This is a genomic window from Myxococcus sp. SDU36 (genome assembly GCF_030168875.1).
Classification (GTDB): domain Bacteria; phylum Myxococcota; class Myxococcia; order Myxococcales; family Myxococcaceae; genus Myxococcus; species Myxococcus vastator.
This window is the reverse complement of record NZ_CP077414.1, coordinates 7995538-8109280: the sequence shown is the minus strand read 5'-3', so window position 1 is coordinate 8109280 and position 113743 is coordinate 7995538. Positions and strand designations below refer to the sequence as shown.

Here is a 113743-nt window from a genome sequence, read left to right as displayed (position 1 = left end):
CGGGCGAAGAAGGCCAGCCGTTGGCCCACCAACTGAACCACTCCCGTCGAGGCGAGCCCCTGCGTCATCGCGAGCAGCGTGAAGATGAAGATGACGGTGTCGTTGCTGAACCCCTCGAACGCCTGCGCCGGCGAGAGCACGCCCGTGAGCGCCAGCAGGCACACCACCACGAGCGAGCTGACCTCGATGGGAAGCGTATCGAACGAGAACAGCACCAACGCGACGACGACGACACCCAGGACGATGGCGATGGTCATAAGGCCCGCCCCAAGCTGTATTCGCCGCGCTGATATGGCGAGTGTCGTGGCGCAGTGCGCCGTTTACTTCTGGATGCCCGGGCTCTGATAAGTGGAATTAGGAGCGGCCTGTTCGGTACCACGGTGGGGAGGCGGTCGCGGGTTGCATTTATGCCCCCCTTCCAGAACGTTTGGGGCCTGTCTCCAGACATGAACCACAAGGACGAATCCATGGCTTCGACGCAAGATGCGGCGGAGGGCCAGCAGGCCCCCACGAAAAACCCCACGCTCCTCGCCTGGGTGGCCAAGATGGCCGAGATGACCCAGCCGGACCGCATCGTCTGGTGTGACGGGTCCGAGGCGGAGAAGAAGCGGCTGACGGACCAGGCGGTGCAGGAGGGCATCCTCATCCCGCTGAACCCGGAGAAGCGCCCCAACAGCTACCTCCACCGCTCCAACCCGAACGACGTGGCGCGCGTGGAGCACCTCACGTTCATCTGTACGCCGAACAAGACGGACGCCGGCCCGACGAACAACTGGATGGAGCCCGAGGCGGCCTACACCAAGCTGGGCAACCTGTTCACCGGGTGCATGAAGGGCCGCACCATGTACGTGGTGCCCTACGCCATGGGCCCCATCGGCAGCCCCTTCACCAAGCTGGGCGTGGAACTCACCGACAGCATCTACGTCGTGCTGAACATGCGCATCATGGCGCGCATGGGGAAGCAGGCGCTGGACATGCTGGGTGACAGCGACGACTTCAACCGCGGCCTGCACAGCACCGGCGACGTGGACCCCGACCGCCGCTACATCTGCCACTTCCCCCAGGACAACACCATCTGGAGCTTCGGCTCCGGCTACGGCGGCAACGTGCTGCTGGGCAAGAAGTGCCTCGCGCTGCGCATCGGCAGTTACCTGGGCCGCGAGGAAGGCTGGATGGCCGAGCACATGCTCATCCTGGGCGTCACCAGCCCCAAGGGTGAGACGACCTACGTCGCCGCCGCCTTCCCGTCCGCGTGTGGCAAGACGAACTTCGCGATGATGATTCCGCCCCCTGAGTACAAGGGCTGGAAGATCGAGACGGTCGGCGACGACATCGCGTGGATGCACCCCGGTCCGGATGGCCGCCTGTACGCCATCAACCCGGAGGCCGGCTACTTCGGCGTGGTGCCCGGCACCAACTACAAGACGAACCCCAACGCGATGGAGTCCATCGCCAAGGACACCATCTTCACCAACGTGGCGATGACGCCGGACGGCGACGTGTGGTGGGAGGGCAAGGACGGCGAGGTCCCCGACGAGCTCACCGACTGGCAGGGCCGCCCCTGGAAGAAGGGCAGCACGGAGAAGGCGGCGCACCCCAACAGCCGCTTCACCGCGCCCATGTCCAACAACCCGGCGCTGAGCCCCAAGGCCAATGACCCGACGGGCGTGCCCATCTCCGCGCTCATCTTCGGCGGCCGCCGCTCCAACACCGTCCCGCTGGTGCTCCAGGCCTTCAACTGGACCCACGGCGTGTTCCTGGGCGCCACCATGGGCAGCGAGACGACGGCCGCGGCCACCGGCAAGGTCGGCGTCGTGCGCCGCGACCCCATGGCCATGCTGCCCTTCTGCGGCTACCACATGGGGGACTACCTCCAGCACTGGCTGGACATGCAGAAGCACATCGCCCAGCTGCCGAAAATCTTCCAGGTCAACTGGTTCCGCCAGGACAAGAGCGGCAAGTTCATGTGGCCGGGCTTCGGTGAGAACATGCGCGTGCTGGAGTGGATCGTGAACCGCGTCCACGGCCGCGTCCCCACCCAGGAGACGCTGCTGGGCTGGGTGCCCCGCGCCGACGAGGGCCTCAACCTCAAGGGCCTGGACCTGGCCTCCGACGTGGTGACGGAAGTCACGTCCATCAAGGAGGACGAGTGGAAGTCCGAGCTCAAGAGCCAGGAGGTCTTCTTCGAGCAGCTCGGCACCAAGGCGCCGGACGCGCTGATGCTCCAGCGCAAGCTGCTGATGGCTCGCCTGGACCACTGAGTCCCCGCCCTGTAACAGCCTGAAACACCCCGGGGCCGCTTCCCGCTCGCACGGAGCGCGGGGGCGGCCCTTGCGTTTTTCACAGGAAGTAAAAGTCAGCACTTCGACCTTCCCGGAGCTCCGCGCTAGGCTCTCAGGTCATGAGACTGGCTTTCGTGTTGTCGGTGATTCTCGCGCTGGCGCCTCCGGTGGCGTTCGCACAGCGGGGGAAGAGTGCAGCGGCCCTCATCAAGGAGGGTGAGCGCCTGTACCAGGCAGGCAAGTACCGCGAGGCGGCGGAGGCGCTGAAGAAGGCGCATGAAGCCCAGCCCCACCCGCGGCTCATCTACAACATCGCCATCTCCCTGGAGAACGCGGGCGACCTGCGCGAGGCGGTGAGCTGGTACCAGCAGTACGTGGGCGCCACCGACGGCACGGACCCGACGCTGCTCAAGCGCAGCGCGCGCAGCATCGACCGGCTGCGGGTCCTCATCGAGAAGGAAGACCAGGCCACGGCCGCGTCCAACGCAGAGCGCCAGCGGCTCCAGGACGAAGCGGACGCCGCGCGCCGGCAGGCGGAGGAAGAGCAGCTCGCGGCCCGCCGCGCCGAGGAAGAGAACCGGCGCCAGCAGGAGGCCGAGCTGCAGCGCGCGCTCACGTCCTACAAGCGCCAGCGCATTGGCGCCTTCGCCTCGGCCGGCGTGGGCGCGGCGGGCGTCGTCGCGGGCGTGCTCTTCGGCCTGCAGGCGCGTGACGCGCGCGAGCAGTTCGACAGCGCCACCAACGTGCCGTCCAAGGAGGAGTTCGCCGACAAGACGCGCAGCCGCGCGCTGCTGGCGGACATTGGCTTCGGCGTGGGCCTGGCGGGGGTCATCACCGCCATCGTCCTCTACCCGAAGGAAGGCCCCCCGGTCGCGGGTGAGGTGCGAGTCACGATGGCGCCCCAGGGCGCCGGAGCAGGAATGGCGGTGAGCTTCTGATGCGCGCGCTGAGACTGATGATGACGGGAAGCACCCTGCTGATGGCCGGGTGCAGCTTCACCGCCGCCGGGGGCCTGACCGAGTGTGAGACGTCCTCGGACTGCGAAACCGCGCAGGTGTGCAACGCCGGCTACTGCCTGCCGCAGCCGGAGGGCTGTGGAGAGGTCTACGGCCCGACCAGCTCGGCCAACGCCATTCCCCTGGGCGCCGCGGTGCCGCTGAGCACCTCCGACGGCCCGGACGAGTCCGAGGTGCAGGCGCTCAACGCCATCAAGCTGGCGCTCGACGAAATCAACCAGCGCGAGGGCGTCAACGGCCGGCCCTTCGTCCTCCACATCTGCGACACGCGCTCGGAGCCGAACCGCGCCGCCGAGCAGGCGCAGTGGCTGATTCGCGAGCGCCAGGTGCCGATGATCTTCACCTCCAGCAGCGCCCAGGCGCTCGCCGTCGCCACGCACACCGTGGCCAACGGGGTGCTGATGCTGACCTACAGCGGCACCAGCCCCGACATCGCCAACATCAACGACAGGATTGGCACCAGCGCGGGCCTGGTGTGGCGGACGGCGCCGTCCGACGCGGTGCAGGGGCGCATCATCGGCGACCTGCTCCAGGGCGACATCCTCGTGAATGGGGCCCCGCTCTACGACAGCGTCTCCAAGGTCGGCATCAGCTACGTGAATGACGCCTACGGACAGGGCCTCTTCGGCGTGACGCTGGGCCGCATCGACGCCACCCAGCGGACCGTGACGTCCGCCCAGTACAGCCGCAACGGCACCGACATCAGCAGCGTGGTGCAGCACATCACCACCGACCAGCCGGATGTCGAGGTCCTCATCGGCTTCTCCGAGGACAACGCGCGCATCATCAACCAGACGGCCACCGCGGGACGGACCAGCCAGCGGTGGTTCTTCACCGACGCCGGCAAGGACCGCGGCCTCTTCACCGCGCTGGGCACCAACACGAACCTGGTGGAGGGCGCCTACGGCACGTCACCCGCGCAGGCCCGCCCGGACCTCGTCTACCAGCTGTTCGCGCAGCGCTTCCGCTCCGCCAACAACCAGACGGACCCGGGCCAGTACTCCTTCACCGCGCACGCGTATGACGCCATGTACCTGGTGGCGCTCGGCGCCGCGTACGCCGCGGGCCCCGACGTCAACGCCCCGCAGGCCATCACCGGCACGCGCATCGCGGACGGCCTGGCGCTGGTGACGCCGCCCGAGGGCACCTCCGCCCCGGCGTTCAACCTGGGCACGGACGGCTTCGCGGGGGCCCGGGCGGCCATCCGCAACGGCACGGTCATCAACGTGACGGGCGCCAGCGGCAACCTCGACTTCAACGCCGACGGCGAGGCGCCGTCCGAGTACGAGCTGTTCCGCGTGCAGGCCGGCGAGTTCATCACGGTGCAGCTCATCGCCCCGCCCGCGGACTGAGGTGAAGGGGCCTCAGGGCCCCAGCGTCCGCGCGAGCACCTCGACGGCGGCGGCGAACTCCTCGGGCTGGGGCAGCAGCGACAGCACGAGGAAGGCGCCGCCGCCGAAGTCGTAGAAGTAGCCCGGCTGCACCCGCACGCCCGCGTCCAGCAGCGCCAGGCAGGTGGCCTCCTCGCCGGGCGCCCTGGGAATCCGCGCCACCGCGCTCCACCCGCCCTCCGCCGGCACCACGTCCCAGCTGGCGTCGCGAGCCCGGGCATTGAGCAGGCGCTGGCGGTTGCCCCGCACCCGCTCCAGCACCGCCGCCTGGAAGCGCGGCGCGTGGGCCAGGAGCGCTGGCAGGGCCCGCTGCACGGGCGTGCCCACGGGCAGGTACGTGTCCCCCACCCAGTCCAGCCGGGCCAGCGCCTCGTCACGGAGGGCCGCGGGCCCGCCCACGTGCGTCCACGCCAGTTTGAGGCCGGGCAGCCCCGCGGACTTGGAGAGGCCGCCCAGGGCGAAGGTCAGCATTGGCAGCGCGCGCCCCGCCACGGTGGCCACGCGCCCGGGCGCCGGGGCCCAGGCGAAGGGCGCGAAGACTTCATCGCAGACGAGCGCCAGTCGGCGGCGCGCGCACACGTCCGCCAGCGCCGCCAGCTCGCCTTCGTGCAGGAAGTGGCCGGTGGGGTTGCCGGGGTTCACCACCAGCACCGCGCGGGTGCGCGCGTCGCAGGACTCCGCCACCCGCCCCGCGTCCAGGCCAAAGCCATGCGCGCGAGGCAAGGCGTAGGAACGCGTCTGGACGCCCTCCAGGCGCGCGAGGTGCTCGAACAGGGGGTAGCACGGGGCCGGGACGAGGACGTTGTCCCCTGGCTCGCACAGGAGCTTGAACAGCCAGCCGTAGGCTTCACTGGTGCTGGAGGTCAGCAGCAGGTGCGCTTCGGAGACGGAGGCGCCTCGGGCCGCGAAGTCCGCCACCAGCGCGTGTCGCGCGGAGGCGAGCCCCAGGGACGCGGGCTCGTAGGCGAAGGCGTCCTCGGGGGCCAGGAGCGCCGCGTCCGGCAGGGGCAACCCCACCCGCGTGGGGTTGGATTCCGTGAGGTCCAGGAGGGGGCGGCCGCTGGCGCGGTGCCTTTCGAGCGCCAGTGCCAACGGGTTGGGGGTCCGTGCGAAGTCCGTCCGCGCGGAGAAGCGGCTCACAGGCCCGTTTGCAGCATGGCGTTCGCGACACGGCGAATCAGGTCGCGGCGAACCTCCTTGCGGCAGTGCTCGATGGCCTTGTCATGAGGCCGGGGAAGTTGAGGGTCGCGCGCGCGCAGCGCGGTCCGGAGCACGAGCTCGACCTTGGAGGGCTCGATGTGAAAGAGCCGAGGCCCTTCCTTTTGCAGGAAGTAAGAGAGCCCCCTCTGGTCGATGAGCTTCTTGTAGAGCCGCCGGACGTCCGCGAGGAACGTGAGATCGATGATGTCCGCCATTCGTGAGGCGTTCTCGCGCGGAAAAAACGGCACGTCCATTTCACGGCCGCATGTCCCGAAAACTTGCGCGACCTGTAGCACTGGCCCTGGAACGCAAACGCGCCGGAGGCCGAATTTCCGGCCTCCGCGCGTTCAGGGCAGCAGCGGACGCAGCGCGCGACGGAACGCGGCATGGCGGCGCCGCGCGTCGGAAAGAAAGGGCACCGGTCCCAGCACCGGGACGCCGTGGCGCGCCTCCAGGAGCCGCCGGTTGTCGCGCTCCGAAACATCCTTCGCGGACGTCCCACGCGACAGCAGCACGGCTCGCACGGGGATGCGGCGCGCGGCCAGCGCCTGGAGCGACAAGGCGGTGTGGTTGAGCGTGCCCAGGCCCGCGCGCGCCACCAGCAGCACGGGCAGGCGCAAGGTGGCGATGAGGTCGATGACGTCGTGCTTCGAGTCCAGCGGCACGAACAGGCCCCCTGCCCCTTCCACCACGGCGTTGCCCCCGCGCAGCCGCCGCCACGCGGCCAGCGTGACGTCCCAGTCGGGCTCACGCCCCAGGCGGCTGGCGGCCACGCCCGGCGCCACGGGCAGGCGGAAGCGGTGGGGACACACCGCGTCCACGCTCAGCGAGCTGCCCGCCGCCGCGCGCAGGGCGAGCGCGTCCGCGGGCGCGCGCAGGGACGCGCAGCCGCTCTCGTAGGGCTTGAAGCCCTGGGGCCGCAGCCCCGCGTCCGCCAGCAGCGACAGGAGCGCGCAAGACGCCTGCGTCTTCCCCACGCCGGTGTCCGTGCCCGTCACGAAAATCTGGAACGGCTTGTCGCGCTCAGCCACGACGGACTCCCACGGTGCGCAGCGCCTCCAGCGCCAGGTCCACGTGGCCCACGGTGTGGGCAGCGGACAGGCAGAAGCGCAGGCGGCTGGTGCCCTCGGGGACGGTGGGCGGGCGGATGGCCTTCACCAGCACGCCGGCCTCGCGCAGGCGGCGCGCGGCGTCCAGGGCCCGCTCGGGCTCGCCGAGGATGATGGGGAACACGGCGCTGCGAGGCTCGGCGCGCACGCCCAGGCCGCGCAGGCCGTCCGCGAAGCGGCGGATGTTGCGCCACAATCGCTCGCGCAGGTCCGGGTCGCCCTCCACGGCGTCCACGGCGGCCTCGGCGGCGGCGCACAGGTGCGCGGGCAGCGCGGTGGAGAAGACGAAGGGCCGCGCGCGGGACACCAGCAGGTCCGCCACCGCGCGCGAGGTGGCCACGTATGCGCCCATGACCCCCAGCGCCTTGCTCAGCGTGCCCATGCGCAGGTCCACCTCGTGCTCCAACCCCAGCTCGTCGCAGAGGCCCGCGCCGCGGGCGCCCAGCACGCCGGTGGCGTGCGCTTCATCCACCATCAGCGCAGCGCCGTGGGCCCGGCACGCGGCGACGAGGTCGCGCAGCGGGGCCACGTCCCCGTCCATGGAGAAGACGGTGTCCGTCACCACCAGCTTGCGGCGCGCGGGCGTCTCCGCCAGGGCGCGCGTCAGCGCCTCCACGTCCGCGTGCGGATAGACGCGGACGCGGGCGCGTGACAGGCGGCAGCCATCCACGAGCGAGGCGTGGTTGAGGGCATCGGAGAAGACGGCGTCCTCGGGCCCCACCAGCGCGGGGATGATGCCGGTGTTGGCCGCGTAGCCGCTGTTGAACAGGCGCACGGCCTCGGCGCGCTCGAAGGCGGCCAGCCGCGCCTCCAGCCGGTGATGCGCGGTGGTGTCCCCCACCACGAGCCGGCTGGCGCCGGTGCCCACGCCGTAGCGCTCCACGGCGGCCAGCGCCGCGGCGCGCACGGTGGGCGACGCGGCCAGCCCCAGGTAGTCATTGGACGAGAAGTTGACGAGCGTCTCGCCCCCCACGCGCACCACGGGCCCCTGGGGAGAATCCAGGGGCTCCAGGTAGCGGCGCAGGCCGCGCTCGGACAGGGCCTCCAGGTCCTCCCGGGCCCACGCCGCCGCGACGCCTTCATCACTCACGGTGGGCTCAGCCTTCCTGACGCGGCTCCAGGGGGCGGATGCCCGCCTTCTCCAGCAGGGCCATGTCCTGGGTGTACTCGGGGTTGCCGGTGGTGAGCAGCTTCTCGCCGAAGAAGAGCGAGTTGGCGCCCGCCATCATGCACAAGAGCTGCGCCTCCTCGTTCATCTGCTGCCGGCCCGCGGACAGGCGCACCATGGACTGGGGCATCAGGATGCGCGCGGTGGCGATGGTGCGCACCATGTCCACCGTCTCCACGCGCTGCTGCTCCTCCAGCGGCGTGCCCTCCACGGCCACCAGCGCGTTGATGGGCACCGACTCCGGGTGGTGCTCCTGGTTGGCCAGGGTGCGCAGCAGGTTGCAGCGGTCGTCCACCGACTCGCCCATGCCGATGATGCCGCCGCAGCACACGGAGATGCCGGCGTCGCGCACGCGGTTGAGCGTGCGCAGGCGGTCTTCATAGGTGCGGGTGGAGATGATGTCGCCGTAGTGCTCGGGCGACGTGTCCAGGTTGTGGTTGTACGCGGACAGGCCGGCCTCGCGCAGGCGCTTCGCCTGGCTCTCGGAGAGCATGCCCAGGGTGGCGCACGCCTCCATGCCCAGCGCGCGCACGCCGCGCACCATCTCCAGCACGCTGTCGAACTGCGGGCCGTCCTTCACCTCGCGCCACGCGGCGCCCATGCAGAAGCGGGTGGCTCCGGCGGCGCGGGCCTTGGACGCGGCATCCAGCACGTCCGGCACGGCCATCAGCTTCTCCGCCTTGACGCCCGTCTTGTAGCGAGCCGCCTGCGGGCAGTACGAGCAGTCCTCCGGGCAGCCACCCGTCTTGATGGACAGCAGTGAACAGAGCTGGACCTTGTTGTCCACGAACACCGCCCGGTGGACCGTCTGGGCCTTGTGCACCAAGTCCAGCAAGGGGAGCTCATAGAGGGCCCGCACCTCGGACAGCGACCAGTCATGGCGCACGTCCACGCCGGACGGAGGTGGCGCGGCGACGTGGGCGTGACCAGAAAACCCGCTCTCGCGGGAGACAGTGGCGGTGTCGGGCATGGGCTCCTCTACGGACAGATGAGGGCCCGAACGTGCGTGGACCCCGGAAGGTTGTCAACGCCCGCGAGCAGGCAGGTTGACGACTTTCCAGGGTCCAGCGCCCCTCGGGAGGGGCTCAGCGCGTCAGCGGACGCGCGGCACTAGACGTGGACGCGGCGCCCCCTGCCAGCCAGGCCCACCAGGAAGAGCACCAGGAGTGCGCCCAGGACGGAGAACAGGAGTCCCGTCGGGTGCAGGTCGAAGACGCGGCCGTCACTGCGGAAGAGCGAAGCGATGAACCCGCCCACGAAGGAGCCGGCGATACCCAGCAGCGTGGTGGTGAGGAGCCCCATCGACTGGTTGCCCGGCATGAGCGCGCGGGCAATCAGACCCGCGAGAAGACCAATGACCAGAAACGCGATAATCCCCATGACTACCTCCCTTGCTTGTTTAGCGACGCAGGGTGCGACGCCCACCTGGGAGCAAACCTGGGTTGCCCCTCCCGTTCGTACAACTTGCCGCGGGGGGGCTTGACATGGTGCCTGCCTGCTCTGCGGTCGTGCCTGCCTGTAAGGCCGCAAAAACGTCAGGGTTCCGCGCTATTCACCCAACCCATGGCGAAGGCGAAGACGCACTACACCTGTCAGGCGTGTGGATACAAAGCGGCGAAGTGGCTGGGGAAGTGCCCGGACTGTGGCGCGTGGAGCTCCCTGATGGAGGAGACGGACCCGAAGGCGGATGAACGACGTCCGGCCTGGGGGGCCTCGGGCGGCGCGGCGCGGCCCATGTTGCTCAAGGAGGTGAGCGGCGAGACGGAGACGCGCCGGCGCACGGGCATCGCCGAGTTCGACCGCGTGCTGGGCGGCGGCGTGGTGAGTGGCTCCATCGTGCTGCTGGGTGGCGACCCGGGCATCGGCAAGTCCACGCTGTTGCTGGCGGCGTTGGACAGGCTGGCGCGGCACGGCCCGGTGCTCTACGTCTCCGGGGAAGAGAGCCTGCGGCAGACGAAGATGCGCGCCGAGCGGCTCCGGGTGGAGGGGGATGCCATCCACCTGTTCGCGGAGACGGACGCGGAGCGGGTGCTGACGGCGACGGAGGCGTTGAAGCCCCAGGCGCTGGTGGTGGACTCCATCCAGACCATGTACCTGCCGGAGCTGGGCAACGCGCCCGGCAGCATCACCCAGGTGCGCGAGGTGGCGGGCCGGCTGATGGCCTACGCGAAGCGCACCGGCGTGCCCACGTTCCTGGTGGGCCACGTGACGAAGGAAGGCTCCATCGCGGGCCCGCGCGTGCTGGAGCACATGGTGGACACGGTCCTCTACTTCGAGGGCGAGCGCGGCCACCCGTTCCGAATCCTGCGCGCGCACAAGAACCGCTTCGGCTCCACGAACGAGATTGGCGTCTTCGAGATGAAGGGCGCGGGGCTGGTGGAGGTGGCGGACCCGTCCGCCCTCTTCCTGTCGGAGCGGCCGGTGGGCAAGTCCGGCAGCGTGGTGACGAGCACGCTGAACGGCACGCGGCCGCTGCTGGTGGAGGTGCAGGCGCTGGTGGCGCCCACGGGCTACGGCACCGCGCGGCGCACGGCGATTGGCGTGGACGGCAACCGCGTGGCGCTGCTGGCGGCGGTGCTGGAGAAGAAGGAAGAGATTCCGCTGGTGGGCTGCGACTTGTTCGTCAACGTGGCGGGCGGCATGCAGCTCACGGAGCCGGCGTGCGACCTCGCCGTTTGCGCGGCGCTGGTGAGCAGCCTCCAGAACCGGCCGTTGGATCCAAAGACGCTGGTGCTCGGTGAAGTGGGCCTCGCGGGAGAGGTGCGCGCGGTGGGCCAGGTGGAGCCCCGGCTGGCGGAGGCCGCGAAGATGGGCTTCCAGCGCGTGGTGATGCCCGCCGGCAGCGCGCGGCGGCTGGAGGACGCGGGCCCGAAGATGAAGGTGGTCGGCGTGGAGACGCTCGGCGAGGCGCTGGTCGCGATGTTTGATTGAGCAGTGCCGCGAAGATTCAGCAGCGCTCCGCGTCGGGCACGTACCGCTGGGACGCGGTGAAGGACGCCTTCCTCCAGTAACGCCAGACGCGAAGCCCGCGCGAGGGAGCGCGTCCAAGCCACACGGACACGCTCCCTCCCAAGCTGCCCCGAGCTAAGCCGTCAACCGGGGCATCACGGCGTAGCGCAGCAGCAGGACGCCGTTGGCGTAGACCTTGGTGGACTTCAGCTCCAGGTCCACCACCTGCCGCAGCGAGGACGCCAGGAGGATGCCCGAGCCGAGTATCAGCGGGTTCACCTTGAGCAGGACCTCGTCGACCAGCCCCTCGGCGAGCAGGAGGCCGGCGAGCGCGCCACCACCGGCCAGGTAGATGTCACCGCCCTCCCGCGACTTCAGGCGCCGGACCTCGCCCACCGCGTCGTCCGACACCAGCTTCACGCGCGGGTCCGGGCGCTCCTTCATCGTCCGGCTGAAGACGTAGGTGTCCATCTTCGGGTACGGGTCCGTCACCCCCACCTTGAGGCCGACCTCGTAGGTGCGCCGGCCCATGAGCGCCGTCGCATAGGTCGCCAGCGACGCGACGTAGTCCGCGACGTGCTCGCTGTCCTGGATGAGGCGGTCCTGCATGAAGGCGCCATACGTATCGTCCTCGTGGGCGATGAAGCCGTCGACGCTGGTGGCAACGTGGTACTTGAGCTTTCGCATACGTGTTCTCCATGCCGCGCGCGCAAAGGCGCCGGTCATTCGGGTTCAGGGAGACGACTGGGAGACACAGCGGGGACCCACGCAACCGGACAGCAGCCCACGTCAACGCCACGGCACATCGGCCGGAGCGGCAAGGGCAGTCACGGGAGCCTGGGTTAGCGAGCGGAGGTCATGGGACAGCGCCGTGAGGCGCCACGGACAACCTACGCCCATGGCGTCGGCTCCGGCAACCCCCATCCGAGCAGGCAGCGGAGCGAAAGCACCATCCCCGCGAGGGAGACGCGGCTCGATTAGAGTCCCGCCCCGGACATGTCCCACGGTGCCGCACACACTTCACGATGGCGTGACGCGCTGGGCTCGCTCTCCGCGCGGCTGCTGGTGGCGTTCCTCGTGCCCACCCTGCTCTTCGTCGCGGTGGCGGGCACCGCCGTCTACCAGCTCGCGCGCGTCATCCTGGAAGAGGAGCTGGGCACCAGCCTCAGCGGCATCGCCGCCGCCACCGCCACCCAGGTCCATGGCGAGCGGCTGCTGACCATCGAGCCCGGCGATGACGTGGCGAGCACCCGCACGTGGCGCAACTTCGTCCGCACCTTCGAGAACATCGCGCAGGCCAGCGGCGTGCGCCGCGTCTACGCCGTGGACACGCAGGGGCGGATGCGCGTGGACGTCGGGGGCGGGTTGCCGGTGGGCGCGGAGATGCCGGAGCTGGCGCGCGACAGGCTGGAGCTCACCCGCGTCTTCGCCGGGGAGCGCGCCGCCAGCCAGGTGCTCTTCACCGGCTCGGACGGGCGGCTCTACAAGACGGGGTATGCGCCCATCCTGTACGAGGGCCGCGTGGTGGGCGCCGTGGGCGTGGAAGGCAGCGCCGCCTTCTTCGGCCCCCTGCAGCAACTGTCACGGACCTACGCCGTCATGGGCGCGGTGGTCCTGGCCGTGCTCGCCGTCATCGCGGTGGCGACGGCGCGCGGGCTGGCCCGGCCGCTGCGGCGGCTGATGGCGTCCGCGCTGCGCATCGGCCGGGGTGACCTGACGACCCCGGTGCCACCGGAGCCCACGCTGGAAATCGGCGTCCTCGCGCGCGAGCTGGAGGACATGCGAGGCGCCCTGGAGAGCCGGGACCGACAGCTCAAGATGATGCTCGCGGGCGTGGCCCACGAGGTGCGCAACCCCATTGGCGGCATCGCCCTCTTCTCCGGAATCTTGAAGGAGGACCTCCAGGCCGGCGCCCACGCCGACGCGGGCGCGCACGTGGAGCGCATCCAACGCGAGGTCGCCTACCTCCAACGCATCGTCGAGGACTTCCTCGCCTTCGCCCGCGAGCAGCCCCTGGCCCGCGCGCCCGTGGAGGCGCCGTCCCTGCTCTCCATCGCCTGCGAGCTGATGGCCGCCGAGGCCACCGCCCGCGACGTCGCGGTGGACATCGACGCCGCGCCCGCGATGCTGGAAGCCGACGGCAGCCTGCTCACCGCGGCGCTGGTCAACCTGGTGAAGAACGCGGTGCAGGCCTCGCCGCCGGGCGGACGCGTGCAGGTGTCCGGCGCATCCAACGACGGCCACTACACCATCCAGGTCCGCGACACGGGCCCCGGCGTGCCCGGCACGGAGCGCGAGCGCATCTTCGAGCCCTTCTTCACCACGCGCGAGAAGGGCACCGGCCTGGGCCTGCCCCTGGCGCGCAAAATCGCGCTCGCGCACGGCGGCGCGCTGCGGCTGGACTCCGCGCCTGGAGACACGCGCTTCATCCTCACGCTGCCGCTGGGTGGGACGCCGGGCCACGGCGCCTCCGTCACCCCGCGGCGTTGAACTGCCGCGCCATCCGCGCCACCTCGTCCGAGACGACGCCCAGCGTGTCGGTGGCCTCCTGCGTGGACTCCAGCCGCTTCAGCGTGGCGTCCATGAGCTGCGACAGGTCCGCGATGGCGTCGAAGATTTGCGTGAAGCCGGCATCCTGCTGCGTCACCGCGGCGGCAATCTGCCGGGCCGCGGTGGAGTTCTCCTGGGCGATGCGGGACAGCTCCCGCAGCGAGTCCCCCGACGCCCGCATCTGGTCCAGCCCCGTGCCGATGGTCTGCACGCCGGCCTCTCCCATTCTGGCCGCGTCGCGGATGCCGGTGCTGATATCCTGGAGGATGCCGCGGATGCGCCGCGTGGCCTGGATGGACTGGTCCGACAGCCCGCGAATCTCGCGGGCCACCACCGCGAAGCCCCGCCCCTGCTCGCCCGAGCGCGCCGCTTCGATGGCCGCGTTGATGGCCAGGAGGTGGGACTGGTCCGCCAGGTCCTTCACCGACTCGGTGATTTCGCCAATCTGCGTGGTGCTCTGGGCCAGCCGAATCAGCCGCTCCTGGATGCCGTCCACCACGCGGCGGATGTCCGCCAGGCCGTCGAGGCTCCGCTCCACGGCGGCCTCGCCCTGCTGACCCAGGGCCTCCGAGCGGCGGGCCACCTGGAGCACCTCCTCCGCCCGCTCGACGGCCATCAGCGACGTGCGTCTGATTTCCTCCGACGTCATCTGCGCCTCGTGCAGCGCGGACGCCTGACGGACCAGGCTCTGCTGGTGTTCATCCTGCGAGTCCCGCAGGTGGCGCCCCGCGCCGCTCAGCCGCGTGGCGGAGGCATTGAGCGACAGGGGCAGTTGCCGCAGGCGGATGAGCACCGCGTTCATGCCAGCCGACAAGTCCCCCAGCTCATCCGTGGACACCCAGGCAGGCGAGACGACGCGCCCGGCGGACAGTGCCTCGATGGCCACGCCCACCGTGCCCGCCGCGTGCGCCTGACGGCGCGCCAGCATCCAGGTGGTGACGGCGGGAATCGCCAGCAAGCCCCCCACCCAGGCCAACCCGAAGGCCAGCTCCGCCGCCAGCAGGCCGCCCATGCCCATCAGCGTCTCCGCCGAGCCGTGCGCGCCCTCCGCCACCAGCGCCCGGTGCAGCTCGTCCCGGACGCCTTGCAGCTTCACCAGCACCACGCACCCGCTCAGCACCAGCGCGCAGACGCTGGAGCCGATGAAGGTGACGGGCATGAACCACGCCTGCCGTGGCCAGAAAACGCCGCCGCCCTTGATGGCGAGCGTCGGGTCCTTTCGCTGCTCCTCCAGCGCCACCGGCAACAACAGCCGCTCCAGCGTGACGCCAATGGGGAAGCCCAGCACCACGCCAAAGCAGATGCCGATGAGCGTGCCCACCACGACCAGGGACAAATCCTTCTTCCACAGCAGACACACGTGGAGGCTGAACCAGAGGCCCCCCAGCGTCCACGCGCCCCACGAGGAAGCGACCGCGGCGCGCCACGGCAGACGCAGGATTCGCTCCAGCCGCGCGCCGGGCGCGTCCTCCCGCCGCTCCCGCAGCGCGCCGTCCACCAGCACGTGCAGCACCAGCGCGGGATAGGCGATGCCCAGGCCCACGATGATGGGCGGCAGCACCCACGCCACCGCAATCAGCCCCGACTCGCCCGCCACGCCCATGGCCATGCCATTGAGATACGCGGCGATGGGTGCCACCGGCAGCACCCAAGACATGAACACCTTGAGCGCACGTCCCCGGTACGCCTGGATGACCTTGTCTTCGGCATTCATGTGGCACATCCCCCCGAGGCCATGGGCGCACATCGCGAGGGCGGCGCCGGAGGTCCTCACCCGCAAGTACGGCACTCTCCGCGTGAAGCGGACAGGCGGGTCATCCGGAAGCTGCCGCCTTCCGGACAGAGCGCGTGAAGCACGAGGCCCGCACGCACACGCCGGGCCTCGAGGTGCGCGGGAGGCACACCGGCGGACTGTGCGCGGGTGTCGCGCGATTCAGTCGTCGCAGCACGCGTGGAGCGCGGCGGCATACATCCGCAGCGACTTCCTGGCGGCGGCCTGGACGCGGAAGGGCTCACCGGCGCCCACGTCGGTGGACAGCTTGATGATTTCCAGCGCCTCCTCCGGGTGCTGGTCGTCATAACGCGCGTGCACCTTGAGCCACATCATCGAATGCGCGTCGATGCGCGCGCCGTCCTCGGCATAGGCGCGGAAGGGCTCCACCACCTCGCGCGTCCACACGCCGGTGATGCCCTCCACCGCCCAGTTGGACGCGGCCACGCCTTCGGCCAGCGTCCCGTGCGCGCAGGTGTCGAGCAGGAACTCATGCAGCGCCCGCACCTCCGGCAGGGGGCGCTGGGTGAAGACGTCTTCCGGCGCCAGGCCAATGCCGCGCATCCAGTCGATGAACCACTCGGCGTGCTTCGCCTCCACGCCCAGGTTCTGCAGCAGCCAGCGGCGGGCGCTCGCGTCGCCAGGGCGTTGGCCGTAGGTCGTCTTCGCCAGCGACAGCCCCATGTACTTGGGGAAGGACTCGACGATGAGAAAGAAGTGGGACAGCACCCGCCGCCAGTGACGCAGCGGCGGGCGCTGGCCGTCGGCCGTCGCGCGAAACAACGGAGGCCAGCAGGCCGCGCTCCACTCGTCGCGCAGGGACTCCAGCATCGCTTCCAGCCAGCGCGGGTGCGCGGTGGGCGTGAGCACAGGGGGGCTGTAACGGTGCGGCGCGGCGGACGACATGGGCACGGCTCCTGGCTTCCCGACAGGTGACAGGCCGCCATGGCCTCCCTCACCCGCCCAAGCAGGACGGCATGGTTGCAATCGCTTCAGGCAGTCAGGCCGTGTTTTCCGTATTTTGTTTCAAATCCGGGTGCGGGCGCGCGCGCTCGGTCCGCGAAGCCACAGTGCCCCTGACCGCGAGGCCCTGCGCGCTTCCGCTTTCGAGCGCTTCAGGGCGCGGAGGCCACCACGCGCCGGGCCTTCTCCAGCATGCGGCGCAGAGGCGCTTCGTCCGCGTGCATCATGGCTTCGTCCCAGGTGAGCCACCGCGCGCCGAAGGACTCCGCCGGGTCATGCGCTAGGGCGTCGGGGTCCTCCGCCACCACGAGGAAGCGCACGTCCAGGTGGTGGTGCTCCGGCTCGTCGCGGCGCGAGGGGATGGTGTGGATGTCCACGTCCAGCGGCCGAGGCGCGGCGGGATGCAGGGACACGCGACAGCCCGTCTCCTCACGGGCTTCACGCAGCGCCGTGGCCTCCATGTGGCCCGCGTCCGTGACATCCGCGTGTCCTCCGGGCTGCAGCCAGCGCTGGAGCTTGCGGTGGTGCAACAGGACGACGCGCGCGCCCGCTGGGTCCACCACCACCGCGCTGCCCGTGAAGTGGGCCTCCAACTGCTCCCGGGAGAAGGGCCGCGCCAGCGAACGGGCGAAGTGGCGCATGCGCTCCAGGTCCTCGCGCTCCTTCACGTCCTCGGGGACGTGGCGCTCGAGCAGGGCCAGGAGGGACGTGGCGGAAGAGACCTCGGAGTCCATGCCTCCCCGTACTGCTCCCGGCCAGGCGACGCCAGCACCTTCGCGCGCCCGCGCCGTGTGACAACCTGCTGAGCCGGTGGAGCGAGCCGGTCCGGATGTGCTCTCATGCGGCGGCCCCAGGAGGCGGCCGGCCTCGGGTTGCAGGGAGAATCGACTCACGCCATGGCTCGCATCCTCGTCATCGACGACCACGACACGCTGCGTGAAGGGATGGCGGTCACCCTCACCCGGGCGGGCCACACCGTGTCCGCGGTGCGCAGTGGCCAGGACGGACTGGCCACCTACCGCAAGGCGCCGTTCGACCTGGTCGTCACTGATTTGAAGATGGACGGCATGGACGGCATCGAGGTGACCCGCGCGCTCAGGGCGCTGGATGCCGGCGCCGTCGTCATGGTGGTGACGGCCTTCGGCACCATCGAGACCGCGGTGCAGGCGATGCAGCAAGGCGCCTACGACTTCATCACCAAGCCCTTCCCGCCCGAGGTGCTGCGCGCCAAGGTGGACAAGGGGCTGGAGTTGGCGTCCACGCGCAAGCAGGTGGAGCGGCTCACGGCGCGCACCGCCGCGCACGACACGGACGCGGCCCTCACGCACGGCAGCCTGGTGGGCGACAGCGAGCCCATGCAGCGGCTGGTGTCCCAGGTGCTCAAGGTGGCGCAGAGCGACGCCACGGTGCTGGTGCGCGGAGAGAGCGGCACCGGCAAGGAGCTGGTGGCGCGGATGCTCCACCAGCGCTCCCCGCGCCGAGACGGCCCCTTCATCGTCGTGCACTGCGCTGCGCTTGCGGAGTCGCTGTTGGAGAGCGAGCTGTTCGGTCACGAGCGCGGCGCCTTCACCGGCGCGGTGAAGCGAAAGCTGGGGCGCTTCGAGCTGGCCGACGGCGGCACGCTGTTCCTGGACGAGGTGGGCGAGATTCCCGCCTCCGTGCAGACGAAGCTCCTCCGCGTGCTCCAGGAGAAGGAAATCCAGCGCGTCGGCGGAGAGGACACGTTCAAGGTGGACGTGCGCGTGGTGAGCGCCACGCACCGCGACCTCCAGGCCGAGGTGAAGGCTGGGCGCTTCCGCGAGGACCTCTACTACCGCCTGCACATCGTTCCGGTGGTGCTGCCGCCCCTGCGCGAGCGGCCCGAGGACGTCTCCCTGCTGGCCCGGCACTTCGTGGCCAAGCACGCCATGCGCGTGAACCGGCGTGTGATGGGCCTGGACGACAGCGCGCTGCGTGCCCTGGCCCGCCACGCGTGGCCCGGCAACGTGCGCGAGCTGGAGAACGTCATCGAACAGGCGCTCGTCTTCGCCGAAGGCGAGCAGCTCACCGACCTGGACCTGCCCTCACACCTCACCGCCAGCGGCACCCCGCGCGTCGATGCGGGCCTGCCCGTGCTCCAGGGCGACCGCCCCCTGCCCGAAATCCTGGAAGACCTGGAGCGCCAGCTCATCGCCCGCGCCTATGAGAAGGCCAGCGGCGTGAAGACGGAGACGGCCCGTCTGCTAGGCATCAAGACGTCCGCGCTGTACTACAAGCTGGAGAAGTACGGCTTCCTCCCCAAGGGGACGCCGCCCGAGGAGAGCTGATCCTCGAAAATCTGTCATCCGCCCCCGCCCCCCATGACTTTTCACCGGTATCCCACCTCCGCCCCTGCCCCCCTGGATGCGCCAGGTGTCCGGAATTGCTGGGCGCCGAGTGGCCGCGAACCCCGGGGATGGGCAAGTAGGCTGGCACTCACCTTGCTCTGGGGCAGTCGCTGATGAACCTCCGCTCCCTCGCCCTCCTGCTGAGCCTGCTGCTGGCCATGCCCGGTCAGGCCGCGTCCGGGCTGGAAGCGATGCGGGGGCGGGCCCAGTCGGCCCGCGCGGAGACGCGCTCGCTGCGGGGTCAGCAGCAGACCCTGCGCGACGAGCTCAACGGGCTGGCGGCGCGCATCGAAACGCTGAAGGCGCGGCGTCAGGGCCGGCTGATGGCGGGGACGGAGCTGGAGGACGCGCTGCGGCGCTCGCAGGAGCTGAGCGGGCAGCTCACCGGACTGGCGCAGGCCGTCGTCGCGGCGGAGGGCGAGGCGGAGCGCGCGCACCTGGCCCTGCACACGGCGCTGTCGGACGAGCTGACGCGGCTGCTCGCGGCGTGGGAAGGCACGGCGGACCGGGGGCAGCGGGAGAAGCTGCTGGAGGCGGTGCGCGTGGTTCGCGCCGAGCGGGAAGCCATCCGCGCCGCCCTGCCCGCGTCCCAGGTGCCCTCGCTGGACAAGGCCACCGCGGGCGGTGATGACCCCGAGGATTTGTTGGCCCAGGCGGACACGCTCCGCGACACCCGGGACAAGGTCCGCGAGCGGCTGAAGGCGCTGCGCGGCCGCATCACCGAGGTGCGCGAGGAGCGCGACCTGGACCGCCGCATGAACGACTTCCTCGGCGAGGAGTCGATGTTCGACGACCAGGACCGGCGGCTGCGGCTGCGCATGGGCAGCGACCGGAGCCTCCAGGTGGAGCGCTCCGTGCCCGGCCCCGGTGAGCCTGCCTTCCAGGGTGGCAGCTCCGATGCGCCGCCCACCTTGGGCGGACGCCCCGATGAAGGCGTCGACCCGAGCCGCCCTCCCACCCCGACGCCGTTGTCGGCCCGGGCCACGGACCGGAGGCCCCAGGTTGAAACGCAGCGCGCCCAGGACCTGGCGGCGGGTGGCCCCGTGGACCTGGCGGCGCTGGAGGCCGAGGCCGCGCGGCTGGAGACGCTGGCCGGAGAACTGGAAGGCCGCGCCACGAAGCTGGAGCGGCGCGCCCAGGAGCTGGGCGTCCCCTGAGGGACGTGCCTCCCGGCACCGGCCTACAAGAGCCCGGTCTCCACCTGGAGCTTCACCACCGCCTGCAGCCGCACCTCGCGCGCCGGCATGATGCCGCGGCCGCGGATGATGATGCTCATGGACGGCGCGGAGACGAAGGGCTGCAGCTCCACGTTGTCCACGCGCAGCGACAGCACGGGGTTGGGCGGCCTCAAGTCCAGCGCGGACACGTCCTGACGCGCCGCGATGCGCGCCTCCCGGTCCCCCGCGCGGGCATAGAACTCCACTGAGTCCAGGAAGCGGAGGTCCTGGTCATTGGGATTGAGGACCTTGAGCGTGAGGGACTCCACCTTGACGGACGTCACCTCGCTCTTGCGAATCCCCTGGTTCTTGAAGTCCTGGTTCTTGTCGAAGTCCATCCCCGCGAAGCTGCTGATGGCGGGGAGGCCGTTGAGGGGCGTGTCGACGCCAGGCGTGCCCGCGGGCACGGTCGACTCCCCCTTCACCTCGGTGGTGAAGGAGGAGGAGGCGCAGGCGGACAGGCCCAGCCAGGCCACCGCGAGAAAGGACACAAGGCGCATGGGCCCAATGTAACGGGCCGCCGGGGGCGGCGTCACCGGTGGGAGCGCCCGGATGGCCGCCCCTGCCCTCTGCGACGGGATATGGTGCGCGCGCCGTGGTCCGCTCCTTCGCGCCGCTCCTGCTCGTCCTCGCCATGCTCGCCGCCGGCCGTGCGCCCGCGGCGGAGTGGGAAGGCGCACTGAGGGGCACCGGTCGCCTGCTGCTGGACACCAACGCGCCTCGGGACTTCACCGACGCGTTCACCGCCAGCCCGGAGCGGGACTTCGCCTTCAGCCTGCTGGGCTCCGCCGAGGGCCGCGGCTCCTTCGAGCGCGCCCAGCTGGTGGGCCGCTATGAGCTGGGCACGCGCCTGTACGTCCTCTACCAGGACGAGAACACGCTGGTGCAGTCGGGCGCGGTGGAGGCTTCACACGCCGTGGGCACGGCGCTGGGAATCGGCATGGAGGGCCATGCGAAGGACCGGCGGGGCGGCTCTCGCTCGTACTCGGACCTGGGGGCCACGGCCTTCCTGGAGTACGCACCGGACGTGAGGCTGGCGCTGCGAGTGCGGGCGGGCGCCCGGCGCTTCGTGTACCGGCCGGACCCCACCGCCAACTTCGGAGGCCCCGAGGTGGGTGTGCTGGGCCGCTACCGCTTCGACCGCCGGCACAACCTGTCCGTCTTCGGCGACTGGAACGCCCGGCGCTTCGGCACGCAGCCCCGGGCACGCCCGCCGGGGACGGGGGGCGGCTCGGGACTCCTCCCCGGCCGCCGTCAGGACGGAGCCCTGACGGCGGGAGCGTCGTACACCTACCGGGGCCCGCTGGCCCTGGGGCTGACGTACGCCTTCCAGGAGGTCTCCTCCAACAGCTACGGAGAGACCATCCGACGGCACCGGGTGTCGGCCAACGCCGGCGTCCGGCTGCCCTGGCGGGTGACCCTGCTGGCGCAGGGCTCGCTGGGCGTCATCCAATATCCGGACGGCATCTACCTCTCCCCGGAAATCATCCTGGTGGAAGAGGACGAGGGGCAGAACTCGCTCTCGGTGAAGCTGGCCCGGCCGCTGACGGAGTCGCTGGACGTGGAGGTGTCCTGGGGCATCTGGAGCACCCGGCTGCCCCGCAACGAGCTCACCTACACGCGCCAGGTCTTCAGCACCGGCTTCACCTGGCGCTACTGAGGGCGAGGCCTACGAAAGGTCGGCGATGCGCTCGTCGATTTCCTCGGCGAGCCCCGGGTGCCCCTGGGACAGGGCGTGCTCCCGGGCCCGGCCCAGCACCTCGCGCGCCTTGTCGGGCGCCCCCGCCCCCGCCCAGGCGTCCCCCAGGGCCACCATGGCGGCCGCGTAGGTGGGGTCCAACCGGACGGCGGACTCCAGGGCGTGGGCGGCCTCCGGGTACTGCCGCCGCTCCAGGTACAGCTTCCCGAGGGAGAAATGGCTCATGGGGGAGTCCGGGAAGTCCGCCACCATCTTCTTGAACTGTTCCAGCCGGGCGTCGCTCATGGACACCAGCAGATAGAGGACCGCTTCCGTGTTGCCAAGGGTGCGGTAGGGTGCGCCGCACATGGCCACGAAGAAGAAGACGACCGCGAAAAAGACCACCACCCGGGCCCCGGCGGCCCGGAAGAAGACGGTATCGGGCAGGACGCCCGCGAAGAAGAAGGCCCCCGCAGCCAAGAAGTCGGCGCCGAAGGCCCCCGCCAAGGCGCCCGCGAAGAAGAAGAAGGCGAAGCTCCCAGTTGCCCCGTCCCAGAAGGCGGGCCCCGCGGAGAACCCCGCCGCCAAGGCGCTGGCGCACCGCATCGGCAACCTGCTGGTGGACAAGAAGGCGGACGACGTCGTCATCCTCGACGTGCGCGGGATGACGTCCTACGCGGACTACTTCGTCATCGCCTCCGCGGAGACGGACCGCCAGGTGAGCGCCATGGCGGAGAACGTCCAGGTGCAGCTCAAGACGGGCGAAGGCAACCTGCGTCCCATCGGCACCGAGGGCTTCGAGACGGGCCAGTGGGTGCTGCTCGACTACGGCGAGGTGGTGGCGCACCTGTTCCTCACGGACCTGCGCGCGCACTACGACCTGGAGGGCCTCTGGGCCGACGCGGCGCGGGAGAAGCTGGCCTGAGGTGAAGGTCCGGCTCCTCTCCATCGGCAAGGACCGCTCGGGCCTGTATGAGCCCGCGGTCCAGGAGTACGCCCGGCGCCTGGGCCACTACACCCGCTTCGAGCTGGTGGAGCTGGCGGAGGCCAGCGGCAAGCGGCTCAAGCCCGGCGACGCGAAGGCCGCCGAGGCCGAGGCGATTCTCTCCAAGCGCAAGCCGCAGGACTGGCTGGTGGCCCTGGACGAGCGCGGCTCGCTGCTCGACTCCGTCGAGCTGAGCCGCTACGTCGGCAAGGCCCAGACGGGCGCCAAGGATTTGCTGTTTGTCATTGGCGGGGACGAAGGGCTCGACACGCGCGTGCGGGACGCGGCGAACCTCACGCTGTCCCTGTCGAAGATGACGCTGCCTCACCGGCTGGCGCGCGTGGTGCTCATCGAGCAGCTCTACCGCGCGTTCACCCTCCTCAAGGGCGAGCCGTACCACAAGTAGGCGGCCGGGCACGCGCCCCGGCGCCACCGTCAGGCGTGGCGCGCGGGTGCCGTCAGCCCGGGCATGCGCCCTGACGCCTCTTCTGAAACGCCCCCTGCTTCCGCGCCTCAGGCGCCCGTGCGTGTCATTGCCTCCGCCCAGTCGTGGGTGGAAGGCGAGGCGGTGCGGCAACTCGAAGCCATGGCCCGCCTGCCAGGGATGAAGCTGGCGGTGGGCCTCCCGGACCTGCATCCCGGCAAGGGGGCTCCGGTGGGCGCGGCCTTCACCTCCGAAGGCTTCCTCTATCCCTATCTGGTCGGCAGCGACATCGGCTGTGGCATGGGCCTGTGGAACGTGGACCTGCTGGCCCGCAAAGCCAGGCCTGAGCGCTGGGCCGGCAAGCTGGACCTGGAAGGCCCGTGGACGGGCGACGCGGAGGGCTTCCTCCAGGAGCACGGCGTGAAGTCCTCGGGCTTCGAGGCCGCGCTGGGCACGGTGGGCGGCGGCAACCACTTCGCGGAGCTGCAACGCGTGGACGCGGTCCATGACGCGAAGGCCTTCACCGCCCTGGGCTTGTCCGCGGACCGATTGCTGCTGCTGGTGCACTCCGGCTCGCGCGGCCTCGGCGAGGCGATTCTCCGGGCCCATGTGGACCGGCACGCGGCGGGCGGGCTCGTGGAGGACTCGCCCGAGGCGCGGCTCTACCTCACCCGGCACGACCACGCGGTGGCCTGGGGCCGGGCCAATCGCGCCCTGGTGGCGCGGCGGATGCTGGACGGCATCGGCGCGATGGGCCAGCGAGTCCTCGACGTGTGCCACAACAGCGTCACCCCTCGGCGTGACACGGGCCGGACGCAGTGGCTGCACCGCAAGGGCGCGGCGCCGTCCGACGAAGGGCCGGTGGTGATTCCCGGCAGCCGGGGCGCCCTCAGCTACCTGGTGGTTCCCACCGGGGAGGGCCACACCAGCGCGCACAGCCTGGCGCATGGCGCGGGCCGCAAGTGGACGCGCTTCTCCGCCCGGGAGCGCATGCGCGAGCGCTTCACCGCGGAGTCCCTCACCCGCACCGCCTTCAAGAGCCACGTGGTGTGTGAGAACAAGGACCTCCTCTTCGAGGAGGCGCCGCCCGCGTACAAGCCCATCGACCGCGTGGTGACGGACCTGGTGGAGGCGGGACTGGTCCGCGTGGTGGCCACGCTGGCCCCCGTCCTCACGTACAAGACGCGCGCCCGGCCGGAGTAGGGTTCCCGCATGCAGCCGTTCCTCGAGCCGGACTCCCCGAGCGTGCGTTCCGCCATGGAAGCCAACCAGGTGGAGCACATGACCTATCTGGCGCGAAGCCTCCCTGGCGCCATCGTGGAGGACACTCCCGGGTTGCTGCTCGTCGACTCCGGGCTCCCCTGCAACACCTTCAACGTGGTGTGCCGCGCCCGCCTTGTAAGCCACGAAGCGGACGCGCACATCGCCGCCGCAGTCTCTCACTTTCGGGACAAGTCCTTTCCCTTCGCATGGTGGGTGGGGCCAGACGCCGCGCCCGAGGACCTGGACGCCCGCCTGTCGGCGCACGGGCTGGTGAACGCCGAGCAGGAGTTGGGCATGTCCATGGACCTGTCCCGGGTGCCCGGACTCACGCTGCCCTCGGGGTTGCGCATCCGCCGCGCCGAGGACGAACACACCCTGGCGGACTTCGCCCGCGTCGTCGCGGCGAACTGGGAGCCCGCCGACCCACACGTGCTGGACTTCTACGTGAGGACGGCGCACGTGGCGCTCGCACCGGACAGCCCCATCCGCTTCTTCGTGGGCTACCTCGACGGCGAGGCCGTCGCCGCCAGTGAGTGCCATCGGGCGGCGGGCGTCGCGGGTCTCTACTCGGTGGCCACCGTGCGGCACGCGCGGCGACGAGGCATCGGCGCGGCGCTCACGCTGGCGCCACTGCTGGACGCCCGGGAGGCAGGCTACCGGACAGCCACCCTCCAGGCGTCCGCGCAGGGACAGGGTGTCTATTCCCGCCTGGGTTTCGTGCCCAACGGGACCTTCCGCGAGTATCAGTAGGCGCGCGCGCTTTTTGTCCTCTCCCGTCTGGCGCCTGCGTGGTTAGGGTTCGGAGCATGACGCCCGCGCACAAGGTCCTGCTCTGCATCCTGGATGGTTGGGGTATCCGCCAGGAGCGTGACAACAACGCCATCGCCCTGGCCGGCACGCCGCACCTCGACAAGCTGGCGAGCCCCTACCCCTTCACCGAGTTGCAGACGGCGGGGCTGGCCGTGGGCCTGCCCGAGGGGCAGATGGGCAACTCCGAGGTGGGCCACACCAACATCGGCGCGGGGCGAATCGTCTACCAGGACCTGGTGCGCATCAATCGCGCCGCGGAGTCCGGAGAGCTGGCGCAGAACCCCGTGCTCCGCGCGGCGCTGGACGGCGTGAAGGCGGACGGCAAGGCGCTGCACCTGCTGGGGCTGGTGTCGCCCGGCGGCGTCCACTCGTCCATGGACCACCTGTTCGCGCTGCTCAAGGCCGCGAAGGAACGCAACGTGGCCCATGTCTACGTGCACGCCTTCCTGGACGGGCGTGACACGCCGCCGCAGAGCGCGCTGGGCTACGTGGAGGAGCTGGAGCGCTTCCTCCATGAGACACACACCGGCCGCATCGCCACCGTGAGCGGGCGCTTCTACGCCATGGACCGCGACAAGCGCTGGGACCGGGTGCAGCAGGCCTACGAGGCGCTGGTGCTCGGCCGCGGACCCAAGGCGCCGGATGCGTTGAGCGCCATCCGCGCGTCCTACGCGGAGAAGGTCACCGACGAGTTCGTGAAGCCCACGGTGCTGGCCGGTGGTGACGGAGCGCCGGTGGGCCGCATCCAGGACGGCGACGCGGTGCTCTTCTTCAACTTCCGCGCGGACCGGGCGCGGGAGCTGACGCAGGCCCTGGCGTTCCCGGAGTTCAAGGAGTTCGACCGGGGCGGGCTGCGGCTGGGCCGCTACGTGTGCATGACCCAGTACGACGAGACGTTCAAGCTGCCGGCGCTCTTCGAGCCAGACCAGCCGCAGGACATCTTCCCGGAGCTGCTGGCGCGTCAGGGCCTGCGCCAGTTCCGCACGGCGGAGACGGAGAAGTACGCGCACGTCACGTTCTTCTTCAACGGCGGCCGAGAGGTCGTCTACGCGGGCGAGGACCGCCACCTGGTGCCCAGCCCGCGCGACGTGAAGACGTATGACTTGAAGCCGGAGATGTCCGCCTACGAAGTCACGGCCGAGCTGGTGAAGCGGCTCGACTCCGGGAAGTACGACTTCGCGCTGGTGAACTTCGCCAACCCGGACATGGTGGGCCACAGCGGGCGGCTGGACGCGGCGATGAAGGCGGTGAAGGCGGTGGATGAATGCCTGGGCGCGCTGGGCAAGGCGTGCGAGCGCAACGGCTGGGTGCTGGCCATCTCCGCCGACCACGGCAACTGCGAGCAGATGGTGGACCTGGAGACGGGCGAGCCCCACACCGCGCACACGCTCAACCCGGTGCCCTTCCACCTCATCCACCCGGACTTCCGAGGGCAGAAGCTGCGCCCGGGCATCCTCGCGGACATCGCGCCCACCCTGTGCAAGGTGATGGGCCTGCCGCAGTCCAAGGAGATGAACCGTCAGGGCCTGCTGCCGTGACGCGCGCGGGGCACGGCCCGTGCTGAAGGCCCTGCTGGACGTGCTCTATCCCCCTTCGTGCCTCGCGTGCACGAAGGTGCTGCCGAGCCCCGAGGGCTTCTTCTGCGAGACGTGCGACACCGCGGTGGAGCGGCTTCCTCCCGCGTGCTGCCGCACCTGCGCGGAGCCCGGCGCGTTCCCCGGGGGCACGTGTCCCCGGTGCCGTGCCGCCCCGCCGCCCTTCACTCGCGCCTGGGCACCCTTCGCGCACGAAGGGCCCCTGGCGCGCGCCATCCACCGGTTCAAGTACGAGGACCACCCCAACCTCGCGGGCCCGCTGGGGGAGCTGCTGGCGGGCGAGGCGCACAGCTTCCTCGGCCGTGCACCCGAGCTGGTGGTGGCCCTGCCGCTGCACAAGCGCCGCTACCACGCACGCAAGTACGACCAGGCCCAGTTGCTGGCGGGCGCGCTGGCGAAGGCTACGGGGCGCAAGGCGCCGGTGGGATTGCTGACGCGGCACCGCGAGACACAGCGGCAGGTGGGGCTGAGCGAGGCGGAGCGGGCAAGCAACGTCGCGGGGGCGTTCGCCGCGGCATCCCGTGTCTCAGGGCAGCGCGTGCTGCTGGTGGATGATGTGTTCACCACCGGAGCCACCGCCCGTGCGGCGGCCTCGGCCCTGCTCGAAGCGGGCGCCGTCCAGGTGGAGATGCTGACGCTGGCGCGGGCCTTCAGCCTGGAGTGAGCGGACGGCGCCCGAGGGCTACTTCTGGGAGGCCCGGACCCGCTCCAGCTCGGCCTGGAGTTCCGCCACGCGCCGCTCCGCGTCTTCTCGGCGCCGGAGTTCATCTTCTCGCAGGTGGGCCTCCTCCTCCGCGCGCTGTTCGAGCCACGTGATGCGCTCCCGCATCCGGACGATGAGCTCGTCGGACTCCATCAAGAGCGCGTTGCCAGCCCAGAATTGGAGCCGGTCTCCCACCAGCTCCAACTCCAGGCCCAGCACCCGCGAGACAAAGCGTCCCTGCTTGGGCTCCATCCGCGTGTAGACGCCCGCGCCGGGTGACGCCAGCGTGTAGGCCTCCAGCCGCTCCCGGGACCGGTCGTAGATGAAGTACTCGGGGATGCCGAGCCGGGCATAGCGCCGCACATTGAACTCGGCGTCCTTCTTCCGGTCGCCCCCGACGTGGACCTCCATCACCCAGTCCAGCCCGCGCCCCTCATGGGTGACGAGCCACTTCTCCCGCGGGTGGGCGCCCGCCTCGAAGACGACCAGCAGGTCTGGCGCGAAGCGCCGCTCGTCCGGGTAGTACACCGGCAACTCCGAGCCGACGTAGGCATTGCGCCGCTGGTGGCCGAAATAGCCCCGGAGCACATCCAACGCTCGAAACTTCGCCCACTGGTGCCGGTCCCCTTCGGGCGGCGCCATCTCCGCATACGTCACCTGCGCTGGCAGCGACTCCACCACCCGCGCCCGCTCCTCCGGATTCATCCTGTCCCACGCATCCTGCGAGGGCGCCCGGGGGAAGGCAGCCCCTCCATCGTCAGTAGGCCGTCCCATGATGTCTTCATCCTGTGGCGGCACTCCTTCCCGGTCAATCCGTCCCCATGGCCTGACGTCAGCAAGTGGCGAACCAACGAACGCCTCCGACGTGCGCGACCTGCATCACCCCACGGCCCCGTTCGCGTTCCGGAACACGGCATCCCATGACGCGGACGCTCGACGCACAGGGCCGCCCCACTCTCCGCCTCTCCTGAAAGAGCCGCGTTCATCAGCGAATGGCCACACGCAAGGACTCTGGCCCCGGGGCGGACTGGCGTTAGCGTCAACCCATGCGCTCGCTCCTCCCACTCGTCCTCGCGGTCGCCGTCCTCCGCTGCGCCCACGCGCCCGAGCCGCCCCCCGCCGCTCCCGTGGCCACAACCCCTGAATGGCCCGAACCCCAGCCTCCCGCGCTGCGGCTGCCCGACTCGGTCCGCCCCACGCGCTACGCGCTCGACCTGAAGCTGCTGCCCGCCGAGCCCACCTTCTCCGGCAGCGTCAGCATCGACGTGGACGTGAGCGAGCCTTTGCGCCAGGTCTGGCTGCACGGGCAGGACCTGGAAGTCTCGCAGGCCCGCGTCGAAGCGGGAGGCCGCACCCTGGAGGCCCGCCCCGTCACCGCCAGCGAAGGGCGGCTCGGCCTGCTGCTCCCCGAAGCGCTCGCGCCTGGCAAGGCGCGCATCCACCTCATCTTCACCGGCAAGGTCGACCGCGAGCGCAGCCAGGGCCTCTACGCCGTGGAGGAAGGCGGCGAGCCCTACCTCTACACCTTCTTCGAGCCCGTCGACGCGCGCCGCGCCTTCCCCTGCTTCGACGAGCCGGGCTTCAAGGTGCCCTGGACGCTGCGCATCACCGCCAAGGAGGACCACGTCGCGCTCGCCAACCACCCCATCGTCTCGCGCGAGAAGCTGTCGGAGGGCCTCGCGCGCGTCACGTTCGCCGAGAGCAAGCCGATGCCCAGCTACCTCGTCGCGTTCGTGGTGGGCCCCTTCGACGTGGTGGACGCGGGCACCGCGGGCCGCGACGCCGCGCCGCTGCGCTTCATCGTGCCTCGCGGCCGGGGAGCGGAGACGGCCTACGCGGCCAGCGTCACGCCGCGCATCGTCACGCTGATTGAAGACTACTTCGACATGCCGTACCCCTACGAGAAGCTCGATGTGGCGGTGGTGCCGCGCTACTGGGGCACCATGGAGCACCCGGGCCTCGTGGCGCTCGGGCAGCCCCTGACGCTCATCCGCCCCGGCGAGGAGACGCTCGCGCGCCGCAAGTGGTACGTGAACATCGCCAACCACGAGCTGGGGCACTACTGGTTCGGCAACATCGTCACCTGCCAGTGGTGGGACGACATCTGGCTCAACGAGTCGCTCACCTCGTGGCTGGACCGCAAGACGGTGGACCCGTTCGACCCGAGCTGGGGCTTTGGCCTGGAGCAGGGCACCCAGTCCGCGCTCTTCGCGCTGGACACGGACGCGCTCGCCGCCACCCTGCCGGTGCGCAAGCCCGCCAACACGCATGACGAGGTGCTGGGCGCGTTCGACAACGGCACCACGTACGCCAAGGGCTCGGCCATCATCGACATGTTCGAGGCGTGGCTCGGTGAGGAGCGCATGCGCGACCTGCTGCGCGGCCACATCCAGAAGCACGCATGGGGCGTGGCCACGTCGGAAGACTTCGCCGCCACGCTGTCGGACGCCGCGGGGCCGGACGTCGCGCGCGCCTTCCGCAGCTTCATCGACCAGCCGGGCGCGCCGCGCATCGCCGCCGAGCTGCAATGCCAGCCGGGCGCGCCCGCGAAGCTGAAATTCACCCAGGAGCGCTACGTCCCCGCGGGCTCCACCGCCAGCAAGGACCAGACGTGGACCATCCCGGTGTGCGTGCGCGCTGGCTCCGGCAAGACGTCCGAGCGCACATGCACGCTGCTCACCGGGACCACGGGCGAGCTGGCGCTGCCCGGCAAGAGCTGCCCGTCCTGGGTGCTGCTCAACGCGGGTGGCACCGGCTACTACCGCTCCGGCTACACGCCCGCGCAGCTCACCCGCGTGCTGGCCGCGCCCGAGGAGGCGCTGACGGTGCGCGAGCGACTGAGCCTGCTGTCCGACATGGAGGCCGGGGTGCGCCGGGGTGACCTGCCCTTGGGTGAGGTCCTGCGCTACGTCCCCACCACGGCCAAGGCTGAACACCGCCTCATCCGGCAGCGCGGCGCCTGGCTCCTGAACTTCGTGCACGAGGAGCGGCTGTCCGACGATGAGCGCGCGCGCTATCGGCAGTGGGTCGCCGCGCTGTACGGCCCGCAAGCCCGCGCGCTGGGTTGGGAGCCCAAGCCCGGTGACGACGACGCGGTGAAGTCGCTGCGCCCCCACCTCCTGGCGCTGGCGGCGCTGGGCGGAGAGGACCCGGCCCTGGTCCGGGAAGCGAACCGACTGGTGACGGCGTGGCTGGCGGACCGGAAGTCCGTCCATCCGGAGGCCGTTCCCCTCGCGCTGAGGGTCGCGGCTCGGAACGGCGACAAGGGCCTCTTCGACACGCTGCTCGCTCGCGCCCGCGCCACCGAGGACCGGACCGAGCGCAGCCGTGTCTTCACCACCCTGGGCGCCTTCCGGGACCCTGCGCTCGCGCGCGAGGCGCTCGCGCTGGTGGCCGGCAGCGAGTTCGACGTGCGCGACACCCGGCCCATCCTCGCGGGGGCCATCACGACGCCGCGGACGCGGGCGCTCGCCTGGACGTTCTACCAGGAGCACTTCGACGCGCTCGCCAGCCGGATGCGCTCGGACGAAGTCGCCGGGCTCATTGGACTGGTGGGCACGCTGTGCGATGAGCAGACCGCCGCCGAAGCGGAGGCCTTCCTCACGCCCCGCGCGGCGAAGCTGGAGAACGCGCCTCGCGCCCTCACCCGCGCCCTGGAGTCCATCCGCCTCTGCGCCGCCTCCAGCACGCTGAACGAGCAGAGCGTCAGGGACTTCCTGAAGCAGCCCCCCGCGCTGTCGGGCGCGCGCTGACGGCTTCAACGGCGGGCGAGGTGCCCCCATGGCGCATCGCCTCGCCGGCCCGGAGTGCGTTAGACATGCACGCATGTTCGACGTCGCGCGCTACCTGGAGCGAATCGGCGTGGGGTCGGCGCAGTCCCTCGCGGGGCTGCACCGGGCCCACCTGGAGGCCGTGCCCTTCGAGAACCTGGACATCCACCTGAAGCGGCCCATCCGGCTCGACACGGACGCCTTCTTCGAGAAGGTCGTCGTCCAGCGGCGCGGCGGCTTCTGCTACGAGCTCAACGGCCTCTTCGCCCGGCTGCTGACGGCGCTGGGCCACCGGGTGACGCTGCTGTCCGCGGGCGTCGCCACGTCACCGGACGGCAGCGCCTACGGCCCCGACTTCGACCACCTGGCCCTCCAGGTGGAAGACGACCAGGGACGCTGGTTGGCGGATGTCGGCTTCGGTGAGTGCTTCACCGAGCCCCTGCGCCTGGACACCCACGACGTCCAGGTGCGCGCCGGCCGCGCCTACCGGCTCTCCCCAGCGGGTGACGACCTCATCCTCTGGTGTGAGAAGCCCTCCGGCTGGGAGGCGGAGTACCGCCTCTCCCTCGTGCCCCGCCAGCTCGCGGACTTCGAGGGCATGTGCCGCTACCACCAGACCTCCCCGGACTCCATCTTCACCCAGCGGCGGCTGTGCACCCGGGCGACGCCGGAGGGACGCGTCACCGCCAAGGAGGGCACGCTCGTCCTGACCCGGAGCGGGGTCCGGACGGAGCAGCCCCTCGCCGACGAAGACGCCCTGCGGCGCGCGCTCGTCGAACACTTCGGCGTCATCCTCCCCATCCCCACGTAGGACGCACCTCTCCTCACCCCATCCTCCATCGTACGATGGCCATGCAGGGGAAGCCCTTGAAGGGTTCGCCTGTTCATCCGCGTCGACGCCCCTGCCCGGGGCTGGCGCCCCTCACCGCAGCCGCCCACCCAGGAGAACGGATGTCCCGCTTCACATTGCTGGCCGCAGTCTTCGTGCTCACCTGCCCGCTGTGGGCGCAGGCGAAGCCGGCCGCGGATGAGACCGCTCGCGTCCATGCGGCCGAGGCGATGAAGCAGGCCTCCTCCCCCCGAGGCGCCGCCAGCCTGCTGAAGATGCACGCGCTGGTGGACGAGGTGGAGGACCTCACGCCCCTGCTGAGCACCTACGCCTACGTAGCCTCCCGCCGCGGCTCCGACGCGAACACCCGCGCCACCGCGCAGATGCTCCTGCTGGACACCGAGCGCGCCCGGGGCCGGCTGGTGCGCGCCAACGAGGTGAAGCAGTGGCTGGGCTACGTGGGCGACTACTACGTCACCGGCGGCTTCGAGAACGAAGGCAAGGCCGGCTGTGACACCGACTTCGGCCCCGAGGCCGCCAACCTGGACCTGTCCGCCACCTACCCCGCGGCCAAGGGCGGCAACACCACCTGGCGCAGGCTGACGGCGAACACCGCGGATGGCTACATCGACCTGGCCACCGCCATCCGCCCCAACCGCGAGGCCGTGGCCTACGCCGTCACCTGGCTGGAGGCGCCCCAGGAGTCACGCGTGTCGCTGGGCGTGGGCACCTCCGGCGCCTTCCGCCTGTGGGTGAACGGGCAGCTCGCCGCGAAGGAGGACCGCTACAACCTGCCGCGCCCGGACCAGTCCCGCGTGTCCGTGAAGCTGCGCAAGGGCCTCAACCGCGTGCTCGTGAAGGTGTGCCAGGAGTCCGGCCCGCTGGGCTTCTACCTGCGCCAGGAGTCGTCCACCGTGCGCGCGACGCTGCCGGCGAAGGCGCCCGCCCTGGAGCGCGGCGCCGCGCCCCAGCCCCAGGCGCTGCCCACCCTCACCTCCGCCCTGCGGGCCCTGGTGGAGAAGAACCCGGATGACGCCGCGCTGCGCGGCGACTACGCCCGGGTGCTGAGCTTCTTCCGCGCCTACGACGAGCGCGAGCACACCGCCAGCGCCGAGGCCGCGCGCGCCGCCGAGGAAGCCCCCAAGGACGCCGGCCTCCAGTTGCTCGCCGCCCAGGCGCAGCGGGATGACCTGAACGAGCGCCGCCGTTTCCTGGAAGCCGCCATCGCCGCCGACCCCGCCATGCCGGAGGCGCGCGTGGCCCTGGCCGACCACGAGCTGGACCGCGGCCACCCCGAGCGCGTGCAGCCGCTGGTGGCGCCCGTGCTGGAGAAGACGCCGGATGACGTCAACGCGCGGCTGGTGCTGGCGCGCGCGCATGAGGCCCTGGGCGAGCGCCCCAAGGCCCACGCCCTGAGGGAGGAGACGTTCCGCCTGCAGCCCCGCGTGCCTCGCGCGGTGCGCGCCGCGGCGCAGGTGTCCCGGCAGCTCGACCGCGGCCGCGAGGCCATGGACCGGATGCGCGTGGTGCTGGCGCTGCGCTTCGACGACACCACCATGCGCCACATGCTCGCCACGATGCTGGCGGAGGCCGGACAGGTGGAGTCCGCCCAGCGCGAGTACGCGCAGCTCGTGAAGCTCAACCCCTTCGACAATGGCTCCCGCGTGCGGCTGGCGGAGCTGAAGGCCAGCAACGGCGCGGTGGAGGAAGCCGTCGCCCTCTTCGCCGAGGCCCGCGCGCTGTCCCCGGACGAGCCGGAGGTCTACGAGCGCGAGGGCCGCGCCCTGCTGGCCGCGGGCCGCCGCGAGCCCGCGCTGGCCTCGTTCGAGCGCTCCCTGGTGCTGCGCCCGCAGAACCCGGGCCTGAAGGAGGCCCTGCGCACGCTCAAGGGGGAGAGCACCGGCACCGGCATGCAGTACCTGGTGGACGCCCAGCCGCTGGCCAAGGAGGCGGAGGCCTACGTCCACGAGGACGCCCTCTACCTGGTGGACAACACCTACGTGCGCGTCCAGCAGAGCGGCCTGTCCAGCCGCCTGCGCCAGACGGCGGTCAAGGTCTTCAACGCGCGCGGCGTGGACGCGTTCCGCACCATCCCCGTCACCTATTCGCCGGACCGCCAGGAAGTGCGCGTGCTGCGCGCCCGCGTCATCAAGGCGGACGGCTCCGTGGTGGAGAGCTACGGTGAGAACGAGCGCAACATCAACGAGCCGTGGACGGGCATGTACTACGACGCCCGCGCCAAGATTCTCTCCTTCCCCTCCCTGGCGGCGGGCGACACGCTGGAGCTGACGTACCGCCTGGACGACACCGCGCAGGACAACCTCCTGTCGGACTACTGGGGTGACGTGGAGAGCGTGCAGGGCGTCTACCCGAAGGTGCGCTTCCAGTACCTGGTGGACATGCCGAAGGAGCGGCCCCTGTATTGGAACAAGAGCAAGCTGACCGGCGTGGCGAGCGCGCAGGAGCCGCTGGACGCCGGCCGCGTGCTGTACCGCTGGAGCTCCAAGCACGTCGCCAAGGTCGTGCCGGAGCCCGGCATGCCCGGCTGGGCGGAGGTGGCGCAGAACCTCCACGTCTCCACCTACCAGACGTGGGACCAGGTGGGCCGCTACTGGTGGGGCCTGGTGCGCGACCAACTCCAGCCCAACGCGGAGCTGCGGCAGACGGTGGAGCAGGTGCTCCAGGGCGTGGACCGGAAGGATGAGCTGGCGGTGGTGCGCGCCATCTACAACTTCGTGGTGACGAACACGCGCTACGTGGCGCTGGAGTTCGGCATCCACGGCTTCAAGCCCTACCGCGTGGACCGGGTGCTGGCGCGCCGCTTCGGCGACTGCAAGGACAAGGCGAGCCTCATCCACTCCATGCTGCAGGTGGCGGGCGTGGAGAGCCGGCTGGTGCTGCTGCGCATGCGCAACCTGGGCGCCATTGGCGACGAGCCCGCGAGCCTGGCGGCCTTCAACCACGCCATCGCCTACGTGCCCAAGTTCGACCTGTACCTGGACGGCACCGCGGAGTTCCACGGCGCCAACGAGCTGCCCAGCGCGGACCGGGTGGCCAACGTGCTGGTGGTGGAGCCCAACGGCAAGAGCACCTTCCTCACCACGCCGGAGGCGAAGGCGGCGGACAACGCCACGCGCATGTCGCTGGACGTGACGCTCCGCGCGGACGGCGGCGCCGAAATCACCGGCGCCAGCTCCGTGGGCGGGCAGCACGCGCCCGACTACCGCCGCGCCTACCGGCCGGAGGCCACGCGCAAGTCCACCTTCGAGCGCGCCTGGGCGCAGAGCTTCCCCGGCCTCACGGTGCACGAGGTGAAGCTGAGCGACACCACGCGGCTGGACGACGACGTGGCGCTGGACTTCAAGATGAGCATCCCGCGCTACTCGGAGGTGCTGCCCAATGGCATGCGCTTCTTGCCCTTCGGCACCGGGCGCACCTACCAGCAGGCCTATGCGTCGCTGGCCCAGCGCCGCTTTGATTTGGTGATGTCCAGCCCGTGGACCAACGGCTTCCTCCTGCGCTACGCGCTGCCCGCCGGCTGGACGGTGGCGGAGCTGCCCCAGGCGGTGGAGGAGACGACGAAGTTCGGCCACCTCAAGCTGAGCTACCGCCTGGAGGGCGGCAAGCTGGTGGCCGAGGGCGAGGTGGCCCTCACCACCGCGCGCGTGTCCGCGGACGACTACCTCGCGTTCCGTGAGTTCCTCGGCCGCGTGGACCGCGCCTTCGGCCGCCGGGTGTTCATCCAGAACGCGGCCAACCGCACCGCGTCCTCGACGCCGTAGCGAACCCTGGGCGGGCTCCTGGAGCGGCTACGGCTCCAGCAGCCCCGCCAGCAGCGCGCGGACCTCGGTGGGGCCCTTCACCCGGAACGCCGCGCGCGTGGGCTTGTTGCCCGCGTGGATGGTGAGCCCGCCGGGCGGAATGGACGCGAAGAGGTCCTCGTCCGTGCGGTCATCGCCCATGGCCACCACGAGGGCGCCGGGCGCCGCGCCCTTCGTTGCATCACCCACCACGCGGCCCTTGTGCACCCCCTGTGGACGAATCTCCACCACCTTGTCCCCGGGGAGGATGTCCATGGACTGCCCGGCGAACTTCTCCGCCAGGTACAGCCGCAGCTCGCGGGACTGGATGGCGCCGAACTCCGCGTCCACCAGGCGGTAGTGCCACGCCAGCGACGCCGTCTTCTCCTCCACGAAGGAGCCCGGCACGCGCGCGGAGAAGGCCTCCAGTTCGGGCCGCACGCGCTCCTTCCAGTCGAACGTCACGCCCTCCAGCATCCGCCACGTCTCACCCGGCGCCGGGCGGGACCACAGACCGTGCTCGGCATACAGGCCCATGGCCAGGTCGCCCAGCCACTCCTCCAGCGTCTCCTTGGGCCGGCCGCTGACGATGCTCACCGAGATTCCGGGCCGGGCCACCAGCTTCGCCAATAGCGCCTTCAGCGCCGCGTCCGGCGCGGCCAGCTCCGGCCGGGGCGCGTAGCCCACCAGCGTCCCGTCGTAGTCCAGGAGCAGTTGCAGCCGCTCCGCCTGCTTCATCCGCGCCAGCGCCTCGGGCGCGCCCGCCTCCGCGCGCACGGCCACCGCGGGCAGCGACTGGAGCCGGTCCAGGAAGGACGACGTCCACCAGTGCACGTCCCGCGACTTCACCTGCTTTCGCAGCGTGTGCATGCGCGTGCGGCGCTCCTCCTCCGCCATCCCCAGCGCCTTCTCGATGGCGTCCGCCATGGCGTCCACGTCGTAGGGGTTGACGATGAGCGCGCCCCCCAGCTCCGCCGCGGCGCCCGCGAACTCGCTGAGCACCAGCACGCCGTCGTCGTCCGGCCGCGCCGCGCAGAACTCCTTCGCCACCAGGTTCATCCCGTCCCGCACCGGGGTGACGAGCATCACGTCCGCGCCCCGGTACAGGCCCACGAGCTGCCGTTCGTTGAACGAGCGGTAGAGGTAGTGCACCGGCACGTTGTGCACCGTGCCGTACAGCCCGTTGATGCGCCCCACCAGCTCGTTCACCAGCTCGCGGTAGTTGGCGTACGCCTCCACCTGGGTCCGGCTGGGCACCGCGACCTGGATGAAGCGCAGGCGGCCACGCCACGCGGGCGTTCGCTCCAGCACGCGCTGCACCGCCAGGAGGCGCCGCGGAATGCCCTTGGTGTAGTCCAGCCGGTCGATGCCCAGCAGGATGCGCTGGCCTTCGGAGGAGCGGCGCAGGTTCACCACCTCCTCCAGCATGCCGGGCTCGCTCGCGATGGACTCGAAGGCCTGCGCGTCGATGCCCATGGGGAAGGCCCCCACGCGCACCTCGCGCCCCTCCCAGATGACGCGGTCGATGTCCGTGTCCAGCCCGAGGTGCCGCAGCAGCGCTCCGGAGAAGTGCCGCACGTAGTTCACCGTGTGGAAGCCGATGAGGTCCGCGCCCAGCAGCCCCTTCAGCAGCTCACGCCGGCGCGGCAGCGTGCTGAAGATTTCCGACGACGGAAAGGGGATGTGGTGGAAGTAGCCGATGCGCGCGCCGGGCAGCCGCTGGCGCAGCATGCCGGGCACCAGCATGAGCTGGTAATCATGGACCCAGATGGTGTCCCCGGGCTCGTAGTGCTTCGCCACCAGGTCCGCGAAGCGCTCGTTGACCTTGCGGTACACCTCCCAATCGCGGTCCTGGCGCGGGATGCGCTCCAGCATGTAGTGGCACAGCGGCCACAGGACGCGGTTGGAGTAGCCTTCGTAGTAGCGGCTCACCTCGCTGGCGGACAGCGTCAGCGGCACGCAGCGCTGCTCCGCGAGCTGGGCGTCCACGCGGGCGCGCTGGTTCTCCGTCAGGCGGGAGACATCCCCGGGCCAGCCAATCCACAGCCCTCCCGAGCGTTCGTGCGGACGGCGAAGGCCAGTGGCCAGGCCTCCCGCGCTGCGGACCACGGAGACAGTGTCCTTCTCCACCTTGACGGTGACAGGAAGCCGATTCGAGACGAGTAGGAGTCGGGACATAGGCCCCTCCTGCATTAGTCACTCTGGACCGGAATGACCATGGTCGAATCGGGCTTCATGCCAGATGATGGACCCTGGTGTCGGGTGGCCATCGGTGCCCAGCCCAGGCGGGACAGCAACGCGGGCTGCCGGCCCGGCTTCCACACGAAGGCATCCAGCACATAGTGCGTGGCCTGCGGCAGCGCGAGCAGCGGCACCACGAGCGACAGCACGTCCGGCGGCAGCGTCACGGGGCTCTCGCCGAAGAGCGCGCCGTGCTCACGCCACACGGCCTGGTCCCACAGGAACTCCTCCGCCAGGGCCAACGCCACCAGGAACAGCAGGAAGCCCGGCAGCCCCGCGCGCAGCAGCGCCGCCCCCGCGCCGTAGCCACCTTCCTCCAGGCGTCCCCGCGCATAGCGGAAGAGCAGCGCGAAGTACGGCACGCCGTGCAGCACCACGTTCATCACCGTGAAGGTGAAGTCGTCCCGCGCGATGACGATGCCGCCGAACCACGCCACCCACGTCGCCACCACCAGCAGCACCTTGCCCGCCTGCACGCCCTCGCCGCGCACCACGCGCGCGACCTGGAAGCCGACCCACGCGACGAGCACCCCCGCGTGGAGCCCCAACCCCACGGTGCCCGCCCAGGACGGCAGGCCGGACAAAAAGTCCCCCGGCACGAACCACCAGAAGTCGCGCGGCAGGTTCGCATGCCACCAGATGACAGGACCCAGCGTGGCGGCATAGACGGCGGCGGCATCCAGGCGCCGCTCCAGCGGGGAGACGCGCGCCTTGCGTCCGTACAGCGCCACCCAGCCGTACTGCTGCCGCACGAAGTGGCTGAGCGCGACATAGGCGAACAGCGTCCAGAACGTGCCCGGCGACACCAGGTACGCGAGCACGCCTGCCACATAGGCGGCCAGCGGCGCGCCCAGGTAGAGCCCGGGACGGGCCCGCAGCTCGTCCGGGTCCAGGTAGGTGCGAAACAGCGTGGACCAGACGTGGGCCACGTCCACGCAGACGACGAAGAGCAGCCAGGCCCACAGCGGCGTGCCGCCCGCCACGCCGAGCCAGGGCGCCGCGAGCACGAAAGCCACGGAGACGAGCGCGCTGCCAGCGAAGACGGACAGGTCCACTCCCGGACTGAACAGCCAGCCCTGGGAGGGCGCGAGGAGACGAGGCATCGGAGCCGTGCAGCCTACCAGAGTCTCCGCGCCAGGGACTCGGCACCGGGCCCGCGCCCGGATGCGGTATGAACCGTCCCATGCACGCCGCAGCGCCCAAAGAGGCCCGTACGCACGGTGACAGGGTGGGCCTTGGACACGCCGCGGACCTCCCGCTGCCGGCGCCTCGCTTCCGGCGCCGGCTGCTGGCGGTGATGCTGCTCGCGGGCTGGGTGCCGCTGGTGCTGCTCGGCGTGCTGGCGCAGGCCGCGCTGGAGCGGGTGCTGTCGGTGTCCATCTCCCCGGTGGAGGGCGTGCTGGAGGAGGTCGCCTCGGAGCTCACGCGGCGGGAGCTGCCACAGGACTCGCTCAACGAAGCGCGGCTCAACCTCGCGCAGGCGGAGCTGGCGCGCCGCGCCCTGGTGCGCCGCGTGCCCGCCTTCATCACCGCGTTGGTGCTCGTGTCGGGCGCGGCGCTGACGGTGGCCTCGGTGCTGCTCGGGCGGGCCCTCACGCGTCCGGTGCGCACGCTCACGGAAGGAATGTGGGCCTATGCGCGCGGCGACCTCTCCGTGCGGCTCGCCGCCCCCGAGCCTCCGCGTGACGAGCTGCAGTTCCTCCTGGGCCAGTTCAACCGCATGGGCCAGGAGCTGCTGTCGCAGCGCGAGCGCCTCAAGTCCGCGGAGCAGATTGCCGCCTGGCAGGACGTGGCCCGCGCGCTCGCCCACGAGCTGAAGAACCCCCTCACCGCAATGAAGTTGTCGCTCGCGCGTCTGAACCGGACGGATGCGGCCACGCCCCACGACACCACCCGCATCACCGAGGCCGTGGCCCTCCTCCAGGAGGAGGTGGACCTGCTGATGCGGATGACCCAGAGCTTCTCCACCTTCGCGCGCCTGCCCGCGCCGCGCTTCCAGGACGTTCCCCTGCGCCCGCTGCTGGCCGAGGTGTGCGCCCTGTACGCGGGCACGTCCCCCGTGCCCGTGGTGCTGCGGCCTGGCGACGAGGCCACGCTGCGCGCGGACCCGGATGGCCTGCGCCGCCTCTTCGGCAACCTGGTGAAGAACGCCACCGAGGCCTCCTCCGCCCACACCGCGCCGGTCCACGTCACGCTGGAGTCGCCTCGGCCGGGCACCGTGCGCGTCACCGTGGCGGATGGGGGCAGCGGCGTCCCCACCGTCCTCGAAGGCCCCGCCCTCACGCGCGGCCTCTTCAGCACCAAGCCCGGCGGCAGTGGCCTGGGCCTGCCCATCTCCCAGAAAATCGTCCACGAGCACGGTGGCGACCTGCGCCTGGAGCCCGCGCCTGGAGGCGGTACGCTCGCGCGCGTGGAGCTGCCCCTCACCCCGCCTCCGTCCCCATGAAGCCCGGCCCTCGCATCCTCATCGTCGATGACGACTCTGGCGTCCTCAGGGCCCTGCGCGGGCTGCTGAGCGACGAGGGCTTCACGCCCGTGGAGGCCTGCTCCGCCGCGGAGGCCTCCCGGTTGCTCGACGCGCCCGAAGGCCCCCCGGCGATGATGCTGCTCGACCTGCGCATGCCGGGCGAGACGGGCCTGGAGCTGCTCGCGCGGCTGCCCCGGCCCTTCCCCGCGCCCGTGGTGGTGCTGTCCGGAGAGGCGTCTCCCGCCGAGGCCGTGCAGGCGCTGCGGCTGGGCGCGACGGACTTCGTGGAGAAGCCGCCCTCCCCCGAGCGGCTGCTCACCGCCGTGCGCAACGCGCTGGCGCTGGGCTCGCTCCAGGAAGAGCGCGAGCGACTGCTGGACGCGCTGGCCCGCCCCGGCCACCTGGTGGGGGACAGCCCCGGCATGGCGTCCCTGCGCCAGCTCATCGCGCGCGTGGGCCCCAGCGACACCGCCATCCTCATCACCGGCGAGACGGGCACCGGCAAGGAGCGCGTCGCGCGGGCGCTGCACCTCGCGTCGGGACGCAAGGGCCGACTCGTCGCCGTCAACTGCGCGGCCATTCCCTCCACCCTGCTGGAGAGCGAGCTGTTCGGCCACGAGAAGGGCGCCTTCACCGGCGCGCTGTCGCGGCGCGCGGGCCGCATCGAACAGGCGCACGGCGGCACGCTGTTCCTCGACGAGCTGGGCGACATGCCGCTGGAGCTCCAGGCCAAGCTGCTGCGCGTCCTGGAGACGAAGGAAGTGGAGCGGCTGGGCGGCAGCCTGCCCGTGCCGGTGGACGCGCGCGTCGTCGCGGCCACGCACCAGGACCTCGCCCGCGCGGTGAAGGAGGGCCGCTTCCGGCAGGACCTCTACTTCCGCCTCAACGTGATGCCGCTCCAGGTGCCACCCCTGCGCGAGCGGCCGGAGGACCTGCTCCCCCTGGCGCGCGCCTTCGCGGCGGAGTTCGCCGGGCCGCAGGTGCCACTCGTGCTCGCGCCTGGCGCGGAGACCTCGCTGCGCGCCTATGCGTGGCCGGGCAACGTGCGCGAGCTGCGCAACCTCATCGAGCGCCTCAACCTGCTCCGGGGAGAGGGCCCACTCACACTCGGTCCGGAGCTCGTCGCCGCGCCGCCGCAAGCCGCCGCCGCGGCCAGCCGCCCCTCCCTGGGACAGAAGAGCTACCGCGAGCACGTGGAGGACTTCGAGCGCGAGCTCATCCGCGCGGCGCTCCAGGAAGGCGAAAGCATTGCCGGGGCCGCGCGGCTGCTGCAGGTCGACCGGGGCAACCTCTACCGGCGCATCAAGGCGCTCGGACTTCCCGTCACCTGAAGCCACGCCAGGGGTGCGACGCAACCCCGGGAATTCCCGCGCGATAATGGAGGCCGGGCCCCCGCCCGCCCCAGGGCCACCCCCACCGGGAGTGCTGTCTCCATGTCGAACCGCATCGGCCGCTCCACCTTCGCTCCCCCCACCCCGACGCCCGCGGCCTCCCCTCAGGAGCGTGAGCGCGCCGGACGCGCCTCCGCGCGGGGAGCGCCCACGGCCCGGGCCCAGGTCGACCAGTTCGAAGCGCGCGGCGGCGCCCGGAAGGCCACCCTGCTGACGGGTACCAGCGCCCAGGCCGCACGCGTGGAGCCGCCGCCCTCGAAGGCCGCGGACCTCCAGCCGCAGGTGCACGCCGCCACGGGGTACGCCGCGCACTTCGGCGCCAACGGTCAACGCTCCGGCACCGCGTTCGTGGAAGGCCAGGGCCGCGTCACCCTGCCCCCAGGAGGCGGCCGAGGCCCCTCCTTCCACGCCGAGGCGGGCAAGCCGCTGACGGTGACGCTCGACCCATCGCGCGTCATGAAGTCGACAGAGAAGCTGGAGTTGGTGTGGCGCATGGTGCCGGGCGGCACCGAGACGGTCGTGCCCCTGTCCGACGGCACCCGCGACCCGGCCACCGGCAAGCTGAACCCGACTCCGGCGACGTTCGACCTGCCCCAGGACGCCTTCGGCCTGGTGCGCATGTCCATCCGGACCACGGACGCGAGCGGACGGGTCAGCAACCAGTGGGACCCGAGCTACGACGCGGCGGTGGCGCCGCCGGAAGCGGCCACAATCGTCTTCTCGGACGACTGGAAGACGACGGTCGAGGGCTCGCTGCGCGCGGGCGACACGCTGAAGCTCGCCTACGACCAGGATCGGCTCGCCGCGCTCATCGGCAAGATGCCCTCGGACGTGGTGGCCTCCGTGTCCTTCAACGGCGAGCCGCCCCTCGACGTGCCGCTCACCGTGACGCCAGACGCGGCGGGCAAGCCGGGCGCGATGTTCATGCCCTCGCTCAAGATTCCCCTGGAGGCGACGCAGGTGTCGCTGTGGTTCAAGGGCCAGGGGGAAGGCGCCACGGGCTGGGACTCGTCCTTCGGGAAGAACTTCACGTTCGACATCGGCACCGCCCGTGACGACGCGGACCCGTCCTGGAAGGCGGAGATGCTCCGCAGCAAGAGCTTCCCCAACCTCACCGAGGAGAAGTTCGTCGGCATCGGCCCGTCCACGCAGCGCTACAACTGCATCGCCTGGACGGTGGGTGTCCGCGACGAATGGGTGTGGCCGGGAACGAAGGTGGAGGACTTCGACAAGCTGTACGCGGACAAGGGCTTCAAGCCCCTGGACACCGTGGACCTCAGCCACGACCCGGACCTGGAGAAGGTCGTCATCTACGGACTCAAGCCGAGGAGCGGCACGGGCCCCCTCGAGGTGACGCACGGCGCGCTGATGGACGACCAGGGCCGCTTCACGAGCAAGATTGGCACGCAGCCCCTCATCCGGCACAACAGCGCTGACGACCTCAGCGGTCCTTCATATGGTGAGCCGGTGCGCGTCTACGTGCGTCCCCGCCAGTCCCCGGTGAATGCCTCATGAGTGATGTCGCTGCCCGCTTCGACCAGCTCGCGAAGGAGTGGGAAGCACACTGCGCCGAGCACCGAGAGGCGTCCAACCCGTACGTCTTCCTGAACCACCCCTCCTTCGAGGCGCTCGTGGCGTTGGGACGCCCCGCCGTGCCCCTGATTGTCGAGCGCTACCGCGAAGGCAGCCTCTTCTGGGGCGCCGCCCTGCGCCGCATCACCGGCCTCAGCACGTTCGGGGATGGCATCGTGGGGAAGCTCGACGCCACCCGGCGTGACTGGCTGTCGTGGTGGGAGACGCACCAGGCCGAGTACACCGGCCGCGCTTCCTGAAGGCGGCTCGGCCCGGCAGCAATATTCGCCGGATGCCGCTGGGACGGCGGCACGCCGTGTCGAGGCCGCGTGCAATCGCCGCGCGCGATGTCAGTATCACATCACGAATTCACATCCGGATGTGTCCCTGACATCGACGCGGCTGCCCGGTCCTCGTCCTTTCGAGCACTTGCCCAGAGCCTTTGGCTGGAACGGCGCGTGCTCTCCCTGCGTGCATGAACCGCTTCGCTCTCCTCGTTTGCTTCTTCACCGCCACCGCGCTCGCCCAGCCCACGCTGCCGGCGACCGGGGCTTCCACGGCCCCGGCGGAGGTGCCCCACACCACCGCCGCGCAGCCCTCCACGCAGGATGAAGCCCAGCCCGTCGCGGCGCCCCCCACGAACGCCCAGGTGACGCCGCGCGACGTGCGCCCCGCGCAGGCCCAGGAGACGCGGGACGACGCGCGAACCTCCGCCGCACAGGACCGCTCGTCGCACGCGGCCCAGGTCGGCACGGAGTCTCGCAAGGAGCAACGGAACGCGTGCCCCGACGACTTCGACGACGCGGAAGAACGTCCGGACGAGCGCGGCGTGCTGTCCCCCCTCCAGCTCACCGTGGACGGGCGCCTGCTCACGCCCGGTCGAATCGAGCTGCATGGGCTCCACTGGCTGACGGATGCGCAGGTGCGGACCTACATCGGAGCGCCTCCCGCGGACGCGCAGGACGTGCTCGGCGGGAACGAGCTCCACCTGTTCCTCCGGCGGCTCGCTCGCTCGGGGTTGTTCGCCCGTGTGGAGCCGCGCGTGCGCGTGGCCGAGGCACCTCAACCCGCGGTCCTCGAAGTCCACCTGGAGGAGAACCCCGTCGTCTCCGCCGTGGAGGTGAACGGGCTCCAGGACCTGCAGTCCACCGAGGTTCTCGAAGAGCTGCTCCGGCTCCCGCACCGGTTCGCCACCGAGGACGAGAACGAAGACGAAGAGTCCTTCACCGCCACGCTGCGCGTGGACTCGCGGCGCGGCACGCTCTCCATCGTCCGGCCCTGCCCGCCGCGATACCCGCCCCGTGACTGGGTGGCCCGGCTGGAGCGCGGCACGCTGCGCCCCGGCATCCTCCTGGGCGGCGTGGCCCACGGACTGGAGCGCACGCTCAAGCGCCTGCGAGACGACGGCTACATGCTCGCGAGCCTGTCCGCGGTGTGGTCGCCGGACGGCAAGCTGGTGGTGACGGTGGATGAAGGCCGGCTCGAGTCCGTCGAGGTGCGCGGCGTGGACGCCGACATCGCCGCGCGTGTCCAGGACGCGCTGGACCTGCAGCCCGGCACCGTGTTCCTCCGCAGTGACGCGAAGCGCGCCGTGCAGCGGCTGACCTCGCGGCTGCCCTTCCTGGAGCCCGCGGACGTGGAGGACTCCGACAGCACGCGTGCCCAGCGCGCCCACATCATCGAGACCCGCGAGCCGGACGGCACCCGCGCCTACCACACGCAGGAAGCACCGCGCGCGAAGCCGCGCCACCGGGAGCAGGTGGAGTTCGAGCTGAACTGGAAGCAGTTCGCCGACTGGTGGGATGACGTGAACTCGGACGACAGCATCACCCTCGAGGGCAAGAAGCTGGTGGTGCACCTGCGCACGCGGCGGCCGGACTTCGACGTGGACCTGCTTCCCATGCACACGCAGGTGACGGGCTTCTCGCCGGGCCTGTCGGGGCGGCTGCGCCTCTGGGATGCGAAGGACCGCGCGCACCTCACCGTGGATGCCGCGCTCACCATCCCGCTGCGGTGGGGTGGCCAGTATCTGCCGGATGACCCGGAAGGCACGCGGCGCCAGCGGCGCATCAACATGCTCGGCGGGGCGAAGCTCCAGGTGCCGCGGGTGGGGCTCGCGGAGCTGGGCGCGCAGGTCTACGACTTCACCGACACGCTGGACCGGTGGCGGATGGGCGACATCGACTCGTCGCTCTACTCGGCCCTCATCAACCGGCCGGACCGCGACTACTTCCGCCGCAAGGGCCTCACGGCCTTCGCCACCTGGCGCTGGGCGGACGACTGGCTCGCGGGCGTCGAGTACCGCAGCGACCGCTACGAGTCGATGCGCAGCTTCACGCCCCCCTTCTCCCTGTTCCGGAACGACTCGGCCCCCTTCCCCAACGCGCCCGTCACGCAGGGCCGCTTCGACTCCGTGGTGGTGCGCATGGAGTACGCCAGCAACGTGCCCGCCGCCGCGTCCGTGGGCTCGCTGTTCCGCACGCCGGAGACGTCGCTCTTCGACCGGGATGGCGACTGGGAGAGCCGCGCCTCGCTCCGGGGTCTGCTCACGCTGGAGGTGGGCAACGGTCCGGGGAGCTCGGGCGGTGACGCGCGCTTCTGGAAGCTGGTGAGCGACCTCGCGCTGGAGGTGCCCACCGGCTGGGACACTGGCCTGTCGCTGCGCGTGCGCACCGCGGGTGGCCACCACCTGCCCGAACAGAAGCGCGAGGCGCTGGGCGGATGGACGGCGCTGCGCGGCTTCGGCTTCAAGGAGTACCGCGGCGACGTGTCCGTGCTCACCAGCGCGGAGTACCGCTGGAGCGCGCTGGGCGTCTTCGCGGACCTGGGCACGGTGCGCGCGGATGACGCCTGGACGGATGCGCGGCTCGGCCTGGGCGCCAGCCTCCACTTCGGAGACAACGTGCGGATGGACGTCGCGTGGCGCACGGATGAGCGGGCCACCGCCACGCCGGAAGCGCGGCTGCTCTTCCAGCGGACCTTCTAAGGACGCATGGACGGGTCACGCCAACACGTGGGACGCGGGCTCGGCACGGCGCTCATCGCCGTGGCGGGCCTGCACGCCCCCACGGTCCATGCGGAAGAGCCCCGCACCACCTGCACCGCCACGTTGTCTGGACGGCGCGTCATGGTCCGCTCCGAAGCGTTCGACTTCGTCTCGCCCGAACTGGACCGGCTGGTCCGGTTGGGCATGGCGGGGAGGCTGGAGGTGGAGTTGACGCTCTGGCAGCGCAACGCCGTCTGGTTCGACGCGCGGATGGACACCGCCCGGCTGACGCAGGTGCTCGCCTTCTCCAAGGGCGCCTATGTGCTGGATGGACGTCCCCTGCCGGAAGGTCCGTCTTCACTGACGCTGGAGCGCGTGGCGTGGACCCTGGAACAGAGGCCCGAGCCAACCGCGCGCTATGAAGTGCGCATCAGCGTCCGCCTGCACGTCGTGACGGCCGCCAGCCTGGGCCGGGTGGCCGCGTGGCTCACGCAGGGGCAGCAGGCGTCTGGCGAGGACGGCAACACCCTCACGGGCGCCGTGCTGCTGCGCTCGGTGGCCGAGGACCTCGCTCGCGACGCCAACACGCGCTGTGACGTCACCCGGCCACCCTGAGCCGCGGCCACCGGGAAAGGTGGCTGGAAACGTGCATTTCCTTGACTTCGGCAGCAAGATTCACGGAAGCACGGCGGGGTCCTGATGGTGCCCACGCGGGTGCTCAGGATACAACGAAGGCATCCACGTCATGGCAAACGCAGCTCAGGTCAAGGCGCTCATCCGTAGCCACGCAGATGGCGACGACGCGCGCTTCTACGCGATCGCCATGCAGGTTGCCGCCCAGGCTGCACGAAGCGGCCACGGCAAGTTCGCCACGGAGCTCCGCGAACTGGTCGACCAGGTGAAGGCTCGAGCGAAGGGCGCGCCTGTCCTCACGCGTGGCCCCAAGCCGATTCCCTTGGCCCAGCCGCGAGGCGAGCTGGCCGGCCTCCTCACAATCGGGTACCCGAAAACTCGAGTGAGTGACATGGCGCTCACTCCCCCCCTTCGTGCCCGGCTCGACCGTGTGCTGACCGAGCAGCGCGAGCGCGAACGTCTCCGCGAACATGGCTTCTCGCCAGTACGCAAGCTCCTGCTCGTCGGGCCTCCCGGCACGGGCAAGACGATGACGGCTGCTGCGCTAGCAGGCGAGCTCGGCTTGCCGCTGTTCAGCATCCAGCTCGACGGACTCATCACCAAGTACATGGGTGAGACCGCCGCGAAGCTCCGGCTCGTCTTCGACGCCATCCAGTCGATGCGAGGCGTCTACTTCTTCGACGAGTTCGACGCGCTCGGTGGCGAACGCGGGGGCAAGAATGACGTCGGCGAGATCCGACGCGTGCTCAACTCGTTCTTGCAGTTCCTTGAGCAGGACGACTCCGACAGCCTCGTGTTGGGCGCGACCAACCATGTCGGCCTGCTCGATCGAGCGCTCTTCCGACGCTTCGACGCCGTTCTTGAATACACGCTGCCGACGCCCGAGCTCGCGACGCACGTGATGCAGGGGCGGCTCTCGCTGCTCGACACGCGCAGCATCGATTGGGCAACGGTAGCAAAGGACGCTGAGGGGCTCAGCCACGCCGAGATCGCGATGGCCTGCGAACATGCGGCCAAGAATGCCATTCTCGACCACACGACGTCGGTACGAGGCGCAGAGCTCGCGAGTGCCTTGCACGACCGCCGAAGCCATCACAACACCTAGCGTTCCAATGGAGACCGACGCGTGCCTGCACCTCGTAACCGCAAGCACATCCTCGTCCAGACCGCGCCTTCGACCGAGCCCTACAGGCCGCACCTGAAGAGGATTGATCCACCTCCGCCAGCACCGGGTCCCGCGAATCGCGCGATGCACGCCAAGGCGCTTGAGCGCGCGCTGAAGGCCGCAACCATAGAGGCCGGGCGGCGGCGCAACGAAGCGGGCATTGAAGTGCACGGCGCGGAACCTGGACTGTACGTCCAGTTCGAGAGCCAGCCCGGTGTTCCACTGGAACTCGGTTCGTTCGAGGCAGCAAACCAGGGTATCGAACTGGTTGCCGTGAGCCACGCGCAGACTGATGCGATGAAGCCTCAGCGCATCGAGCGCGCGACTGTATTCGTTCCCGACGGCAAGGTTGGGCACTTCCTCAAGCGGTTTGAAGCCTACGCAAAGACAGCGCCGAAGAAGAGGGGCGAGCAGCGCCACGAAAAAATGCTCGACCCCGTCGCTACGCTGCGCCTCGCAACGCTGCGCAGCCTGTGGACGGACGCTTCCGAGGCGTATCCCGATGACGAGGACGCGGTCATCTGGTGGGAGGTTTGGCTGCGCCGCCAGGGCGACGACGGCACCGAACTCGCCCGCCTGATGGAGTTCGCTACCCACCAGGGACTCAAGGTCGCGCCTCGCCGGCTACAGTTCGAGGACCGCACGGTGACCCTGGTGCGCGCGTCTCCGGCGCAACTCGCGTCGTCGGTCGATGTGCTCAACGACGTGGCCGAAGTGCGGAGGGCGAAGCAGGTCGCCACTGTCTTCAGCGACATGGCGCCCAACGAACAAGGCGAGTGGGCCAAGGATCTCATCGAGCGCACCAAGGCAGCCGCCGCACACGCGCCTGCCGTCTGTGTTCTCGATACGGGCGTGAACCGTGGGCACCCACTGCTCGCGGCGTCGCTCAATGATGCCGACTGCCACGCGTACGACCCGACGTGGGGTACGCACGACCATGATGGTCACGGCACAGAAATGGCCGGTCTCGCGCTCTACGGAGATCTCACCCGGCACGTCGAAGGGAACCACGACGTCTCGCTCCGGCACGTTCTTGAGTCGGTGAAGATCCTCCCGGTCAAAGGCGAGAACCCGCCCGACCTCTACGGCGCGATCACCGCCGACGCCACGAGCCGCGTCGAGGTCCAGGCCCCCGCGCGGAGGCGCACGTTCTCAATGGCAGTGACCGCCACGGACGAGCGCGATCGTGGGCAGCCCACGTCGTGGTCGGCCGCAGTTGACGCGCTCGCCGCTGGCCGCGCGTTCGACCCGACTACACAGGGCCTCGAGTACCTCGACGACGGCTCCGACCTGGCGCAACGACTGTTCGTGATCTCGGCCGGCAACGCCGCCGAGCCTGGCCTGGACCACCTCAACAACAGCGACACCGATCCGGTTCACGACCCCGGACAGGCATGGAACGCGCTCACGGTCGGCGGCTTCACCGATAAAGCCGTCATCAATGATCCGCAGTTGGCGAGTTGGAAGCCGGTCGCGCGCGCGGGAGAACTCTCACCATGGAGCACGACAGGTGTCACATTCGCGGAGACCTGGCCCATCAAACCCGACGTTGTCATCGAGGCGGGCAACGCCATCAAGAACGCCAAGGGCGAGGTCCTCCAGTGCGACGACCTCAGCCTGCTTTCCACGCACTACAAGTTCGCCGAGAAGCCCTTTGTGCTGAGCTGGGCAACGAGCGCTGCCACCGCGCAGGCCGCCCAGTTGGCCGCGCTGATCACCGCCGAGTACCCGATGCTCTGGCCTGAAGCGGTGCGCGCGCTTATCGTACACTCAGCGGAGTGGACCTCGCAGATGAAGGCGGCGCTGCAGGGGGCCGCCGGCAAGCGCGCACGGGCACGCCTCGTCCGCCGTTACGGCTTCGGCGTGCCAAGCATCCAGCGCGCGCTGCGCAGCGCGAACGACGCGCTCACGCTGGTCGCGCAAGGCGCCATCCGCCCATTTGTTCCGAAGGAGGAGAGACCCACCGAGAGGCAGATGGGTGACATCCACTTCTTCGAACTGCCGTGGCCACGCGATGTACTTCAGGGCCTCGGCGAAACGCCGGTCCGGCTGCGCGTTACGCTCTCGTACTTCATTGAGCCGAACCCCGGTCGACGCGGTTGGAAGAAGCGCCATCGCTACGCCTCGCACGGGCTTCGCTTCGACGTGAAGGGCCCGACCGAGTCCATGGACGAGTTCCGCAAGCGCCTGAACAAGAAGGCGCTCGAAGAGGATGAGAATAGACCGTCGTCGGGTGGCGACTCGTCGGAGTGGTACCTGGGCGAGACCGCGCGGAACCGAGGCTCGCTCCACTCGGACATCCTCCAGGGCTTCGCGGCCGACCTCGCCGAGCGCGGTATCGTCGCAGTGTACCCAGTCAGTGGCTGGTGGAAGGACCAGCCGAAGCGAGACCGCAGTGCCAAGGGCGCGCGGTATGCGCTCGTCATCTCGATAGAGACGCTTGGCGTCGAAGCCGATATCTGGACTCCGGTCGCCGAAGCGGTGGGAGTGCCAGTCGAGAGCGTGTCCTAACGTGCCGCGAGTCCCCGTGGAGGGAGATGCGCATGCGGCCCGACAATGCCCCCTGTCCTCCAGGCGGGTACGGGCATGCGGGGCACCGGCGACTACAGCCAGCTCACCTCACGCCGGCCCAGCTCCGCCAGCACGCGCTCCGCGGCCCGCACGCCGAACCAGTTCGCCTCCTCGAAGAGGCCCATGCCGCCCAGGTCCGAGTGCGCGAAGTGCAGCGAGCGCCCCAGGCTCTCCCCCGCGGCCTGCTTCGCCTGCCCCCACATGAAGCCCGGCGCGGGCCGCACCATGGCGTGGCCCCAGCGCTGGACCTCCAGCCGCTGCGCCTGCCCCGCGATGCCCGGGTGCGCGGGCAGCATGTCCGCCATCACCAGGGCCTCCCAGTCCGCGTAGGTGGCCGACAGCGCCTTCTCCCGCTCGGCCTTCACGTCCGCGCCGTCCATGGGCAGGTACCAGGTGAGCACCGTGGGGCCCTGCTCGTCCTGGCGCAGCGTCTGGTGCGTGGCCACCACGTAGCCCAGGCTGCGGCTCTCATAGAAGACGTTGTCCCAGGCCAGCGGGAAGCCCCGCGAGCGCGGCGGCGACGACAGCGTCAGGTTCGCCACCACCCACGGCCCATACGTGAAGTCCTTCAACCACGCCGGCCGCTCCCGCCGCCACGGCGCCACCACGTGCGCGGCGATGAACCGCGGGCACGCCAGCACCACCTGCCGCGCCAGGAAGGCCCGGGGCTTGCCCGTGCCCGCCTCCACCGCGTCCACGCGGCAGCCGCCCTCCACGGGCTCCACGGTGTGCACCAGCACGTTGCGCTCCACCGCGCCATTCGGCAGCGCCGACACCAGCTGCCGCACCAGCCGGCCGTTGCCTTCGGGCCAGCTCAGGTAGCCCTCGCTGCGCTCCCCATTCCCGTCCTGCCGCGCGGTGAAGTACCAGATGCCGGCCCAGGCGGAGACCTGCTCGGCGGTGGTGCCGAAGTCGTCCCGGCACGCGTAGTCCACCACCCACTTCAGCCGCGCCGAACGGAAGCCCTCGCGCTCCAGCCAGGCCGCCATGCTCACCGCGTCCAGCGCCGTCCACTCCGCGTCGTCACTGGACAGGCCGGAAGGCACCGCGAAGGCCCTGCGCCCCTTCGCGTCTCTCGCGGAGGCGAAGCCGTTCATCCGCGCCTCGAAGCGCCGCAGCTCCTCCAGGTCCTCCGCGCTGGCGCCCGCGTGCAGGTAGAGCCCTTCGTACCAGTGCCCCCGGTAGAAGAAGCGCTCCTCCGGCTCGTGGATGAGCAGCGACTCCTCGAAGCGCGGCCGGCCCGCGTCATCCACGTCGGAGACGGCGCCCATCTCCCGCAGCAACCGGACGACGGGGCCTTGGTCCTCCAGCGGCGCGGGCAGGTAGTGCGCGCCCCACGGGTAGGCGCAGATGCCGTTGTGCCCGGAGCGAGACGTGCCTCCCGGCTCCGACTCCAGCTCCAGCACGCGCACGCCGCGCACGCCCGCGCCCGCCAGGCGCCAGGCCGCGGACAGGCCCGCCACGCCGGCGCCCACCACCAGCACCTCCACGGGCTCCACGAGGTCCGCGCGCGGCAGCGGCCCACCGCGGAGCCGGTGCCCCAGCTCCACGGCCTGGTCCACCACCGCGCCGGGGACACGCGCCCTCGGCCCTGACTTCCGGCACGCGCTGGCCGCCACCGCGGAACCGAGGAACGCGGCGACCAGCTCCCGCCGCGTCAGTTCCACCGCTGCCACTCCGCCTCGTAGTAGTGCACCAGCACCTGGTTGTTCAGCCGGTTCACCTCCGCGGGCAGGGGCCCCATGTCCGGAGGGAACTGGGTGAGGGACGCCATCGTCGCGTCATCCAGGAAGAGCAGCCCTTCGGGCAGCGGCCGGTGCCGGGCGGGCAGCTCGTGCGCAATCAGCACGTAGCCCCACTCACCAAACGACGGCACCAGCGCGTGGTACGGCTCCGTCCAGAAGCCCGCGGCCTTGAGCGTCGTCTCCACGCACCAGAAGGAGCGCCGGGCGAACAGAGGGCTGGTGCTCTGCACCACCCCCACGCCGTCTGGCGCGATGCGCTTCTTGAGCAGCTTGTAGAAGCCCGTGGTGTACAGCTTCCCCAGCGCGAAGTTGTTCGGGTCCGGGAAGTCCACCACCACCACGTCGTACTGCGCGCCGCCCTCCGTGAGGAACTGCATCGCGTCCCCGTTGACAACCCGCATCCTCGGGTCCGTCAGCGCATAGCGGTTCAGCTTCGCCAGCTCCCCGTAGTTCGTCGCCAGCCTGGTAATCGCCGGGTCCAGATCCACCAGGGTGACGGAGCGGACCTCCGGGTAGCGCAGCATTTCCCGCGCGGCCAGGCCGTCTCCACCGCCCAGGATGAGCACGTTCTCCACCTTGCCCGCGCGCACCATGGCCGGGTGCACCAGGGACTCGTGGTAGCGGTACTCGTCCAGGCTGGCGAACTGGAGGTTGCCGTTGAGGAACAGCGAGAAGCCCCGCTTGCCGCGCGTGAGGATGATGCGCTGGTACGGCGAGCTGGACGCGTGGACCACCTCGTCCGCGTAGAGCTGGTCCTCGTAGAAGGTGGTGAGCCGGTCGCCCATGACGAAGCCCACCAGCAGCAGCACCGTCAGCCCCACCGCCTTGACGCGCAGCCGCAGCGGGTTGCCCAGCAGCGGCGCCAGAAGCCAGGTGCTCCACAGCGCCACCGCCGCGTTCAGCACGCCAAACAGCAGGGACGTGCGCACCAGCCCCAGCTTCGGCACCAGCAGCAGCGGAAAGGCCACGCTGGCCGCGAGCGCGCCCACGTAGTCCAGCGACAGCACCTGGCTGACCAGGTCCTTGAACTTGAGCTGGTCCTTCAGGATGCGCAGCAGGAGGGGAATCTCCATGCCCACCAGCGCGCCAATGGCAATCACGCTGCCGTACAACGCCACCTGGAACAGGTCCGTCAGCGTGAAGGTGAGGAACAGCATCGGCGCGCAGAGGCCGCCCAGCAGCGCCACCGCCAGCTCCACCTCCACGAAGCGCTGGGCCACCCCGCGCTCGATGTAGCGCGACAGGTAGCTGCCAATGCCCATGGCGAACAGGTAGCCGCCAATGACGGTGGAGAACTGGGTGATGGAGTCGCCGAGCAGGTAGCTCGCGAGCGCCCCGACGACGAGCTCATAGATGAGCCCGCACGTCGCGATGACGATGACGGTGATGTACAGCAGCGTCTTGTTCACGGCGTCACTTCACTTCGCACAGGCATGGGCGCGCGGCGCGCGCCCTCATCCGCTGATGGCCGCGGCCACGATGATGGCCAGACCGATGATGAAGGACCCGATGACGATGCCCACCGCCGTGTTCTGGTCGGCCTCCAGCTCCTTGTGAACGTCAAAGGGCATGATGAGGCGGATGACGTAGAAGCCCGCCACGAACACCGCCAATCCAATGAGCGAGTAGATGATGCTCGCCAGCACACCCTGAACGCTGACCACCACGCCAAGTAACAACATCACTTCCCTCCCATGTAGCCGCCAGTCCACAGCAGGACGCCGCCCGGCCCACGCCGGACGTTGCCCGGTACCTTGTCCCGCGCTTCCTTCGTGAAGGGGGACCAGCCCGAAATCATCAATGCCGCGTAGCCCAGCAGCACCAGTCCTCCAAACCACTTCATGACGCGCCTCCGTCACGTTTGACGACTCAAACCTAGACGTTGCTCTCCGCCCAGCGCCGCGTCTCGAAGCTGTGCGAGCGATACAACGCCACCACCGGGCCCAGCACCATCAACACCAGCGCGAAGCAGAACCAGCTCGAGTTGGGCGTGTCGTGGATGAGCTTCACCTGGTACGCCATGGGCAACGTCCGGTTCGGCTTCGCGTCGAAGGCCGCCGTCGTGCGCAGCACGTACTTGCCCGCGGGCAACGGAGACAGGTAGGCGCTGCCGGACGTACTGCCCTCGCTCCAATTCCCGTCGATGTCACGGCCGCGGTAGTAGCTCAGCTCCTCGTAGAAGGTCACCACGTCGTTCGTGTCCTGGTTCACCAGGTCGCCCTGGATGCCCAGCCAGTCGTTGTCCAGCGCGGCGAAGACGTCCACCTTGATGTTGCCGCGCTTGGACAGCTCGAAGGGCTCGCTGAAGTGCATCGCCGCGGGCGAGCCCGGCGCGGCGCCCAGCGGCACCACCACGGCCTGCTCCAGCACCTGCTCCTTCGCGGCGGAGGCGGACAGCACGCCCGACAGGACGAACAACGCCAGTATCCAGAAGCCCGTCCACACGAAGGCGGAGCGCACGCCCCCCTGGTGCGGGTTGGGCTGGCTGGGGGCAATGCCCTCCCGCCGCGCCATCGGCTCCTTCAAGCCGAAGGCCTCCTTCACCACCTCGGGCTCAAGGTACTCCCCGAGGGTGTACGACACCTCATTGTCGGTGGCGTCCACGTTCACCGAGTACGGCGCGGCGACGTACTCCGTCGCGAAGGCCCGCTCGCCCGCGTTCACCGTCCAGTAGAACTCCCCCAGCACCACGTCCGTGACGACGGCGACCTGCTGGAAGCACTTGTAGCGGCGGTGCTCGTGGAAGGCGGCGACCCCGGGCGACAGCGACACATCACCGGCGGGCAACGGCTTCAGGAACACCCAATGGCCGTTGGAGTTCATCAGCCAGACGAAGCCGCGCGACGCGTTGTAGAGGAGGTACTCCTCCCACAGGTAGCGCAGGCCCTCCACGACGCACGAGCGCTCCAGGTAGCCGATGCAGGTCCACTCCGTGCCATCCAGCTTCCCCTGGGTCCCCAGGGGAATGACGAGCGCCCGGGCCGGCTTCTCCAGCAGGCGCAGGAAGGACAGCTTGCCCTGGCGCGCGTCCAGCAGCGCGCCGCAGTAGGGGCACACCACGCGCAGCGTCTTGTCCGGCGCGCGCAGGTCCAGGTTGCCGTTGCACTGCGTGCAGCGCGCCTGCTGCAGCTCCACCTTGCGCACGCGGGGCCGGAGCTGCCCGGCGGGGATGCCCAACTCCTCCAGCTTCAGCGCCTCGCCGACGAAGACCTCGGGGGAGTGCCCGCGCGTCCCGAAGTCGAGCGTGAGGAAGGCGCCCTTGGGCCCCGTGGCGTCCACGTACCAGGCGTCCTGCGTGGGGTCCACGTCGCTGGGAAGCTGGCCCGCGGCGGCCACCACGCGGCCATGGCCGCGCTCTTCAATGACCCACGCGCGCTCGCGCAGGTGCAGCCGCTCACCCGGGTGCAGGTCCTCCAGCGCCACGTCCGCTTCGGGCCCCATGTCGAACATCAGGTGGAAGGCGCCCTCGGACTCGCTGAGCCACCCGGTGCGGCCGTCCGCGAACTCCACGTACCACTCGTCCCACGGCCCTTCGCCGTGGTCCTTCTGCAGGTGACCGACGATGGTGTACGCCACCTTGCGGTAGCGCCCCTCCGCGCGGAGCTGCAGCGGCGAGTCGGTGGGGACGATGCTGCCAATCTTCCCGTGGGACTCGAAGTCCAGGCCCTTGCGCGCCACCACCGTCTGGCAGTAGCCGCACACCACCACCTGCGCCGAGCCGGCGGTGAACTCCACCATCGCACCGCACGATGGACACTTCCCCTGCGTCACGCCGTCACCCCCCGCTTCAACTCACGCACCACGCACGCCGTCGCGCCCAGGTGACGCGCCAGCAGCGCCTCGAAGTCCGGACGCTGGCGCTCCCGGCAGCAGTACACGTTGAGCGCGGCGAACCCGTGCTCCGGAAACGTGTGGATGCCCAGGTGGCTTTCGGCCAGCAGCGTCAGCCCGGTGATGCCACCGGGCTCCGGGAACACGTGCCACTGCGGCTGGCCCACGACCTTCAGGTCCAGCACGACGATGAGCGCCTCGAAGAGCGCCGCCAGTGCCGCCGCGTCCTTGAGGCTGCCAGGCACGCAGCCGCTGGCGTCAACCAGCCATTCCTGTCCGGTGGTCAGCTTCGAAATCCTCCCGTCCTCGGACTTCTTATCACGGGCTCACCATCGCGTCCGCGCGCAAGTCGCGCCCGCGGCTTTTCAAGGCCGCGTTGGCATCCGGCTTTCGCTTCCCGCTACGCTGACTTAAGAGATGACGCCGCCGCTGGAGCCCCCCCTTCCCCAGTCCCCGACACCGGCGCCCGGCGCCATTGCCCGGCTCGCTCGCACGCTGCGCGGACTGCCTCCCGCCGAGCGCTGGTGGGGCCCCGGCTGCGCAGGCATGGCCGGCTGGCTGAAGCGGGCGGCGCTGCCCCTCCCCCCCGAGGACCTCACGCCCCGCTTCCACGCGCTGTACGCGCGCGTGCGCCAGGGACTGCCGGTGCTCCCGGAAGAGGCCCGGCGCCACCAGTACGTGCTGGTGCGCGGCATGCTGGGCGACGAGCTGCCCGGCTACCTGCTGGACAACGTGCAGCGGCTGGAGCGCCGGGGCCTGAGCGTGCGCGAGGCCGCGGTGGACACCGAAGGGCTGCTCGCGGACAACGTGGCGGTGCTCCGCGAGGTGCTGCGCGACGCGGAGTACTTCGGCCGCAGCGTGGTGATGGTGGGCCACAGCAAGGGCGGCGTGGAGTGCACCGCCACGCTGGCGCTCTACCCGGAGCTGCGCCACGTGGTGCGCGCGGTGGTGACGCTGCAGGCACCGTATGGCGGCTCCTCCATCGCGCATGACCTGGCCACCACGCCCCGGCTCCGGCGGCTCATCGACTTCGCCTTCCCGCTGCTGTTCCACGGCGTGTCCCGCTCCGTGGAGGAGCTGTCCTATCCCCAGCGGCAGGCCTTCATCCAGCAGCACCCCTACCCCGCGGACATCCCCACCGTGTCGCTGGCCACCTCGCGGCTGTCGCGCACCTCCACGCTGTACCCGCTCCAGCGCTACCTGCACGAGCGCTACGGGTACCAGGCGGACGGCATGGTGACGGCGGTGGACGCGGAGGTGCCCGGCGCGGGCGTGGTGCGGCTGCACGACATGGACCACGCGGAGGCCGCGCTGCGCGGCCTGCCGGGGTTTGTCCGCTACCACCCGGGCGACCTCACCGAGGTGATGGTCGCCCTGGCGCTGGAGACGCGCTGAGCCTCACGCCGTGGCGGGCGTCAGCGTCACCTGCTTCATCACGTGGTCGATGGTGGAGAAGCGCAGCGCCATCTCATACAGGCGGCGCGCCAGCGCCTCGTCCTCCTTCACCGCCACGCCCAGCTCCTGCCGGCTGACGCCCGTGAAGTTCGCGAGGTCCTCCAGCATGGCGTCCGTCGCCGCGCGGTCCGGCTGGATGCCGTCGCGCTGGGCGATGGCACGCAGGGCCAGCGCCAGGGTGATGCGGTACGCGGCGTCCGTGCGGGAGAGCGGATCTTGAAGCCACCCGTCCAGCGCCTCCTGCAGTTCGTCCTGCTGGAAGTCCTTGCGCAGGAGGATGGGCCGCTCGGTCTCCGCCCAGCGGCGGCGAAGCTCCTCGTCCACCAGCGCCCAGGACACCTCCACCGGCGTGCGCTCCACCAGCGCGTCCATGACGCGCTCCTGGGTGAGCCGGTCCGCCTCCGCGAGCCGCTCCTGGGCCAGCTCGTCGCCGAGCTTGCGCATGACGTCCGTGAGGGAAGCTGTCCCCAGCCGCGCCAGCAGCTCCGGCGAGTCGTCATCCAGCACCTTCACCTCACGCGCCGCCTTCACCTCCAGCAGGAAGCGCGCCGGCTGGCCTCGCAGCGACTCCACGGGATAGCGCTCCGGAAGCGTCAGCTCGATGGAGAAGGACTGGCCCACCTTCGCGCCCGCCAGGGCCTCGAAGAAGCCGGGCAGCACCGGGTCCGCGGCCACGCGCGTCCACCAGTTCTCCCGGGCGGAGAAGGGCATCAGCCGGTTGTTGGCGAAGCCGAGCACGTCCAGCAGGACGTCGTCGTCGGCCGCCACGTCCTCGCCCGGCTGCCGCTCGCGGATGTCCGCGTGCTTGCGGCGGAGCGCATCGAAGCGCTCGACGAGCTCCTCCTCCGTCAGGGCGGCGGGAGCCACCTGCGCTACCGACAGCCCGTCCAGCGAAGGCGCCTCCACCGCGGGAAGATTCACCGGCTCGGTGCTGTCGAGCTGCAACGCCGCCGGCATCTTCTTCATGATGCCGAGCGCATGAAGCTCGGCCAACGGACGCGCGTTGTTGCGGCCACCCTGCGATTCGTCATGGGTCGTCATGGTCTCTCGCTCCGGATACCTCGGATAGCACAACGCTCCGGGAGGACCGAAGCCCCCCGGAGCGTTGGGACTGACGACGCGGCGCTTCCTAGAAGAAGGAGCCGAGGAAGCTCGACACCGTGGAGACGGCCGCGCCCACCTGGCTCACCACCGGGATGTTGGTGGCGGCGGCGATGGAGCCCAGCGCCGTCACTCCGGCGGTAATCTTCCGGCCCGTCGAGGCGTTCGGGTCCGCGATGGTGCTCACGGCGGCGGCGGTGTCCGCCACGGCGATGGCGACGTTGAGGCCCGGAGCGAAGCGGCCGGCGGCACGCGCCGCCGCGGTGCCCCCGCCCTGGAGCGCGCCACGAGCGGCGGTGCCAGCGGCGCGGGCAGCGCCCTCCAGCCCCCGCTCGGCGACCTCGGCGGCCGCGCGGCGCACGACCTGGCGCGACGCGCCGTCCAGCGCCACGTTGGCGGCGGTGGTGGCCACGCGGTTGGCGGCGGCACGCGTCGCCTCCGGGGCCGCCGCGGTGAAGGCGGTGCGCGCCGCGTTGGTGGCGGCGCGGTAGTTGCTGACGTTACCCGCCAGGTTCAGGCCGTCACGCGCCGCCGTCAGGGCGGTGGAGGTGGCGCCCGCGGTGGAGCCCACCGCCTGGCGGATGTTCTCCCCGGTCGGGTTGCGGATGGCGTCGCGCACGTCGCGGGCCGCGAGGTAGCCCGCGCCCGGCAGTTGCGCCACGTTGGCCGCGAGGCTGACCGCGCCAGCGCCACGCGCCAGGCGGGTGTTGGCGCCCTCGACGACGCTGCCGCTTCCACCCGGCAGGTTGACGGGGCCGAGGCGGCGGGGACCGAAGGCGTCACGCACCTGGGTGGCGGCGATGCCGTCGGAAACGGAGCGCACGCCGTTGGCGACGCGGCTGATGTGGCCCTGCGCGGCCTCGAACCGGTCAGCCTGCGCGGGGCGGGCCTCCGTGCGCGCCGGAGGAGGAGGCGGCGGCGGAGTCGGGCGCGCCGGCGCGGGAGGCGGCGGGACGGGACGGGGCTCGTTGCGGCGAATCGGAGGCGCCATGGGGTGTGCTCCTACGGGAACTTGAAGGGCTTTATGCAGCTCTACCCGGATCATCGGGCTTTCTTTCGGATTGTTGCGTCCAGACTCACCGACTTTGCCGATTTTCACTCCAGGTATCTGACAGAAGCCTCCCAAGGCCGCCGTAAGCCCCTGGAATCCATCGAAAATGGGCTAAGGTCCGCGCGCCATGCGGACCCGAAACCTGACGACTGCCCTCCTCTGCCTCAGCCTCTCCCTCGCCGCCTGCAAGGACTCCGACAAGAAGGAATCCACGGGGGCGGGGACCCCGCCCTCCGCGACGACGCCGGCGAAGCCCGTCGCGCCCACCGCCGCCGAGGTGCCGGCCGCGGCGCCCCCCGCCGAGGCCGCCTCGGGTGAATGGACGAAGAAGGTCCAGGCGGGCCAGGACGTCTACGCCACCCTGGAGACGAACCAGGGCGCCATCGGCGTGCGCCTCTTCTCCAAGGATGCCCCCAAGACGGTGGCCAACTTCGTGGGACTGGCCACGGGCGAGAAGGCCTGGACGGACCCGAAGACGGGCCAGCGCGTGACAGGCAAGCCGCTGTACGACGGCGTCGTCTTCCACCGGGTGATTCCGGGCTTCATGATTCAGGGCGGCGACCCCACGGGCACCGGCCGCGGCGACCCGGGCTACCGCTTCGAGGACGAGTTCCAGAGCGGCCGCACCTTCGACAAGAAGGGCCTGCTGGCCATGGCCAACGCCGGCCCCGGCACCAACGGCAGCCAGTTCTTCATCACCACCTCCACGCCGGACTACCTCAACAACCGCCACACCATCTTCGGTGAGGTGGTGTCGGGCTACGACGTGGTGGAGAAGATTTCCAACGTGCAGCGCGACCCGCGCGACAAGCCCCTGGAGGCGGTGGTCATCCAGAAGATCGCCATGAGCGACCAGGCCCCGGCCGGCAGCGGGAAGTGAGCATGGAACGCGCCCTGCGCCACGTGGCCACACGGCTGGGGGAGCTGGACTGCCACGTCATCGACGCGCTCCCCGAGGGCGCGACGCCCGAGCTGGCCGTCGTCCTCTCCCATGGCCTGGGCGCGCCCGCCACCGACCTGGTGCCCCTGGGGCCGGAGTTGATGGCGCTCCAGCCGGCGCTGGCGGACCGCGTGCGGTTCGTCTTCCCCGGCGGGCCCATGGCCTGGGCGTACGGAGGGCGCGCCTGGTTCCCCCTGCCCGACGCGGTGATGCGCGGAGAGCAGCGGGACTGGGAGCAGTTCGCGCGCGACGTGCCCCCGGGCATGCCCGCCGCGCGCAGGGCGCTGAGGAGCACCGTGGACGCGCTCTGCGCCGCGATGAAGCTGCCCTATGGGCGCGTCGTGCTGGGCGGCTTCAGCCAGGGCGGCATGGTGTCCACGGACGTGGCGCTGCGCCTGGACGAGCCGCCCGCCGGGCTGTGCATCCTCTCCGGCACGCTGACGTCGGAGCTGGAGTGGCGCCCCCGCGCGCAGGGCCGCGCGGGGATGCCCGTGTTCCAGGCCCACGGGCGCCAGGACCCGCTGCTGCCGCTGGACAGCGCCGAGCGACTGCGGGACCTGTTCGTGGCGTCGGGCCTCACCGTGGACTTCCACGCCTACGACATGCCGCACGCCATCGTCACCGAGGAGCTGGAGGCCCTGGCCGCGTTCCTCGCCGCGCGGCTGGGAGGACGCTGAGCCATGTTCCACGCGAAGGAGCTCACGGTGTCCAGCCGGGGCCGCGGCTTCACCGACATCACCGCGGACGTCCAGCGCGCCGTCGCGGAGAGCGGCGCCCGCCAGGGGCTGTGCACCGTGTTCCTTCATCACACGAGCGCGTCGCTGCTGCTGTGTGAGAACGCGGACCCGGACGTGCGCCGGGATTTGGAGTCCTTCTTCTCGCGGCTGGTGAAGGACGGGGACCCGCTCTTCGTCCATGACGCGGAGGGGCCGGACGACATGCCCGCGCACGTGCGCACCGTCCTCACGCAGAACGCGCTCAACATCCCCGTGAAGGACGGCCGCGCGGACCTGGGGACGTGGCAGGGCGTCTACGTCTGGGAGCACCGGACCTCGCCGCACCGGCGCCGCGTCACCGTGTCCGTGGTGCGCTGACCGCTACGGCGCGCCCACCCGCGTCGCGGCGACCGCCACCTTGCGCGGCTTGCCCGTCGGCCGGGCCTGACCGCGGATGCGGATCCACGAGCCCGGCGCGTCCTCCGTCGCGTGGACCATGGACCAACCGACGGGCACCTGCGGCGCGGCCCAGGCATAGAGCGCGCGGGCGTCCTTCGGCGACAGGTTGACGCAGCCGTGGCTCATGGGCTGGCCGAAGCGGTCGTGCCAGTAGGCCGTGTGCAGCGCGTAGTCGTCCTGGAAGAACATGGTCCAGGGCACCGTGGCCACGCGGTAGGTGTCGTTGCCGACGGTGCCGCTGCCCGTCATGTCGGCCTCCGCGAACTTTATCCAGATGCGGAACAGGCCCTCCGGCGTGTCCGTGCCCTGCTTCCCGGAGGAGATGAGCGTCGCGTACACCGGCCGCTCACCTTCGTAGGCCACCAGCACCTGGGCATCCAGGTCCACGTCCAGCCAGCGGGAGCCGGGCTCCACCTGCGGCGGCGCGTGTGAGAACCAGGCGACGTGCAGGTCGTCCCGCGCCACCCATTGGTCCTCCGCGATGCTCACCCAGTGGCCGTCCTCGGACAGCGCCTTCACGGCCACCAGCGTGCGCGGTGGCAGCACCGTTTCGCGGGGGGCCTTCGCGTCTGGCGCGGTGCGGACTTCCACGGCCGCGGCGGGACGGGTGCGGGACTGGGCCCAGGCGAACGTCGGCGGCAGGTCGGCGATGGCCTCCGCGTTCACGCCCTCGAAGGAGGAAGGCCGGTACTCGCGCAGCACCCGGGCCTCCAGGTACTGGCCGTCGGTGGTGCGCCAGTACGTCCTGCGGCGGATGCGGACCTGCCCGCGGAGCTGTACCGACACGGAGCCCTTCAGCAGCACGCCCTTTCGCCGGGCGCGCGCCAGGGCGAGGCTGGGATAGGCGCGCACGCGCTTGCCCACGACGCGGGCGTAGATGCCGGGCGTCAGCTCGCCCTCGCGCAGCTTGGGGAGTTCGCGCACGCGGGGCTCGCGGAAGTTGGGCTCCAGGTAGCGCTCGCAGACCCAGCCGCGCGGCTCAATCTGAATCCAAGCCTCGCAGTCCGGCCCGCGCACCGCCGTTTCGCCCTGCCAGCGCACGCGCATGTCCTGCGCCACGGTGCCCAGTGCCGGTGCGTCCCGCCGAGGCTCCTGGCGGACCACGATGGAGCGGCGCACCCGCAGCGAGCCCGCATCCGGAGCGAAGGGCACCGCGTACGTTCCTCCGTCCTCCGCGCCGCTCACGGGCTCACTTCCCAGATCGACGTCTTCCAGCACCAGCCCCGTGTCCTCGAGCGGCTCGCCGTCCGGGCCGAGCACCAGCTCCTCTCCTGGCCGCAGGCCGTCTGGGATGACGGTGAGCTGCTCGGGCAGGGGGAGCGCCTCCTCGCCCGGCGTGTCCTCCTCTCCCTCGGACTGGGCGAGGTCGTCCAGGGCGGGGTCGACGGTCAGCGCCGGCACCTCGTCGTGCGCCACGGCCGCCCCTTCGTCACGCGTGCGTCGCGGCGGAGACAGCGCCGCCTCGGCCAAGCCATCAACGCCGCCGTCCGTCCCAGCATCCTCCGCGGTGCGCTGCCACGCCGCGAACAGCGCATCCGAGGCCGTGCGCCGGGCATCCGCGCTCGCGCTCGGCGAGAGGGGGCTGCCGCCCGCCGCGGCGTCGGCCATGGCCCGCGAGGCACCAGCCCGCACCCCGGGTAGGTCCGCCGCTTCGTCAGGAAGTGCGCGCTCTGCGGCACCGGCCAGGGCACGTTGTTCCGACACGGACTCCGTGACGGCCACGGACACCCCCAGTTCGGAAGGGAGGTCGCCTGGAGCGCTGGTATCGGCGTGAGGTGCTTGGACCTCCCCACCGTCCTCAGACGACCCGGAGCCGGGAGGCGGCGTGCAGGCGATTCCAGGCAGCAGCAGAACGAGCAGAAGCCAACGGCGCATGGACCTGACACGGTACGGAGGAGTGACGGCACACTCAACGTCGTCCACGGTGCGCTCGCCTGCGTGGGGCTCCGTGTGAGTGGGCAATTCGTGCCATCGCAGCGGCCCTTGTCACATGCAGCGGAAATGGCGGCGCGCCGGTGAGGCCAGCCCTCCGGAAGCCCACGGCATCCTTGAGCCTGGCGCCCGGGTGCCCGCCTCCCCAGCCGCCGGGCCCCATCCCCCAGCCCCTCTTTCCACCCGCCCCCTTCGGAAGATATGCAGCGGGGAGATGAAGCTCGCCGAGACTGCTCCGACCCCCGCGCCCGAAGCGCCGCCCCCCGCCCCCCTGTCCCTGGACGAGGTACGCCGCGTCACCCAGCTCCTGGAGGCCATCAGCGAGGACCGCTTCCTGTTGGCCGGCCTCCCCGAGGAGGACCGCATCGCCTTCCTGAGCGCCGCGGGCCGCGTGCTGCACCCGGACCGCGACGCTAAATCCCGGATGGCGAAGGCGCTGCGCCGCGACCGGAAGAAGACGAAGCGCGAGCACGACCGGGTCATCCGCGCGACCACCGAGATTCGCACCCTGCGCCGCTCCGCCATCTTCACGGTGCCCGCGCTGCCGCCTCCCCCCCCGACGGAAGCGGGGCCGGAGCGCATCCTCGAGCAGCCCCGCCGCTGCTACGTCTGCAAGGCCGAGTACCGCAAGCTGCACTTCTTCTACGACGCGATGTGCATCGAGTGCGCGGACTACAACTACGCCAAGCGCACCCAGCGCGCCGACCTGAACGGGAAGGTCGCGCTCATCACCGGCGCCCGCGTGAAGATTGGCTTCCAGGCCTCGCTGATGCTGCTGCGCTCCGGCGCGCGCGTCATCGCCACCACGCGCTTCCCCAACGACGCCGCGCAGCGCTACGTCCAGGAGTCGGACTTCGCGGACTGGGCGCACCGGCTGCACATCCACGGGCTGGACCTGCGCCACGCGCCCAGCGTGGAGCTCTTCGCGAAGTACATCGAGCAGACGCACGAGCGCCTGGACATCCTCATCAACAACGCCGCGCAGACGGTGCGCCGGCCCCCGGGCTTCTACGGCCACCTGCTGCCGGGAGAGATGCGCCGCGCGGAAGACCTGCCGGCGGCGGCGCGCGCACTGCTCGCGGGCCATGACGCCTGCGTCGCCACGGTGCAGCCGGCCGCCCTGGGGGCGGGCAGCGCGGGAGGCTCGGAGCTGGCCACCACCTGGCGCAGCAGCGACCCGGCGCTGGGCATCCACTCCTCCGCCGCGCTGTCCATGCTGCCCTACAACCTGGAGCAGGAGGGTGACGAGCGCGCCCTCTTCCCGCGGGGCCGGCTGGACGCGGACCTCCAGCAGGTGGACCTGCGGGACGTCAACTCGTGGCGGCTGCGGCTCGCCGAGGTCCAGACGGCGGAGATGCTGGAGGTCCACCTCATCAACGCGGTGGCGCCCTTCATCCTCGTCGGGAAGCTGAAGCCGCTGATGCTCAAAGACCGCTCGTCCCCCGGCCACGTGGTGAACGTCTCCGCGATGGAGGGCAGCTTCTCTCGCGGGACGAAGACGGACAAACACCCGCACACCAACATGGCGAAGGCGGCGCTCAACATGATGACGCTGACCTCCGCGCCGGACTACGCCCGCGACAACATCTACATGAACGCCGTGGACACCGGCTGGGTCACCGACGAGGACCCCGCGCAGCACGCCGAGCGCAAGGTGCAGGAGCTGGACTTCCAGCCACCGCTGGACATCGTCGACGGGGCGGCGCGGGTGGTGGACCCCATCATCGCCTCGGAGAACAGCGGCGAGTACGTCTGGGGCAACTTCTTCAAGGACTACCGTCACACCGCGTGGTGACACGCGGACCGGGGGCGTCATGGCAACCCGCAGTCTCCGCTTCGAGTCGTACGTCGAGGTCACCCCCGCTGAAGCCTGGGCGTGGGTGACGTCGATGAAGGGCATCTCCACGGAGCTGTACCCGTACCTGCGGATGACGGCGCCCCCGGGCGTGACGGGGCTCGCGGAGCTGCCCTTCGAACCGGGCCAACCGCTGTTCCGAAGCAAGCTGCTGCTGGGCGGCGTGCTGCCGGTGGGCTGGTCCGACCTGACGCTGCGCGAGTTGGAGCCGGGCCGCCGCTTCGTCGAGGAGTCCCCCATGAGCGCGATGCGTCAGTGGCGACACGAGCGCCGCATCGTCGAGGCGCACGCCGGCGTGGACATCATCGACCAGCTCGACTTCGAGCCCCGCTTCGGCGGCCGGCTGACGGAGGCCTTCATCCGGCGCCTCTTCGAGCACCGCCATTCGGTGCTCCGCCGCGCGCTCACACCGTCATTAGGTGGACGGGCGTCCCAGGAAAAGTCAGCCTAGCGGGACATGAGCCCCGAAGAACAATTCCACGTCGAAGTCCTCAAGCTGCTGCTCCAGGTCGCCACCGTCGATGGCCGCGTCGCGCACTCCGAGATTGAGCACATCCTGGACACCGCGCGAGGCATGAGCGCGCCGCTACACGAGTTGGCCGCGCTGACGCGCTGTCTGCAGAACAACGAGCCCTTGCCCCCGCCGAACATGGGCATCCTGCGCACCAACCCCTCCGCCGTCATCCGCGAGGCGAAGGCGCTCATCGCCAGCGACGGCAGCGTGCACGCGGAGGAAATCGAGATGCTGCGGCAGATTCGGGAGCTGCTCGGCGTCATCAACTGACGTCCACCGCGCGCGCTACGACTCGCTCTCCGGAGCCTCCAGCAGCTTGTAGAGCGTCTTGCGGTCCACATCGAGCAGGCGCGCCGCCTCGCTCTTGTTGCCGCCCACGTGCTGGAGCACCTGCGCGGCGTAGCGGCGCGACAGCTCGGCCAGGCTCGGCATGTCGCCCGCCAGGCCCGCCATCTTCGGGGTGGACGCGTCCCCAATCGGCTCCGGGAAGTCCTGGGGGCCCAGGACGCCCGTCACGTTGAGCGCCAGCGCCCGCGCCACCACGTTCTCCAGCTGCCGCACGTTGCCCGGCCAGTCATAGGCCGCCAGGCGCGCGTTCGCGTCCGGCGTCACCACCGGCCGCACCCCGCCGCGGGCATGACGTCCGGCGAAGTGCTCCACCAGCGCGGGGATGTCCTCGCTTCGCTCCCGCAGCGACGGCAGGTGCAGGTGCACCACGTCCAGGCGGTACAGCAGGTCCTCGCGGAAGAGGCCCTCCGCCACCCGCGCCTTGAGGTCCTTGTTCGTCGCCGCCACCACGCGCACATCCACCTTGACGGGGATGCTCTCACCCACGCGGCGGATTTCGCCCTCCTGCAGCACGCGCAGGAGCTGCGACTGCACCTTCATGCCGACGTCGCCAATCTCATCCAGGAAGAGCGTGCCGCCGCTGGCCTCCTCGAAGACGCCTCTCCGCGCGCCGGACGCGCCGGTGAAGCTGCCCTTCGCGTGGCCGAACAGCTCACTCTCCATCAGCGATTCGGTAATCGCGCCGCAGTCCACGGGGATGAAGGGCCCGCTCATGCGCGGCGAGCGCTTGTGCAGCGCGCGCGCCACCATCTCCTTCCCCGTGCCCGTCTCCCCCGTAATCAGCACCGGCACGTTGCTGGCCGCCGCGCGCGCCACCTGCTTGTACACCTCCAGCAGCGCCGGGCTGCGGCCCACCATCATCAACGAGCCACGCTCCACCTGCTGGCGCAGCGAGCGGTTCTCCTCCACCAGCCGCTTCTGCTCCAGCGCCCGGCGCGCCACGCGCAGAATCGCGTCCACGTCGAAGGGCTTGGCCAGGTAGTCGAAGGCGCCCTGCTGGATGCTGTCCAGCGCGCCTTCGATGTTGCCGAAGGCCGTCACCACCACCACCGGCGTGTCCGGCAGTTGCGCCTTCACCTCATGGAGCACCTTCAGCCCGTCGCCCGGCTCGGGCATGGCCATGTCCGTGAGGACCAAATCAAAGGCGCCCTCGGCGATGCGCTCGGTGGCGCGGCGCGGGTCCTGGGCCTGCGTCACCGCGCCCAGGGGGCCCAGCAAGCGCTGGAGCAAATCACGGGCCTGCGGGTCATCATCCACGACGAGGATGCGGGTTGAGCTCATGTGCCGACCTTGCGTATTCCGGCGGAAGCCGTCGTTGTCTGAGCGCCGCGGGTGCCCGCCGCCGGGCGCACCACGCGGGGGAAGCGCACCACCACGTGCGTTCCTTTTCCATCTTCCGAGCTCACCACCAGCGTGCCGCCGTGCGCCTCCACCACGCGCTTGGTGGTGACCAGTCCCAGTCCATGGCCCGGCAGACCGCGCACCTCGGGCGCGCGGAAGAAGGGCTGGAACAGCGAGGCCTGGGTGCCCGGCGCCATGCCGATGCCGTTGTCCACGACCTCCAGCACGGCCATGCCACCCTCGGTGGCCACGCGCACCTTCACGCGGGCGTCGGGCCGGCCCGCCGAGTATTTCACCGCGTTGGTGAGCAGGTTGCGCGCGCTCACCTGCAACAACTGCCCGGGGCAGTCCACCGCCACGCCGGGCTCCAGCTCCCGCTCCAGCGCCACGCCCTGCGCCGCCGCCGTCTGCGCCACCTCCAGCAGCACGGTGGTGACGGCCGTATCCAGCTCACCCACCGTGCTCTCACCGCGCGTGCCGGCGCGGCAGAAGCGCAGCAGCGCCTCGATGAGCTCGCCCATGCGCACCGCGCTGGACTCACACTGCGCCAGCATCTCCAGCGCGCCCGCGTCGTTCACCGCGCCGGTGCGGCGGATGAGCGTCAGGTAGCCCTTGAGCGGCGCCAGCGGGGAGATGAGGTCATGCGCCACGCGCCGCGTGAAGGCATCCAGCTCCTGGTTGTGCCGGCCCAGCTCCTCCAACTGGCCCTGGATGATGGCCTCCTGGCGCTTGAGCAGCGAGGTGACGCGCAAGCCCACCAGCGACGACAGGAGGATGGCCAGCAGCGTGGCGCCCGCGCCCAGGGCCGTGTTGCGCACGCGCAGGTCGTCCAACCGGCTCACCAGCCTGCGCGCCTCGGCGGCGTTCTCCTCCTCCAGCGCGCCGCCCAGCGCGTCCAGCTCCGCCGCCAGCGGGCGGATGCGCTCGGCCAGGTGGCGCCGGGCCCGCTCCGCCTCGCGGCGCTGCGAGAAGATGGCCGCCGCGCGCACCTGGTCCGCCAGTCCCTGGCACGCGGCGTTGAAGCGGTACCACAGCGCCTTCTCGCCCTGCGGGAGGTTGCGTGTGTACGCCTCCGACGAGGCGCGGATGTCCGCGAGAATCTGCTCCATCACCGCGTCCGCGGCGCGGCGCTCGGCGTCACCCGTGGCGCGGACATGCGCCTCGATGGCGGACTCCAGCGACAGCGCGTCCACGCGGATGCGGCCAATGGAGCCGGCCCGCTCCAGCGCCTCCTGCACCAGGCCGTCCACCTGGCTGCCCGTGCGGACTTCCGTCCACAACGTGAAAGCGGTGACGGCCGACAGGAGGACGACCACGAAGAAGAAGCCGGCCCGGTAGCCGCGGATGGGGATGCGGGAGCTCGCCACGCCGTTCCTCTATCACGGAGCCAGCGGCGCGCGTCCGGCGGGACGTCAGGGCGCCGTCGGCGCGACGTTGCCGGCCGCGGAGGGGGCAGCCGGCTGGAGCGGATTGTTCAACCGCCGCCGTGCACGCTCCAGCGCGGACTCATACCAGACGTCCGACAGCTCCTCGTGCATCTCCTTCAGCTCCTTCAGCTCGTGGACCTCGCGCTCCAGCACCAGCAACTGGGTGTTGTGCTCCTCCAGCGCGTGCCGGTCCGCCTCGGTCCGCACCAGTTCCTCCAACAGCGCCGCGCGCGCCTGCTCCGCCTCCGCGCGCTCCAGCCGCACCTGCTCCAGCGCCGACTCCAGCTGGGCCATGCGCAGCGCGAACACCTCGGCGCGCTCCCGCTCCGCCTCGTAGTCGCGACGCCACCGGTCCGCCTCGAGGACCTGGGCCTCCAGCCGCTCGAGCGGAACAGTCGTCGCGCAACCCGTACCCAGGACGGCCAACGCTGTCGCGCAACAGAGGAACCGCATGAACCGTCTCTCCCACACCATGACCGCGCGACATGCGCGGCGAAGGCGCCGGGCCGACACCCTGCAACCAGATGACGCGTGCAGCTTGCTCAAGTGCTCCGTCATCGTCAAAGCAGCAACTGCCTGTCTGGGGAGCTTGCCCCCATTGTCGGAGCTCCAACTGCGGAGTTTCTCCCCACGGACATCCGCGACAGACACCTGCGCTCCCTCTGACAACGCTCCTGGCACGCCGCCTGCTCAAGCCCTCGCTCGCTGGGACGGCGCAATCTCGCGCCGTCGTTCGTCACCGGAGCTTTTTATGAAGACCGTGTTCGCCGCCGCCCTCCTCGCCGCCGCCACCGCGTTCGCCAACACCCCGGCTCCCGCCGAGCCCGCTGCCGAGACCAAGCCCGCCGCCGTCGAAGCCGCGCCCGAGGCCCCCCAGGCCGAAGAGGCGCAGGCCGAGGCGGCCCCCGAGGCCAAGCCCGCGAAGAAGGCCAAGAAGCCGGCGAAGAAGGCGGCCAAGGCCGCTGCCGCCACAAACTAATCAAGATTTACAGCTTTTTGGTCGGTGCGCGGGGGTGCCTCTTCCAAGGGAGGTACCCCCGTTGCCGTTGCGGGTCCATATAAACCCATATTGCCTCGATTTCTGAGACGCCCTCTCGGAATGCCTATCGATGTCCAAGAAAACCCATCCGGGTCAGGACTTTCGCGTCCCCGTCAATCCGTCCAGTGAACGTGAGATTTGACAGAAACAGAAGAATCCTGCTTAATGTGACTTCAGTGAATCACTGACCGTCCCGAACAGGGTCGGAACTCAAACGAGCGCACCAATGATCGAAGCCTTCTCGAAGGTGTCGGAAGCCTCGAAGCTGCTGCTGGAGAAGGGCCTGGCCCCGAGCACCGGCATGGAGGCGCTGAGCATGGTGGGCCACGCGTTGGGCGTGGACCGCGCGTACATCCTGGAAAACCGCGTACAGGGCACCTACGGCCGGTTCATCACCGACATGCGCCACGCCTGGGCGGAGCCGCCCACGCCGTCGCCGCTGGCCAACCCGGTGATGCGGGCCTTCTCCTTCCGCGAGTTCGCGCCGGGCTGGGTGGACATGCTGGAGGCCGGCATGGTGGTGGCGTGCCCCACCCGTGACGCGCCCCCGACGATGAAGGACCTGCTGGAGCGCCAGGGAACGCAGTCCATCCTCCTGTGCCCCATCAACCCCTCCCGGCAGCAGTGGTGGGGCATGGTGGCCTTCGAGGACTGCCGCCGTCCCCGCGCCTGGAAGCCCGAGGAGGTGACGCTGCTCAAGTCCCTGGCGCGCGCGGTGGCGGCGTCCGTCCGACATGGGCAGATGCGCTCCTCCCTGGACCAGGTCCGAAACAGCCTGCGCCAGGCGGTGAGCCGCACGCCGGTGTCCGGACTCTGAACGGCTGGCGGGCGGGGCGCCTGGCGGCTTGCCGGGGGGCAATGCCGACCCGTGCAAGAGCGAACCTTTCCAGCGCCGGGTTTCTGCTACCCTGGCCGCCCCTTCGCTCACCGCCATGTCCTCAATCGACCCCACCGCGATCAGCCGTCCGCGCTCTTCGGACATCATCAGCGGCTACCACCTCGACAAGCTCGTCGGCAGTGGAGGCATGGGAGAGGTCCACAAGGCCACCCAGCTCTCGCTAGGCCGCACGGTGGCGGTCAAGCTCCTCAACCCCGAGCTGGCGAAGGACCCGTCCTTCATCGCGCGCTTCCAGAAGGAAGCCGCCGCGCTCGCGACCCTGAGCCATCCCCACATCGTCTCCATCGTCGACAAGGGGAAGACGGACACCACGTACTACCTGGTGATGGAGTTCGTGGACGGCCCGTCGCTGCGAGAGCTGATTCGCGAGCCACAGCTGGACGTCGTGGGCGCGCTGCGGCGCATGCTGCAGATCTGCCGCGCCATTGAGTACGCGCACGGCCGTGGCGTCATCCACCGGGACTTGAAGCCGGAGAACATCCTGCTGGACCAGCAGGCCGGCGGCATCGCCAAGGTGTCTGACTTCGGGCTGGCGTCCTTCCTGGATGACGCCAGCCCGTCCTCACGCTACGCGCTCACGTCCACGCACATGTCCATGGGCACGCTGTCGTACATGGCGCCCGAGCAGCGCGTGGACGCAAAGAGCGCGGACGCGCGCGCGGACATCTTCTCGCTGGGCGTCATCCTCTATGAGTGGCTCACGGGCGAGGTGCCGCTGGGCACCTTCGACCCGCCGTCGCGGCGCAAGCCGGGGCTGGACGCGCGGCTGGACATCATCGTCACGCGGTGCCTCAAGCCGGACCCGGAGGACCGCTACCCCTCCGTCACCGCGCTCATCGCGGACCTGGAGCTGCTCGTCCCGGGCAGCCTGCCGTCCCTGGCGCCGGTGAAGCTGACGCACCTGCAGCGCGTCCGCCAGGGCGTGCGCAAGGTGGTGCGCCTGGCCCTGCAGGCCGCGGCCGTGCTGCTGGTGATGGCGGCGCTGGCCGTGCTGGGCCGGGAGTGGCTGCGCAGCGGGGAGAAGCCCGTGCCGCCGCAGCCAGGGGCCGCGCTGAACGCGGACCTGGGCCCGCCCTCGCCCCGGTCCATGCCGGGCCGGCTGGAGACGGGCTCCGAGAAGCGCACGGTGTCGGTGGGAGACGGGCCGGACGCGCCGTCGCTCCTGGTCGCCGGACGGCCGGTGGAGGCGGAGGAGAAGGCCATCATCTTCCCGCCCGTGGAGGAGCGCTCGCAGTCGCGCGTGGGCCGTGCCCGCGTGGACGTGGTGGGGCTGGACGGCGACATCGCCGTGCTCAGCGCCCGCGTGCGCGCGGACGCGCCGCCGGACACCTGGAAGCGCCGCGGCTACGTCATGCTCTATGGGCCGTCGCTGCAGGCCCCCTCGGCCGCGCTGCTGCTGCAGGGCAGCACGGGCCGCTACGTGGCGCTCATCCACGACGGCTCGGGCGCGCCGCTGCGGCTCGAATGGGCCCTGGGCGAGCGCCGCGGCACCATGCTGGGCCTGGCGTCGCCGGAGGGCGAGGCCGCGCTGGAGCTGCGGGTGGACGCGGACGGCGTCATGCAGGGCTACGTCGGCAAGGGCAAGGACCAGCGCGCCATTGGCGAGCCACTCAACCTGGGCCCGGGCTGGATGGAGCACTTCGGGGACGCGCCCGTGCCCGCCTTCGGCTGCATCGAAGGCACCTGCCGCGCCGAAGGCTTCGTCTACACCGTGCGGCGCGCGCCGCCCCCGGGGACGACGGCGCCCGTGCCGGTGGCCAAGGCCGTGGTCGCCGCGGTGCCGGCCAAGGCGGTGCCCGCCAAGCGTCCCCCCCCGCCCCCGAAGAGGCAGCCCGCCAAGGGCTCCTCGAAGGGCCCCACGAAACGGCGGTAGAGCGTCCGGCAGCACGCGCCCCGGACATTCCAGCGCAGGGGAATATGGCCACGGCCAAGGGATTGCACTATCCCTGACCCCTCCTATGCGCACCATTCGACTCGGCTTCGCCGCGCTCGCACTCGTCACGGCCCTCACGGCCTGCCACCGTTCCACTTCCACGGCGACACCGCGCGTCCTCGAAACCGCTGCGGAGCAGGTGCAGAAGGGCACCCAACAGGCCCGCACGCTCGCGTTCGCGGGCTTCCACGCCCTGCTCGTCGCGGGTGACGCCACGCTGGCGCAGCAGCGCTTCGATGACGCCATTGCCCGCGACGCGGGAGACGTCTACGCGCTGGCCGGCCAGTCGCTGATGGCACGCCGCGCGGGCCGTCCCGACCGCGCGCTGGTGGCGTCGCTGGAGCTGGCGGCGCGGGCGCCCACGCACCCGCTGGCGGCCGTCGCGGCGCGCCACGTGTTGGATTCGGTGGGCACGTCGCGGGCGCTGGACGACGACATCCTCCGCGGCGTGGAGCGGGCGCTGGCGGCGGGCGCGACGGGCGAGGCCGCCTATCTGCTGCGCGGCGCGCGGATGTCGGTGGCCGTGGTGCGCGGCGACGCGGAGGCCCGCGACGCGGCGATGCTGCAACTGGGCGGGGTGAGCGAAGTCTCGCTGGTGGGCCCCTTCTCGCCCTTCCACGTGCTGGCCTGGGACGAAAGCACCCCCGTGAGCCAGAGCGGCTCGCTGGCGGGCCCCTTCACCAGCGCCTTCGGTCCGCTGCCGGTGCGCACGGTGCGCGCCCCTGACGGACGGATGGACCTGACGGGCGAGCCCGGCCAGGGCGACCTCTACGTGCAGGCCTTCGACGCGGACGTGACGGAGCCGGGCCTCTACGTGGCCCGCACCGTGAGCGGCACCTCGCATCAGGTGCTGGTGGACGGGGCTCCGCTGATGGAGCGCCGGGCGTGGGAGCGCGCCACCTCCACCGTCACCGCGCGCGCCGTGCAACTGCCCGCGGGCAAGCACCGCTTCGTCGTGCGTCAGCTCAAGGGCGGCACCTCCGGACTGCTCACCTTCGCCCTGCTGCGCGTGGACGGGCGTCCGTCCGGCGTGCGCTTCAGCGCGGCCACCAGCGCGGCGCCGACGGCGTGGGGCAGCAAGGCCGAGTTCTCCGACGCGACGCCCGGCGTGTTCCCCTCCACGGAGGGCTTGAAGACGGCCCTGCACGAGGAGGCCGGCGAGCTGCTGGCCGTCGTGCTGGCGGTGCGGGACGGCCTGCAGCGGGACGCGGACGGCGCGCGGCGGCTGATGGCCTCGGTAAACGCCAACACCCCGGCCCTGCTGTGGCTGCGCGCGGAGGTCGCGTCCGCGGACCGCACCGTGCCCTCCAAGGTGGCGCGCGGCCGGGCCACGCGCGATTTGGAGTCCGTGCTGGCCAAGGACCCGGGCAACGTGGCGGCGCTGCTGCTGCGCGCGGAGCTCTTCCTCGACGAAGGCCAGCCCACCTCCGCCATGGACATGCTGAAGACGGCGTCCGAGGTGGCCCAGCCCGCCGGCCACCCGGTGTTCATGCTGCGCGCCCGCGCCGCGCTGGCGCTGGAAGTGGAGGCCCTGGCGGAGGAGTCGCTCGCCGCGGCGCTGGAGGCCCAGCCCGGCCTGTGCGAGGCGCTGACGCTCCAGTACAGCCTGGCCCGCCGCCGTGACGCGGCGGAGCGGAGCGACACCCTGGTGGCGTCCCTGGAGGGCTGCCCCGGGACGGTGGTGCGCCAGGCCGAGCACGCGCGCGCGCGCGGCGACATGGAGACGGCGACGAAGCTGTACGGCGAGCTCCAGGCCCGCGACCCCAGCAGCATCAGCCTGGCCAACACGCTGGCCAGCCTCTACGTGTCCCAGCGCCGCTTCGACGACGCCACCGCGGTGCTCCAGAAGCTGGCGACCGTGTGGCCTCGCAACGCGGAGCTGGTGAAGCGCATGGCGGACGTGCGCGAATACGCGGGCCAGCCGGCCGAGGCGCTCAAGCTGCGCGAGAAGGCGCTGACGATGGCGGGCGACGACCTGACGCTGCGCCGCGCCGAGGAGCGCGCGAAGACGGGCCACGAGCTGCTGCAGGCCTACGCCGTGGACGGACGCGAGGCCATCCGCGCCTACGAGGCGGAGCCCGTCAGCGGCGGCAGCGCGGCGGCCTTCGTGCTGGACGCGGCGGCGGTGCGCGTCTACCCCGACGGCAGCATCGTCAACCGCATCCACACGGTGCAGAAGGCGCTGGAGCAGTCGGGCGTGCAGGAGATCGCCGAGGTGACGGTGCCGCGCGGCGCGCAGGTGCTGGCGCTGCGCACGCTGAAGGCGGACGGCCGGGTGCTGGAGCCGGAGAACATCGAAGGCAAGGACACGGTGAGCCTGCCCGGCGTGGCCGTGGGGGACTACGTGGAGGTGGAGTACCTGCTCGCGGAGCCTCCGCGCGGCCCCGCGCAGCCGGGCTTCACGGCGTCCGCCTTCTACTTCCAGATTGCCAACCAGCCCAACGCCTGGGTGACGTACACGGTGGTGGCGCCCAAGGGCGTGGGCATGAAGGTGGACGCCCACGGGATGAAGGTGCCGGAGCCCAAGGTGGACGGCGACGTGGAGGTGTTCCACTTCGAGACGCGCCGCGTGCCGCCGTTCATCCCCGAGCCGGACGCGCCGCCCTCCGCCAACGAGTACCTGCCCTTCGTCATCGTCGGCGCGGGCGCCACGGGCAACGAGGCCCTGGTGAAGCTCTACGGCGACGCCTTCCAGGAGCGCTGGCTGCGCACGGCGGAGGTGGACGCCTTCGCGCGCAAGGCGGCGGAGGGTAAGTCGGGCCTGGACGCGGTGAAGGCGCTGCATGCCGCGGTGATGCAGCGCTTCTCCGGCCGGGACGCGAGCCTGAGCCAGACGGCGGCGTCCACGGTGGCCCAGGACCGGGGCAGCCGGCTGACGGTGCTGAAGGCCGGTCTGGACGCGCTGGGCATTCCCTCGCGGGTGGTGGCGGTGCGGACCTTCAACACGGACCCGTCGGCCTACACCTTCCCCCAGGACGCGCTGCTGCCCTATGCGGCGCTGCGCGTGGAGGTGCCCGGCACCGAGCCGGTGTGGGTGGACACCTCCGTGCGTTATGGCCCCTTCGGCGAGCTGCCGGAGCTGGCCATGGGTGGCCAGGAGGCGTGGCTGCTGCCCGAGCCCGGCCGCCCGCTGCGGAAGGTGCAGACGCCGCCCATGAAGGAAGTCCCCGGCAAGGAAGTGAAGCTGGCGCTGACGCTCACCGAGGACGGCACGCTCAGCGGACAGGGCGAGGAGACGTACTCCGGCTTCGAGGCGGCGCAGATTGCCGAGGCCTTCAACCAGCTGTCGGCGGAGAGCCGCAACCAGGCGCTGCAGGGCGCGGTGGCGCGGTACTTCGGCGGTGCGTCACTGTCGAGCGTGAAGCTGGAGCACCAGGAGCAGGTGGGCGCGCCCTTCGTGCTGCGCTACGAGTTCACCGTGCCGCGCTTCGGGCGGATGGAGGGCGGACAGCGGATGGCGCTGGGGCCCCTCACCTTCCCCGCGCAGCTCGGCCGGCGCTTCGTGCAGCTGAGCACGCGCCGCACGCCGCTCTACATCGACACCACCGAGGCCAGCCGCACGCAGGTGACGCTGTCCATGCCCAAGGGCTGGAAGCTCACCGACCCCCAGGCGTCACTCCAGGCGGAGAACGCGTTTGGCCGCTTCGCCCGCGCGGAGAAGCAGGACGGCTCGACGCTCAGCGTCACCGAGTCGCTGCGCGTGCCGCGCAACCGCGTCATGCCCGACCAGTACGAGCTGTTCTCCGGCTTCACCGGGGACGTGGACCTCATCCAGACGCGGGAGCTGGTCCTGGTGAAGCCCTAGCCAGGGGATGAATAAAGCCGGACGGCGCCGCGTCTTTTTTCCACACCGGCCCCGCACTGGGGGATTCCCAGGGGGGCCGGTGGCAGCATCTGTCTGGTAACCCACGGAGATGACGCGATGACTCCTCGATGGTGGGCTTGTCTGGTGACCTTGCTGGCGGCGCCCATGGTTCACGCGCAGACCGCGCCGGTCCCCGCGTCAGAGCCTGGATATTCCGAATACGCCTACGACGACACGGAGTTCGAGGACGAGGACACGGCGCCCATGGCGCCCTCCGCCCCGCCGCAGCTCCCCGCGGAGAACGCCTCGGCCCGGCCCTTCGCGGGCGCCGTCTGGGCCTCCGGCCACTGGTACTGGGACGGTAGCGAGTGGCGCTTCAACGCCGGCACCTGGCTGGCGCCCATGGACGGCTACCGGTTCATCAACGGCTACTGGGAGCCGGACGGCCGGATGTGGCGGTGGGTGTCCGGCGGCTGGGCCCGGCATGACTCCCCGGTGGTGGAGATTCCCATCGCCGTGGCGAGCGAGGAGCTGACCACGCAGCAGGCGCCTCCGCCGCTCCGCGTCGAGCACGCGCCGGCACCGCCAGCCCCCTCCTACGTCTGGACGCCCGGCTACTGGTACTGGGCCGGCGCCAACTACGTGTGGGTGGGTGGAATGTGGGCCGCCCCGCCCCGTCCTGGGCTCGTCTATGTGTCGTCCCGCTGGATGCGCCGCGGGCCGTCCTGGTACTTCTCCGCTGGCGGCTGGGCCAACCGGGGCTCGGTGCGTGTCACGGTGCCCGTTTACCGCCACGCCCACGTCACCGTGGCGCGCCGGCACCCGCACTACTTCACGCACTCCTGGCGCCGCTACCCGGCGGTGCGACACCATGTCTACCGCCCCGGGTACAACTACCGGCGCGGCCCCAGCCCGGTGCGTCAGCACTACCGTGGCAACAACGGCAACCGCGGGGGCAATGGCAACTACCACCGGGCGTCACCCGGTGGGCCCGGCGGACGGCACGGCGCCTCGCCCGGCGGAGGGCACCGCCGCGGCGACGGTGGACGCCGCGGTGGCCGGGACTGACGCCTCACGGCGCGCTCAGGGGGGCAACCCCACCCCGAGCGCGTCCCGGATGGTGGTCGCCGTGTACGGAGTGCCCCACACGGCGTTGACCTCCTCCGCCATCAACGCCGCCCCACTGACGACGCGACCGGCGCTCACCTCGACCATCAGCACCCGGGCGTCCGTGAGCGTGTGCAGCCGTGGCGCCGCGGCCTCCATGTCCAGCCCCTGCCGCTTCAAGTCGCGCACGTCCTGAAGCCAGGTGCGCAGGTGGGCCTGGAGATATGGGACGATGACGTGCTGCGTGGGCGACGCGAGCGCCGTCAGCAGGTGCCCCAGGTAGATGGGGGTGATGGCCCCCGCGTAGGTCTCCACCAGGGGGCCATGATTCAAGGGTGAGGTGTTCCAGTCCGCCGGCGTTCCGTGCAGCACGTAGAGCGGCGTCACCCTGCTGCCCGCCGCCGCCACCAGGGCCTGCGTCTGCTCATAGGGCACGAGCGCGTCCCGGTCCTCGTGGACGACGAGGAAGGGCACCTCCAGCGTCGAGGCCACGTGCGCCGCGGTCCACCGCCTGTAGTCCGCGCCCGGGGCGTTGGGACGACCTCCCGTGGTGGCGAAGATGCGGCGGCTGTACGGTTCGAAGAAGGTCTCGTAGTTGAAGCGCACCGCGGGGTCGCTCACGCGCGCCGGCACGGTGACGTCCAGGTAGTTCACCTGGTGCTCGAAGTCCGACAGCGGGTAGAGGGCGACGCCGACCTTCGGACGGACCTCGGCCGGTGCATCCGCCGCGGCGTACAGCGCCTCGAAGCCGCCCCACGAGCCACCGACGATGCCAATGCGCTCGCGGTCCACGCCCTCGGCCTGGGTGAGGAAGCGCATCCCCGCGTGCATGTCGTCGCGGTCGTTCTGGATGCTGCCCCCCGCGTAGAAGCGGCCGAAGATGGCCAGCACGCCGAAGTCGTGGCGCAGGTAGAGCAAGGCCTCCGACGCGACGGTCTCCGGCGTGCTCTGCGAATAGGCGATGTAGTGCGCGCCACCGTCGAAGTTCGGCTCGCTGTCGTCCAGGTACAGCCCGTTGGGCCGCGCCGCCCACCGCTCGTCCACGGCTTCGCCCGTCCAGGCGATGCCGTCATAGGGACGCGTGAGCACCATGACGGGCCAGGCGCCGGGGCTCCGGGGCGGGAACCACTGCGCATAGGCCGGGGCCTTGCCGGCCTCCTCCAGGCGCAAGAGCTGGTAGGTCCACACCTCGCCTTCGAGCGTGGCCTGGCCCGTGCCCAGCACCGTCACCGTGAGCTCGGAGGCGCCAGCATCCGGGATGGAGACGCCGCCATCCTCGGACGGCTCCGAGCCGCCGCCGTCACACGCCACAGGAAAGCCGCCCAGGAGGACGGCACCGAGGACTGTCATCAAGAGGGGACGCATGTCCCTGATGACACCGTGCGGCGAGAACTTTGAAAGGGGGGCAAGCGTTTTTCGCGCTACTTCGCGGCAGCCTCCGCCGCATCCCGGAAGATGGCCACGGCGGGCTCGCCGTCCTTGCCCACGTAGCCGCGGTACATGCCGGCGGAGTTGAAGGGCATGGCCACGTTGCCCTCGCGGTCCATCGCGATGACGCCGCCCTCGCCGCCGGCCTTCACCAGCACGTCGTTGATGACGACGTTGGCGGCCTCCGGCAACGGCACGTTCTGGTATTCCACGCGGGCGCAGATGTCGCGCGCCACGGTGTAGCGGATGAAGAACTCGCCATGGCCGGTGGCGGACACGGCGCAGCGCGCGTCCGCGTACGTCCCCGCGCCGATGATGGGCGCATCCCCCACGCGGCCGTAGCGCTTGTTCGTCATGCCCCCCGTGGACGTGGCCGCTGCGAGCGCGCCCGTCTGGTCCAGGGCCACCGCGCCCACGGTGCCGAACTTGTGGTCTCCGCTCACCGGGTCATACCCCGCCGGCAGCGCGGAGGACGGCTGCTGCCGCGCGCGCTCCTTCTCCAGCGCGCGCTGGAGGCCCTGCCAGCGGTCCTCCGTGTAGAAGTACTTCGGGTCCACCAGCTCCACGCCCCGCGACTTGGCGAAGGACTCGGCGCCCTCCCCCACCATCATCACGTGCGGCGACTGCTCCATGACGAGCCGCGCCAGCGAGAGGGGATTCTTCACGCGCCGCACGCCCGCCACGGCGCCCGCCTTGCGCGTCGTGCCGTCCATGATGGCGGCGTCCAGCTCGTTGACGCCGTCGTGCGTGAAGACGGCGCCCTTGCCCGCGTTGAAATACGGAGCGTCCTCCAGGATGCGGACCGCGGCGCTCACGGCATCCAGCGCGGAGCCGCCACTGGCCAGCACCCCATGTCCCGCCTGGAGCGCTTGGGTCAGCGCGGCCCGGACCTCGGCCTCGCGCTCCGGGGAGAGATTCTCCCGGGAGATGACACCCGCGCCGCCGTGAATGACCAGCCCCCACTTCGGCTTGGGCGCTGGCGCGTCATGCGAGGTCGGCTGCTCGCTGTCGGTACGAGCAACCCCGGTACGGGTGGCACAGCCCATGGGCGAAAGCAGCATCACTGCACCCAGGATGAGCGCACGGCGGAGGGGAACGGAAGCGACGGACATTCGAGAGACCTCCAGAGCGCTCCGTCGGTAGCACGCCCTCCAGGGAGGCACAACGCGGGGGCCGGGGAGAATGCACAGTGTCGAGAACGACAACCGTTCCGACACAGCGAGGTGAGCGCGATGAGGAAGCTGAGAGGGTTGCGAGTGGCCGTGCTCGCGGCGGATGGCTTCGAGCAGGTGGAGCTGACAGCGCCGGTGAAGAAGCTGGAGCGGCAGGGCGCCGAGGTGACGATTGTGTCCCCCCACAAGGGCCGCATCCGCGGGATGAACCACCTCGTTCCGGGGAAGAAGGTCAACGTGGACGCGTCCCTGCGCGAGGTGAAGGCGGCGGACTTCGACGCGGTCCTCCTCCCGGGAGGGCTCGTGAACCCGGACCTGCTGCGGCAGAGCGCGCTCGCCCTGGACTTCGTGCGGGACGCCGACGCGTTGGACTTGCCCATCGCCGTCATCTGCCATGGCCCCTGGGTCCTGATTTCGGCGGGCCTCGTGGAGGGCCGGGCGCTGGCCGCGTGGCCGGGCATCCGCGACGACGTGCGCAACGCGGGTGGCCGGTGGGTGGAAGAGCCGGTGATGCGCGATGGCAACTGGGTCTCCAGCCCGGGACCGCGACAGATGTTCGCGTTCATCAAGGGCATGGTGGAGCTCTTCGCGGAGAAGATGCCGGAGGTCTCCGCTCGCGCGCCGATGGTGCCCGTGCGCCAGGCAGCGCCCGCCCTGTGGCCGAAGCTGCTCGCCGGGACGCTGGCCACCGCGGCGCTCGGCCTGGGCGCGCGACGGCTGGCCCTGCGCTGAGACGTCACCGGCCCTTGGCGAAGCGGTCCGCCGAGGGCCTTCGTCCCACGGCTACATCCACCCGAGCTGGAGCCGCGCCACGTCCGACATGCGCTCTTGCCCCCAGGGCGGGTCCCAGACGAGCTCCACGCGCGTCTCCGCCACCCCGGGCACCGAGCCCACCTTGGTGCGCACGTCCTCCACCAGCACCGGCCCCATGCCGCAGCCGGGCGCGGTGAGCGTCATCTGGATGTCCACGCGCTGTCCACCCTCCGGCAGCGGCTCCGCCTTGCACGCGTACACCAGGCCCAGCTCCACGATGTTCACCGGAATCTCCGGGTCATACACCGTGCGAAGCTGCTCCCAGACCTGCTCCTCGTTGAACTCGCTGGCGTCGCCGGCGGCCCGCTCCTTGGGGGCGTACTCCTCCCCCAGCGCGCCGCCGTCCTTCTCGTCGATGCGGAAGAGCTGACCGTAGGGGTCCTGCACCGTGAGATTGCCGCCGAGCGTCTGCGTCACCCGCAGCTCGGAGCCCCCGGGCAGCACCACCCGGTCTCCGCTGGGGATGATTGTCGCGGACACGTCGCGCTCCAACACCGCCATCATTCCTCGCATGTGGCCCTCCACCCCTACTCCGTGGACACGGCCTCGCCGCGTCCCTCCAATGCCGCGCGCAGCGTGTGCCAGGCCAGGCTGGCGCACTTCACCCGCGCGGGAAACTCGCTGACGCCGGACAGCACCGCCAGCTTGCCCAGCGCGTCCACGTCCACCGACTCCGGACCTTCCGTCACCAGCTTGTGGACGCGCTCGAAGATGACCTCCGCCTCCGCGCGGGTCCGGTCCTTCACCGCCCCCGTCATCAACGACGCGGACGCCTTGGAGATGGCGCAGCCCTGGCCCTGGAAGGCCACGTCCTTGATGACGCCGCCCTCCACCTTCAGCGTCACCACCAACTGGTCGCCGCACAGCGGGTTGTGGCCCGCCGCCTCCGCGGTGGCGCCCTCCACCACGCGGTAGTTGCGCGGCCGCTTCGAGTGCTCCAGCACGACCTCCTGATAGAGGTCCTTCAAGTCATCCGACGCACTCACTGGAACACCTCCAGGACCTTGTGCAGGCCGCGGACGAGCGCGTCCACGTCCTCGCGCGTGTTGTAGAGCGCCAGCGACGCCCGGGACGTGGCCGGCACCTTGAAGTGCTGCATCACCGGCTGCGCGCAGTGGTGGCCCGTGCGGATGCAGATGCCCTCACGGTCCAGGATGGTGCCCACGTCGTGCGGGTGGACCTCCGCCAGCATGAAGGAGAGCACGGCGGACTTCTCTCGCGCCGTGCCCACCATGCGCAGCCCCGGCACCGACTCCAGCGCCTGCGTGGCGTAGGCCAGCAGCTCCCGGTCGTGCGCGGCGACGTTCTCCATCCCCAGCGCCTCCAGGTAGCGGATGGCCGCCGCCAGGCCCACCGCGCCCTCCAGGTTGGGCGTGCCCGCCTCGAAGCGGTACGGCACCCGGTTGTACGTCACCTTCTCCATCGTCACGGAGAGGATCATGTCGCCGCCGCCCTGGTAGGGCGGCATCGCCTCCAGGCGCTCCTTGCGGCCGTACAGCACGCCGATGCCGGTGGGGCCGAACATCTTGTGCCCGCTGAAGGCGTAGAAGTCGCAGCCCAGGTCCTGCACGTCCACGGGGAAGTGCGTCACCGCCTGCGCGCCGTCCACCAGCACGGGGATGCCCTTCGCGTGGGCCCGCCGCGTGAGCTCCTTCACCGGCACCACGGTGCCCAGCGCGTTGGACACCTGCGTCACCGCGAGGATGCGCGTGCGCTCCGTCAGCAGCGCGTCCACGGCGTCGAGCACCAGCTCGCCCCGGTCATCCACGGGGATGACCTTGAGCACGGCGCCCGTCTGCTCGCACAGCATCCGCCAGGGGACGATGTTGGCGTGGTGCTCCATCTGGGTGATGAGCACCTCGTCCCCGGCGCCGATGTGCTCGCGCCCGTACGTCTGCGCCACCAGGTTGATGGCCTCGGTGGTGCCACGCACGAAGACGATTTCCTTCGCGTCCCGGGCGTTGATGAAGCGGCGCACCGCCTCTCGCGCGCCCTCGTAGGCCTCCGTGGCGCGCTCGGAGAGCACGTGGACACCGCGGTGCACGTTGGCGTTGTCGTGCTGGTAGAAGCGCACCAGCGCGTCGATGACGGCCTGCGGCTTCTGCGCCGTGGCGGCGCTGTCCAGGTACACCAGCGGCCGGCCCCGCACCTCCTGGTGGAGGATGGGGAAGTCCTCGCGGACCTTCTTCACGTCGAAGCCGCTCATGCCGTCACCTCGCGTTGCGCCGCGCCCGGCAGCTTCAAGGCCAGGAGCGCCTCGATGTTCGCGCGCACGGGGCCTGCGGGCACCGCCTCCACCACCTCGCGAGCGAAGGCGTAGGTGAGCAGCCGCTCCGCCTCCGCCTGGGGCACGCCGCGCGAGCGCAGGTAGAACAGCGCCTGCGCGTCCAGCCGCCCCACCGCCGCGCCGTGCGCGCACTTCACGTCATCCGCGAAGATTTCCAACTGAGGCCGCGCGTCCGCCTGCGCCGACTCCGACAGCAGCAGGTTTCGGTTCTGCTGCCGCGAGTCCGTGCGCTGCGCGTCCTGCCGCACGCGGATGAGCCCGTGGAAGGTGCCGCGTGACTGGTCGTCCAGCACGCCCTTGTACAGCTCACGGCTGGTGCACCGGGGCACCGCGTGGTCCAGCGCCGTGCGGTTGTCCAGGTGCTGCGCGCCCTGCCCCACGTACAGGCCATTCAGCGTCGCGTCGCCACCCTCGCCCGCGAAGGCCGCGTGGACCTCGTTGCGCGCCATGGCCCCGCCAAAGGAGAAGGCATGCGACGCGAAGCGGCTGTCCCGCCCCTGCCGGGCATGGAGCGCGCCCAGGTGCAGCGCCGCGTCCGCCTCCACCTGGACTTTGTAGTGGTGGAGGCTGGCGTTGTCGCCCAGCGTCACCTCCGTCACCGCGTTGGTGAACGTCGCCGCCGAGCCCGCGGGGCCCGCGCTGGCATACGTCTCCACCAGCGTCGCCTCGCTGCTCTCCTCCGCCACCACGAGGATGCGCGGGCTGGACAGCACCGGCGCGTCGCCGCGCGTGAGGAACACCAACTGCACGGGCACCTCGCTCAGCGCGCCCGGCGCCAGCCGCAGCAGCGCGCCCTCCTCCAGCAGCGCCGCGTTGAGCGCGGTGAAGGCGTGCTCCTTCGCCAGGGCCCGCTGCCCCAGCAGGGACTCCAGCAGCTCGCCGTCCTCGCGCACCGCGTCCCGCAGCGGCTTCAGCGTCAGCCCGCGCGGCAGGCCCGCCACGGACGACAGCTCCGGCGCCAGCCGCCCGTCCACGAACACCAACCGGGGCCCCGGCAGGCCCAGCCGCTCCACCACCGCCGACAGGTGGGCGGTGTCCCGGGACGCCCCCGTCCGTGGAAGGAACGTTCCTTCCGCGATGGACCCCAGCCGGGAGTACTTCCACGCCTCGTCACGCGTCGTGGGCAGGCCCTGCCGCTCGAAGTGGGACAGGGCGTCGGCGCGCAGGCGCTTGAGCCACTGTGGCGCGGACGCCTGCTCGGGCGCCGCCTGGAAGCGCGTGGCCACGTCCAGGTAGTGCGCCAGGGCCGCCGTCATCGCCGTGCCTCCGCCGCCGACGCCTTGGCGCCGTCCAGGCCTAGCCAGCCATAGCCCTTCTGCTCCAGCTCCAGCGCCAGCTCACGGCCCCCGGAGCGGACGATGCGGCCCGCCGACATGACGTGCACCTTGTCCGGGACGATGTAGTCGAGCAGCCGCTGGTAGTGCGTAATCAGCACCATGCCGCGCTCGGGCGAGCGCAGCGCGTTGACGCCGCCGGCCACCGTGCGCAGCGCATCGATGTCCAGGCCGGAGTCCGTCTCATCGAGGATGGCCAGCAGCGGCTCCAGCACCGCCATCTGGAAAATCTCGTTGCGCTTCTTCTCGCCGCCGGAGAAGCCCTCGTTCACCGAGCGGTTCATGAAGGCCGCGTCGAGCTGCACCAGCTTCGACTTCTCCTTGGCCAGTTGGAGGAAGTCCATGGCGTCCAGCTCCTCCAACCCCTTCGAGCGGCGCTGCGCGTTGAGCGCGGTGCGCAGGAAGTGGATGTTGCCCACGCCCGGAATCTCCACCGGGTACTGGAAGGCGAGGAACACGCCCGCGGCGGCGCGGGCCTCGGGCGACAGCTCCAGCAGCGGCTTGCCGTCGAACAGCACCTCGCCCTGCGTCACCTCGTAGCCGTCACGGCCCGCCAGCACACTGGCCAGCGTGCTCTTCCCGGAGCCGTTGGGGCCCATGATGGCGTGAACCTCACCGGGGGCGACCTCCAGGTCGATGCCCTTGAGGATGTCCTTGCCCGCCACGCGGGCGTGCAGGTTGCGAACAGTCAATAGCGCCATACCTACCCCACGCTCCCTTCCAGGCTCACTCCGAGCAGCTTCTGCGCTTCCACCGCGAACTCCATCGGGAGCTCCTTGAACACCTGGCGGCAGAAGCCGTTGACGATCATCGACACCGCGTCCTCCTGCGAGATGCCCCGCTGCCGGCAGTAGAAGAGCTGGTCCTCGCCAATCTTCGACGTGGACGCCTCGTGCTCCACCTGCGCCGACGCGTTCTTCACCTCGATGTACGGCACCGTGTGGGCGCCGCACTTGTCACCGAGCAGCAGCGAATCGCACTGCGTGTAGTTGCGTGCGTTCTGGGCGCTCTTGAGCACCTTCACCAGCCCGCGGTACGTGTTCTGTCCGCGGCCGGCGGAGATGCCCTTGGACACGATGGTGCTGCGGGAGTTCTTCCCGATGTGCACCATCTTCGTGCCCGTGTCCGCCTGCTGCATGTTGTTGGTGAGCGCCACCGAGTAGAACTCGCCCACCGAGTCATCCCCCTTGAGGATGACGCTCGGGTACTTCCACGTAATCGCCGAGCCCGTCTCCACCTGCGTCCACGAAATCTTCGCCGCCCGGTGCGCGATGCCGCGCTTGGTGACGAAGTTGTAGATGCCGCCGCGCCCCTCCGCGTCGCCCGGGTACCAGTTCTGTACCGTGGAGTACTTGATGGTGGCGTTGTCCAGCGCCACCAACTCCACCACCGCGGCGTGGAGCTGATTGGTGTCGCGCTGGGGGGCCGTGCAGCCCTCCAGGTAGCTCACGTGGGAGCCCTCCTCCGCGACGATGAGCGTGCGCTCGAACTGGCCCGTCTCCGCCGCGTTGATGCGGAAGTACGTGGACAGCTCCATGGGACAGCGCACGCCCTTGGGGATGTAGACGAACGAGCCGTCGCTGAAGACGGCCGAGTTGAGCGCGGCGAAGTAGTTGTCCGAGTACGGCACGACGGTGCCCAGGTACTTCTTCACCAGCTCCGGGTGCTCGCGCACGGCCTCGGAGAACGAGCAGAAGATGACGCCCGCCTTGGCCAGCTTGTCCTTGAACGTGGTGGCCACCGACACCGAGTCGAAGACGGCGTCCACCGCCACGTTCTGCAGCAGCTTCTGCTCATGCAGCGGAATGCCGAGCTTCTCGTAGGTGCGCAGAATCTCCGGGTCCACCTCGTCCAGGCTGGCCTTCACCGGCTTCTGCTTCGGCGCCGAGTAGTAGCGGATGGCCTGGTAGTCGATGGGCGCGTAGGTGACAGCCTGCCACGTGGGCTCCCGCATCGTCTTCCAGTGGCGGAAGGCCTTGAGGCGCCAGTCGAGGAGGAACTCCGGCTCGCCCTTCTTCGCGGAGAGCTGGCGGATGACGTCCTCGTCCAGCCCCGGGGGAAACGTGTCCGACTCCACCTGGGTGACGAAGCCCGCCGCATACGGGCGGCGCGTCAGTTCCTGGAGGGTTTCGGTGCTCATGAGCGGACTCCTGTCGCGGAAGGGGGTTGGCCAGCGGCCGGGGAAGGCGCCGGGCGAGAGGATGTCCCCAGGCCCACGAGGCGCTCGGGCACGCGAGGCGCGGGGGCGATGAGGTCCGCCAGCGTCAGCCGCCCCAGGGCCTCCTGGATGGCGTTGTTGATGAAGCGCCAGTGGCCCCGCACCTGGCAGACGGACTCCAGCTCGCAGGGCGCACCGCCGGAGGTGTGAACGCCACACTCCGTGAGGGCGACCGGCCCTTCGAGCGCGGAGACGAGCTCCGCCAGTGACAGCTCATGGGCCGGGCGCGCCAGCCCGTAGCCGCCGTTGGCGCCACGGTGCGACACCACGAGCGCCGCCTGGAGCAGGCCCTTGAGCACCTTGCTGGCCGAGGGAAGTGGCACGCGCGTGCGCGCCGCCAGCTCACGGGTGGTGCGCGTGTCACCCTCCGCGCGAGCCAGCTCGGTCATCAGCACGATGCCGTAGTCGGTCATCTTGCTCATCCGGAGCATGGGTGCGGGTGTCTCCTCTCTGGGTTCCAGGCGCCGAAAAACCTCGGGCCACGTTGACCTCTTACGTAATCAGGACCGTTTTAGTCCACATTGCAATTTGAATCCCTCCCTGAAGCGCCGCTGGTTGGAGGGCGGAGGGGAGAGGGATAGGGTGACGTCACCGTCCCCGGAGGAATATTGCCAATGCGCCGTCCCCTGATGCTGCTCGCGACCCTGGCCCTGGCCGTGGTGGCCTGCGAGAAGAAGAACGCGCCCGCCGCGCCCTCGCCGGAGGGACAGGCGACCGGGGCACCGGCCGCTCCGGTGGACTCGGACACGATTCTGCTGGGAGAGGTCGGCAGCCTCACGGGCAGCGAGGCGACCTTCGGGGTGTCCGCGCGCAACGGCATCGAGCTGGCGCTGAAGGAGGCCAACGAGGCGGGCGGCGTGAAGGGCAAGAAGCTCCAGGTGCGCGTCTACGACAGCCAGGGCCGGCCGGAGGAAGGCGCCCAGGCGGTGACGCGGCTCATCACCCAGGACAAGGTGGTGGCGATTCTGGGCGAGGCGGCCTCGTCGGTGTCCATGGCCATGGCGGAGAAGGCGCAGGCGGGCCAGGTGCCCATGGTGACGCCCACGTCCACCGCGCCGGAGGTGACGCAGAAGGGCGACTACATCTTCCGCGTCTGCTTCATCGACCCCTTCCAGGGTCTCGTCATGGCGAAGTTCGCGCGGGAGAACCTGAAGCTGTCCCGCGTGGCGGTGCTGCGCGACAACAAGAGCGCGTTCTCCATGGGCCTGGCGGACGTGTTCACGGACAAGTTCAAGGCGTTCGGCGGCGAGGTGCCGGGCGAGGAGAGCTACTCCAAGGGCGACACGGACTTCCGCGCGCAGCTCACGTCCCTCAAGCGGCTGAAGCCGGACGCCGTCTTCGTCCCTGGCTACTACACGGACGTGGGCATCATCGCGCGGCAGGCGCGTGAAATCGGGCTCAAGGTGCCGCTGCTCGGCGGCGACGGCTGGGACTCCGACAAGCTGTACGAGCTGGGCGGCTCCGCGCTGGAGGGCAGCTACTTCTCCAACCATTACTCGCCGGGCAACCCGGACCCGGTGCTCCAGAAGTTCCTGGCCCGCTACAAGGCCACCTACGGCAGCGTGCCGGACAGCGTGGCCGCGCTGGCCTACGACGCGGCGCGGGTGACGATTGACGCCATGAAGCGCGCGCCGGACCTGAGCGGCCCTTCGCTGCGCGACGCGATTGCGGCGACGAAGGACTTCCCGGGCGTGGCGGGGAAAATCACCCTGGACGCCAACCGCGACGCGGTGAAGGAGGCCGTGGTGCTCAAGGTCTCCGGTGGCAAGGCGGAGTTCGTCACCACGGTGACGCCGTAGCCTTGGGCACCCAGGCCCCCGCGCCTCAGATGGGGGCCTGGATGACGTAGTAGATGGAGTTGAAGTAGCGGTGGAGCGCGTTCAAGAGCGCCACCAGGAACGGCCACCCCATCGTGCTGAAGCCCAGCAGGGCCGCGGTGACGATGGCGTACTCCACCATGGACTGGCCGCGAGCGGCCCGTGACTGACGCGGGGACTTCCTCATGGGGCAACGCTCCGGCGTAGCAGCGTGAGCTGGACCTCGACTCCCGGGCCCGGCGAGCGGCCGCGCAGCACCGCGCGGCCACTCACGGACTCCTTGAGCACTTCGAACCCGACGCCATTCGACTCCACGGGAGCGGGCGTCCCCACCTGCCAGCCGCGCTCGCGGAAGAGGTCGCCGTAGCGCCGCGCCGCCTCGGCCGGCGAGTCCGCCTGGAGCTGGCCCGTCACCACGTGGTGCGAGGCGCCCTCCATGTTGAAGTTCACGGTCCGGGTCTCCGCGAGTTCAGCGGGCACGGGAAGCCAGCCGGGCACGGCCGCCGCGCGCTGCAACATGGGCCCCACCTGACCGGAGGACACGAACACCAGCGTCTCACCGCCTTGGGCCAGCGTGGACACCAGCCGCACCTCTTCCGTGGCGGGGCTCCAGTAGCCCACGTAGCCGCCCTTCTCTCCGTGGCGTTGGTGCAGCACCGGCAGCCCCTTGGCGAGCAGGGCCTGCGTGTAGTGCTCCAGGACCTTCGCGGGCGCGTCCTGGGTGGAGAACCACGCCACCGCCATGGGCGCCTCGGGCCCCAGGTAGTCAGCGGCCAGCGCTTCCGGGCGGGTGGCGTTGGGGTACGGCGGGAAGTGAACCAGTGCCCGCTGGAGGATGGCCTCCTCCGCGGGCGTGCGCACCCAGCTCCGGGAGGCTGTCTCCACGTCGGTGCCCAGCTCCGGCGGGCTCCACTCCTGGCTGCTGTCGCTGCCCCGGTAGATGGCGTGCTCCCAGGAGAAGCCGATGAGGCCGCCCACCACCGCCACGGAGAAGAGCAGCGCGGGAATCCGGACAACGGGGCGCGTGGCGGCAACAGGCGTCAGCACGACTCCGACCTCGCGCAACCCAGGTACCAGTTGCCGCGCGCCTCATAGGAGCGCTGGTTGTTGTCGCCGTCCCAGTCCTGCCACTCACTGCTGAAGTAGCCCTGGCGGCTCCCGCCCTGCTGCTCAATCTCCTCTTCAACGCCACCTCCGCCTTCGTGGGGCTTGATGGAGAGGCTGGGATTGCGAGGATCATCTCCCGGCGTCTTGTAGCCCCGGGGCCGCAACCGCAGGCCCTGGTGCAGGAGACTGGAGCCAATGGCCTGGCTCACCAGCCCCTCCACGGCCGAGGACATCTGCGAGAAGGCCGGGTTGTCATCGTTCTGATAGAGCTGGATGACACGCTCGTGCAGGCCTCTCCCCCCGGGTGTACCCGGCCGCACGTCGGCGTGCTCCGTGAGCGCCCAGGTGTCGGTGAGGATGGCAATCTGCTCCCAGGGGAGCAGGTAGACGTTGTCGCCCCGGCCGTGGGAGCCGGGGTCTCCGTTGCCCGTCGCGTTGTTATGGACGCCGTTGGCCCGGTCCTGCGTCTCCTTCGCCAACTTCACGCGGGAGAACTCCGGAAGGAACGTCTCCGGCAACAGGTAGTTCTGCACGCCCAGGCGCGCGGAGCAGCGGATGAGGCCACCTCGGCCGAAGGTGTCCATGAAGGACTGGTGGAGCGACACGCCATACGCGCCCACGGCCTGTGCATCCAGCGTGCAGTACACCTGCTGCCCGCCGGGGTTGAGCCAGCAGGCATGGGCGACGACGTCGGTGTGGTGGGATTCGTCGTTCTGACACTCCGGCCCTTTCCCCGGCCCGTAGCTGTCGAGCCCCGACTCATGGTCGCAGTACATGTACCGCGAGTAGGCCTGTGCCATCTCGAAGCCGGAGAAGGCCTCCGTCGTCGTCCCGCCGTCTTCCGTCGCCACCGACTCAGGTTCCTTCTCGTAGTCGAGGACGGTGTAGTCCCACGCGGTGGTGAGCGAAGTCTCCTGCGAGTCCAGCATGTGGCGCAGCAGGTCGAAGAGGAACAGTGAGTAGAGGAACACGGGGATGATGACGAGCATGCACACCGCCATCTCCACGGAGGCGGCGCCTCGACGGGACGCCCGCGTCACAGAGACACCCCCGGGACCTGCGCCAACCGCGACGCGTCGGTGTTCCCCGCTGCGTTCAGCACCTCCGCGGCCTCATCGGAGCTGATGGGATGCAGCTTCGCGCGCCAGTAGGGGCTGAAGAGGTTGGGGGCCTCGCGCCAGCCATTCGCGCCAAAGCGATGGTAATAGACAAGCGCTTTGGAGATGGCCACGCCCTCCTGCGCCGCGAGCGTGAGCGAGGCCGAGCCCTGGGCACCATGGTCCAGCCGCACCTGCGCCGATGAATTCAGCTCCCAGGGCGCCCGCTTCGGGTCGCCCACCCGAAGCTGCCGCGTGAGGTAGCTGTAGACGCGAGGTTGACCCCAGTCACGCGCCGAGGACGGGTTGGCGCGGAACTTCATGAAGCAGTTGCCTGAACGGGCGCAGCCCGACAGCGCGTTCGCGTTGACGCCCTCGAAGTTGTGCGAGCCCGAATGCGCGCCATCCGGCTCGTGGCCGCCGCCATTGGCGTCGCTCCAGACGCCCGCCTCATAGCTGCTGGTCCAGGTGAAGCCGTGCCGCCAGGTGTGAAGGATGCGGCCCTCTTCCTGCGCGGCGCTCGTCGTCCCTGAGTTGCCCCCCCGCTTTCCACCGCTGTTGACCTCGGACTTGTTCTGGACCGTCTTGGAGGTCCCCTCGTGTTCGAGTACCCGGTAGGAGCCCTGGTCCGGGATGTCCCGGAGCTCGCTGAAGAAGTCCGGGTGCAGATAGGAAGGCTTCATGAGGCCCAGCCGGTCCCCCTTGTAGCCGCGGTTGGCGCCCCAGTCCGAGCGGGTGGCATTGGCGATTTCGGTCATCACCCGCGCCAATGCATCCGGAGAGGCGTTCTCGACGCTGTTCCGGCAGTCCATTCCATCCACCGCGCAGTTGAACTCGTTCGCGTTGAGTCCCCCCACCGCTTGCGAGAGGTCACTGGCCCCGGGGACGCTGTACTGAGTCAACAGCGACAGGCCGTGGCTGCGTCCATCCCGCACCGCCTGGAGCGTCTGGGAATGGGCCTCGCGCTGGGAGGCGTGGAGGTTGTCGACCATCAGGTCCACCCCTCGCACCGCGGCGTTGAAGCTGGACTCGAGCGAGCGGACCTTCTGGTCGTAGTCCTGCCCCGCCTTGTCGAACTCGCCGGCGATCTTCTTCGCCTCGGCGGCGTGGGCGCAGTGCACCGCGCAGGTGTAGCAGGAGAAGCACTTGGCGAGCTCCATGAGCGCGATGGCGTTGAAGTTCTTCGCCGAGGCTCGCATCATCTCACCCGTCACGCTCGACGCCGCCATGTAGGCATGGATGCTGTTCATCGCGACGTAGGAAGCAGCGATGCCCCGGTTGCTGACCGCATAGTAATTGAGCGACCGCGCCTCCAGGACAGCCATGGAGTAGGCCAGCGCGTCGCTGTGCTGCTGCAGGCCCATCTTCTGGCGCAGCGCGTGCGCGAGGTTGAAGCTCAGCGTCACCATCAACGCCAGCACCAGGAAGGACAGCGCCCCCAGGACGATGGCCTGCCCCCGCTGCGCGCGTCTCCGGGCCTTGGGACTCAATAGGCGAAGGGGAAGGCGCATTCGTTGCTCCCTGGCAGGGCTGCCCGGTTGAGGAAGAAGTTGGACTGCATCCGCATGGTGTAGGTGGCGCGGATGGGGGAGATGAAGATGCGCTGAGCGGCGGCCGCCTCCAGCAGCGACTCCGTGCGGTCGGGAGCACCGTCTCCCTCGGGCGTCTCGCCCTGCATGCGCAGCACGGACGTCATCTTCCGGCCGCGGGTGGACTGGTAGATGACCCAGTCCGCGAAGGGGATGATCATCCGGTAGTTGAACGTCACCTGGACGCGCAGCTTGGTGCGGTGGCTCTCCCTCCAACCGGTGGGCGCGGTGTTCCGGGGGTCATCGAAGTCCAGCTCCGGGCCGCCCCCGCCGACGTCGCCCCGCGTGGGCCCGCAGATGGTGACTTCCGCGTGCTTGAGCGACGTGCCGGGAATCTGGTTGCCTCGCAGGTCCTGCCACTTCTGCTGGAACTCCGCGGCGCTGCCCACCGGGGGGATGTGGGCGCGGTTCTGCACGCCGCTCGGTACGCTCAGCAGCGGCAACAGCACCGCGAGCGCGGCCTTCTCCATCACGTCCACCTTGGCGCTGTTCAGCGCCCCAGCCCGCACGGCCTTGTAGGCGGCGTACTTGGTCAGCAGCCGCGCCTGGTGCATCAACCCCAACTGCAGGATGCCCAGGATGAGGAAGACGAACAGGGGGAGGACAATGGCAGCCTCCACGGCCGCCTGGCCCGACTGATTCCTCTCACGATGACTGCCCATGGGCACAAAGACTACCCAGCGATCCCCGCAAAAAGAAAAACCCAGCCCCCTCCCGGCCCGCAAATAATGGCATCCACTGTCGGACTTCAGACAGACACCACCCGCGGGGGCTGGAAATGGCCCCAAACCCAACACCAGACAAACCCTGTCAGACAGGCAACCAGGCAGGGGCTGCCTAACGCCGCCGGACAAGCTCCTGGATGAGTTCGACGTAGCGGCGGTTCTTCGGGTTCAGCTTGAACGCCCTGCGGAACGCGTCCTCGGCCTGGCCCCACTGGCCTTCGCCCTGCGCCACTTCACCCAGGAAGGCCCAGCCCTCCTCCAGCGAGGGCTCCTGGCGCAGCACCTCCTGCAGCTCCTGCTGCGCCAGCCGCCCGTGCGCCTCCGGCTTCATCAGGTAGCGCGCGTAGGCCCGGTAGGCCTGGTACAGCGGCTTCGGGTCGATGTCGCAGGCGTACTCGAAGTACTCGAAGGCCCCCGCGTGGTTCCTCGCGGCCAGCCGGCGCTTCGCTTCGTCGAACTGCGTGGTCGCGTCCAGCAGGTCCGTGCGGATGCGGAACTGCTCGGCCGTGGTGGGCCGCGTGCCCCGGTCCTTCTCCCGATGCGCCGCGCGCCGCTTGCGCCACAGCAGGTTCTGCTCCGCGTCCGACAGCGCGCCAAACGCCTTCGCATGGGCCGCCAGCAGCACCTCCGCCTTCTCGCGGAGCTCCGGCGTATGGAAGCGCAGGGGCGCGTACCGGTCCGCCAGGGCCAGGAAGGCCTTGCGCAGCGGCACCGGCTGCACGTCCTCGGGCACGTCCAGCAGCGCGAAGGGGTCCTTGCTCCGGTGCGACATGAAGGCGCTCACCAGGGCATCACGGGCCGCCTCGTCCTCGTCGGAGAACGGCGTCCCCTGTGGAGCCGGCGCCGCCACGGGAGGCGCCACCGGCTCGGGCGCCGCCGTCCCCGCGCTCAGCCGGGCCGCCTTCGCGTCCACGTCCTCCGCGAAGCCCGCGACCTCCAGCAGGCACAGCGCGTACAGGCGCCGGAGCACCATCTCCGTGTCGAAGCCGGTGCGCTCCATCAGCTCGCCGAAGGTGGGCCTCAGCCGGAGCGCCTGGAACAGCCGCGCGTCCTTCGACGACAGCTTCAGCCCCGCCTCCGTGCCCGGCATCTGCCCGAAGCGGCGCTCGTCCGTGAAGGTGAAGTGCGTGGCCACCGCGTCGAACGGCATCACATTGGCCACGCCCGTGAGGATGAGCTGGCCCGTGTTCGTCCGCACGCTGGCGTCCGGAGGCTCCACGTCGGCGATGAGCCGGTACTTCGCGTCCACCCAGCGGAAGCAGTCCAGCAGCTTGTGCGCCAGGTTCGCCTGCAATTGCTTGTACAAATCGAAGGGACTGATGAGGCCCTTCTGCACCAGCAGGCCGCTGAGCGGCACCTCCGCGGAGATGCTCTCCGACAGCGCCTTCTGGTAGTCCGTCTCCGACAGCTTGCCCTTCTCCACCAGGTACTTGCCCAGCGTCTCGTGGAGGAGGTTGGACTGGCACGCCACCGGCGCGCCGTCCTCGAAGACGATGCGCTTCTCCCGCTGGCGCACCTTCAATTCCAACGTACAGGTGCGCTCCTCCGCCATCAGCGCGTGAAGCAGCAGGGGGAACGGCGTATCGGCCAGCACTCCCTCCCGCTGGCGGAGGACCTGCGACGGCGTGGGGAACATGGGCGAGAGCCTAGCGCTACTCGCCCAGGTACTCCTCCATCCCCGACGCGCTGGGTGGCTCGCCATACGCGCCGGCGTCGTAGCGGCCACCGTAGCCGCGCTCCGGGGTCATTCCGAACCGGGGCAACACGGACGCCAGCCCCCCCAGCACCAGGGCCACGGCCGCCGCGTACATCAACGGCCGGCTGGGCCGCGCGCGCCAGGCCCACTTGCGCTCCCGGCGCCGCTGGAACCGGGGCGCCACCACGTATTCCCCCCAGGCCAGGTCACGCATCCGCTTCGCGTCATCACCACGGCCCGCCCGGCGCAGGGCCTTGGCCAGCAGGTAGCGGCCTTCCACCGTGCCGTGCCGCACCTGGCAGTAGCGCTCCAGCGCCTCCACCGCGCCCGCCACGTCGCCGCGCTTCAGCCGGAAGCGTCCGCGCTCCAGGTCGATGGCGCCCAGCTTGTGGTCCGCGTCCAGCTTCGCCGCCTCGTCCAGCAGCAGCTCGCCGCGCTGGGAATCACCGGCGCCCAGGTAGGCCACGCCCAGCAGGTACAGCGTGTCCACGTCCTCGTCGCCCGCCTCCAGGTTGGGCTTGAGGATGTCCACCGCCTCGGCGTAGCGGCGCTGCTCCACGCGGATGTCCGCCAGCTCGTGCCGCGCGCGCCGCTCATGCGGGTTGGTGAGGATGGTGCCCGCCAGCTGCCCCGCGCGCTGGAAGCGCTTGAGCAGGCGCACCGGGCTGGGCAGCACCTGCCAGGTGAAGCGGTCCGCGACGAAGATGATGACGAGAATCAGGCCCAGCGACAGCAGCGGGCTGCCCGTCAGCAGGGTGAGGAACAGCCACAGTATCCACTTGCTCATATGCCTCTCGAAATCCGTTCCGGTGGACGCCGTCCTAGAGCAGCCGCGCGCACACGGCGCTGTGGACGTCCGCGCCCTTCTCCGTCAATGCCAGCCGCCCGTCCCGCAGCGTCGCGAAGCCATGCGCCACCAGCCGCGCGACCTCCGCCCGCCGGGGCTCCACCGGCTGCCCATATCGCTGACAGACGGCCTCCCAGTCCACGCCCGACACCAGCCGCAGGCCCATGGCCAGGCGCTCCGCGAAGAGCTCCTCCGGGCCCAGCGGCTCGCGGCCTTCCTCAGGCAGCCGCCCCGCCTCCGCCTCCACGAGGTAGCGCTCCGCGCTGCGCAGGTTCACGTACCGGTGCGGCTGAGGCGACAGCAACATGCCCGTGGCCCCCACGCCCAGCGCCAGGTACTCCCCGCCCGTCCAGTACAGCGCGTTGTGGCGCGAGCTGCACCCCGGCCGCGCGTGGTTGGACACCTCGTAGCGGTGCAGGCCCGCCGCCCCGTACACCTCGCGCACCACCCGCGCCATGTCGACCACGGTGTCGTCGGGCGGCAGCGCCAGCTCGCCGCGCTTGAGCCGCTTCGACAGGGGCGTGTCCTCCGCCAGCACGTCGCGCTCCACCGTCAGCGCGTAGGTGGACAGGTGCTCGGGAGAAAGCGCCACCGCCCGGCGCGCATCCGCCTCCACCTGCGCCACCGTCTGCCCGTGCACGCCATAGATGAAGTCCATGGACACCACCGGGAAGCCCGCGCTCCGGGCCGCGTCCACGGCCCCTTCCACCATGGCCGCGTCATGCGCGCGCCCCAGCGCCTTGAGCGTCTCCGGCTGGAAGGACTGCACCCCCAAGGACAGCCGGTTCACCCCCGCCGCGCGGTAGCCCGCGAAGCGCTCCGCGTCCGCGCGCTCCGGGTTGCCCTCCAGCGACACCTCCACGCCGGGCGCCACCCGCAGCCGCGCGGCGAGGCCGTCCAGCACCTGGGCCACGTAGCGCGGGTGCCACAGGGACGGCGTCCCACCGCCCAGGAAGATAGAGTCGAGCACCTTCCCCGCGAGCGAGGGCTCGGCGGCCAGCCGGGCGTCCAGCTCCGCCAGCACCGCGCGGGCGTAGCGCTCCTCCGGCACCTGCCGCGCCACCGCCACCGCGAAGTCGCAGTACGGGCACTTCGCGAGGCAATACGGGAAGTGCAGGTACAGCCCGAAGCGGGCCGCCGGCATTCCCGTGAGGACATCCACTGGCGCGTCGAAAGGCATGAAGGGGAAACCTCTACCTCTTGCCCTTCAATTGCGCCTCCAGCCGGGCAATCTTCGCCTTGTACCCCGCCGCGTTCTCGAGCGCTGTCTCGGCCGCCACCAGCTTGCGCTTGAGGTTGGCCGCGTCCGCCTTGAGCTGCTCGCGCTCCGCCTCCCAGTCCGCTGGCGCACCCGCGCGCTGAGAAGGCGTCCCCGGCTGCTCCGCCAGCTTCACCTCGAGCGCCTGCCGCGCCTCCTGCTCCGCTTGCAGCGAGGCCTCCACGTCGGCCCGCTTCTGCGCCTCGGCCTTCAGCGACGCCTCCGCGCGCGCCAGCTTCGCCTCGGCCGCCGCGCGCGCCGCGTCCGACTTGCCGCTGGCCGTCGCGGCCTGGGCCTTCGCGCCTTCCAGGGCCCCCTCCATCATCTTCAGCCGGCCCTGGAGGCGCTCTGCCTTGTCCGCCTCGGCGCGCGCGGCCTCCAGCTCCTCGGTGAGCGCGGCCACCTGCGCCGCGGCGCCGCCCTGCCCCGCCGACAGCGACTCCACCTGGGCCTCGGCCTGGGCCGCCTTCACCTCCGCGTCGGTGCGCTCGGCCTCCGACGCCTCGCGCCGCGCCCGCTCCAGGGACAGCGCTTCGTGGGCCTTCGCTACCTCTGCTTGCAGGCGCACCAGCTCCGCCTCGCGCTGCGCGGACGCCGCCTCCAGCATGGACACCCGGGCGGACAGGCCGACGCGCTCGGCGTCCTTGGTGGCCGCCTTCAGCTCCACCGCGGCGAGCTGCTCCTTCCACGACGCATGGTCCGCGTGCGCGGCCTCCACCGCCGCCGTCAGCTCCGTCACCTTCGTCTCGGCCTGCTGCACCGCCTCGCCCAGCGCCGCCGCGTCCGCTTCCATGCGGTCGCGCAGCGACACCTGCTCCACCTCGGCGGCCTCCAGCGCCTCCCTCAGCGCCGCGGCCTCGCCCTCCGCCAGCTGCGCCCGCTCACTGGCCTGCGCCAGGCCCTCCTCCAGGGCCTGTGAGCGCTCCTCGGCCTTGACCGCCTCCGCCGCCAGCTTCGCCTTGAGCTGGGTCAGCTCCGCGGTGCGCGCCTCCAGCGCCTGGCGCAGCGCGGGCAGCTCCGCCGCCTCGGTGGTGCGGGCGGTGAGGGCCGCGCGCAGGCCCACGATTTCGGCGTCCTTCAACGCCAGCGAGCGCTCCAGCTCCGCCACCTGCTCCTGCAGGGTGCGCAGCCCGTCCTCCACCACGGCCAGTTGCTTGCGCGCCTCGTCGCGCTCGGCCTCCAGCGTGCCCGCGCGGCCCTGGGCCTCCTCCAGCGAGCTCTTCGACCAGTCGCTCTCGCTCTCCAGCGCGCTCAGCCCGGACTGGGCCTCCGCCAGCGCGGCCTCCAGCTGCGCGGCGCGCAGGCCCAGCGAGTCCTTCTCCGCCGACGCCGCCTCCAGGTCGGTGGTCAGCCGCTCCACGTCGGCGATGGCCTGCTGGTACTGCTCCTGGACGGCCTCCAGGGCGCCCTGGGCCTCGGACTTCTCCGCGGCCAGCTCCGCCACGCGGTCCTGGGCCAGCGACAGCGCCTCCTTCGCGCCAATCAGCTCCTCGGCCACCGCGCCGCGGGCCTCGCGCTCCTCCTGGAGCTCCGACGTCAGGCGCGGCACGTCGGATTCCACCTCCGCCAGCGCGCGCGACAGGTCCTTGCGGTCCGCCTCCACCGCGGTGAGCTCTTCCTGGAGGCTGGCGAGCCGCGACTGGGACTCCGCCGCCGCCCGGGCCAGCTCGTCCTGGAAGGCGGAGACGCTGGCCTTCGACTCCGCCAGCTCCTTGCGCGCCAGCGTCAGCGACTGCTTCACGCCGTGGAGCTCTCCGTCGCGCTCCGCGTACAGCGTGCGGGCCCGCGCCAGCGTCTCTGTCTTCTGGCGGACCACGGCCCGGAAGTACTCCAGCTTGTCCTCGGGCGAGCCGCCCATGGGCATCCGGATTTCGGGCGGCTCACCGAATGGATCATTCCCCGGGGTCCTCGCGGCGCGGACGGCGGGGGCAGGAGCGGCGGCGGCCGGGGACGCGGGCGCCTTCGGGGACGCGGGCGCTCCCGTGCCCTTGGGCACGGCGGCCAGGGGGGCGGCCGGGCGGCGCGGCGGCAGCGGAGGTGGAGCGGCGGGCGGTGGAGCCGAGGGCGGTGGCTTCGGCAAGGGCCTGGAGGCCACGGGGGCGGGGGCGGCAGGGGCCGCCGACGCACCGGTGTCTTCCAGGTCCAGGCTTTCGCGCAGGTCCGCGAGCGGATCCACCTCTTCCGGAGGTGACGGCATGGGCGGGCGCAGGTTACCCCCCGGACGGGCGCGCCACCAGAGACGCGTGGGCAGGTGCGCGTCCGAAGTCCATCCATCCGGTCAGACGGCAGCCGTACAGTCTCCTCGACGCCGAGGCTCCCGGGCGTTAGCCAGTGAGGGAAAACATCACACCTCGCCTTGCCCTCCCAGGGGGCCGGTGACACCTTCGAAGGTTTCCATGGCCATCCGCTACGCGCTACCCAACGGGCTTACCGTCGTCTTCGAGGAGCAGCACGCCGCCAAGGTCGCGGCCTTCCAGGTCTGGGTCAAGGCCGGGAGCGCCGACGAGCGGCCGGACCAGGCGGGGCTGGCCCACCTGCACGAGCACATGCTCTTCAAGGGCACCGAGCGGCGCGGCCCCGGTGAGGTCGCCCGGGACGTGGAGTCCCATGGCGGCGAAATCAACGCCTGGACCTCCTACGACCAGACCGTCTACCACATCGTCATCGCCAGCCAGTTCGCCCGGATGGGCCTGGACATCCTGGGGGATGCGGTGCGCCGGTCGGCCTTCGACGCGGGCGAGCTGTCGCGCGAAATCGAGGTGGTGTGCGAGGAAATCAAGCGCAGCCAGGACACGCCGTCCCGCCGCGCCTCCCGAGACCTCTTCTCCACCGCCTACCAGGTGCACCCCTACCGGCTGCCCGTCATCGGCACCGATGAGAGCGTGCGCGGCTTCACGCGGGAGCGGGTGCTGGAGTTCTACCACCGTCACTACACGCCGAAGAACCTGGTGCTGTCGGTGGCCGGTGACTTGCGCGAGGCGGACCTGCGCGAGTGGGTGGACGACATCTTCGGCGGCGACTGGGGCCGGCCGTATGAGGGCCGGGTGGCGCGCGCCCCAGAGCCGGTGGCCGCGGGCCGGCGCATCCTGCTGCGCCCGGACGAGGTGAAGGAGGCCTACCTCCACCTGGCCTTCGGGATTCCCCAGGCGGACCACGCGGACGTGCCCGCGCTGGACGTGCTGGCGATGATTGCCGGCCAGGGCGACGCGTCCCGGCTGGTGCGCGAGGTGAAGCGCCGCCACAACCTGGTCAACGACATCCACACGTTCGCCTATACGCCCACGGACCCGGGCATCTTCTCCGCGTCGCTGACGCTCCAGCCCGCCAACGCCGTCCGGGCGCTGGAGGAGACGGCGCGGGGGCTGGCCACGCTGCGCGCCACGCCGGTGACGGCGGAGGAGCTGGCCACGGCCAAGGCGCTGGTGGAGGCGGAGGCCGTGTACCAGCGCGAGACGGTGCAGGGCGTGGCCCGGAAGATGGGCTTCTACCAGTCCGGAATGGGCAGCCTGGAGGCGGAGGCCCGCTACTACGAGGCCGTGCGCGGCCTCACGCCCGAGCACCTGCGCGCCGCCGCCGAGCGCTACCTGCGCTTCGACCGCGCCGTGGTCACCGGCCTGCTGCCGGAGGGCACGCCGCTGACGGAGGCGCAGGTCCACGAGGTGCTGGACGCCGTGGACCGCGAGCCCGCCGCGGCGCCGCCCGAGCGCAAGCCGCGCAAGGTGGCCGTGAGTGACTCGCCGGTGCGCATCCTGAAGGGCACGGGTTCGGGCCCCAGCGACATCATCACGGAGAAGCTGCCGTCGGGCGCGACGATTATCGTGCGCGTGGAGCCGGCGGTGCCGCTGTTCGCCATCCGCGCCGCCTTCGCGGGCGGGCTGCGCTACGAGACGCCGGAGGACAACGGCATCACCACGCTGCTCACCCGCAGCCTCACGCGGGGGACGCCGACGCACCACGCGGAGGAGGTCTCCGACCTCATCGACGCGTTCGCGGGCAGCCTGGGGGGCCAGAGCGGACGCAACTCGGTGGGCCTGCGCGGTGAGTTCCTGTCGCGCCACTTCGAGCCGGCCTTCCGCCTCTTCGCGGACTGCGTGTTGAACCCGTCGTTCCCGGAGGCCGAGGTCGCCCGCGAGCGCACGCTGCTGCTCCAGGACATCCTCACGCGCGAGGACAAGCCGTCCAGCGTGGCCTTCGACCTGTTCAGCAAGACCATCTATCAGACGCACCCCTACCGGATGCCCACCACGGGTGAGCAGGCGTCCGTGGAGAAGCTGACGCCGGAGTTGCTGCGCGCGTGGCACGCGGCGCACATGGACCCGTCTCAACTGACGCTCAGCGTGGTGGGCGACGTGAAGGTGGACGAGGTGATGGCGCTGGCGCGCGAGTACTTCGGCGCGTCGCGCGGCAAGGCGGCCCCGCCGCCGAAGGTGCCCCTGGAGGCGCCGTTGGAGGGGCCTCGCGAGGCGAAGAAGGTGCTGGCGCGGGCCCAGACGCACCTGGTGCTCGGCTTCCCGGGCGGCCGGGTGGGCGACCCGTGGCAGCACGCGCTGGAGGTGCTCTCCACGGTGCTGTCCGGCCAGGGCGGGCGGCTCTTCGTGGAGCTGCGGGACAAGCGCTCCATGGCGTACAGCGTCAGCTCGTTCGCCATTGAAGGCGTGGATCCGGGCTACTTCGCCACGTACATGGGCACCAGTCCGGAGAAGGTGGACGCGGCGCTGGCCGGCATCCGCGCGGAGCTGGAGCGCGTGCGCGACGAGCCCATCCCCGCCGAGGAGCTGGCGCGCGCCAAGCAGCACCTCATCGGCACGCACGAGATTGGATTGCAGCGCAACGGCTCACGCGCGGCGGTGCTGGCGCTGGACACCTGCTACGGCCTGGGCCTGGAGAACTTCCTCCACTACGCGGACCACGTCGCCGCGGTGACGGCGGACGACGTGCGCGATGTGGCGCGCAGAATCATCAACTTCGACCGCAGCGCGATGGCCGTCGTCGGCCCGTAGCGAAGCGGTGTCCCTCGGGAAGACGCGCCGCCCTTAAAGGGCGGTGCTCCCGAGGGCGCCTTCAATGGCTTCGAGCAGGGACTGTGCCGGGGCGCCCGGAAGCGTCGCGCAGCCCCGCGCCAGCTCCCGCTTCATCCGGAGCCGGTCCGGGCGTGAGCGCGCCTCTCCCGCCAGCGCCTGCGGGTCCACCGGCGTGGCCAGCAGCGTCGCGCAGGTGCGGAAGGCCTCCAGCCGGTCCAGGTCCTCTTCGTTCAGCGTGACGGGCGTGCCATCCAGCGCCAGCCCGCTGAAGGACAGTCGTTGAATCTCGTCCGCCGTCAGCACCAGCGCCCCATTGAGGGTGAGCCGGGGCGGAGGTAGCGGGCCCGGCCCACCCGCCAGCTCCACCACGCCGTCCACGCGCTTGGGCTCGCAAGGCACCTCGCGCAAGGACAGCAACTCAGCCCGCTTGCGCGTCTCCCGCGTCTCGCCGCTGCGGGAGAGCTGGACGATGCCGGCCACCACCGCGGGGACGCCGACAATGAGCAGCCCCAAGCCCCACCCCGTGGCGACGTCGCGGCTGGAGGCGCCGTAGCGGCCCTGCTCGTCGATGGCGGAGCGGTTCGGCGTATCCGAGAACAACGAGCGTCCCACCAGCAACGTCCCGCCCAGCACCGCGAGGACGCCGCCGCTACTCACCTCCGCCGCCGCGCCCGTGTTGCCGTGCAGGGAGATGATGTCCTCCGCGTACTCCCCATGATGCTCGGTGCGACAGATGTCCGACGAGGAGAACGCCAGGGTCAGCCGGGGCCACTGCACCTGCGCCGTGGCGAAGGGGATGCGTTCGTTCAGCGCCTTCTCCTGGGACCAGGTCCGCAAGAGCGGCCCGCGCTCCGTGCGCCGCTCCACGTCCAGCGGCGCGCACCCCACCGCCATCACCAACACCGCCGCCCCCAGACGCTTCATGGCCGGCCCCCCCGGAAGAAGCCCGCGACGTCCGGGCACCCGGTGAGGAACCGCGTCGCGTCCGCACAAGCCGGGGGGTGGTCCGTGGACGTGCCCCGGCTGAGCAGGACCTCGCGGCACTCCAGGACGCGCTCCCGCGTGGGGGATGCGAAGGTAAAGGCATCGTCCTCGCAGCCCGTCCGCTGGAGGAGGGTGGCCTCGCAGCTCAGCCCCAGGTCCAGTTGCACCGCCACGCAGGAATAGGCCGCCGCCGACTGGCACAGCCGGACGACGACATCCCGACAAACGGCGGCATCCGGCGCGTCCGGTCCAGAGCAGGCAATCAGGCAGACCAGGGGCCAACAGTGAATGAGGCGTCTCACGGTGCTTCCACGCTAGCCACGCTGGGATTAAAGGGCCCGCATGTCCCAGACCTATCTGTCACTCACAGTGGAGTTGCCCGAGGAAGCGTCCGAGGCCGTACAGGACCTCATCCACGAGTCGGGCGCGCTGGGCCTTGAGGTGAGGGATCGCGAAGCGCCTCTCATGCCGGGCGTGCGCGGACCGAACCCTGGCGAGGCCATCATCATCGGCTACTTCGACGAGCGCGACACGGCCGAGTCCGCCCGTGACGAGGTGGCGGCGTCCTTCCCCGAGGCCAGGCTCACCTTGGACGAGCAGCCCCAGCAGGACTGGAGCAACGAGTGGAAGTCGCTCATCAAGTCCGTGCATGTGGGCAGGTTGTGGGTCGGTCCCCCATGGGACAAGGCGAACGCGCCCGCGGGCACCGTGCAGCTCGTGATTGAGCCGAAGATGGCCTTTGGCACCGGTGACCACCCGACGACGTCCCTGTGCCTCGCCGCCGTGGACGCGTACATGGCCGAGCACCCGGGCGCCGCCGTCCTGGACGTGGGCACCGGCACGGGCGTGCTGGCCATCGCCGCGAAGAAGCTGGGCGCGGGCCGCACCGTGGCCACCGACAACGACCCCGTCTGCGTGGAGCTGGCGCAGGAGAACCAGTCGGAGAACGGCACGCCGGACATCGAAGTCTCCGGCAAGGAGCTGACCCAGGTGGAGGGCTCCTTCGACCTGGTGCTCGCCAACATCCTGGCCAACACGCTCATCGAGCTGGCCCCGCTGATTGTGGCGAAGACGAAGGACCGGCTCGTGCTGGCCGGTGTGCTCGCCCACCAGCGCGCGGACGTGGAAGCCGCCTACCGCAACCTGGGCCTCACCGTGCTGACGGGCGCCACCCAGGGCGAGTGGGTGCGCATCGACCTGCAGCGCTGAAATGCATGGCGCCGTCCCCGTGTGACAGGCGCGGGGACGGCGGCCCGCGAGCTATGGCTGCTCGACCCGGACGGGCCGCAGCGCACCATCCAGCACCACCACCGCCGTGCCCAGGCCGCCGCTCTGCATTCGCGAGTAACGGACGTCGCGGATGGTGACGTGCCATCCATCACGGCGCTCCTCCACTTGATAGGTGGGCAGACGCAGCCAGTTGGCCAGCCCCCGAATCTGCGGCGCCGACAACGCGGCCTGGATGACGGGCCCCGGCCGAGCTTCGCGCGGCACACTGGCGTCACTGATGCGGAAGCGGCCCGCGTCGTCCGCCAGGAAGTCGGCTCGGACGAAGTGGTAGCGGTCCGGCCCCACGGCGATGATGTCCCGCACGAAGGGGTTGGCCGGCAGCGGCCCTGCAATCGCGCGCTCCACGGAGAGGTCCTGCGAGCGCAGCCACTCCAGCGCACGCGGCGCGGCCACCTGCGAGCCCACGAAGATGGCGCCCAGGTAGAGCAACAAGCCCACGCCGCAGACCCGGGCCACGCGCTGCGCGGAGAGGACGTGGGTCCCCCGCAGCCGCAACCAGACGATGGCGGCCACGCCCACGGCCCACAGCACCTTCGCGGGCCACGGGACGAAGGCGGGAACCATGATGAGCGCGGTGGAGGCCACGCCGAGCACCCCCCACCCCGCGGCGGACCCGCGAGTGCGCGCATCCGCCATGATGACGGCGGCGCCCGCGAGCAACCACACCCACGGGTCGACGATGAAGAGCGCGTCGCCGTAGAACCACGTCCCGTCAAAGGGCATCAGCAGCCGGACGCCATACGTGTTGAGCCAGTCCAGCGCGGGGTGGCTCAGCACCGACACCGTGGACAACACCAGCAACGGCCCGAAGCGGGCCGGCGGCAGGTCCGGATGCCTGCGTCGGCGCACGTACCTGTCCCAGAGCAGCATCAGCCCGGTGAGGACGAAGGGCCACAGGGCCAGGGCGAGCACGCCGTGTGTCCAGCCCCGGCGCCAGTAGAGCGAGGCATCCGAGCCCGCGAAGGCGACGAAGCCATCGACATCCGGCAGGTTGGCGCCGATGACGAGCGTCGCGGTGGCCAGCGGCGTGGTGCGCTTCAGCCCCGCCTCCGCCATCCACGCGCCGACGAGCGAGTGAGCCAGGTTGTCCATAGCCGCACTCTAGGCATGCCCGCACCGGCAGGCGTCGCTCCAGGGTGGTGGGCCCCGCGCCCGAGACACGGTAGCGTCACGCCCGCGTGGAGACGCCGCCCCCTTCCCGGCCACCGACCGACGTCCGCTCCCAGCTCGTGGGGCCGATGCTCGCCTACCTGCGCGCGACGGGGCGCGACCCGTCCCCCCTGGTGGAGCGCTTCGGACTGCCCGCCAACGCGAGCACGCTGCCCGAAGTCACCCTCCCGCTGGCCACCCTGCACGCCTTCCTCGACGCGGCCGAGGCCCTGTCCGGAGACGCCTTCCTCGGCCTGCACGTCGCGCAGCGAGTCCCGCGCGGAAACTACGGACTGGTGGAGTACATCGCCCGGGCCTCCCCCACCGTCCGTGACACCTTCCGCGCGCTGGCCCGGTACATGGCGCTGCTGGAGCCCGCCTGGCGCGCCTCCTTCCAGGACGCTCCGGACGGCAGCGGCACCTTCGTCTACGGCATCCCCGGCGAGCCCCTGGCCTACGGCCGCCACGCCAGCGAGTTCGGCCTGGCCCTCTTCGTCCACGTCGGGCGCCAGCTCACCGAACACCCGTGGAACCCACGCCACGTCTCCTTCGCCCACCCCGCACCGGCGGACCTCCGCCCGCTCGAGGAACACTTCGGCGTCACCCCGGCGTTCGACGCGGGCCGCAACGCGCTGACGCTGGACGCGGCCACGCTGGCGCTGCGCGTGGTGGACGCGGACCCCGTCCTCCTCTCCGTCCTGGAGCGCGCCGCCGGCACACCCGCCGCCGAGCCGCCCTCGGCGCCGCCCACGCCTCCCTTCCTGCAACAGGTCCGCGACGCCCTCCGCGCCGCCCTGAGCGACGGAGCGCCGCAGATGGGCGACGTAGCCAGGCAGCTCCACGTCAGCCCCCGCACCCTCCAGCGCCGGCTCGCCGAGCACGCCACGTCCTTCCAGGACGAGGTCGACGCGGTGCGCCGTGAGCTGGCCTTCGACTACCTGCGCGACGCACACCTGGGAGTCAGCGAGGTGGCCTTCCTCCTGGGTTATTCGGAGCTGAGCACCTTCGACCGCGCCTTCAAGCGGTGGACGGGCATGACGCCCCGCGTCTGGCGCGAACGGCCCGAAGCGGGCTGAGCCCGAATGGCGTGTCCGGCCAGGAGATTGGCGCCCGCGGCCAGGAAACCCGGCGCCACTTCCCCTACGCTGCGGAGCATCCACACCCCTTCGCTTCCGGAGGACGCATGCTCAAGCCTCATGTCGTCGCCCTCTTCGATGAGTACTACTCCTCGCATCAGCACCCGACGAACCGGCTGACGCACAAAATCGCCATCCCGCTCATCGTGCTCCACATCGTCGCGATGCTGGACTGGGTGCACCTGCTGGCGGTGCCCGCGATTCCGGGCGGCTCGCTGACGCTGGGCATGGGGGTGCTGGCGCTGGCCAGCGTCTGGTACCTGCGCGCCGACGTGAAGCTGGGCCTCATCGTGGTGCTCTTCATGGCCGCGTGCTTCCCGGTGGGCCGGCTGATGCCCACGTGGAGCGTGGTGGTCGTGGCCGCGTTCGCGTGGCTGGTGCAACTGGCCGGGCACAGCGTGTGGGAGAAGAAGTCGCCTTCCTTCCTCACCAACCTGGTGCACGCGCTGGTGGGTCCGCTCTTCTTCGTCGCGGTGCTCCTGGGGGACTACGTCCTCAAGCCGCAACAGCAGGCCACCACCACGCCGGTCCGCGCGTAGTCCCACGCCATGACGAGCTTCGCCGACAAGCTGCGCGTCTGGTTGCCCCTGCATGAGAACGGCGTCAGCCGCGCCGCGCACTTCGTGGGGGCCTACATGTTCACCTTCGCGTGGCTCGTCCCGCTCAGCTTCGTCCGGCTGCCCGTGGGTGGCGTGACGCTCACGGCGGCCCACCTGCTGCTGCTGGCGGTGGTCCTCTACGCCGTCTCCTTGGAGTGGACGGCGGGGCTGCTGATGGCGCTGCCCCTGGTGCCCACGCTGCTCGCCGCGGAGGCCGTCGTCGCACGGTTTCCGGCGGGCACCGCCGCCGCGGTGGCGGTGGGCGTCATGGCCGTACGCTTCGCGCTGGTCGTCGGCGCGCACGTCGTCTTCGAGAAGAAGACGCATGGCCTGTCCCTGGGCGGGCCCCTGCTCTTCTTCATCGAGCCCGTCTACCTGCTCACGGTGGCCCTGTTCTCCGTGGGCCTGAAGCATACGCTGCGGGCCGAGGTGACGACGGGCCCCGGCGAGTCACAGCCCGCTTGAGCGCCCCAGCCGCGGCGAGGCGCTACGCGCCCGCCGCGGCCTTGAGCACGGACGGTACGTCCCCAGGGGTGCGCGGGCCATGCAGGGAGTAGACGACCACGGACTCCCGCCGGCCCTTCACGTGCGCTTCGCCCAGGCGCTCGCCCATGAAGCGCCCGCCGCTCATCTGCCACGTCCGCTCGCTCACCAGGATGTCCACGCCGTGTGACTTGGTGAGCCCCTCCACCCGAGACGCCAGGTTCACCGCGTCACCGATGACGGTGTACTCGTGCTGCTCGGCGCCGCCGAGCATGCCCGCCGCCACCACGCCGGTGTGCAGGCCGATGCCAATGCGCAGCGGCGGCAGGCCTCGCTGCGCGCGCTGGGCGTTGATGTCCTCCAGCTTCGCGCGCATGTCGAGCGCCGCCCGCATGGCCAGCTCCGCGTGGTCCTCGCGCGCATCCGGAACGCCCCAGCACGCGAGCATCCCGTCGCCCAGGAACTTGTTCACGATGCCGTGGCGCGCCATGACGATGTGGGCCATGTGCCCGAAGTAGTCGTCCAGCAACGCCAGCACCTGGCCCGGGTCCAACGTCTCGCTCAGCGTGGTGAAGTCACGGATGTCGCTGAAGAGGATGGTGACGTCGCGCTGCACCGGCTGGAGGGAGTCATCCCCCAGTTGCATCACCCGCTCCACCACCTGCCGGGGCAGGAAGCGGGACAGGCCGTCGCGGCGGCGCAGGTTGAGGAACATGCCGCCCACGTCCGAGTTCGTCAGCGCGATGAGCGCCCCCAGGGCCGCGTAGCAGATGAGGACGAAGCTGGTGCGCGCCACCGAGCCGTGCCCCGTCATCCACGCGAGCAGCGCGTAGGCGCCGCTGGACAGCACCGTGGACAGCAGCACGTGCCACCACGAGTAACGCACCACGGAGAACGCCAGCACCATGCCCAGGCTGGCGCACAACATGCCGGCATCGAAGACGCCGGAGATGCGCCAGGTGTGCCACGCCATGAAGGAGAAGAAGCTGGTGTCCGCCAGCGTCGTGGGCACGGGCAACCACCGGGCCCGGTTCGGGTGCGGCTTCTGGCGCAGCAACACGACGATGGCGACGACGGAGAAGAGCACGTACGCGGCCATGGCCTGCAGGCGAACGCCGTCCACCGGTGCCGAGTACGTCTCCCCGCCGCCCCAGGCGATGACGCCCTGGCTGACCGCCATCAGCGACACCACCAGGACGCGGACGACCGCCACGCGGCGCTCGCCCTGAAGCGAGCTGGTCGCCAGCACCACCTCTTCGTTGGAGTGTGATGAGGCTTTCTCGCTGCGGCGCATGGTGACGAGCACTGCTCGCTATCGTGCCTCAACTCCCCCACGAACAGCGAGCGCCCTGGGCTTCCGCGGTCAGCGCATCTTTTGCGCCTGCCAGGACGCGTCCGGAGCAACGGTCCGCCGTCCTGGCACCTTGAAGTCGGTGGCCCCCAGGGTCAGAGTCCAGCCCCCCGCGCGCTGGAGAAATCGCCTTGATCCGCCTCTTCGCCCCGTTGCCCGAGCCCGCTCCCGCCGAAGTGGAGCTGACCGGCGAGCGCCGTCACTACCTCCTGCAGGTCCTGCGGCTGGAGGAAGGCGACGCGCTGGAGGTCTTCGACGGGAAGGGCCGGGCCTTCGAGGCCCACGTGGCCCACGTCACGCCGGATGTCGTGCGCGTGACATTGGGCACCGCGCGCGTGGCCCCCCCGCGCCGCGAGGTCAGCATCCTTCAAGGCCTGCCCAAGGGCGACAAGCTGGAGCTGGTGCTCCAGAAAGGCACCGAGCTGGGCGCCACCGCCTTCCACCCCGTGGCCACGGCGCGGAGTGTCGTGAAGCTCGAGCCCAAGCGCGCGGAGGAGCGCACCTCCCGGTGGACGAAGATTGTCGAGGAGGCCGCGCGGCAGTGCCGCAGGAACGACGTGCCACGCGTGGCCACGCCCGCCCCCCTGGTGGAGGCGGCCCGCTCGCTGCCCCCGGGCACCACCCTGCTCGTGCTCGACGAGGAGGAGTCGGCCGTGCCCTTGGGTGAAGCGTTCCGGGCCGCGGGGGCGGGCACCGCCGTGGCGCTGGTGATTGGCCCCGAAGGGGGGCTCGCGCGTGAAGAAGTGGAGGCCTTGAAGGCCCTGGGCGCGCGGCCGGTCACCCTGGGCAAGCGCATCCTCCGGACCGAGACGGCGGCGCTCGCGGCGCTGGCGGTGATGATGCACCTGGACGGCGAACTCGGATAACAGGGGGGCAGCCGACCGCACGAAGCGGGCAGTTCACACTGTCCGAAGATGATTCCTAGGTTTCTGCCGTAAGGGACTTCAGGGGTCCCTCGAACAGGAGAGACACTCATGGGGATCATCGCATTCATCGTCATCGGCCTCATCGCGGGTCTCATCGCCCGCGCCATCCTCCCCGGGAAGCAGAGCATGGGGCTGGTCGCGACGACCTTGCTCGGCATGGTCGGCTCGCTCGTGGGCGGCCTTGTCGGTTCGCTGTTCCAGCGCGATGGCCGGCTCTTCGACCTGAGGCCCGCGGGCATCATCATGTCGGTGATCGGCGCAATCGTCGTGCTCCTGCTGGTGGGCGCAGCCGGACGGCGCCGGGTACATGCCTGAGAGTGAAGGACTCTCCACGCGATGTCCCCCCAGGGACACGCGCATGAAACGGTGATGAGCCCCTGACGGTCCTTCGAGCGAGGGACCTCGGGGGCTCGCACTTTTCTTGCCCCCGGCTCATGGCTGTCTTTTCATGTAGCAGTCGTCCAGCCGGGAGGAGTCCGTTGTCCAAGTGCTTGAAGTGCGGTGCCATGCTTCCACCCGTGGGTGAGTGCGCGGCCTGCGACACCGTCACTGTCCGCTCACCCGGATTGCCCAGCCTCCTCAATCGCGACATCCGCATCGACCGCCGCACGGAGCAACGCGCCGAAGAGCTGTCGACGCTCCCGGGCACGCCCGCGTTCGCCGACCTGGCGCAGCATGCGCCGCCGCCCCCTGCCGTTGCCCCCCTGTCCACGCTGCTGCCGGGCCCCGCCCTGCCTCGCGCGGCGCAGCCCGCCGCCACGCCCCGGCCGCTGCAACAGCCGGGGGCCGCCGCCCTCCGCGCCGCGCAGCCAGGTGCCGCCGCGCCTCAGCAGCCAGGTGCCGCGCCCCAGCAGTTCGCACCTCGCGCCGCGCAGCCGGGTGCAGCCGCCGCGCCTCAGCAGGCAGCCCCCCGCGCTGCTCAGCCAGGTGCGGCCGCGCCTCGTCCCGCTCAGCCCGGTGCCGCGCCTCCGCAGGCCGCGCCCCGCACCGCGCAGCCCGGTGCCGCGCCTCCGCAGGCCGGAGCCGCACTGCCTCACGCCGCGCAGCCGGGCGCCGCGCCGCGCCCGCCGCAGCCGGGTGCAGCCGTGCCTCGCGCCGCTCAGCCCCAGCCGGCGACCGGTTCCCCCATGACGCCGGCCTATGGAACGCCGCCGGTGGCGCCCGCGCCGCGTCCGCAGGCCCCGGCACAACTGGCGGCTCCAGCGATTGCGCCCGTCGGCCTGCCCCGCATGGAGCAGGCGGCGCCTCCCGCCGCGTTCACTTCCGGACTGCCCCGCATGGAGCACGCGGGAGCCGCCTCCACGGGTCTCCCGCCGATGGAGCCCCCGTCCACGGCTCCCTCGGCCCTGCCGCACATGGAGCCGCTCCTCCCCGGCGTGTCCGTGGGGGTCGCTCGTTCCGAGGCCATCAAGGCGCCTCCGTCCAAGGCCCAGGTCAAGTCCGCCTCGGGCGTCACGGAAGTGCGCGCCCGCCCGGCCTCCCTGTGGCGGCGGCTGCTCTCCTTCTCCGTCGACACGGCGGCCATCGCCGGGGTGGCGGCGCTCTACATCACCCTGGCCTCGTCCGTGACGGGGCTGAAGACGCCAGAGGCGGGGCTGACGGGGCTCGATGCCTTCGTGGCCTGGCTGCGCGCCCTCCAGACCATCCTCCTGCCCGGGTTTTTCCTCGTGCTGGTGCTCGCGCTCGTATACTGCGCGGTGGCGGCCTTCCTCTGGAACGGCCGGACGCTCGGACGGCTGCTCCTGGGTCTGCGGCTGGTGGACACACATGGGCTCGCCCCGGCACCGGGTCGGGCCATCGTGCGCGCCCTGCTTTCCGGCGTGTCATTCGTCTTCTTTCTGGGTGGCTTCTGGATGGCGCTTTTCGACCGGCGCGGGCAGACGCTTCATGACAAGCTGACGTCCACCTTCGTCGTTCAACCGAGCTGAACCACCGGCTCATTGTGCCTTGCGGCCGCGGCCGTAAGATGCCGCGTCCTACATGCCCGCCCGTCTCGCCCAGTTCCTCGTCTCACGCATGCTTCTCACGCAGGAGAAGGCGGGGGAGGTGCTGCGTCAGCACCAGACCCTGGGTGGGCAGGTGGACTCCGTGCTGTTGGAGCACGGCGTCGCCAGCGAGGCGGACGTGCTCGCGATGCTCGGAGAGGTCTCCGGCTTCATGCCGGTGAACCTGATGGACTTCGAGCCCAATCCCGAAGTCGCCTCCTTCATCCCGCCCAAAATCGCCGAGCGCCTGTGCGTCGTCCCCCTGTCCCTGGACGGCAACACGCTGCACGTCGCCAGCGGCTACCCGGTGCCCAAGAAGGAGCTCGACGAGGTCGGCTTCCTCCTGGGCAAGCCGCTCGAGCTCTGGGTGGCCACCGAGGTGCGCGTCCGCGAGTGGGTCTCCACCATCTACCGCCAGCCCCTGGCCCCGCGCTTCGCGAAGCTCGCGGCGGCGTTGGATCCAGAAGCCCAGGCGGCCCTGCCCCCGCCGCCGCCCGCCGCGGCCCTGGAAGAGGAGTCGCTCACCGCGGACATGGTGGAGCGGCTGGCTCGCTCCGTCGCGCAGGAGCCCCTCGCCGTGGAGACCCGCGCCGCTTCCCAGGCCGCGGCGCCTCGCCCCGAGGCCCCCGCGAGCCCCCAACGGCCGCCTCCGCCTCCGCCGGAGGCCCTCACCCCGGGCCCCGAACCCGTCGCGCCGCCAGCGCCTCCCGCCTTCGTCCGGGCACCGCTGCGCCTGAACATGCCGCGGGCCGAGGCGCCCGCGCGCCCCGCGCAGCGCCCCGACCCGCAGGCCGCGCAGATTCCCGTGCTGCCCTTCGCGCCGGCCCCGGGCACGGCGCCGTCGAGCGCGCCCCCGCCGCCGAGCCCTCCCGCGGCGGCGCTGCTCCCCAGAGCCCCCGCGACGGCGCCCCCCCCCAAGCCGGCCGCGCCCCCCGCCCCGCCGGCCAATCCGCCAGCATCGACGGGAGCACGCGCACCGGCGCAGTCCGGCACGCCAGCCCCCGCTTCGAGCCCGCCCCAGGTGTGGCCTCCGACCCAGACCGGCGGCACCGGGACGCCGCAGGTGTGG

98 protein-coding genes (2 of these 98 running past the window's edge) are annotated in these 113743 nt (G+C 70.8%); 48 read left to right on the top strand and 50 right to left on the bottom strand.

Translation table 11 applies throughout. From position 1 onward, the window contains the following. Positions 1-257, bottom strand: partial view of an SLC13 family permease gene (locus KGD87_RS33095; RefSeq protein WP_284664926.1) — the 5' portion only. It extends 1606 nt beyond the left edge of the window; 257 of the gene's 1863 nt are visible here — the first part of the coding sequence; it begins with the start codon at positions 255-257; its stop codon lies beyond the left edge, outside the window. 210 nt (positions 258-467) lie between these two features. Here KGD87_RS33095 and KGD87_RS33090 point away from each other — a divergent pair, with 210 nt between their 5' ends. The 3 genes from KGD87_RS33090 to KGD87_RS33080 all read left to right on the top strand — a co-directional run bounded on the left by KGD87_RS33090 (position 468) and on the right by KGD87_RS33080 (position 4650). After that, positions 468-2261 carry a phosphoenolpyruvate carboxykinase (GTP) gene (locus KGD87_RS33090; protein WP_284664925.1) on the top strand — a complete coding sequence of 598 codons (1794 nt, stop codon included), beginning with the start codon at positions 468-470 and terminating at the stop codon, positions 2259-2261. A 140-nt stretch (positions 2262-2401) separates the two neighbouring features. Beyond that, positions 2402-3220: a tetratricopeptide repeat protein gene (locus KGD87_RS33085; RefSeq protein ID WP_284664924.1), complete on the top strand. Its 819-nt coding sequence runs from the start codon at positions 2402-2404 to the stop codon at positions 3218-3220. Next, positions 3220-4650 (top strand): ABC transporter substrate-binding protein, encoded by a 1431-nt coding sequence (locus KGD87_RS33080; RefSeq protein WP_284664923.1) that lies wholly within the window; start codon positions 3220-3222, stop codon positions 4648-4650. The genes KGD87_RS33085 and KGD87_RS33080 overlap by 1 nt, the downstream gene beginning before the upstream one ends. Positions 4651-4662: 12 nt before the next feature. Here KGD87_RS33080 and KGD87_RS33075 read toward each other — a convergent pair whose 3' ends face one another. The 6 genes from KGD87_RS33075 to KGD87_RS33050 all read right to left on the bottom strand — a co-directional run bounded on the left by KGD87_RS33075 (position 4663) and on the right by KGD87_RS33050 (position 9546). Further along, complete coding sequence (locus tag KGD87_RS33075) at positions 4663-5829, bottom strand: pyridoxal phosphate-dependent aminotransferase (RefSeq protein WP_284664922.1); 1167 nt, start codon at positions 5827-5829, stop codon at positions 4663-4665. Beyond that, the gene (locus tag KGD87_RS33070) at positions 5826-6104 is read right to left on the bottom strand and encodes a hypothetical protein (RefSeq protein ID WP_013935584.1); all 279 of its coding nucleotides are present in this window, start codon (positions 6102-6104) and stop codon (positions 5826-5828) included. Before KGD87_RS33070 ends, KGD87_RS33075 begins: the two co-directional genes overlap by 4 nt. Positions 6105-6236: 132 nt before the next feature. Then, positions 6237-6920 carry a dethiobiotin synthase gene (gene bioD / locus KGD87_RS33065; RefSeq protein WP_284664921.1) on the bottom strand — a complete coding sequence of 228 codons (684 nt, stop codon included), beginning with the start codon at positions 6918-6920 and terminating at the stop codon, positions 6237-6239. Beyond that, on the bottom strand, positions 6913-8088 hold the full coding sequence (gene bioF, locus KGD87_RS33060) for an 8-amino-7-oxononanoate synthase (protein WP_284664920.1): 1176 nt from the start codon (positions 8086-8088) through the stop codon (positions 6913-6915). Before bioF ends, bioD begins: the two co-directional genes overlap by 8 nt. A 7-nt stretch (positions 8089-8095) precedes the next feature. Continuing rightward, on the bottom strand, positions 8096-9136 hold the full coding sequence (bioB, locus tag KGD87_RS33055) for a biotin synthase BioB (protein WP_284664919.1): 1041 nt from the start codon (positions 9134-9136) through the stop codon (positions 8096-8098). Positions 9137-9276: 140 nt separating this feature from the next. Continuing rightward, complete coding sequence (locus KGD87_RS33050; RefSeq protein ID WP_284664918.1) at positions 9277-9546, bottom strand: GlsB/YeaQ/YmgE family stress response membrane protein; 270 nt, start codon at positions 9544-9546, stop codon at positions 9277-9279. Positions 9547-9729: 183 nt separating this feature from the next. Here KGD87_RS33050 and radA point away from each other — a divergent pair, with 183 nt between their 5' ends. After that, on the top strand, positions 9730-11097 hold the full coding sequence (gene radA / locus KGD87_RS33045) for a DNA repair protein RadA (RefSeq protein WP_284664917.1): 1368 nt from the start codon (positions 9730-9732) through the stop codon (positions 11095-11097). A gap of 153 nt (positions 11098-11250) precedes the next feature. Here the strand turns inward: radA and KGD87_RS33040 are convergent, their stop codons facing one another. Then, the gene (locus KGD87_RS33040; protein ID WP_284664916.1) at positions 11251-11802 is read right to left on the bottom strand and encodes a dihydrofolate reductase family protein; all 552 of its coding nucleotides are present in this window, start codon (positions 11800-11802) and stop codon (positions 11251-11253) included. Between the two features lie 309 nt (positions 11803-12111). Here KGD87_RS33040 and KGD87_RS33035 point away from each other — a divergent pair, with 309 nt between their 5' ends. Then, on the top strand, positions 12112-13605 hold the full coding sequence (locus KGD87_RS33035) for a sensor histidine kinase (protein WP_284664915.1): 1494 nt from the start codon (positions 12112-12114) through the stop codon (positions 13603-13605). Here the strand turns inward: KGD87_RS33035 and KGD87_RS33030 are convergent. The 3 genes from KGD87_RS33030 to KGD87_RS33020 form a co-directional block, all read right to left on the bottom strand. Then, complete coding sequence (locus KGD87_RS33030; RefSeq protein ID WP_284664914.1) at positions 13589-15379, bottom strand: methyl-accepting chemotaxis protein; 1791 nt, start codon at positions 15377-15379, stop codon at positions 13589-13591. The genes KGD87_RS33035 and KGD87_RS33030 overlap by 17 nt on opposite strands. A 219-nt stretch (positions 15380-15598) precedes the next feature. Continuing rightward, complete coding sequence (locus tag KGD87_RS33025; RefSeq protein ID WP_284664913.1) at positions 15599-16342, bottom strand: iron-containing redox enzyme family protein; 744 nt, start codon at positions 16340-16342, stop codon at positions 15599-15601. 209 nt (positions 16343-16551) lie between these two features. Further along, positions 16552-17133, bottom strand: coding sequence for an NUDIX hydrolase (locus tag KGD87_RS33020; RefSeq protein ID WP_284664912.1), 582 nt, complete (start codon positions 17131-17133; stop codon positions 16552-16554). 162 nt (positions 17134-17295) lie between these two features. Between KGD87_RS33020 and KGD87_RS33015 the strand changes: the two genes are divergently transcribed. Together KGD87_RS33015 and KGD87_RS33010 are read left to right on the top strand one after the other, a co-directional pair. Next, on the top strand, positions 17296-18705 hold the full coding sequence (locus tag KGD87_RS33015; protein WP_284664911.1) for a sigma-54-dependent transcriptional regulator: 1410 nt from the start codon (positions 17296-17298) through the stop codon (positions 18703-18705). Between the two features lie 173 nt (positions 18706-18878). Then, positions 18879-19922, top strand: a complete 1044-nt coding sequence (locus KGD87_RS33010) for a TetR family transcriptional regulator (RefSeq protein WP_284664910.1) — start codon at positions 18879-18881, stop codon at positions 19920-19922. Positions 19923-19945: 23 nt separating this feature from the next. Here KGD87_RS33010 and KGD87_RS33005 read toward each other — a convergent pair whose 3' ends face one another. Beyond that, on the bottom strand, positions 19946-20482 hold the full coding sequence (locus KGD87_RS33005; protein ID WP_176418870.1) for a hypothetical protein: 537 nt from the start codon (positions 20480-20482) through the stop codon (positions 19946-19948). 38 nt (positions 20483-20520) lie between these two features. Here KGD87_RS33005 and KGD87_RS33000 point away from each other — a divergent pair, with 38 nt between their 5' ends. After that, positions 20521-21642 (top strand): hypothetical protein, encoded by a 1122-nt coding sequence (locus KGD87_RS33000; RefSeq protein ID WP_284664909.1) that lies wholly within the window; start codon positions 20521-20523, stop codon positions 21640-21642. A gap of 9 nt (positions 21643-21651) precedes the next feature. Here KGD87_RS33000 and KGD87_RS32995 read toward each other — a convergent pair whose 3' ends face one another. After that, positions 21652-22029: a tetratricopeptide repeat protein gene (locus KGD87_RS32995; RefSeq protein WP_284664908.1), complete on the bottom strand. Its 378-nt coding sequence runs from the start codon at positions 22027-22029 to the stop codon at positions 21652-21654. On the opposite strand from KGD87_RS32995, the gene rsfS reads away from it, so the two are divergent. The 6 genes from rsfS (at position 22028) to KGD87_RS32965 (ending at position 27401) form a co-directional block, all read left to right on the top strand. Further along, complete coding sequence (rsfS, locus tag KGD87_RS32990; protein ID WP_205507577.1) at positions 22028-22585, top strand: ribosome silencing factor; 558 nt, start codon at positions 22028-22030, stop codon at positions 22583-22585. The two genes, KGD87_RS32995 and rsfS, sit on opposite strands and share 2 nt — an antisense overlap. Position 22586: 1 nt before the next feature. Next, positions 22587-23051, top strand: a complete 465-nt coding sequence (locus KGD87_RS32985; RefSeq protein ID WP_176409600.1) for a 23S rRNA (pseudouridine(1915)-N(3))-methyltransferase RlmH — start codon at positions 22587-22589, stop codon at positions 23049-23051. A 63-nt stretch (positions 23052-23114) separates the two neighbouring features. Then, positions 23115-24272 carry an RNA ligase RtcB family protein gene (locus KGD87_RS32980; protein WP_350100618.1) on the top strand — a complete coding sequence of 386 codons (1158 nt, stop codon included), beginning with the start codon at positions 23115-23117 and terminating at the stop codon, positions 24270-24272. A gap of 9 nt (positions 24273-24281) precedes the next feature. Further along, positions 24282-25082 (top strand): GNAT family N-acetyltransferase, encoded by an 801-nt coding sequence (locus KGD87_RS32975; RefSeq protein ID WP_284664906.1) that lies wholly within the window; start codon positions 24282-24284, stop codon positions 25080-25082. Positions 25083-25138: 56 nt separating this feature from the next. Further along, a complete protein-coding gene (gene gpmI / locus KGD87_RS32970) occupies positions 25139-26680 on the top strand; it encodes a 2,3-bisphosphoglycerate-independent phosphoglycerate mutase (RefSeq protein ID WP_284664905.1) in 1542 nt (513 codons plus the stop codon). Between the two features lie 19 nt (positions 26681-26699). Further along, on the top strand, positions 26700-27401 hold the full coding sequence (locus tag KGD87_RS32965) for a ComF family protein (protein ID WP_284664904.1): 702 nt from the start codon (positions 26700-26702) through the stop codon (positions 27399-27401). 18 nt (positions 27402-27419) lie between these two features. Here KGD87_RS32965 and KGD87_RS32960 read toward each other — a convergent pair whose 3' ends face one another. Further along, complete coding sequence (locus tag KGD87_RS32960) at positions 27420-28214, bottom strand: Uma2 family endonuclease (protein ID WP_284664903.1); 795 nt, start codon at positions 28212-28214, stop codon at positions 27420-27422. Between the two features lie 272 nt (positions 28215-28486). On the opposite strand from KGD87_RS32960, the gene KGD87_RS32955 reads away from it, so the two are divergent. The 3 genes from KGD87_RS32955 to KGD87_RS32945 all read left to right on the top strand — a co-directional run bounded on the left by KGD87_RS32955 (position 28487) and on the right by KGD87_RS32945 (position 35821). Continuing rightward, on the top strand, positions 28487-31192 hold the full coding sequence (locus KGD87_RS32955) for a M1 family metallopeptidase (RefSeq protein WP_284664902.1): 2706 nt from the start codon (positions 28487-28489) through the stop codon (positions 31190-31192). A 73-nt stretch (positions 31193-31265) separates the two neighbouring features. Next, positions 31266-32021 carry an arylamine N-acetyltransferase family protein gene (locus KGD87_RS32950; protein WP_284664901.1) on the top strand — a complete coding sequence of 252 codons (756 nt, stop codon included), beginning with the start codon at positions 31266-31268 and terminating at the stop codon, positions 32019-32021. Between the two features lie 140 nt (positions 32022-32161). Beyond that, positions 32162-35821: a DUF3857 domain-containing protein gene (locus KGD87_RS32945; protein WP_284664900.1), complete on the top strand. Its 3660-nt coding sequence runs from the start codon at positions 32162-32164 to the stop codon at positions 35819-35821. 27 nt (positions 35822-35848) lie between these two features. Here KGD87_RS32945 and KGD87_RS32940 read toward each other — a convergent pair whose 3' ends face one another. Both KGD87_RS32940 and KGD87_RS32935 read right to left on the bottom strand, forming a co-directional pair. Beyond that, complete coding sequence (locus tag KGD87_RS32940) at positions 35849-38017, bottom strand: bifunctional alpha,alpha-trehalose-phosphate synthase (UDP-forming)/trehalose-phosphatase (RefSeq protein ID WP_284664899.1); 2169 nt, start codon at positions 38015-38017, stop codon at positions 35849-35851. A 14-nt stretch (positions 38018-38031) separates the two neighbouring features. Then, positions 38032-39183 (bottom strand): hypothetical protein, encoded by a 1152-nt coding sequence (locus KGD87_RS32935; protein ID WP_284664898.1) that lies wholly within the window; start codon positions 39181-39183, stop codon positions 38032-38034. A gap of 80 nt (positions 39184-39263) precedes the next feature. Between KGD87_RS32935 and KGD87_RS32930 the strand changes: the two genes are divergently transcribed. The 8 genes from KGD87_RS32930 (at position 39264) to KGD87_RS32895 (ending at position 50805) form a co-directional block, all read left to right on the top strand. Continuing rightward, positions 39264-40526, top strand: coding sequence for a sensor histidine kinase (locus KGD87_RS32930; protein WP_284664897.1), 1263 nt, complete (start codon positions 39264-39266; stop codon positions 40524-40526). Then, positions 40523-41878: a sigma-54-dependent transcriptional regulator gene (locus KGD87_RS32925; RefSeq protein WP_284664896.1), complete on the top strand. Its 1356-nt coding sequence runs from the start codon at positions 40523-40525 to the stop codon at positions 41876-41878. Before KGD87_RS32930 ends, KGD87_RS32925 begins: the two co-directional genes overlap by 4 nt. Before the next feature lie 102 nt (positions 41879-41980). Continuing rightward, the gene (locus KGD87_RS32920; protein ID WP_284664895.1) at positions 41981-43453 is read left to right on the top strand and encodes a DUF6209 family protein; all 1473 of its coding nucleotides are present in this window, start codon (positions 41981-41983) and stop codon (positions 43451-43453) included. Next, complete coding sequence (locus KGD87_RS32915) at positions 43450-43770, top strand: hypothetical protein (protein ID WP_284664894.1); 321 nt, start codon at positions 43450-43452, stop codon at positions 43768-43770. Before KGD87_RS32920 ends, KGD87_RS32915 begins: the two co-directional genes overlap by 4 nt. 215 nt (positions 43771-43985) lie before the next feature. After that, positions 43986-46496, top strand: a complete 2511-nt coding sequence (locus KGD87_RS32910) for a BamA/TamA family outer membrane protein (protein ID WP_284664893.1) — start codon at positions 43986-43988, stop codon at positions 46494-46496. 27 nt (positions 46497-46523) lie between these two features. Further along, positions 46524-47111, top strand: coding sequence for a hypothetical protein (locus KGD87_RS32905; RefSeq protein WP_284664892.1), 588 nt, complete (start codon positions 46524-46526; stop codon positions 47109-47111). Between the two features lie 130 nt (positions 47112-47241). Next, on the top strand, positions 47242-48234 hold the full coding sequence (locus tag KGD87_RS32900) for an AAA family ATPase (protein WP_284664891.1): 993 nt from the start codon (positions 47242-47244) through the stop codon (positions 48232-48234). A gap of 144 nt (positions 48235-48378) precedes the next feature. Continuing rightward, complete coding sequence (locus tag KGD87_RS32895; protein WP_284664890.1) at positions 48379-50805, top strand: S8 family peptidase; 2427 nt, start codon at positions 48379-48381, stop codon at positions 50803-50805. A 92-nt stretch (positions 50806-50897) separates the two neighbouring features. Here KGD87_RS32895 and KGD87_RS32890 read toward each other — a convergent pair whose 3' ends face one another. The 6 genes from KGD87_RS32890 to speD are packed head-to-tail and all read right to left on the bottom strand — an operon-like array spanning position 50898 to position 56686. Further along, positions 50898-52532: an FAD-dependent oxidoreductase gene (locus KGD87_RS32890; protein WP_284668723.1), complete on the bottom strand. Its 1635-nt coding sequence runs from the start codon at positions 52530-52532 to the stop codon at positions 50898-50900. Further along, positions 52523-54019: a polyamine aminopropyltransferase gene (locus tag KGD87_RS32885; RefSeq protein ID WP_284664889.1), complete on the bottom strand. Its 1497-nt coding sequence runs from the start codon at positions 54017-54019 to the stop codon at positions 52523-52525. Before KGD87_RS32885 ends, KGD87_RS32890 begins: the two co-directional genes overlap by 10 nt. Before the next feature lie 45 nt (positions 54020-54064). Further along, the gene (locus KGD87_RS32880; protein ID WP_002635242.1) at positions 54065-54292 is read right to left on the bottom strand and encodes a DUF350 domain-containing protein; all 228 of its coding nucleotides are present in this window, start codon (positions 54290-54292) and stop codon (positions 54065-54067) included. After that, positions 54292-54453, bottom strand: coding sequence for a hypothetical protein (locus KGD87_RS32875; RefSeq protein WP_176418850.1), 162 nt, complete (start codon positions 54451-54453; stop codon positions 54292-54294). Before KGD87_RS32875 ends, KGD87_RS32880 begins: the two co-directional genes overlap by 1 nt. Positions 54454-54485: 32 nt before the next feature. After that, positions 54486-56381 carry a DUF4178 domain-containing protein gene (locus KGD87_RS32870; RefSeq protein ID WP_284664888.1) on the bottom strand — a complete coding sequence of 632 codons (1896 nt, stop codon included), beginning with the start codon at positions 56379-56381 and terminating at the stop codon, positions 54486-54488. Continuing rightward, a complete protein-coding gene (speD, locus tag KGD87_RS32865; RefSeq protein WP_237080210.1) occupies positions 56378-56686 on the bottom strand; it encodes an S-adenosylmethionine decarboxylase in 309 nt (102 codons plus the stop codon). The genes KGD87_RS32870 and speD overlap by 4 nt, the downstream gene beginning before the upstream one ends. A gap of 172 nt (positions 56687-56858) precedes the next feature. Between speD and KGD87_RS32860 the strand changes: the two genes are divergently transcribed. Further along, positions 56859-57836: a lipase gene (locus KGD87_RS32860; protein ID WP_284664887.1), complete on the top strand. Its 978-nt coding sequence runs from the start codon at positions 56859-56861 to the stop codon at positions 57834-57836. A gap of 3 nt (positions 57837-57839) precedes the next feature. On the opposite strand, the gene KGD87_RS32855 is transcribed toward KGD87_RS32860, so the two are convergent. After that, entirely contained in the window at positions 57840-58937 is a 1098-nt protein-coding gene (locus KGD87_RS32855) for a trigger factor (RefSeq protein WP_284664886.1), read from the bottom strand. Between the two features lie 88 nt (positions 58938-59025). Then, on the bottom strand, positions 59026-59988 hold the full coding sequence (locus tag KGD87_RS32850; RefSeq protein WP_284664885.1) for a hypothetical protein: 963 nt from the start codon (positions 59986-59988) through the stop codon (positions 59026-59028). A gap of 187 nt (positions 59989-60175) precedes the next feature. Here KGD87_RS32850 and KGD87_RS32845 point away from each other — a divergent pair, with 187 nt between their 5' ends. Genes KGD87_RS32845 through KGD87_RS32835 form a run of 3 tightly spaced genes read left to right on the top strand, consistent with a single transcriptional unit; the run spans position 60176 to position 62082 of the window. Continuing rightward, positions 60176-60928 (top strand): peptidylprolyl isomerase, encoded by a 753-nt coding sequence (locus KGD87_RS32845; protein ID WP_284664884.1) that lies wholly within the window; start codon positions 60176-60178, stop codon positions 60926-60928. 2 nt (positions 60929-60930) lie between these two features. After that, positions 60931-61665: an alpha/beta hydrolase gene (locus tag KGD87_RS32840; RefSeq protein WP_284664883.1), complete on the top strand. Its 735-nt coding sequence runs from the start codon at positions 60931-60933 to the stop codon at positions 61663-61665. Between the two features lie 3 nt (positions 61666-61668). Beyond that, positions 61669-62082, top strand: a complete 414-nt coding sequence (locus KGD87_RS32835) for a secondary thiamine-phosphate synthase enzyme YjbQ (RefSeq protein ID WP_284664882.1) — start codon at positions 61669-61671, stop codon at positions 62080-62082. Positions 62083-62085: 3 nt separating this feature from the next. On the opposite strand, the gene KGD87_RS32830 is transcribed toward KGD87_RS32835, so the two are convergent. Continuing rightward, a complete protein-coding gene (locus KGD87_RS32830) occupies positions 62086-63771 on the bottom strand; it encodes a L,D-transpeptidase family protein (protein ID WP_284664881.1) in 1686 nt (561 codons plus the stop codon). 538 nt (positions 63772-64309) lie between these two features. On the opposite strand from KGD87_RS32830, the gene KGD87_RS32825 reads away from it, so the two are divergent. Genes KGD87_RS32825 through KGD87_RS32815 form a run of 3 tightly spaced genes read left to right on the top strand, consistent with a single transcriptional unit; the run spans position 64310 to position 66734 of the window. Continuing rightward, positions 64310-65890, top strand: a complete 1581-nt coding sequence (locus tag KGD87_RS32825) for an SDR family NAD(P)-dependent oxidoreductase (RefSeq protein ID WP_284664880.1) — start codon at positions 64310-64312, stop codon at positions 65888-65890. Positions 65891-65909: 19 nt separating this feature from the next. Then, entirely contained in the window at positions 65910-66401 is a 492-nt protein-coding gene (locus KGD87_RS32820; protein WP_284664879.1) for an Rv1443c family protein, read from the top strand. Between the two features lie 6 nt (positions 66402-66407). Further along, complete coding sequence (locus KGD87_RS32815) at positions 66408-66734, top strand: TerB family tellurite resistance protein (protein WP_284664878.1); 327 nt, start codon at positions 66408-66410, stop codon at positions 66732-66734. 15 nt (positions 66735-66749) lie between these two features. On the opposite strand, the gene KGD87_RS32810 is transcribed toward KGD87_RS32815, so the two are convergent. Genes KGD87_RS32810 through KGD87_RS32800 form a run of 3 tightly spaced genes read right to left on the bottom strand, consistent with a single transcriptional unit; the run spans position 66750 to position 70033 of the window. Next, positions 66750-68093, bottom strand: coding sequence for a sigma-54-dependent transcriptional regulator (locus KGD87_RS32810; protein WP_284664877.1), 1344 nt, complete (start codon positions 68091-68093; stop codon positions 66750-66752). After that, positions 68090-69520, bottom strand: a complete 1431-nt coding sequence (locus tag KGD87_RS32805) for a sensor histidine kinase (protein WP_284664876.1) — start codon at positions 69518-69520, stop codon at positions 68090-68092. Before KGD87_RS32805 ends, KGD87_RS32810 begins: the two co-directional genes overlap by 4 nt. Positions 69521-69565: 45 nt before the next feature. Then, a complete protein-coding gene (locus KGD87_RS32800) occupies positions 69566-70033 on the bottom strand; it encodes a hypothetical protein (protein ID WP_284664875.1) in 468 nt (155 codons plus the stop codon). A 298-nt stretch (positions 70034-70331) separates the two neighbouring features. Here KGD87_RS32800 and KGD87_RS32795 point away from each other — a divergent pair, with 298 nt between their 5' ends. The 5 genes from KGD87_RS32795 (at position 70332) to KGD87_RS32775 (ending at position 78323) form a co-directional block, all read left to right on the top strand. Beyond that, a complete protein-coding gene (locus tag KGD87_RS32795) occupies positions 70332-70559 on the top strand; it encodes a hypothetical protein (protein WP_284664874.1) in 228 nt (75 codons plus the stop codon). A 286-nt stretch (positions 70560-70845) separates the two neighbouring features. After that, a complete protein-coding gene (locus KGD87_RS32790; protein WP_284664873.1) occupies positions 70846-71436 on the top strand; it encodes a GAF domain-containing protein in 591 nt (196 codons plus the stop codon). 115 nt (positions 71437-71551) lie between these two features. Next, on the top strand, positions 71552-73390 hold the full coding sequence (locus tag KGD87_RS32785) for a serine/threonine-protein kinase (RefSeq protein ID WP_284664872.1): 1839 nt from the start codon (positions 71552-71554) through the stop codon (positions 73388-73390). Between the two features lie 85 nt (positions 73391-73475). Next, positions 73476-77255, top strand: coding sequence for a DUF3858 domain-containing protein (locus tag KGD87_RS32780; RefSeq protein ID WP_284664871.1), 3780 nt, complete (start codon positions 73476-73478; stop codon positions 77253-77255). Between the two features lie 117 nt (positions 77256-77372). Beyond that, positions 77373-78323, top strand: coding sequence for a hypothetical protein (locus KGD87_RS32775; protein WP_350100602.1), 951 nt, complete (start codon positions 77373-77375; stop codon positions 78321-78323). Positions 78324-78338: 15 nt separating this feature from the next. Here KGD87_RS32775 and KGD87_RS32770 read toward each other — a convergent pair whose 3' ends face one another. After that, positions 78339-79712 carry an alpha/beta hydrolase family protein gene (locus KGD87_RS32770; protein ID WP_284664869.1) on the bottom strand — a complete coding sequence of 458 codons (1374 nt, stop codon included), beginning with the start codon at positions 79710-79712 and terminating at the stop codon, positions 78339-78341. Between the two features lie 71 nt (positions 79713-79783). After that, positions 79784-80902, bottom strand: a complete 1119-nt coding sequence (locus KGD87_RS32765; RefSeq protein ID WP_284664868.1) for an isoaspartyl peptidase/L-asparaginase family protein — start codon at positions 80900-80902, stop codon at positions 79784-79786. 120 nt (positions 80903-81022) lie between these two features. On the opposite strand from KGD87_RS32765, the gene KGD87_RS32760 reads away from it, so the two are divergent. Continuing rightward, a complete protein-coding gene (locus KGD87_RS32760; protein ID WP_284664867.1) occupies positions 81023-81694 on the top strand; it encodes a type 1 glutamine amidotransferase domain-containing protein in 672 nt (223 codons plus the stop codon). A gap of 51 nt (positions 81695-81745) precedes the next feature. Here KGD87_RS32760 and sufT read toward each other — a convergent pair whose 3' ends face one another. From sufT to KGD87_RS32725, 7 genes are read right to left on the bottom strand one after another with little or no spacing between them, the layout of a single operon-like run. Then, positions 81746-82288 (bottom strand): putative Fe-S cluster assembly protein SufT, encoded by a 543-nt coding sequence (gene sufT, locus KGD87_RS32755; protein WP_163783427.1) that lies wholly within the window; start codon positions 82286-82288, stop codon positions 81746-81748. A 14-nt stretch (positions 82289-82302) separates the two neighbouring features. Further along, the gene (gene sufU / locus KGD87_RS32750) at positions 82303-82761 is read right to left on the bottom strand and encodes a Fe-S cluster assembly sulfur transfer protein SufU (protein WP_163783426.1); all 459 of its coding nucleotides are present in this window, start codon (positions 82759-82761) and stop codon (positions 82303-82305) included. Further along, positions 82758-83981 (bottom strand): cysteine desulfurase, encoded by a 1224-nt coding sequence (locus tag KGD87_RS32745; RefSeq protein WP_284664866.1) that lies wholly within the window; start codon positions 83979-83981, stop codon positions 82758-82760. The genes sufU and KGD87_RS32745 overlap by 4 nt, the downstream gene beginning before the upstream one ends. Beyond that, on the bottom strand, positions 83978-85318 hold the full coding sequence (gene sufD / locus KGD87_RS32740) for a Fe-S cluster assembly protein SufD (protein ID WP_284664865.1): 1341 nt from the start codon (positions 85316-85318) through the stop codon (positions 83978-83980). Before sufD ends, KGD87_RS32745 begins: the two co-directional genes overlap by 4 nt. Then, entirely contained in the window at positions 85315-86097 is a 783-nt protein-coding gene (sufC, locus tag KGD87_RS32735; protein ID WP_163783423.1) for a Fe-S cluster assembly ATPase SufC, read from the bottom strand. The genes sufD and sufC overlap by 4 nt, the downstream gene beginning before the upstream one ends. Before the next feature lie 2 nt (positions 86098-86099). Then, complete coding sequence (sufB, locus tag KGD87_RS32730; protein WP_284664864.1) at positions 86100-87536, bottom strand: Fe-S cluster assembly protein SufB; 1437 nt, start codon at positions 87534-87536, stop codon at positions 86100-86102. Next, positions 87533-88045, bottom strand: a complete 513-nt coding sequence (locus KGD87_RS32725; protein WP_284664863.1) for an SUF system Fe-S cluster assembly regulator — start codon at positions 88043-88045, stop codon at positions 87533-87535. The genes sufB and KGD87_RS32725 overlap by 4 nt, the downstream gene beginning before the upstream one ends. A gap of 183 nt (positions 88046-88228) precedes the next feature. On the opposite strand from KGD87_RS32725, the gene KGD87_RS32720 reads away from it, so the two are divergent. After that, positions 88229-89413, top strand: a complete 1185-nt coding sequence (locus KGD87_RS32720) for an ABC transporter substrate-binding protein (RefSeq protein WP_284664862.1) — start codon at positions 88229-88231, stop codon at positions 89411-89413. Positions 89414-89438: 25 nt separating this feature from the next. Here the strand turns inward: KGD87_RS32720 and KGD87_RS32715 are convergent, their stop codons facing one another. The 9 genes from KGD87_RS32715 to KGD87_RS32675 all read right to left on the bottom strand — a co-directional run bounded on the left by KGD87_RS32715 (position 89439) and on the right by KGD87_RS32675 (position 99947). After that, positions 89439-89618, bottom strand: coding sequence for a hypothetical protein (locus KGD87_RS32715; RefSeq protein ID WP_284664861.1), 180 nt, complete (start codon positions 89616-89618; stop codon positions 89439-89441). After that, on the bottom strand, positions 89615-90478 hold the full coding sequence (locus tag KGD87_RS32710; protein WP_284664860.1) for a hypothetical protein: 864 nt from the start codon (positions 90476-90478) through the stop codon (positions 89615-89617). Before KGD87_RS32710 ends, KGD87_RS32715 begins: the two co-directional genes overlap by 4 nt. Continuing rightward, positions 90472-91527 carry a hypothetical protein gene (locus KGD87_RS32705; RefSeq protein ID WP_284664859.1) on the bottom strand — a complete coding sequence of 352 codons (1056 nt, stop codon included), beginning with the start codon at positions 91525-91527 and terminating at the stop codon, positions 90472-90474. The genes KGD87_RS32710 and KGD87_RS32705 overlap by 7 nt, the downstream gene beginning before the upstream one ends. Positions 91528-91574: 47 nt before the next feature. Next, entirely contained in the window at positions 91575-93146 is a 1572-nt protein-coding gene (locus KGD87_RS32700) for a TadE/TadG family type IV pilus assembly protein (RefSeq protein WP_284664858.1), read from the bottom strand. Further along, positions 93122-93886, bottom strand: a complete 765-nt coding sequence (locus KGD87_RS32695) for a TadE/TadG family type IV pilus assembly protein (protein ID WP_284664857.1) — start codon at positions 93884-93886, stop codon at positions 93122-93124. Before KGD87_RS32695 ends, KGD87_RS32700 begins: the two co-directional genes overlap by 25 nt. 175 nt (positions 93887-94061) lie before the next feature. Beyond that, positions 94062-95585 (bottom strand): DUF4388 domain-containing protein, encoded by a 1524-nt coding sequence (locus KGD87_RS32690; RefSeq protein WP_284664856.1) that lies wholly within the window; start codon positions 95583-95585, stop codon positions 94062-94064. 16 nt (positions 95586-95601) lie between these two features. Beyond that, complete coding sequence (locus KGD87_RS32685) at positions 95602-96432, bottom strand: hypothetical protein (RefSeq protein WP_284664855.1); 831 nt, start codon at positions 96430-96432, stop codon at positions 95602-95604. Positions 96433-96466: 34 nt separating this feature from the next. Continuing rightward, complete coding sequence (gene hemW, locus KGD87_RS32680; protein WP_284664854.1) at positions 96467-97672, bottom strand: radical SAM family heme chaperone HemW; 1206 nt, start codon at positions 97670-97672, stop codon at positions 96467-96469. A gap of 13 nt (positions 97673-97685) precedes the next feature. After that, positions 97686-99947 (bottom strand): coiled-coil domain-containing protein, encoded by a 2262-nt coding sequence (locus KGD87_RS32675; protein WP_284664853.1) that lies wholly within the window; start codon positions 99945-99947, stop codon positions 97686-97688. Between the two features lie 199 nt (positions 99948-100146). Here KGD87_RS32675 and KGD87_RS32670 point away from each other — a divergent pair, with 199 nt between their 5' ends. Next, positions 100147-102750, top strand: a complete 2604-nt coding sequence (locus tag KGD87_RS32670; protein ID WP_284664852.1) for a M16 family metallopeptidase — start codon at positions 100147-100149, stop codon at positions 102748-102750. A 33-nt stretch (positions 102751-102783) separates the two neighbouring features. Here the strand turns inward: KGD87_RS32670 and KGD87_RS32665 are convergent, their stop codons facing one another. Then, the gene (locus KGD87_RS32665; protein WP_284664851.1) at positions 102784-103695 is read right to left on the bottom strand and encodes a hypothetical protein; all 912 of its coding nucleotides are present in this window, start codon (positions 103693-103695) and stop codon (positions 102784-102786) included. Then, the gene (locus KGD87_RS32660; RefSeq protein WP_284664850.1) at positions 103692-104057 is read right to left on the bottom strand and encodes a hypothetical protein; all 366 of its coding nucleotides are present in this window, start codon (positions 104055-104057) and stop codon (positions 103692-103694) included. The genes KGD87_RS32665 and KGD87_RS32660 overlap by 4 nt, the downstream gene beginning before the upstream one ends. A gap of 40 nt (positions 104058-104097) precedes the next feature. On the opposite strand from KGD87_RS32660, the gene KGD87_RS32655 reads away from it, so the two are divergent. Continuing rightward, positions 104098-104964: a 50S ribosomal protein L11 methyltransferase gene (locus KGD87_RS32655; protein ID WP_284664849.1), complete on the top strand. Its 867-nt coding sequence runs from the start codon at positions 104098-104100 to the stop codon at positions 104962-104964. Between the two features lie 51 nt (positions 104965-105015). On the opposite strand, the gene KGD87_RS32650 is transcribed toward KGD87_RS32655, so the two are convergent. After that, the gene (locus tag KGD87_RS32650) at positions 105016-106137 is read right to left on the bottom strand and encodes a metal-dependent hydrolase (protein WP_284664848.1); all 1122 of its coding nucleotides are present in this window, start codon (positions 106135-106137) and stop codon (positions 105016-105018) included. 86 nt (positions 106138-106223) lie between these two features. On the opposite strand from KGD87_RS32650, the gene KGD87_RS32645 reads away from it, so the two are divergent. From KGD87_RS32645 to KGD87_RS32635, 3 genes are all read left to right on the top strand, one after another. Beyond that, on the top strand, positions 106224-107270 hold the full coding sequence (locus tag KGD87_RS32645; RefSeq protein ID WP_502887977.1) for an AraC family transcriptional regulator: 1047 nt from the start codon (positions 106224-106226) through the stop codon (positions 107268-107270). A gap of 107 nt (positions 107271-107377) precedes the next feature. Further along, the gene (locus KGD87_RS32640; RefSeq protein WP_284664846.1) at positions 107378-107869 is read left to right on the top strand and encodes an Mpo1 family 2-hydroxy fatty acid dioxygenase; all 492 of its coding nucleotides are present in this window, start codon (positions 107378-107380) and stop codon (positions 107867-107869) included. A 9-nt stretch (positions 107870-107878) separates the two neighbouring features. Beyond that, positions 107879-108394: an Mpo1-like protein gene (locus tag KGD87_RS32635; protein WP_284664845.1), complete on the top strand. Its 516-nt coding sequence runs from the start codon at positions 107879-107881 to the stop codon at positions 108392-108394. A gap of 22 nt (positions 108395-108416) precedes the next feature. On the opposite strand, the gene KGD87_RS32630 is transcribed toward KGD87_RS32635, so the two are convergent. Further along, positions 108417-109706 (bottom strand): adenylate/guanylate cyclase domain-containing protein, encoded by a 1290-nt coding sequence (locus KGD87_RS32630; protein ID WP_284664844.1) that lies wholly within the window; start codon positions 109704-109706, stop codon positions 108417-108419. A gap of 188 nt (positions 109707-109894) precedes the next feature. On the opposite strand from KGD87_RS32630, the gene KGD87_RS32625 reads away from it, so the two are divergent. The 4 genes from KGD87_RS32625 to KGD87_RS32610 form a co-directional block, all read left to right on the top strand. Beyond that, a complete protein-coding gene (locus KGD87_RS32625; protein ID WP_284664843.1) occupies positions 109895-110629 on the top strand; it encodes a 16S rRNA (uracil(1498)-N(3))-methyltransferase in 735 nt (244 codons plus the stop codon). 108 nt (positions 110630-110737) lie between these two features. Beyond that, complete coding sequence (locus KGD87_RS32620) at positions 110738-111004, top strand: GlsB/YeaQ/YmgE family stress response membrane protein (RefSeq protein WP_163784503.1); 267 nt, start codon at positions 110738-110740, stop codon at positions 111002-111004. A 191-nt stretch (positions 111005-111195) separates the two neighbouring features. Then, positions 111196-112617, top strand: a complete 1422-nt coding sequence (locus tag KGD87_RS32615) for an RDD family protein (RefSeq protein ID WP_284664842.1) — start codon at positions 111196-111198, stop codon at positions 112615-112617. Between the two features lie 52 nt (positions 112618-112669). Further along, on the top strand, positions 112670-113743 hold the 5' end (the start) of the coding sequence (locus KGD87_RS32610) for a GspE/PulE/PilB domain-containing protein (protein ID WP_284664841.1). It continues 1758 nt past the right edge of the window; the window shows 1074 of its 2832 coding nt (coding positions 1-1074); it begins with the start codon at positions 112670-112672; the stop codon falls past the right edge of the window.

Excerpts from the sequence above, each read along its gene's own strand:
- KGD87_RS33090 (WP_284664925.1), top strand. The coding sequence starts at position 468 with ATGGCTTCGACGCAAGATGCGGCGGAGGGCCAGCAGGCCCCCACGAAA.
- KGD87_RS33085 (WP_284664924.1), top strand. The coding sequence starts at position 2,402 with ATGAGACTGGCTTTCGTGTTGTCGGTGATTCTCGCGCTGGCGCCTCCG.
- KGD87_RS33080 (WP_284664923.1), top strand. The coding sequence starts at position 3,220 with ATGCGCGCGCTGAGACTGATGATGACGGGAAGCACCCTGCTGATGGCC.
- KGD87_RS33070 (WP_013935584.1), bottom strand. The coding sequence starts at position 6,104 with ATGGCGGACATCATCGATCTCACGTTCCTCGCGGACGTCCGGCGGCTC.
- bioB (WP_284664919.1), bottom strand. The coding sequence starts at position 9,136 with ATGCCCGACACCGCCACTGTCTCCCGCGAGAGCGGGTTTTCTGGTCAC.
- KGD87_RS33050 (WP_284664918.1), bottom strand. The coding sequence starts at position 9,546 with ATGGGGATTATCGCGTTTCTGGTCATTGGTCTTCTCGCGGGTCTGATT.
- radA (WP_284664917.1), top strand. The coding sequence starts at position 9,730 with ATGGCGAAGGCGAAGACGCACTACACCTGTCAGGCGTGTGGATACAAA.
- KGD87_RS33040 (WP_284664916.1), bottom strand. The coding sequence starts at position 11,802 with ATGCGAAAGCTCAAGTACCACGTTGCCACCAGCGTCGACGGCTTCATC.
- KGD87_RS33035 (WP_284664915.1), top strand. The coding sequence starts at position 12,112 with ATGTCCCACGGTGCCGCACACACTTCACGATGGCGTGACGCGCTGGGC.
- KGD87_RS33030 (WP_284664914.1), bottom strand. The coding sequence starts at position 15,379 with ATGAATGCCGAAGACAAGGTCATCCAGGCGTACCGGGGACGTGCGCTC.
- KGD87_RS33025 (WP_284664913.1), bottom strand. The coding sequence starts at position 16,342 with ATGTCGTCCGCCGCGCCGCACCGTTACAGCCCCCCTGTGCTCACGCCC.
- KGD87_RS33020 (WP_284664912.1), bottom strand. The coding sequence starts at position 17,133 with ATGGACTCCGAGGTCTCTTCCGCCACGTCCCTCCTGGCCCTGCTCGAG.
- KGD87_RS33015 (WP_284664911.1), top strand. The coding sequence starts at position 17,296 with ATGGCTCGCATCCTCGTCATCGACGACCACGACACGCTGCGTGAAGGG.
- KGD87_RS33010 (WP_284664910.1), top strand. The coding sequence starts at position 18,879 with ATGAACCTCCGCTCCCTCGCCCTCCTGCTGAGCCTGCTGCTGGCCATG.
- KGD87_RS33005 (WP_176418870.1), bottom strand. The coding sequence starts at position 20,482 with ATGCGCCTTGTGTCCTTTCTCGCGGTGGCCTGGCTGGGCCTGTCCGCC.
- rsfS (WP_205507577.1), top strand. The coding sequence starts at position 22,028 with ATGGCCACGAAGAAGAAGACGACCGCGAAAAAGACCACCACCCGGGCC.
- KGD87_RS32995 (WP_284664908.1), bottom strand. The coding sequence starts at position 22,029 with ATGTGCGGCGCACCCTACCGCACCCTTGGCAACACGGAAGCGGTCCTC.
- KGD87_RS32980 (WP_350100618.1), top strand. The coding sequence starts at position 23,115 with ATGCGCCCTGACGCCTCTTCTGAAACGCCCCCTGCTTCCGCGCCTCAG.
- KGD87_RS32975 (WP_284664906.1), top strand. The coding sequence starts at position 24,282 with ATGCAGCCGTTCCTCGAGCCGGACTCCCCGAGCGTGCGTTCCGCCATG.
- gpmI (WP_284664905.1), top strand. The coding sequence starts at position 25,139 with ATGACGCCCGCGCACAAGGTCCTGCTCTGCATCCTGGATGGTTGGGGT.
- KGD87_RS32960 (WP_284664903.1), bottom strand. The coding sequence starts at position 28,214 with ATGGGACGGCCTACTGACGATGGAGGGGCTGCCTTCCCCCGGGCGCCC.
- KGD87_RS32955 (WP_284664902.1), top strand. The coding sequence starts at position 28,487 with ATGCGCTCGCTCCTCCCACTCGTCCTCGCGGTCGCCGTCCTCCGCTGC.
- KGD87_RS32950 (WP_284664901.1), top strand. The coding sequence starts at position 31,266 with ATGTTCGACGTCGCGCGCTACCTGGAGCGAATCGGCGTGGGGTCGGCG.
- KGD87_RS32945 (WP_284664900.1), top strand. The coding sequence starts at position 32,162 with ATGTCCCGCTTCACATTGCTGGCCGCAGTCTTCGTGCTCACCTGCCCG.
- KGD87_RS32940 (WP_284664899.1), bottom strand. The coding sequence starts at position 38,017 with ATGTCCCGACTCCTACTCGTCTCGAATCGGCTTCCTGTCACCGTCAAG.
- KGD87_RS32935 (WP_284664898.1), bottom strand. The coding sequence starts at position 39,183 with ATGCCTCGTCTCCTCGCGCCCTCCCAGGGCTGGCTGTTCAGTCCGGGA.
- KGD87_RS32930 (WP_284664897.1), top strand. The coding sequence starts at position 39,264 with ATGCACGCCGCAGCGCCCAAAGAGGCCCGTACGCACGGTGACAGGGTG.
- KGD87_RS32925 (WP_284664896.1), top strand. The coding sequence starts at position 40,523 with ATGAAGCCCGGCCCTCGCATCCTCATCGTCGATGACGACTCTGGCGTC.
- KGD87_RS32920 (WP_284664895.1), top strand. The coding sequence starts at position 41,981 with ATGTCGAACCGCATCGGCCGCTCCACCTTCGCTCCCCCCACCCCGACG.
- KGD87_RS32915 (WP_284664894.1), top strand. The coding sequence starts at position 43,450 with ATGAGTGATGTCGCTGCCCGCTTCGACCAGCTCGCGAAGGAGTGGGAA.
- KGD87_RS32910 (WP_284664893.1), top strand. The coding sequence starts at position 43,986 with ATGAACCGCTTCGCTCTCCTCGTTTGCTTCTTCACCGCCACCGCGCTC.
- KGD87_RS32900 (WP_284664891.1), top strand. The coding sequence starts at position 47,242 with ATGGCAAACGCAGCTCAGGTCAAGGCGCTCATCCGTAGCCACGCAGAT.
- KGD87_RS32895 (WP_284664890.1), top strand. The coding sequence starts at position 48,379 with ATGCACGCCAAGGCGCTTGAGCGCGCGCTGAAGGCCGCAACCATAGAG.
- KGD87_RS32880 (WP_002635242.1), bottom strand. The coding sequence starts at position 54,292 with ATGTTGTTACTTGGCGTGGTGGTCAGCGTTCAGGGTGTGCTGGCGAGC.
- KGD87_RS32875 (WP_176418850.1), bottom strand. The coding sequence starts at position 54,453 with ATGAAGTGGTTTGGAGGACTGGTGCTGCTGGGCTACGCGGCATTGATG.
- KGD87_RS32860 (WP_284664887.1), top strand. The coding sequence starts at position 56,859 with ATGACGCCGCCGCTGGAGCCCCCCCTTCCCCAGTCCCCGACACCGGCG.
- KGD87_RS32855 (WP_284664886.1), bottom strand. The coding sequence starts at position 58,937 with ATGACGACCCATGACGAATCGCAGGGTGGCCGCAACAACGCGCGTCCG.
- KGD87_RS32850 (WP_284664885.1), bottom strand. The coding sequence starts at position 59,988 with ATGGCGCCTCCGATTCGCCGCAACGAGCCCCGTCCCGTCCCGCCGCCT.
- KGD87_RS32845 (WP_284664884.1), top strand. The coding sequence starts at position 60,176 with ATGCGGACCCGAAACCTGACGACTGCCCTCCTCTGCCTCAGCCTCTCC.
- KGD87_RS32840 (WP_284664883.1), top strand. The coding sequence starts at position 60,931 with ATGGAACGCGCCCTGCGCCACGTGGCCACACGGCTGGGGGAGCTGGAC.
- KGD87_RS32835 (WP_284664882.1), top strand. The coding sequence starts at position 61,669 with ATGTTCCACGCGAAGGAGCTCACGGTGTCCAGCCGGGGCCGCGGCTTC.
- KGD87_RS32830 (WP_284664881.1), bottom strand. The coding sequence starts at position 63,771 with ATGGCCGACGCCGCGGCGGGCGGCAGCCCCCTCTCGCCGAGCGCGAGC.
- KGD87_RS32825 (WP_284664880.1), top strand. The coding sequence starts at position 64,310 with ATGAAGCTCGCCGAGACTGCTCCGACCCCCGCGCCCGAAGCGCCGCCC.
- KGD87_RS32820 (WP_284664879.1), top strand. The coding sequence starts at position 65,910 with ATGGCAACCCGCAGTCTCCGCTTCGAGTCGTACGTCGAGGTCACCCCC.
- KGD87_RS32815 (WP_284664878.1), top strand. The coding sequence starts at position 66,408 with ATGAGCCCCGAAGAACAATTCCACGTCGAAGTCCTCAAGCTGCTGCTC.
- KGD87_RS32810 (WP_284664877.1), bottom strand. The coding sequence starts at position 68,093 with ATGAGCTCAACCCGCATCCTCGTCGTGGATGATGACCCGCAGGCCCGT.
- KGD87_RS32800 (WP_284664875.1), bottom strand. The coding sequence starts at position 70,033 with ATGCGGTTCCTCTGTTGCGCGACAGCGTTGGCCGTCCTGGGTACGGGT.
- KGD87_RS32795 (WP_284664874.1), top strand. The coding sequence starts at position 70,332 with ATGAAGACCGTGTTCGCCGCCGCCCTCCTCGCCGCCGCCACCGCGTTC.
- KGD87_RS32790 (WP_284664873.1), top strand. The coding sequence starts at position 70,846 with ATGATCGAAGCCTTCTCGAAGGTGTCGGAAGCCTCGAAGCTGCTGCTG.
- KGD87_RS32785 (WP_284664872.1), top strand. The coding sequence starts at position 71,552 with ATGTCCTCAATCGACCCCACCGCGATCAGCCGTCCGCGCTCTTCGGAC.
- KGD87_RS32780 (WP_284664871.1), top strand. The coding sequence starts at position 73,476 with ATGCGCACCATTCGACTCGGCTTCGCCGCGCTCGCACTCGTCACGGCC.
- KGD87_RS32775 (WP_350100602.1), top strand. The coding sequence starts at position 77,373 with ATGACTCCTCGATGGTGGGCTTGTCTGGTGACCTTGCTGGCGGCGCCC.
- KGD87_RS32770 (WP_284664869.1), bottom strand. The coding sequence starts at position 79,712 with ATGACAGTCCTCGGTGCCGTCCTCCTGGGCGGCTTTCCTGTGGCGTGT.
- KGD87_RS32765 (WP_284664868.1), bottom strand. The coding sequence starts at position 80,902 with ATGTCCGTCGCTTCCGTTCCCCTCCGCCGTGCGCTCATCCTGGGTGCA.
- KGD87_RS32760 (WP_284664867.1), top strand. The coding sequence starts at position 81,023 with ATGAGGAAGCTGAGAGGGTTGCGAGTGGCCGTGCTCGCGGCGGATGGC.
- sufT (WP_163783427.1), bottom strand. The coding sequence starts at position 82,288 with ATGCGAGGAATGATGGCGGTGTTGGAGCGCGACGTGTCCGCGACAATC.
- KGD87_RS32745 (WP_284664866.1), bottom strand. The coding sequence starts at position 83,981 with ATGAGCGGCTTCGACGTGAAGAAGGTCCGCGAGGACTTCCCCATCCTC.
- sufD (WP_284664865.1), bottom strand. The coding sequence starts at position 85,318 with ATGACGGCGGCCCTGGCGCACTACCTGGACGTGGCCACGCGCTTCCAG.
- sufC (WP_163783423.1), bottom strand. The coding sequence starts at position 86,097 with ATGGCGCTATTGACTGTTCGCAACCTGCACGCCCGCGTGGCGGGCAAG.
- sufB (WP_284664864.1), bottom strand. The coding sequence starts at position 87,536 with ATGAGCACCGAAACCCTCCAGGAACTGACGCGCCGCCCGTATGCGGCG.
- KGD87_RS32725 (WP_284664863.1), bottom strand. The coding sequence starts at position 88,045 with ATGCTCCGGATGAGCAAGATGACCGACTACGGCATCGTGCTGATGACC.
- KGD87_RS32720 (WP_284664862.1), top strand. The coding sequence starts at position 88,229 with ATGCGCCGTCCCCTGATGCTGCTCGCGACCCTGGCCCTGGCCGTGGTG.
- KGD87_RS32715 (WP_284664861.1), bottom strand. The coding sequence starts at position 89,618 with ATGAGGAAGTCCCCGCGTCAGTCACGGGCCGCTCGCGGCCAGTCCATG.
- KGD87_RS32705 (WP_284664859.1), bottom strand. The coding sequence starts at position 91,527 with ATGCTCGTCATCATCCCCGTGTTCCTCTACTCACTGTTCCTCTTCGAC.
- KGD87_RS32700 (WP_284664858.1), bottom strand. The coding sequence starts at position 93,146 with ATGCGCCTTCCCCTTCGCCTATTGAGTCCCAAGGCCCGGAGACGCGCG.
- KGD87_RS32695 (WP_284664857.1), bottom strand. The coding sequence starts at position 93,886 with ATGGGCAGTCATCGTGAGAGGAATCAGTCGGGCCAGGCGGCCGTGGAG.
- KGD87_RS32690 (WP_284664856.1), bottom strand. The coding sequence starts at position 95,585 with ATGTTCCCCACGCCGTCGCAGGTCCTCCGCCAGCGGGAGGGAGTGCTG.
- KGD87_RS32685 (WP_284664855.1), bottom strand. The coding sequence starts at position 96,432 with ATGAGCAAGTGGATACTGTGGCTGTTCCTCACCCTGCTGACGGGCAGC.
- hemW (WP_284664854.1), bottom strand. The coding sequence starts at position 97,672 with ATGCCTTTCGACGCGCCAGTGGATGTCCTCACGGGAATGCCGGCGGCC.
- KGD87_RS32675 (WP_284664853.1), bottom strand. The coding sequence starts at position 99,947 with ATGCCGTCACCTCCGGAAGAGGTGGATCCGCTCGCGGACCTGCGCGAA.
- KGD87_RS32670 (WP_284664852.1), top strand. The coding sequence starts at position 100,147 with ATGGCCATCCGCTACGCGCTACCCAACGGGCTTACCGTCGTCTTCGAG.
- KGD87_RS32665 (WP_284664851.1), bottom strand. The coding sequence starts at position 103,695 with ATGAAGCGTCTGGGGGCGGCGGTGTTGGTGATGGCGGTGGGGTGCGCG.
- KGD87_RS32655 (WP_284664849.1), top strand. The coding sequence starts at position 104,098 with ATGTCCCAGACCTATCTGTCACTCACAGTGGAGTTGCCCGAGGAAGCG.
- KGD87_RS32650 (WP_284664848.1), bottom strand. The coding sequence starts at position 106,137 with ATGGACAACCTGGCTCACTCGCTCGTCGGCGCGTGGATGGCGGAGGCG.
- KGD87_RS32640 (WP_284664846.1), top strand. The coding sequence starts at position 107,378 with ATGCTCAAGCCTCATGTCGTCGCCCTCTTCGATGAGTACTACTCCTCG.
- KGD87_RS32635 (WP_284664845.1), top strand. The coding sequence starts at position 107,879 with ATGACGAGCTTCGCCGACAAGCTGCGCGTCTGGTTGCCCCTGCATGAG.
- KGD87_RS32630 (WP_284664844.1), bottom strand. The coding sequence starts at position 109,706 with ATGCGCCGCAGCGAGAAAGCCTCATCACACTCCAACGAAGAGGTGGTG.
- KGD87_RS32620 (WP_163784503.1), top strand. The coding sequence starts at position 110,738 with ATGGGGATCATCGCATTCATCGTCATCGGCCTCATCGCGGGTCTCATC.
- KGD87_RS32615 (WP_284664842.1), top strand. The coding sequence starts at position 111,196 with ATGCTTCCACCCGTGGGTGAGTGCGCGGCCTGCGACACCGTCACTGTC.